The sequence below is a fragment of the Clostridium tagluense genome, assembly GCF_003865095.1.
Taxonomy (GTDB): Bacteria; Bacillota; Clostridia; order Clostridiales; family Clostridiaceae; genus Clostridium_AD; species Clostridium_AD tagluense.
This window is the reverse complement of record NZ_BHYK01000007.1, coordinates 1-115,343: the sequence shown is the minus strand read 5'-3', so window position 1 is coordinate 115,343 and position 115,343 is coordinate 1. Positions and strand designations below refer to the sequence as shown.

At 31.7% G+C, this 115,343-nt stretch carries 96 protein-coding genes, 1 pseudogene and 3 riboswitches (1 of these 100 running past the window's edge); of the genes and pseudogenes, 20 read left to right on the top strand and 77 right to left on the bottom strand.

Going from position 1 to position 115,343, the window contains the following annotated elements:
• Positions 1–592, top strand: partial view of an ABC transporter ATP-binding protein gene (locus Ctaglu_RS08145; RefSeq protein WP_124999879.1) — the 3' portion only. 299 nt of this gene lie to the left of the window's left edge; the window shows 592 of its 891 coding nt (coding positions 300–891); its start codon lies off the left edge, out of view; it ends in the stop codon at positions 590–592.
• The gene (locus Ctaglu_RS08140; RefSeq protein WP_124999877.1) at positions 585–1,622 is read left to right on the top strand and encodes an ABC transporter permease subunit; all 1,038 of its coding nucleotides are present in this window, start codon (positions 585–587) and stop codon (positions 1,620–1,622) included. Before Ctaglu_RS08145 ends, Ctaglu_RS08140 begins: the two co-directional genes overlap by 8 nt.
• A 98-nt stretch (positions 1,623–1,720) precedes the next feature.
• On the opposite strand, the gene Ctaglu_RS08135 is transcribed toward Ctaglu_RS08140, so the two are convergent.
• The 8 genes from Ctaglu_RS08135 to Ctaglu_RS08100 all read right to left on the bottom strand — a co-directional run bounded on the left by Ctaglu_RS08135 (position 1,721) and on the right by Ctaglu_RS08100 (position 10,492).
• Complete coding sequence (locus Ctaglu_RS08135) at positions 1,721–2,713, bottom strand: D-2-hydroxyacid dehydrogenase (protein ID WP_124999876.1); 993 nt, start codon at positions 2,711–2,713, stop codon at positions 1,721–1,723.
• Between the two features lie 174 nt (positions 2,714–2,887).
• Positions 2,888–3,913 (bottom strand): electron transfer flavoprotein subunit alpha/FixB family protein, encoded by a 1,026-nt coding sequence (locus tag Ctaglu_RS08130; RefSeq protein WP_444979566.1) that lies wholly within the window; start codon positions 3,911–3,913, stop codon positions 2,888–2,890.
• A gap of 82 nt (positions 3,914–3,995) precedes the next feature.
• Positions 3,996–4,781 (bottom strand): electron transfer flavoprotein subunit beta, encoded by a 786-nt coding sequence (gene etfB / locus Ctaglu_RS08125; RefSeq protein WP_124999871.1) that lies wholly within the window; start codon positions 4,779–4,781, stop codon positions 3,996–3,998.
• Between the two features lie 38 nt (positions 4,782–4,819).
• Positions 4,820–5,953, bottom strand: coding sequence for a putative isocaproyl-CoA dehydrogenase AcdB (gene acdB, locus Ctaglu_RS08120; protein ID WP_124999869.1), 1,134 nt, complete (start codon positions 5,951–5,953; stop codon positions 4,820–4,822).
• 58 nt (positions 5,954–6,011) lie between these two features.
• On the bottom strand, positions 6,012–7,142 hold the full coding sequence (gene hadC / locus Ctaglu_RS08115) for a (R)-2-hydroxyisocaproyl-CoA dehydratase subunit beta (protein ID WP_124999867.1): 1,131 nt from the start codon (positions 7,140–7,142) through the stop codon (positions 6,012–6,014).
• Positions 7,142–8,362 (bottom strand): (R)-2-hydroxyisocaproyl-CoA dehydratase subunit alpha, encoded by a 1,221-nt coding sequence (gene hadB / locus Ctaglu_RS08110; protein ID WP_124999865.1) that lies wholly within the window; start codon positions 8,360–8,362, stop codon positions 7,142–7,144. Before hadB ends, hadC begins: the two co-directional genes overlap by 1 nt.
• A gap of 23 nt (positions 8,363–8,385) precedes the next feature.
• The gene (locus tag Ctaglu_RS08105) at positions 8,386–9,192 is read right to left on the bottom strand and encodes an acyl-CoA dehydratase activase (RefSeq protein ID WP_124999863.1); all 807 of its coding nucleotides are present in this window, start codon (positions 9,190–9,192) and stop codon (positions 8,386–8,388) included.
• A gap of 88 nt (positions 9,193–9,280) precedes the next feature.
• Positions 9,281–10,492 carry a CaiB/BaiF CoA transferase family protein gene (locus Ctaglu_RS08100; RefSeq protein WP_124999862.1) on the bottom strand — a complete coding sequence of 404 codons (1,212 nt, stop codon included), beginning with the start codon at positions 10,490–10,492 and terminating at the stop codon, positions 9,281–9,283.
• A 326-nt stretch (positions 10,493–10,818) separates the two neighbouring features.
• On the opposite strand from Ctaglu_RS08100, the gene Ctaglu_RS08095 reads away from it, so the two are divergent.
• Positions 10,819–12,459, top strand: a complete 1,641-nt coding sequence (locus tag Ctaglu_RS08095) for a sigma-54 interaction domain-containing protein (RefSeq protein WP_124999860.1) — start codon at positions 10,819–10,821, stop codon at positions 12,457–12,459.
• 448 nt (positions 12,460–12,907) lie between these two features.
• Complete coding sequence (locus Ctaglu_RS08090) at positions 12,908–14,470, top strand: M4 family metallopeptidase (protein ID WP_124999858.1); 1,563 nt, start codon at positions 12,908–12,910, stop codon at positions 14,468–14,470.
• Between the two features lie 87 nt (positions 14,471–14,557).
• Here Ctaglu_RS08090 and Ctaglu_RS25750 read toward each other — a convergent pair whose 3' ends face one another.
• The 13 genes from Ctaglu_RS25750 to Ctaglu_RS08030 all read right to left on the bottom strand — a co-directional run bounded on the left by Ctaglu_RS25750 (position 14,558) and on the right by Ctaglu_RS08030 (position 27,768).
• Positions 14,558–14,698, bottom strand: coding sequence for a hypothetical protein (locus tag Ctaglu_RS25750; protein ID WP_207669454.1), 141 nt, complete (start codon positions 14,696–14,698; stop codon positions 14,558–14,560).
• A 93-nt stretch (positions 14,699–14,791) separates the two neighbouring features.
• The gene (locus Ctaglu_RS08085; protein WP_124999856.1) at positions 14,792–16,084 is read right to left on the bottom strand and encodes a helix-turn-helix transcriptional regulator; all 1,293 of its coding nucleotides are present in this window, start codon (positions 16,082–16,084) and stop codon (positions 14,792–14,794) included.
• A 223-nt stretch (positions 16,085–16,307) separates the two neighbouring features.
• The gene (locus Ctaglu_RS08080) at positions 16,308–17,597 is read right to left on the bottom strand and encodes a homoserine dehydrogenase (protein ID WP_124999854.1); all 1,290 of its coding nucleotides are present in this window, start codon (positions 17,595–17,597) and stop codon (positions 16,308–16,310) included.
• Positions 17,598–17,646: 49 nt separating this feature from the next.
• Complete coding sequence (locus Ctaglu_RS08075) at positions 17,647–18,960, bottom strand: aspartate kinase (RefSeq protein WP_373861666.1); 1,314 nt, start codon at positions 18,958–18,960, stop codon at positions 17,647–17,649.
• Between the two features lie 28 nt (positions 18,961–18,988).
• On the bottom strand, positions 18,989–20,479 hold the full coding sequence (gene thrC / locus Ctaglu_RS08070; RefSeq protein WP_124999850.1) for a threonine synthase: 1,491 nt from the start codon (positions 20,477–20,479) through the stop codon (positions 18,989–18,991).
• A 15-nt stretch (positions 20,480–20,494) separates the two neighbouring features.
• Positions 20,495–21,712 (bottom strand): cofactor-independent phosphoglycerate mutase, encoded by a 1,218-nt coding sequence (locus tag Ctaglu_RS08065; protein WP_124999848.1) that lies wholly within the window; start codon positions 21,710–21,712, stop codon positions 20,495–20,497.
• Between the two features lie 596 nt (positions 21,713–22,308).
• Positions 22,309–23,085 (bottom strand): 4,5-DOPA-extradiol-dioxygenase, encoded by a 777-nt coding sequence (ygiD, locus tag Ctaglu_RS08060; protein ID WP_124999846.1) that lies wholly within the window; start codon positions 23,083–23,085, stop codon positions 22,309–22,311.
• Between the two features lie 326 nt (positions 23,086–23,411).
• Positions 23,412–24,035: a DUF3793 family protein gene (locus tag Ctaglu_RS08055; RefSeq protein ID WP_124999844.1), complete on the bottom strand. Its 624-nt coding sequence runs from the start codon at positions 24,033–24,035 to the stop codon at positions 23,412–23,414.
• 63 nt (positions 24,036–24,098) lie between these two features.
• Complete coding sequence (locus tag Ctaglu_RS08050) at positions 24,099–24,368, bottom strand: FeoC-like transcriptional regulator (protein WP_124999842.1); 270 nt, start codon at positions 24,366–24,368, stop codon at positions 24,099–24,101.
• Positions 24,369–24,483: 115 nt separating this feature from the next.
• Entirely contained in the window at positions 24,484–25,110 is a 627-nt protein-coding gene (locus Ctaglu_RS08045; protein WP_124999840.1) for an HD-GYP domain-containing protein, read from the bottom strand.
• Between the two features lie 95 nt (positions 25,111–25,205).
• A complete protein-coding gene (gene feoB / locus Ctaglu_RS08040) occupies positions 25,206–27,257 on the bottom strand; it encodes a ferrous iron transport protein B (RefSeq protein WP_125000055.1) in 2,052 nt (683 codons plus the stop codon).
• A 32-nt stretch (positions 27,258–27,289) separates the two neighbouring features.
• Positions 27,290–27,514 carry a FeoA family protein gene (locus Ctaglu_RS08035; RefSeq protein WP_125000053.1) on the bottom strand — a complete coding sequence of 75 codons (225 nt, stop codon included), beginning with the start codon at positions 27,512–27,514 and terminating at the stop codon, positions 27,290–27,292.
• 26 nt (positions 27,515–27,540) lie between these two features.
• Positions 27,541–27,768, bottom strand: a complete 228-nt coding sequence (locus Ctaglu_RS08030; RefSeq protein WP_124999838.1) for a FeoA family protein — start codon at positions 27,766–27,768, stop codon at positions 27,541–27,543.
• 118 nt (positions 27,769–27,886) lie between these two features.
• Here Ctaglu_RS08030 and Ctaglu_RS08025 point away from each other — a divergent pair, with 118 nt between their 5' ends.
• From Ctaglu_RS08025 to Ctaglu_RS26465, 4 genes are all read left to right on the top strand, one after another.
• The gene (locus tag Ctaglu_RS08025; RefSeq protein ID WP_124999836.1) at positions 27,887–28,528 is read left to right on the top strand and encodes a helix-turn-helix transcriptional regulator; all 642 of its coding nucleotides are present in this window, start codon (positions 27,887–27,889) and stop codon (positions 28,526–28,528) included.
• A 127-nt stretch (positions 28,529–28,655) separates the two neighbouring features.
• Positions 28,656–28,871 (top strand): FeoA family protein, encoded by a 216-nt coding sequence (locus tag Ctaglu_RS08020; protein ID WP_124999834.1) that lies wholly within the window; start codon positions 28,656–28,658, stop codon positions 28,869–28,871.
• 130 nt (positions 28,872–29,001) lie between these two features.
• Positions 29,002–30,948 (top strand): ferrous iron transport protein B, encoded by a 1,947-nt coding sequence (gene feoB, locus Ctaglu_RS08015; protein ID WP_124999832.1) that lies wholly within the window; start codon positions 29,002–29,004, stop codon positions 30,946–30,948.
• Positions 30,948–31,088, top strand: a complete 141-nt coding sequence (locus Ctaglu_RS26465) for a FeoB-associated Cys-rich membrane protein (RefSeq protein WP_124999830.1) — start codon at positions 30,948–30,950, stop codon at positions 31,086–31,088. The genes feoB (Ctaglu_RS08015) and Ctaglu_RS26465 overlap by 1 nt, the downstream gene beginning before the upstream one ends.
• 62 nt (positions 31,089–31,150) lie before the next feature.
• On the opposite strand, the gene Ctaglu_RS08005 is transcribed toward Ctaglu_RS26465, so the two are convergent.
• The 23 genes from Ctaglu_RS08005 to Ctaglu_RS07895 all read right to left on the bottom strand — a co-directional run bounded on the left by Ctaglu_RS08005 (position 31,151) and on the right by Ctaglu_RS07895 (position 61,567).
• A complete protein-coding gene (locus Ctaglu_RS08005; RefSeq protein WP_124999828.1) occupies positions 31,151–31,903 on the bottom strand; it encodes an NYN domain-containing protein in 753 nt (250 codons plus the stop codon).
• A 306-nt stretch (positions 31,904–32,209) separates the two neighbouring features.
• On the bottom strand, positions 32,210–32,554 hold the full coding sequence (locus tag Ctaglu_RS08000) for a hypothetical protein (RefSeq protein ID WP_233439719.1): 345 nt from the start codon (positions 32,552–32,554) through the stop codon (positions 32,210–32,212).
• Positions 32,555–32,721: 167 nt separating this feature from the next.
• A riboswitch (NiCo riboswitch) is annotated at positions 32,722–32,816 on the bottom strand.
• A 109-nt stretch (positions 32,817–32,925) separates the two neighbouring features.
• On the bottom strand, positions 32,926–34,032 hold the full coding sequence (locus Ctaglu_RS07995; RefSeq protein WP_124999824.1) for an alanine/ornithine racemase family PLP-dependent enzyme: 1,107 nt from the start codon (positions 34,030–34,032) through the stop codon (positions 32,926–32,928).
• A gap of 454 nt (positions 34,033–34,486) precedes the next feature.
• Positions 34,487–37,444: an EAL domain-containing protein gene (locus Ctaglu_RS07990; RefSeq protein WP_124999822.1), complete on the bottom strand. Its 2,958-nt coding sequence runs from the start codon at positions 37,442–37,444 to the stop codon at positions 34,487–34,489.
• A gap of 333 nt (positions 37,445–37,777) precedes the next feature.
• On the bottom strand, positions 37,778–39,193 hold the full coding sequence (gene gnd, locus Ctaglu_RS07985; protein ID WP_124999820.1) for an NADP-dependent phosphogluconate dehydrogenase: 1,416 nt from the start codon (positions 39,191–39,193) through the stop codon (positions 37,778–37,780).
• A 184-nt stretch (positions 39,194–39,377) separates the two neighbouring features.
• On the bottom strand, positions 39,378–40,778 hold the full coding sequence (gene gnd / locus Ctaglu_RS07980; protein ID WP_124999818.1) for an NADP-dependent phosphogluconate dehydrogenase: 1,401 nt from the start codon (positions 40,776–40,778) through the stop codon (positions 39,378–39,380).
• 63 nt (positions 40,779–40,841) lie between these two features.
• The gene (locus Ctaglu_RS07975; RefSeq protein WP_124999816.1) at positions 40,842–42,161 is read right to left on the bottom strand and encodes a gluconate:H+ symporter; all 1,320 of its coding nucleotides are present in this window, start codon (positions 42,159–42,161) and stop codon (positions 40,842–40,844) included.
• Positions 42,162–42,176: 15 nt separating this feature from the next.
• Complete coding sequence (gene gntK / locus Ctaglu_RS07970; protein ID WP_124999814.1) at positions 42,177–43,700, bottom strand: gluconokinase; 1,524 nt, start codon at positions 43,698–43,700, stop codon at positions 42,177–42,179.
• 185 nt (positions 43,701–43,885) lie between these two features.
• A complete protein-coding gene (locus Ctaglu_RS07965) occupies positions 43,886–44,734 on the bottom strand; it encodes a MurR/RpiR family transcriptional regulator (protein ID WP_124999812.1) in 849 nt (282 codons plus the stop codon).
• 256 nt (positions 44,735–44,990) lie between these two features.
• Positions 44,991–46,100, bottom strand: coding sequence for an ABC transporter permease subunit (locus Ctaglu_RS07960; protein ID WP_124999810.1), 1,110 nt, complete (start codon positions 46,098–46,100; stop codon positions 44,991–44,993).
• A gap of 3 nt (positions 46,101–46,103) precedes the next feature.
• Positions 46,104–47,138: an ABC transporter permease subunit gene (locus tag Ctaglu_RS07955; protein WP_124999808.1), complete on the bottom strand. Its 1,035-nt coding sequence runs from the start codon at positions 47,136–47,138 to the stop codon at positions 46,104–46,106.
• Entirely contained in the window at positions 47,126–48,751 is a 1,626-nt protein-coding gene (locus Ctaglu_RS07950; RefSeq protein WP_124999806.1) for a sugar ABC transporter ATP-binding protein, read from the bottom strand. Before Ctaglu_RS07950 ends, Ctaglu_RS07955 begins: the two co-directional genes overlap by 13 nt.
• A 140-nt stretch (positions 48,752–48,891) precedes the next feature.
• Complete coding sequence (locus Ctaglu_RS07945; RefSeq protein WP_124999804.1) at positions 48,892–50,100, bottom strand: DUF3798 domain-containing protein; 1,209 nt, start codon at positions 50,098–50,100, stop codon at positions 48,892–48,894.
• 570 nt (positions 50,101–50,670) lie between these two features.
• Positions 50,671–52,041 (bottom strand): adenosylmethionine--8-amino-7-oxononanoate transaminase, encoded by a 1,371-nt coding sequence (gene bioA, locus Ctaglu_RS07940; RefSeq protein ID WP_124999803.1) that lies wholly within the window; start codon positions 52,039–52,041, stop codon positions 50,671–50,673.
• 21 nt (positions 52,042–52,062) lie between these two features.
• The gene (gene bioD, locus Ctaglu_RS07935; RefSeq protein ID WP_124999801.1) at positions 52,063–52,788 is read right to left on the bottom strand and encodes a dethiobiotin synthase; all 726 of its coding nucleotides are present in this window, start codon (positions 52,786–52,788) and stop codon (positions 52,063–52,065) included.
• The gene (gene bioB / locus Ctaglu_RS07930; RefSeq protein WP_124999799.1) at positions 52,781–53,764 is read right to left on the bottom strand and encodes a biotin synthase BioB; all 984 of its coding nucleotides are present in this window, start codon (positions 53,762–53,764) and stop codon (positions 52,781–52,783) included. The genes bioD and bioB overlap by 8 nt, the downstream gene beginning before the upstream one ends.
• Before the next feature lie 23 nt (positions 53,765–53,787).
• Positions 53,788–54,342 (bottom strand): biotin transporter BioY, encoded by a 555-nt coding sequence (locus tag Ctaglu_RS07925; RefSeq protein ID WP_124999797.1) that lies wholly within the window; start codon positions 54,340–54,342, stop codon positions 53,788–53,790.
• Positions 54,343–54,505: 163 nt separating this feature from the next.
• Positions 54,506–55,306: a metalloprotease family protein gene (locus Ctaglu_RS07920; protein WP_124999795.1), complete on the bottom strand. Its 801-nt coding sequence runs from the start codon at positions 55,304–55,306 to the stop codon at positions 54,506–54,508.
• 151 nt (positions 55,307–55,457) lie between these two features.
• Positions 55,458–56,450: an NADH:flavin oxidoreductase gene (locus tag Ctaglu_RS07915; RefSeq protein ID WP_124999793.1), complete on the bottom strand. Its 993-nt coding sequence runs from the start codon at positions 56,448–56,450 to the stop codon at positions 55,458–55,460.
• A gap of 70 nt (positions 56,451–56,520) precedes the next feature.
• On the bottom strand, positions 56,521–57,141 hold the full coding sequence (locus tag Ctaglu_RS07910) for a nitroreductase family protein (protein WP_124999791.1): 621 nt from the start codon (positions 57,139–57,141) through the stop codon (positions 56,521–56,523).
• Between the two features lie 194 nt (positions 57,142–57,335).
• A complete protein-coding gene (clpB, locus tag Ctaglu_RS07905) occupies positions 57,336–59,936 on the bottom strand; it encodes an ATP-dependent chaperone ClpB (protein WP_124999789.1) in 2,601 nt (866 codons plus the stop codon).
• 588 nt (positions 59,937–60,524) lie between these two features.
• Positions 60,525–60,827 carry a hypothetical protein gene (locus tag Ctaglu_RS07900; protein ID WP_124999787.1) on the bottom strand — a complete coding sequence of 101 codons (303 nt, stop codon included), beginning with the start codon at positions 60,825–60,827 and terminating at the stop codon, positions 60,525–60,527.
• A gap of 263 nt (positions 60,828–61,090) precedes the next feature.
• The gene (locus tag Ctaglu_RS07895) at positions 61,091–61,567 is read right to left on the bottom strand and encodes a YbaK/EbsC family protein (RefSeq protein ID WP_124999785.1); all 477 of its coding nucleotides are present in this window, start codon (positions 61,565–61,567) and stop codon (positions 61,091–61,093) included.
• 253 nt (positions 61,568–61,820) lie between these two features.
• Here Ctaglu_RS07895 and Ctaglu_RS07890 point away from each other — a divergent pair, with 253 nt between their 5' ends.
• Both Ctaglu_RS07890 and Ctaglu_RS07885 read left to right on the top strand, forming a co-directional pair.
• Positions 61,821–62,171, top strand: coding sequence for a helix-turn-helix domain-containing protein (locus Ctaglu_RS07890; protein ID WP_307720473.1), 351 nt, complete (start codon positions 61,821–61,823; stop codon positions 62,169–62,171).
• Positions 62,172–62,204: 33 nt separating this feature from the next.
• Positions 62,205–63,713 (top strand): DUF1538 domain-containing protein, encoded by a 1,509-nt coding sequence (locus tag Ctaglu_RS07885; RefSeq protein ID WP_125000049.1) that lies wholly within the window; start codon positions 62,205–62,207, stop codon positions 63,711–63,713.
• A gap of 78 nt (positions 63,714–63,791) precedes the next feature.
• On the opposite strand, the gene Ctaglu_RS07880 is transcribed toward Ctaglu_RS07885, so the two are convergent.
• The 15 genes and pseudogenes from Ctaglu_RS07880 to Ctaglu_RS07820 all read right to left on the bottom strand — a co-directional run bounded on the left by Ctaglu_RS07880 (position 63,792) and on the right by Ctaglu_RS07820 (position 79,598).
• Positions 63,792–64,814 (bottom strand): aldose 1-epimerase, encoded by a 1,023-nt coding sequence (locus tag Ctaglu_RS07880; RefSeq protein ID WP_124999782.1) that lies wholly within the window; start codon positions 64,812–64,814, stop codon positions 63,792–63,794.
• 27 nt (positions 64,815–64,841) lie between these two features.
• Positions 64,842–66,347, bottom strand: a complete 1,506-nt coding sequence (locus Ctaglu_RS07875; protein ID WP_124999779.1) for a diguanylate cyclase — start codon at positions 66,345–66,347, stop codon at positions 64,842–64,844.
• A gap of 171 nt (positions 66,348–66,518) precedes the next feature.
• Entirely contained in the window at positions 66,519–67,085 is a 567-nt protein-coding gene (locus tag Ctaglu_RS07870) for an HD domain-containing protein (protein ID WP_124999777.1), read from the bottom strand.
• 339 nt (positions 67,086–67,424) lie between these two features.
• Entirely contained in the window at positions 67,425–68,129 is a 705-nt protein-coding gene (locus Ctaglu_RS07865) for an MIP/aquaporin family protein (RefSeq protein WP_124999775.1), read from the bottom strand.
• Positions 68,130–68,174: 45 nt separating this feature from the next.
• Positions 68,175–69,665: a glycerol kinase GlpK gene (glpK, locus tag Ctaglu_RS07860; RefSeq protein ID WP_124999773.1), complete on the bottom strand. Its 1,491-nt coding sequence runs from the start codon at positions 69,663–69,665 to the stop codon at positions 68,175–68,177.
• A 311-nt stretch (positions 69,666–69,976) separates the two neighbouring features.
• Positions 69,977–70,540 carry a rhomboid family intramembrane serine protease gene (locus tag Ctaglu_RS07855; protein WP_124999771.1) on the bottom strand — a complete coding sequence of 188 codons (564 nt, stop codon included), beginning with the start codon at positions 70,538–70,540 and terminating at the stop codon, positions 69,977–69,979.
• A 225-nt stretch (positions 70,541–70,765) separates the two neighbouring features.
• Positions 70,766–70,933, bottom strand: a complete 168-nt coding sequence (locus Ctaglu_RS25065) for a hypothetical protein (protein WP_185732626.1) — start codon at positions 70,931–70,933, stop codon at positions 70,766–70,768.
• A gap of 115 nt (positions 70,934–71,048) precedes the next feature.
• Positions 71,049–71,633 (bottom strand): CDP-alcohol phosphatidyltransferase family protein, encoded by a 585-nt coding sequence (locus Ctaglu_RS07850; protein ID WP_124999769.1) that lies wholly within the window; start codon positions 71,631–71,633, stop codon positions 71,049–71,051.
• Between the two features lie 42 nt (positions 71,634–71,675).
• Positions 71,676–72,812 (bottom strand): (Fe-S)-binding protein, encoded by a 1,137-nt coding sequence (locus Ctaglu_RS07845; RefSeq protein WP_124999767.1) that lies wholly within the window; start codon positions 72,810–72,812, stop codon positions 71,676–71,678.
• Between the two features lie 65 nt (positions 72,813–72,877).
• Positions 72,878–73,156: pseudogene (locus Ctaglu_RS07840) on the bottom strand (TVP38/TMEM64 family protein); the annotation flags it as partial.
• A gap of 136 nt (positions 73,157–73,292) precedes the next feature.
• The gene (gene add / locus Ctaglu_RS07835) at positions 73,293–74,285 is read right to left on the bottom strand and encodes an adenosine deaminase (protein WP_124999763.1); all 993 of its coding nucleotides are present in this window, start codon (positions 74,283–74,285) and stop codon (positions 73,293–73,295) included.
• 77 nt (positions 74,286–74,362) lie between these two features.
• Positions 74,363–74,462: riboswitch (purine riboswitch) on the bottom strand.
• Positions 74,463–74,642: 180 nt separating this feature from the next.
• Positions 74,643–75,668 (bottom strand): CPBP family intramembrane glutamic endopeptidase, encoded by a 1,026-nt coding sequence (locus tag Ctaglu_RS07830; protein WP_124999761.1) that lies wholly within the window; start codon positions 75,666–75,668, stop codon positions 74,643–74,645.
• Positions 75,669–75,699: 31 nt separating this feature from the next.
• Positions 75,700–75,837, bottom strand: coding sequence for a hypothetical protein (locus Ctaglu_RS25060; RefSeq protein ID WP_185732625.1), 138 nt, complete (start codon positions 75,835–75,837; stop codon positions 75,700–75,702).
• Between the two features lie 93 nt (positions 75,838–75,930).
• The gene (locus tag Ctaglu_RS07825; RefSeq protein WP_185732624.1) at positions 75,931–77,607 is read right to left on the bottom strand and encodes a sensor histidine kinase; all 1,677 of its coding nucleotides are present in this window, start codon (positions 77,605–77,607) and stop codon (positions 75,931–75,933) included.
• Between the two features lie 224 nt (positions 77,608–77,831).
• Positions 77,832–79,598, bottom strand: coding sequence for a penicillin-binding transpeptidase domain-containing protein (locus tag Ctaglu_RS07820; RefSeq protein WP_233439715.1), 1,767 nt, complete (start codon positions 79,596–79,598; stop codon positions 77,832–77,834).
• Positions 79,599–79,911: 313 nt separating this feature from the next.
• Between Ctaglu_RS07820 and Ctaglu_RS07815 the strand changes: the two genes are divergently transcribed.
• Positions 79,912–81,627 (top strand): methyl-accepting chemotaxis protein, encoded by a 1,716-nt coding sequence (locus Ctaglu_RS07815; protein WP_124999757.1) that lies wholly within the window; start codon positions 79,912–79,914, stop codon positions 81,625–81,627.
• A 77-nt stretch (positions 81,628–81,704) separates the two neighbouring features.
• Here the strand turns inward: Ctaglu_RS07815 and Ctaglu_RS07810 are convergent, their stop codons facing one another.
• The gene (locus Ctaglu_RS07810) at positions 81,705–82,139 is read right to left on the bottom strand and encodes a bis(5'-nucleosyl)-tetraphosphatase (RefSeq protein WP_185732623.1); all 435 of its coding nucleotides are present in this window, start codon (positions 82,137–82,139) and stop codon (positions 81,705–81,707) included.
• A 410-nt stretch (positions 82,140–82,549) separates the two neighbouring features.
• On the opposite strand from Ctaglu_RS07810, the gene Ctaglu_RS07805 reads away from it, so the two are divergent.
• A complete protein-coding gene (locus tag Ctaglu_RS07805) occupies positions 82,550–83,767 on the top strand; it encodes an alanyl-tRNA editing protein (protein ID WP_124999753.1) in 1,218 nt (405 codons plus the stop codon).
• 81 nt (positions 83,768–83,848) lie between these two features.
• On the opposite strand, the gene Ctaglu_RS07800 is transcribed toward Ctaglu_RS07805, so the two are convergent.
• The 5 genes from Ctaglu_RS07800 to thiD form a co-directional block, all read right to left on the bottom strand.
• Positions 83,849–85,066, bottom strand: a complete 1,218-nt coding sequence (locus Ctaglu_RS07800; protein ID WP_124999751.1) for a 6-phosphofructokinase — start codon at positions 85,064–85,066, stop codon at positions 83,849–83,851.
• A gap of 230 nt (positions 85,067–85,296) precedes the next feature.
• Positions 85,297–85,923 carry a thiamine phosphate synthase gene (gene thiE, locus Ctaglu_RS07795; RefSeq protein WP_124999749.1) on the bottom strand — a complete coding sequence of 209 codons (627 nt, stop codon included), beginning with the start codon at positions 85,921–85,923 and terminating at the stop codon, positions 85,297–85,299.
• Positions 85,913–86,749 carry a hydroxyethylthiazole kinase gene (thiM, locus tag Ctaglu_RS07790; RefSeq protein WP_124999747.1) on the bottom strand — a complete coding sequence of 279 codons (837 nt, stop codon included), beginning with the start codon at positions 86,747–86,749 and terminating at the stop codon, positions 85,913–85,915. The genes thiE and thiM overlap by 11 nt, the downstream gene beginning before the upstream one ends.
• Positions 86,725–87,942, bottom strand: a complete 1,218-nt coding sequence (gene cytX / locus Ctaglu_RS07785) for a putative hydroxymethylpyrimidine transporter CytX (RefSeq protein ID WP_124999745.1) — start codon at positions 87,940–87,942, stop codon at positions 86,725–86,727. The genes thiM and cytX overlap by 25 nt, the downstream gene beginning before the upstream one ends.
• A complete protein-coding gene (thiD, locus tag Ctaglu_RS07780) occupies positions 87,935–88,759 on the bottom strand; it encodes a bifunctional hydroxymethylpyrimidine kinase/phosphomethylpyrimidine kinase (RefSeq protein ID WP_124999743.1) in 825 nt (274 codons plus the stop codon). The genes cytX and thiD overlap by 8 nt, the downstream gene beginning before the upstream one ends.
• A gap of 133 nt (positions 88,760–88,892) precedes the next feature.
• Positions 88,893–89,004, bottom strand: a riboswitch (TPP riboswitch).
• 248 nt (positions 89,005–89,252) lie between these two features.
• On the opposite strand from thiD, the gene Ctaglu_RS07775 reads away from it, so the two are divergent.
• On the top strand, positions 89,253–89,669 hold the full coding sequence (locus tag Ctaglu_RS07775) for a hypothetical protein (RefSeq protein ID WP_185732622.1): 417 nt from the start codon (positions 89,253–89,255) through the stop codon (positions 89,667–89,669).
• A gap of 382 nt (positions 89,670–90,051) precedes the next feature.
• Here Ctaglu_RS07775 and glpK (Ctaglu_RS07765) read toward each other — a convergent pair whose 3' ends face one another.
• On the bottom strand, positions 90,052–91,542 hold the full coding sequence (glpK, locus tag Ctaglu_RS07765; protein ID WP_124999741.1) for a glycerol kinase GlpK: 1,491 nt from the start codon (positions 91,540–91,542) through the stop codon (positions 90,052–90,054).
• A gap of 970 nt (positions 91,543–92,512) precedes the next feature.
• Here glpK (Ctaglu_RS07765) and Ctaglu_RS07760 point away from each other — a divergent pair.
• The gene (locus tag Ctaglu_RS07760) at positions 92,513–92,788 is read left to right on the top strand and encodes a hypothetical protein (protein WP_124999739.1); all 276 of its coding nucleotides are present in this window, start codon (positions 92,513–92,515) and stop codon (positions 92,786–92,788) included.
• An 81-nt stretch (positions 92,789–92,869) separates the two neighbouring features.
• Here Ctaglu_RS07760 and Ctaglu_RS07755 read toward each other — a convergent pair whose 3' ends face one another.
• The 3 genes from Ctaglu_RS07755 to Ctaglu_RS07745 form a co-directional block, all read right to left on the bottom strand.
• A complete protein-coding gene (locus Ctaglu_RS07755; RefSeq protein ID WP_124999737.1) occupies positions 92,870–94,309 on the bottom strand; it encodes an MDR family MFS transporter in 1,440 nt (479 codons plus the stop codon).
• A 168-nt stretch (positions 94,310–94,477) separates the two neighbouring features.
• Complete coding sequence (locus tag Ctaglu_RS07750; RefSeq protein WP_124999735.1) at positions 94,478–96,547, bottom strand: methyl-accepting chemotaxis protein; 2,070 nt, start codon at positions 96,545–96,547, stop codon at positions 94,478–94,480.
• Positions 96,548–96,826: 279 nt separating this feature from the next.
• Positions 96,827–97,432, bottom strand: a complete 606-nt coding sequence (locus tag Ctaglu_RS07745; protein ID WP_124999733.1) for a 50S ribosomal protein L25 — start codon at positions 97,430–97,432, stop codon at positions 96,827–96,829.
• 328 nt (positions 97,433–97,760) lie between these two features.
• Between Ctaglu_RS07745 and Ctaglu_RS07740 the strand changes: the two genes are divergently transcribed.
• A complete protein-coding gene (locus tag Ctaglu_RS07740; protein WP_124999731.1) occupies positions 97,761–98,864 on the top strand; it encodes an AI-2E family transporter in 1,104 nt (367 codons plus the stop codon).
• A 53-nt stretch (positions 98,865–98,917) separates the two neighbouring features.
• Here the strand turns inward: Ctaglu_RS07740 and Ctaglu_RS07735 are convergent, their stop codons facing one another.
• Positions 98,918–99,205: a hypothetical protein gene (locus Ctaglu_RS07735; RefSeq protein ID WP_124999728.1), complete on the bottom strand. Its 288-nt coding sequence runs from the start codon at positions 99,203–99,205 to the stop codon at positions 98,918–98,920.
• 209 nt (positions 99,206–99,414) lie between these two features.
• Positions 99,415–100,806, bottom strand: coding sequence for an amino acid permease (locus Ctaglu_RS07730; protein ID WP_124999726.1), 1,392 nt, complete (start codon positions 100,804–100,806; stop codon positions 99,415–99,417).
• A 602-nt stretch (positions 100,807–101,408) separates the two neighbouring features.
• Here Ctaglu_RS07730 and Ctaglu_RS25055 point away from each other — a divergent pair.
• The gene (locus Ctaglu_RS25055; protein ID WP_164948749.1) at positions 101,409–101,552 is read left to right on the top strand and encodes a hypothetical protein; all 144 of its coding nucleotides are present in this window, start codon (positions 101,409–101,411) and stop codon (positions 101,550–101,552) included.
• 105 nt (positions 101,553–101,657) lie between these two features.
• Here Ctaglu_RS25055 and Ctaglu_RS07725 read toward each other — a convergent pair whose 3' ends face one another.
• From Ctaglu_RS07725 to Ctaglu_RS07715, 3 genes are all read right to left on the bottom strand, one after another.
• Positions 101,658–102,206: a GNAT family N-acetyltransferase gene (locus tag Ctaglu_RS07725; RefSeq protein WP_124999724.1), complete on the bottom strand. Its 549-nt coding sequence runs from the start codon at positions 102,204–102,206 to the stop codon at positions 101,658–101,660.
• 244 nt (positions 102,207–102,450) lie between these two features.
• Positions 102,451–103,374, bottom strand: a complete 924-nt coding sequence (locus Ctaglu_RS07720; protein ID WP_124999722.1) for a DUF2156 domain-containing protein — start codon at positions 103,372–103,374, stop codon at positions 102,451–102,453.
• A 427-nt stretch (positions 103,375–103,801) separates the two neighbouring features.
• The gene (locus Ctaglu_RS07715; RefSeq protein WP_124999720.1) at positions 103,802–107,197 is read right to left on the bottom strand and encodes an ATP-binding protein; all 3,396 of its coding nucleotides are present in this window, start codon (positions 107,195–107,197) and stop codon (positions 103,802–103,804) included.
• A 287-nt stretch (positions 107,198–107,484) separates the two neighbouring features.
• Here Ctaglu_RS07715 and Ctaglu_RS07710 point away from each other — a divergent pair, with 287 nt between their 5' ends.
• The 3 genes from Ctaglu_RS07710 (at position 107,485) to Ctaglu_RS07700 (ending at position 111,231) form a co-directional block, all read left to right on the top strand.
• Positions 107,485–108,870: a sulfurtransferase gene (locus tag Ctaglu_RS07710; RefSeq protein WP_124999718.1), complete on the top strand. Its 1,386-nt coding sequence runs from the start codon at positions 107,485–107,487 to the stop codon at positions 108,868–108,870.
• A 682-nt stretch (positions 108,871–109,552) separates the two neighbouring features.
• Positions 109,553–110,809: a hemolysin family protein gene (locus Ctaglu_RS07705; RefSeq protein WP_124999716.1), complete on the top strand. Its 1,257-nt coding sequence runs from the start codon at positions 109,553–109,555 to the stop codon at positions 110,807–110,809.
• A gap of 230 nt (positions 110,810–111,039) precedes the next feature.
• Positions 111,040–111,231 (top strand): hypothetical protein, encoded by a 192-nt coding sequence (locus tag Ctaglu_RS07700; protein ID WP_124999714.1) that lies wholly within the window; start codon positions 111,040–111,042, stop codon positions 111,229–111,231.
• Positions 111,232–111,340: 109 nt separating this feature from the next.
• Here Ctaglu_RS07700 and Ctaglu_RS07695 read toward each other — a convergent pair whose 3' ends face one another.
• Together Ctaglu_RS07695 and Ctaglu_RS07690 are read right to left on the bottom strand one after the other, a co-directional pair.
• Positions 111,341–112,447: a DEAD/DEAH box helicase gene (locus Ctaglu_RS07695; protein WP_124999712.1), complete on the bottom strand. Its 1,107-nt coding sequence runs from the start codon at positions 112,445–112,447 to the stop codon at positions 111,341–111,343.
• 134 nt (positions 112,448–112,581) lie between these two features.
• A complete protein-coding gene (locus Ctaglu_RS07690) occupies positions 112,582–113,154 on the bottom strand; it encodes a hypothetical protein (protein ID WP_124999710.1) in 573 nt (190 codons plus the stop codon).
• Positions 113,155–113,501: 347 nt separating this feature from the next.
• On the opposite strand from Ctaglu_RS07690, the gene namA reads away from it, so the two are divergent.
• The gene (gene namA / locus Ctaglu_RS07685; RefSeq protein ID WP_124999708.1) at positions 113,502–114,545 is read left to right on the top strand and encodes an NADPH dehydrogenase NamA; all 1,044 of its coding nucleotides are present in this window, start codon (positions 113,502–113,504) and stop codon (positions 114,543–114,545) included.
• 118 nt (positions 114,546–114,663) lie between these two features.
• On the opposite strand, the gene Ctaglu_RS07680 is transcribed toward namA, so the two are convergent.
• Complete coding sequence (locus tag Ctaglu_RS07680; RefSeq protein ID WP_124999706.1) at positions 114,664–115,068, bottom strand: NUDIX hydrolase; 405 nt, start codon at positions 115,066–115,068, stop codon at positions 114,664–114,666.
• Positions 115,069–115,343 lie beyond the last annotated feature (275 nt).

Below are 115,343 nucleotides of genomic sequence, written 5' to 3'. Positions count from 1 at the left end.
CTATAATGATTTTTCCCAGGAAAGATTTGATGAACTTAATAAAAAATTTAAAATTCCTGTAGAACGAAGAATAAGAGAACTTTCCAAAGGTATGAAGATGAGAGTAGCTATTCTTTTAAACCTCAGCATAAAACCAGATATTCTAATACTTGATGAGCCCACATCTGGCCTTGATCCTGTGATCAAAAAAGAAATAATGTCCATTATATTAGATGAAGTGGCTTCGAGGGGTGTAACTGTATTTATTTCCTCACACCACCTGGATCATATAGAGAGAATATGTGATAATGTTGCAATAATTAAAAATGGTGAAATAAAACACATGAGTTCTATTGATGATGCTAAAAACAGCATAAAAAAACTTCAAGTGGTGTTTAAGTCCACTGTGGATGTAAAAGAAGATCTATCTTCTCTTAATGATGTAATTAAGGTTGAAACTATAGGCAGAGTAAATTATATAATCACTAAAAATTACTCAAAAGATTTTGAAAAGAAGCTTTATGACATGGGAGCTGACTTTATAGAAATTATAGATATGAGTCTTGAGGATATGTTTATATATTTCGTAGAAGAGGAGGATAAAAATGAGTAAAATTATAAATAAGGCCCTTTTCTATAAGGAATGGATAAATGTAAAGTGGGTAACCCTTTTAACTATTGTCATACTTTTATTTTATAAGGTTCATGGTGTTATATCAGCATTAAATGAAAATAAATTTACCATGAAACGAAGTGGGTATGAATGTACTAGCTGGTTCAATAATGGGCTTTATATGAGTCGGGATAGTTATTTTTTTATAATGATCTTTGTTGTAATGCTATTAGCTGTAATTTTATTTATAGGTGAAAAAAACAGTGAAACTCAAGGTTTTATAGCTTCTATGCCCTTTACAAGGAAAGAGATAATACTCAATAAATGGATTGTTGGTGTGCTGAGTTTACTTATAAGTTTTGTAGTAACATATATATTTTTAAGTTTGTTTTATGTTGCAAATATTAAAGGTCTTGATACCACCTTAAATCCATATTCTGATATAGTTAAATGGCTTTTCATGGATACGTTTCAGTACATCTGCATTTTCACTTTTATGCTACTTGCACAGTCAGTTATGGGAAATAGTATAGTGGCCGGTATAGTCGGTGCAATAATACCTATATTACCCTACTTTATAATAAGGTTAGTACGGATTTTAATTACAACACACTATGGATTTATTCAATACACAGTTATGGTTTGTAATAAAATCGAAGACTGGTTAAATATTTATAGTTATAATTTAACTTATCAGAATTGGTCTATAACTGAAACTAATACTAGTTGGTTTTCTTATACAAATTATAAATTAAAGTTATTAATACTTTTTATATTAACTTGTTTATTTCTGTACTTATCCTATGTATCCTATAAAAAGAGAAACTTAGAATATAATTTAAGACTAATAGTCTTTAAAAATTTAAACCCTATATTTATCTGTTGTGTTTCTGTATGCTCTGGACTTTTAGCTGGTTATACTTTGGGAAGCGAAATGTTAAGCTCATTTACGATTTGGGCTACTACTTTCACTATTATAGGCTATTTTATATCAAAGGTATTACTTAAGTTTTTCTCATCAACAAAGTAATTTCTAAAAAATTACTAGAATAAAGGTACTATTCAAATGAATAGCACCTTTATTCTAGCAAATATTAATAATCTAAATCCTAATCAAATTTGTCATAGTTAGTTTACAATATAATTACTTGTACCATTTTTAATAATATCGTAAGCTCCATCTAATCCGCCTTCAACTAAGTTTTTAACTGCTGTTTCAGTATAAAATGCTATGTGTGGTGTTAATAATACATCATCACGGTGAGTAAGTTCTTTTAGCATCTCATCCTCAACTACCTTACCTGAAAAATCTTTTGTAAAATAATTAAATTCATTTTCATATGTATCTAAAGCTGCAGCCGCAATTTTACCACTGTTTAAAGCATCTATTAACGCTTTTGTATCAACAATTGTGCCTCTAGCTGTATTAACGAAAAACACACCATCTTTCATCTTATCAAAAATTTCTTTGTTAAATAAGTGGAAATTATCATTTGTAGCTGGTATATGTAATGAAATTAAATCTGCTTGTGCAATAGCCTCTTCAAGCGTATCTACATATTCAATACACTCTTTAGCTTCTTCACAAGGGTATAAATCGTATCCTATAACTTTTGCACCAAACCCCTTAAAAATTTGAGCTGTTATACGTCCAATTTTGCCTGTTCCAATAATTGCAACAGTCATGGATCTTATTTCTTTAGATATAATTTCTTTTCTCCAACGATAATCTTGTTCTTTCATAGCTACTTTAATATGATTCACATGACGAACAATATTAAGTGCAGCAGTTATAGCATATTCAGCAATTGCATTAGGTGAATATACAGGCACGTTTGTAATAAATAACCCATGTTTTGTTGCCTCCACCATATCGAACATATCAACCCCAGCTGTTCGTGATGCAATTTGTTTTATTCCTTCATCTTTTAATCCTTTGTAAATTCCATCTTCCATCTTCTTTGTTTGACAAAGACATACTCCATCAAAGCCTTTTACTAAATGAATATTTTCTAATGATAAAGGTTCTGAAATATTTTGAACTTCCACTTCACGTTTTTTGCCCCAAGTGCTAGCAGCACTGGCTTCATCTTCTCTTGCACTAAACATAATTAATTTCATTTTAATTTTCCTCCTTTTATATTAAAAATAAACACACAGGTATTTTAGGAGATGGTTATGTCTGCTTTTATGTTAACTTCTAATTCGTTTATTATAATGCAACATTTTTTTAGTATTAATAAAATAGCCCCCTACTTTATTTAAACCTAATTCACAATACTTATTACATTTTATTTATGCATTTAACCTTTTTACTAATTCATCAACATTATCTAATTCCTCAGTAAGCATTGGAACTATATCATATACATCTCCAACAATACCATAGTCAGCTACTCCAAAAATTAGAGCTGATGGATTTTTATTGATAGCAATTACTACATCTGCTTCCTGCATACCAACAACATGTTGAATAGCACCAGAAATACCACAAGCAATATAAACAGTAGGTTTCACAGTTGTACCAGTTTGACCTACTTGATGAGAATGATCAATCCATCCTGCATCAACAGCTGCACGAGAAGCACCAACTACTCCACCAAATTTATCTGCAAGCTTTTTAAGCATTTCAAAGCCTTTTTCATCTCTAAGACCAAGGCCTCCAGAAACAATTACATTAGCATCTACTAAAGATACCATATCTTTATTAGTTTTTACAGTTTTAATTACCTTTGTTCTTATATCCTTCTCTGACAATTTAAAGTCTAAATTAATGATTTCCCCAACTTTTGATTCATCCTTTAGAGCTTTATCCATAACACCTGGTCTTACAGTAGACATTTGTGGCCTGTTATTTGGGCAAATAATAGTGGCCATAATGTTTCCTCCGAAAGCAGGACGAGTCTGCATGATTTTTTTATCTTCTGGGTCAATTTCAAGTCTTGTACAATCTGCTGTTAGTCCTGTGTCTAATCTAGATGACATTCTAGGAGCTAAATCTCTACCAATATGAGTTGCTCCAAGTAGCATTATTTCTGGTTTAAATTGATTTACAGCATCGCAAATAACTTTTGTGTAAGCATCTGTTGTATAGTTTTCTAAAAGAGAACTATCTGCTACATATACCTTTTGTGCACCATAAGAAATTAATTCTTTAGCAAGTCCATTTACATCTTTTCCCAGTAACACAGCACATAATTCAACTCCAACTTCATTAGCAAGCTTCTTACCTTCTCCCAAAAGCTCAACTACAACCGGAGAAATTTTACCTTGTCTTTGTTCTGCAAATACCCATATATTTTTATATAAACTTAAATCCATATCCATGTTTACCTCCAACTAATATAATGTATTTTGTTTTTCCATAAATTCAGTATTATGCAACGTATTTATTGCAAATCAATTATATAATGTGTTTTTGTTTTAAAGCCATCACTAATTCTTCAACATTGTTCTTAGATGTTCCCTCAAGCATTATGCCCTTTCCCTTAGGTTGTGGTGTAAATGATTTAAATACTTTAGTAGGTGAAGCTTTTAATCCTACTTGACTTGAATCAATGTCAATATCATTAAAACCTAAAACCAAAATTTCTTTTTTATATGCATCAAATATTTTGTCTACTGACATATATCTAGGTTCGTTTAACTCCTTAACTGCTGTTAGTAATACAGGCATATCTACTCTAATAATCTCATATCCATCTTCTAGTTGCCTTTGTACTTCTAATTCATTACCTTTAATTTCAAGGTTCTGAACATATGTAACTTGTGACATATGCAGTTTTTCAGCAATCTGAGGTCCTACCTGCGCTGTATCTCCATCTATTGCTTGTCTTCCTGCAAAAATTATATCAAATTGTCCTATTTTATTGATACCTGCTACTATTGCATTAGATGTTGACCAGGTGTCAGAACCACCAAATGCTCTATCACTTAAAAGAAACGCATCATCTGCACCCATAGCTAAACATTCTCTTAGCATATAATCTGCTTGAGGTGGTCCCATGGAAACCACAGTTACTGTAACATCTTTATATTTATCTTTTATTTTAAGAGCTTCCTCTAATGCATTAGCATCATCTGGATTTAAAATACTTGGAACACCCTCGCGAATAAGGGTTCCTTTCTCTTTATCAATTTTAACTTCTGTAGTATCTGGCACTTGTTTTACACAAACTAATATTTTCAAAATATATACCTCCAAGTATAAAAATTTTTATCTTATTTCTATCTTAAAACACTGGCTGCGATTACCATTTGCTGCACTTGTGATGTACCTTCATAAATAGATAAAATCCTAGCATCTCTGTACATTCTTTCAATTGGATAATCCTTTATATAACCATATCCACCATGAAGTTGTAGTGCTTTATAAGCGACCTCATTAGCCACCTCTGCTGCATAGTATTTTGCCATAGATCCTTCTTTTTCAATTTTCATATGGGCATCTTTCTTTTCTGCAGTATCATAAACTAATAATCTGGCTGCACATACTTTAGTTTCCATATCAGCTATGGTAAACTGAGTGTTTTGGAATTTAGATAATGTTTTACCAAATTGAATTCTTTGCTTAGTATATTTTATAGCTTCATCTAAAGCACCTTGAGCAACTCCAAGAGCTTGCGCTGCAACACCGATTCTACCAGCTTCAAGAGTATTCATAGCAATTTTAAATCCCATACCCTCTTTGCCTATTAAATTTTCCTTTGGAACCACAACATTTTGGAAAACTAAATCAGAAGTTTCTGTACCTCTAATACCCATCTTGTCCTCATGAGCACCATGAGAGAATCCTTCCCAACTACTTTCCACTATAAATGCTGAAGTACCACGTACACCTTTAGATTTATCAGTCATAGCAATTACTATGGCAAAATCACAAATAGGAGCATTAGTAATAAAGCACTTTCTACCATTTAAAATATAGTTATCTCCATCTAACACAGCCTCTGCTTGCTGTGCACCTGCATCTGAACCCGCACCAGGTTCAGTTAAAGCAAAGGCGCCAATCTGCTCGCCTAGTGCTAAAGGTTTTAAGTATTTTTCTTTTTGAGCATCTGTACCAAAATTCATAATAGGTAATGCAACAAGAGATGATCCAGCAGTAACAAATGTACCTGTAGAGCAACATTTTCTACTGATTTCTTCCATAACTATTGCATATGAAACATAATCTGCACCAGCTCCACCATATTCTTTTGGAACTATTGTGCTTATAAATTTATACCTTGCCAACTTATCCATTAATTCCCTTGGCATCACACCAGTCTTATCCATCTCCGCTGGCAGTGTGTCTAATTCTTTTTTTACAAAATCTCTAACTGCCTTTTGTAAAAGTATATGTTCTTTTTTAAATAACATAATAATATCCTCCATTTCAACTTTTATATAGCATTTTTTTTATATAACCATGTTCAAATTATAAGCTTAGCATTTCAGCAAAAGTTTGAACACGAGTTCTAGCTTGTTCATTATTTTTCATTTGTTGATCTATCTCAAGATATAAAGTAGGAACTCCTGCTGCTTCCACTTCTTTCTTAATTAGTGGATAATCATATTCCTCAGGATCACAGAATTTCATCATACAGAAAATAACACCATCAATATTTTTTTCTTTTATTTGCTGTGTTATAATAGCTCCACGTTTTTTCTCAGGGTCATATGCCAAGGAGCAGCCCTCAAAAATGGACCAAAATCTTGCTAATCTATCTACTGCATCCGATCCTTTTGGAACGTCAAATCTAAATTGTCTTGTTTCCTGTGCTAAATCATCTGCAGCTACTGCAATATTATTTTCAGCGAGAATGCTCAGTAACTCTTCTGAGTCTGCTAATATACCTGATAATAATACTGTTTTTCCTAACCATTTTTCAGCAGGCATTTTCTCTACTTCTGAAATAAGAACTTTCACTAATTTTGTATGCTCTGATTTTTCCATGAAGAAAGCACTCTTAATGACTGTATTTCTAATTATTGGAGTAATAATATTGGGATACTTTGCAGCTACTTCTACAAATTCTCTCATGGTTTTTCTATAGTCGTTATAAATCTCAATACTTTCATTTAATTTTTCTTCTGTAATGATGCAACCACTAATTTCTTCTAATCTTTTTTTGATATTATTGTATTCACTTTTTAAATACACAATGCCAGCTTCAATTTTCCTGTTCTGAGGATGAACAAGTGAAATATATTCAACCTGAGGAACAGCTACCTTCCAATTCTGGCCCATACATATTAACGTGTCACACATACCAGGTATAATAACCGCTGATAAATCATCGTAGACACCCTTTAATCCATATTCAAGGCAAGACTGCATAATTGAACAAGCAAATGCTGGGAGATATTGTTTACTTAATTCAATGTCTGTAGATCCTCCCCAAATACCCATTGGAAACATTCCAGCAGCATGAATGATTTCTTCAGGACAGTAAACAGGGAAACATCCAACTACCTTGATACCTTTTTCTCTATATGATTTCACCACTGCTCCTGGATTATTAATAACATCTTTCATCTGAGATAAAATAGTTTCAAAGCTACTCATTAGTCATTACCTCCAGTTATTTTTCTTTCTTCCATTACTTCAACTAAACCTTGTATCCTTGTTTCAAATTGAGCCTCTGTAAAATTCCTTGGATCTGCTTGATCTCCATCAAAACCTGCATAAGGTAAACCGGTAGCTTCATACACCTTTCTTTGCATTTCATATTGCATCAAACTCATCAGTTTACAGCTTCTGTTCATATGGTAGAAAGCACCATCGCAACCACCTGATTTTAGAGAATCAATTCTGAATTTAGTCATTCTTTCTAAATTCACATTATTAAACATACTACTATAAGCTCTAGCCATACCATCTAGGTCGTTAACTTCGTACTCTAAAGCCCATGCATCAGGGTAAACACTCCCTGTCATATTAACACCATATTTTGATAATGTTTTCATTTTAAACCCAATATATGGCCAGCAAGGTATGCCTTCCATCATGATTCTAAATTTTTCTTCTCCCCTAAAGGTTGTTTCCTTATTTTTAATTCTCTCTTCTAATTCTGCAATTAATAGTTCAAAAGCATCAGTTGTTTCCTGTTTACCTCTTGCACAAACAATAACTGCCATATAGTTGAATAAATCAAACCCATTCATAGGAGATGGTTTTGCTGAAGGTAAACTCATTGAATACTTCCAAAGCTTACCGTTTTTAGTAGAAATCTTCATGACTTCTTCAAATTTCTTAGGGTCAAATTTCTTTCCAGAAATCACTTCTAACTGTTTAATAGCTTCATCAAATTGACCTTTTAAATAATCTATTCTTTCCTGACTAACTTCATATTCATTGTTAAATGTAGTGTCAATCAAAATAAGTGGTATATTTAATTCCTTAGAGATATTTTCATACCATTTAACAACTTGATTACAAATATTGTTACAACATAATAGAAAGTCAGGACGAGGCATATCTAAGCTTTCACAACCGCCATTTTCAAGAAATCCAAAATTAGTTCTTGCGTAAGCACATATGTCATTAGAATATCCTTTGTCCTCTGCAATACCACATAATTTTAAAGATTCTCTTTTTGCAGCTATTCCTGCTGCTTGATTTTCAGGATAGCATACACTAAGCCCAAAACACTCCGCTAGCTCTTGAGGAAATACAGATGTGGACCAACCTACAGGTTCACCCTTTGCTTTAGCCTCAAATGCATTTTCGTACTGCTTTGCTAATAAATTGCTTATTACTTCTTTTGATGATAATTTATCGCTCATTTTTCTCCTCCTCAAACCCTTGATTAGTTTTCAATTTCATTGCTTTCAATTTCATTATTTTTAAGTTCATCGAATGCATACAAAGCTGCCCCTAACGCTCCAGTAAGTTGTGCTAAATCTGGTACAATGATTTCAAGTTCAAGAGCTGCTTCCATAGCTCTAACAACCCCACTATTTCTTGCCACCCCACCTACCATTACCACACTTTCCTGGATACCTACTCTTTTTGCAAGACTAGAAACCCTTTTAGCTACTGAAGCATGAATACCAGCAATAATATCTTCAATTGCTGCTTCATTGGATAAATGAGAGATTACCTCTGATTCTGCAAAAACAGTACATGTACTACTTATAGGAACTTCCTTTGTAGATTTAGCAGACAAGTCACCTAAATCTGAAACATTAACTTCAAGTGCTCTTGCCATAACATCTAAAAATCTTCCTGTGCCAGCAGCGCACTTATCGTTCATAACAAAATTAACCAATTTACCACTTTCATTAAGCTTTAATGCTTTTGCATCTTGTCCACCAATGTCTATAATGGTTTTAGCACTAGGAACTAAGAAGTTAACTCCCTTTGTATGACAACTCAGCTCGCTAATTTGCTTATCAGCATCCGAATATTTCATTCTTCCATATCCAGTTACTACTAGTTTTTCAATATCCCCACGTGAAATATCTAGCTTCCCAAATAATTCTTTCAACGCCCTTGCAGGTCCTGTAGTGCCTGTACCTGAAGATATAGTTGCAGTAGCCACGATTTTTACACCATTTTCAATAATTACACCTTTGGTTGCCGTAGAGCCTATGTCTAGTCCCATTGTATACATACTATCCTGTCCTTTCCTATTTAGGCACATTCAAATTTATTTGCTAGTCTATTTCTCCTAATATACCTTACTAACAATTCCACTAAATCTATCTAACTAGTTTGCCTGATTTCAAAGTCTGAATTTCTTCCATATTATATCCAATTGAACTTAAGATTTCATCTGTATTTTCTTCAAGTCTTGGAGCAGGAGTCATTTCTCTAATACCCATTTCTCCAAATTTAACAGGTGAATTGACTAAAATACCTTCATTACCTGAATCATAGGTTTTCTTTACTAAATAGTCATTTGCCCAAGCCTGTTCATCTACAGCAATATCAGCGCAAGACTGAACTCTTTCAAACGGAATATCACATTCCATAAGAACTTTTTCCCACTGTGCAAGAGTTTTTTTAAGCATTGCCTCTGCAACAATAGTAACCATTGACTCAACATTTTCAACCATTCCATTACGAGTATTATATCTATCATCATTCATTAAATCTTCTCTATTAATAGCATTAAAGAATCTTTCAATCCATTGATCATATTGTATTAATGCTAATTGAATCCATTTTTCATCCTTACATTGGTATGAATTACAAACAGGAGAGTTTGGAGTAAGTCTAGACATTGGCATTTTATTTCCATATTGATCAGACATAATCATAGATCCTAGTCCATAAATACCCATATGATAAAGACTTACTGTTATCTTTTCTCCTGTGCCTGTTTTAGCTTTTTTCACAAGAGCTGCGCATGCACCTGCTGCAAGAGCAATACCTGCATAGTGATCACCAAAGCCTGCAGCAACATTTGTTGGCGTAGTGCCTTTTTCCATAAGTGAAGACATAACACCACCTCTTGCAAAATATGATGTGTAGTCAAATCCAGGTTTATCTTTTAGTGGCCCTTCTTCTCCATAGCCTAAAGCTTGGACGAATATTAAACCAGGATATTTTTCTTTAAGTTGTTCATAAGATAATCCAAGTTTTGCAAGGGCTTGCACGCGAACATTTGTGACAAAAATATCAGCCTTTTCAAGTAATTTATGAAATACTTCCATACCTTCTGTAGATTTTACATTAACGCAAATACTTTTTTTATTGAAGTTTTCATTTTCAAACCAAGGATTTTCATCTTCCTGGCAAGGTGATGAGTATACTGAACCAATACCTCTCATGTTTTCTCCAGAAATAGGCTCTACCTTAATAACATCAGCGCCCCAATCAGCAAGCATTCTAGCAGCACATGGTGCTGCAATGAAGGTTGCAAATTCAACAACTTTAATTCCTTTTAATAACCATTTGTTATCATCCATTTTAATCATCCTTTCAATATTTTTTTGCATTTAAGTATTATATATGTTTATGCATTATAAACTTTTAGGTGTTGTAAACTTTTACACACTATATACATTAGCAATAGTTGTGCCAACTATTACTTGTTTAAAAAACTACACTAAGTCTATTTTTTAACAAGCTTTTAAAAGATAATTTATTCAAACATCTTGCAAAATGCAATAATCCGTTGCATTTTGCAACAATTTCTAGCTTTATTCAGAAATTTATGTTATTATAATGTTATTAAATTAACATTTTTTTATAATTCAAAGGCTTTATTTTATCTTGAAAGGCATGGTGTTATATGAATACTATTTCAGAAGATATGTTAAACAAAATATATAATCCTATCATTGTATGCAATAGTACTGGACAAGTATTATATACTAATAGCATAATGAATAGTTTTTTTGAGTATGCAAAAATCAAAATTCTAAAAAATATACAAGACCTTGATATAGATTTCAATTATGAAGATATTTTAGAAAAGGGAACTAGTCACCGCAGTATCTTAATAAATGGCCTCCTTTGTCCTGTTAGCATACATAGACTAACTGCCCAAAGTAATTCACTTAATATTATGTATATGTTTGATAGTTCTGTTATTAATAATAAAACCGTAGAGAATGTTATAAATGATATTGATGAAGTAATTGTTATTTTCAATGAACTGGGTATAATCGAAAAAATGAATGAACTTTGTGATGTGCTTTTGCCCTTTAATCGCTGCGAAGCGCTTGGTCAAAGCATTTATGAGATATCACAAAGAGGTTTGGTAAAAGATCCTATTATTATTGATATGCTAAAAATTAAAGAGAAAATTTATAGAAATGTTAAATATCCAAGTGGAAAAACCCTTGCCTACACAGCTATACCTTTTTTCCATAATAATGGAGATCTAAAAGGCGGCGTACTTACTGGTCGCGATATTACCCGTTTGATAAAATTGCAAACAAGCATAAATCTGGATATTAAACAGCCTGAAACTATAGAGTATATTAGTCAAAGTAAGGTTATTGATAATATCAAAAAGATGGTCATAAGAGCAGCTGCTTATGACTCATCCATATTTATTACTGGAGAATCTGGTGTTGGTAAAGAAATTATTGCTAGAATGATTTATAACTATAGTTCCCGGCGGGAAAAACCTTTTATTACAATAAACTGTGGTGCAATTCCCTCGGAACTTTTAGAATCTGAATTTTTCGGATATGAAGAGGGTACCTTTACAGGTGCTAAAAGAGGTGGTAGAAAAGGCCTTTTAGAAGAAGCGCATGGAGGTACAATTTTCCTTGATGAAATTGGCGAATTGCCATTGCCAATGCAAACAAAAATCCTCAGGGTATTACAGGAAAATGAATTCACAAGAATAGGTGGAACAACACCTATAAGGTTAAATATCAGATATATTAGTGCTACAAATATATCTGATGCGGAACTTCATAACAGTAAAAGATTCAGACAAGATTTATATTATCGCCTTAATGTTATACCAATTAAAATTCCGCCTATAAAAGATAGAAAAGAAGATATTTTTCCTTTAATTAAGTATTTCCTTGATTTTTATAATAAAAAATATAATAGATGTTTAAGATTTTCACCAATAGCAATAAAAATACTTTATAAATATGATTGGCCAGGAAACATAAGAGAACTTAAAAATATGATAGAAAGGTTAATTGTCCTTGCAGCTAATGATGTTATCAGCGAGGATGACCTTAGCATATTCATGAACCTAAGCGAACCTGAAAATCCTTTAAATGATATGCCTAGTGTTACAATAAATGGTCATAGTAATCTAAACACAGTATATGGTATAGTGGACCAAATAATGATACCAAAAGCCATAGAAAAATATGGCTCCGTCGTAACCGCTTCTAAAGAACTAGGAGTTAATCCTTGCACAATCCACCGAAAAATCAAAAGCGGTTGCATAAAATTGTAAAAACATATTAAGAATTACAAGTGTTCATTACTGCAAATTGCTTTAATGAACACTTTCTTTATATTCTAAAGTTACTTTATTGTTAACCCATTAGGCATGGAAATAAAAAAATTCCACTAACTATAATATTTGCATTTCATCCTTTAGTAAGATGAGATGTTTTTTATTTTACAAAAAATAAGGAGACACCTCTTACATATTTTATATAGATTAAAAAAGCTGTTGAATAATCAACAACTTTTTTTATTTTAAGCTATAAATGTAACTAAACGTCGTATTTTTCTAGTTACATCTTATGATATTTAATTTATAATAAAAAAAATGTCGATTATTTAACAGTTTTTTTTATTTGAAACTACTAATGTAACTAAATGTCGTAATATTTTTGTTACATTTTTGCGATATTTGATTTATAATAAAAATATAAAAATATAAGGGGGTTTTTACTTTGTTATCAAAAAAATTGGTTTCTTTAGTTATTATTTCATCATTATTATTCTCAGGTTTTGCACTTCCTGTACAAGCTAAAGGGAATGTATCGCAGGTCAATCCACCAAGTTTTGAAACAGGAAAATTATCAAAACAATTGTCAAAAGACATGAAAGGTGTACAGCAATTCTTCAAAGAAAATAATTATGGAATTGAAGATCCTGTAAATGAATTGAAAGAACTAAAATCAAGTGATGACAACTTGGGTTTTAAACATATCAAAACTCAACAAATGGTAAAAGGCGTTCCAATTTATGGTAATGAGTATATCGTTCACTTTAATCAAAATGGTGAAGTATACGCTATAAATGGTAAATATGATGTTAATGCAAAAAATGTTAAAATAAATAAAGCACCTTTTATAGGTCAAAAGAAAGCTCTTGAGATTGCAAAAGCACAAGTTAAATTTGATGAACTTGAAACAGATCCAACCATCAAACTTTTCTATTACAATGTAAATGATGAATATGTTCCGGTTTATTTAGTTTCATTAAGTTTCCTATCTCCAACACCAGGATATTGGGACTTCTTTATAAATGCTGAAGATGGAACTATAGTAAAACAAGTCAATAAAATAGAACCTATTGCGGCTACAGGAACAGGCCTAGGCGTACTTGGCGATACCAAAACATTAAACCTTGACAAGGTTACTGTAAGTGGCAAGACTCAATATCAATTAAAAGACACTACCAAAGGTGCTCTTATAACCACTTTTAATGCCTCTAACGGAACTAAAATACCTGGTACTACGATTTTTTCAACTACAAGCACAATTAATGATAAAGCAGCTGTAGATGCACATGCCTATGCAGGAGTTGTATATGATTATTATAAAACTAAATTCAATAGAAATAGTCTTGATGGATTAGGTATGGGTATTAAATCTACAGTTCACTTCTCTAAAGATTATGTAAATGCTTTTTGGAATGGAACTCAAATGGTTTATGGAGATGGAGATGGAGTTGAGGCTATTGCATTATCTGGTGCTTTAGATGTTGTTGGTCATGAAATGACCCATGCCGTAGATGAAAAGGAAGCACATCTTACTTATGAATTTCAATCTGGAGCGTTAAATGAATCTATGTCAGATGCTTTTGGTGCATTCATCGAGTACTATGGCCAACCTAGCAAATTTGATTGGCTAATGGGTGAAGATGTTTGGACACCTAATGTAGCTGGCGATGCATTAAGAGACATTTCCAATCCATCTAAATATGGAGATCCAGATCATATGAGTAAATTTGTAGTTTCTCCTAATACTCGAGAAGGAGATTGGGGTGGAGTTCATACAAATAGTGGAATTCCAAATAAAGCCTGTTACCTTACAGCTTCTAATCCTAATGTAGGTATTAATAAAGCAGAACAAATTTATTACAGAGCTTTAAGTAACTATTTAATTTCTACTTCCAACTTCCACGATGCAAGAGTTGCACTTGTTCAATCTGCAACAGATCTTTACGGTGCAAGTGGGCCAGAAGTTGCTGCTATAAATGCAGCTTGGAATGCTGTAGGCGTAAATTAAAAAAACAAGTAACCCCATATTAATATGGGGTTACTTGTTTTTTTGTTAAAGATCAAAATTTTTAAATTCTACCTTAAATACCTATGTTTATACGTTACGTACTGATGTAATATTAAATCCTTTAGAATCTGGATCATCTGTAGTCATAGTTTTTATCATTCCAAACGCCGAGACTGCCGCAACTAAAATAATACAACAAATCATATTTCTTAAAAATTTTTTATTCATATTACGCCCCCCTTTTTAATATAATGTAAGCATTACATTTAAGTATATTATAACATAAATTGTAATATGAAACCATATCCCTTGTAAAATCAGTTACATATTTATTAATTTATTCAAAGTTTTTAATCTATTCTTACATTTTTCCATGTCATTATTTTCAATATTTACAAGTGCTAGCTTATTTGATATTTTAATATAAATCAATAGTACTGATTGGATATTCTCTCTAGAACTCAATATGTCTAACATTTCTTCGTATAAGTAAATTAACCTCTTGTTATCACATAAATCTATATATATTTTTTCAAGCATATTAAAACTCGATATTGTATACTCTAAATCCTTATACGCAACTGACATATCAAATCCTTTTGTTAAAAGATTTGTAGCTTCATTCACTATTTTATTTTTTATAAACACATTAGACTTATCTATTAAAGTACGATGCAATTTAGATTTATCACTTACTTCTCTTAGTTCTTGTGATTTATCAAAATAAAACAATGAATTTTCACAATCATTTACTTCTAAATATGCTAATGCTAAATTATTATATATATTTCCTAACATTGGATATCTTAATTGATCCTTTTTATTTAACATTTCTTTATAAATTTGTATAGATTTATCGTACTTATTTTTAGAAAAATAACAGTTTGCTTCCAAAACTCTAGCATCGATTATATCGAAAAAATCTATATCATAATCACATATATCTATGTACTTGTTTATATGCTCAAGCGCATCATCTATTTTGTTTAGTTTTTTATATACTAGTGCCATATTATATAGCGAATTCCTTTCAACTAGTCTGTAATTTCCTATAATTGATAAATTGTATGCCTTTGTAAAAAAACTTAAGCTTTCAAAGTACTCCAACATTTGCAATCTACATCTGCCTAATTTATTGTAAAGAAAAGCTTTTTCTTCTATACTATTAATACTATTATAAAAGATTAAAGCATCATAATAATAAGTAAATGCTTCACTACATTTACCACGGCTATATAATATATTTCCTTTCTTTACATACAATGTTGATAAGATATCTAACAAACTATACCGATTGCATACATCAATTAAATTATCAATTTCATCCATGTATAAGGTATCATTTATTTTTTCATTGCAATATTCTATAGCTTCCTCCTGTGGACTTTTTAGTAGATACTTTTCATCTATATCTAAATCTGTCCCAATTTCTTTTGATTTTGATTTAAATATTTCTATAAGCAATTCTGCAGTTTTTAAGCTTAGTTTTCTTTTGTTATTTTCAACCATGCTGATAAAGTTTCTAGATACACCTATTGACGTTAATTCTTCCTGTCTTATTCCAAGAATTTTTCTCAAGTTTTTAATTTTTTCACCACTGGTTATAAATTCCATACTTTCACCTACTTTATATATTAATTTGTCTATTCTTTAATTCTATTTGCGATTCTAAAAATGCTATTCATTCCTTTAACTATCAATATTCAATAAATATTAATTTGATCCTTTTTTAATATAAATAGTATAACATACTAGAGTCGTTTGTCAAAAAATTACTTTTGAAAAATTAGCAAACAAAAGTTGGTAATATAATTACCAACTTTTGTTTTTAATTTCTTTAATTAAATGACTCTATCCTTATTATACTTTCAACTCTGTTTACATTTTCTAGTGATTTTATTTTTTCAAGGGAATTTCTTATATTCTTTTCTGTACTTTTATGAGTAATAAATGCTAGTGGTACATCATCTTCACGGCTTACATCTTGAGTCATGGATATAATGCTAACATTGTTTTCACCAAAAATTTTTGCTGTATCTCCTAAAACTCCTGCTCTATCTTTAACATTAAGTCTAATATAGAATTCCGCTTCATTTTCTTCTGGTTTTTTTATTTCTTTAAAATTAGATTCCTCGCTTACTTCACTTATGTCCGCTGGCTTTACATTGTTTCTTAATATGGATATTATATCACCTACAACTGCACTTCCAGTTGGCAAATCTCCTGCTCCTCTTCCATATAACATTAGTTCTCCCACTGCATTGCCTTTTATCATAATGGCATTAAAGACATCATTTACATTTGCCATAGGATGATTTGAGGGTATTAGAGTTGGATGTACTCTTAGCTCTAATTTACTATTTTCCTCCTTTGCTATTGCCAGTAATTTTATTGTATAGCCAAATTTTTTAGCATATTCTATATCCAGTGAACTAATACTTCTTATTCCTTCTCTATAAATGGCATCATGATTAATTTTAGTTCCAAAGGATAATGATGCCATTATAGCAAGCTTATACACCGCATCATAGCCATCTACATCAGATGTCGGATCTGCTTCAGCATAACCTTTTTCCTGTGCCTCTTTTAATGCTTCCTCAAAGCCGATTCCATCATTAGTCATTTTACTTAATATATAATTAGTTGTTCCATTTATAATTCCAATTATCTGCTGAATTCTATTGGCTGTAAGACTCTCATTAATTTCTCGTATTATTGGAATCCCACCAGCCACACTTGCCTCATAATAAAATAAAACCTTTTCCTCCTCAGCTATTTTAAATAATTCATCGCTCCAGTTTGCAATAACTAGTTTATTAGCAGTTACAATATGCTTTTTAGCTTTCATAGCGCGTATCATATATTGCTTTGCTTCACCGCGTCCTCCAATGAGTTCAACCACGATTTTAATACTTTCATCATTAATAATATCATCAATATTGTCTGTTAATATTTCCTTAGATATAGCAATATCTCTTTTTTTATTTATATCTTTTACTAGTATTTTAGCTACCTCTATTTCGTAATTAGAACGTTTCATTATTTCTTTTTTATTTTCCTTAAGTATTTTCCAAACGCCTGTGCCAACATTGCCAAAACCTAAAATCGCTATCTTTACCTTTTCCATATCGCTTTCCCCCTAGTAGTTGAATTTATTACAGAAAATCAACTGATTATTAATTCTCAAAGGCCTTATACACAGCCCTAATTGCATTTTCAAAATCCTCATTTTCTACACCAACAAAGATGCTGAGCTCACTAGATCCTTGATTTATCATTCTAATATTTATATCATTTTTTGATAAGGCACTAAATAATCTAGAAGATATTCCCTTAGTCTTTATCATGCCTTCTCCAACTACTGCTATTAAGGCCATATTAGGATAGGCTATTAATGAATCTGGTTTACATTGATTTTCAATTTCTTCTAATATTATATCCAGCTTATTGTCCAGCTCCGCATCGTCAATTACCAATGAAACTGAATCTATCCCCGATGGTATATGCTCGAAAGCTACATTATTATTTTCAAGAATTGAGAGAATCCTTCGTAAATATCCTATATGCCTGTTCATAAGAGTTTTTTCAATTGCTATAACTGTAAAATCTTTTTTTCCTGCTATACCTGTAATCTTTCCAACCTTAACCTCTAATTTATCATTTAAAATAGTAGTTCCCTTCTCTAAGGGATTATTAGTATTTCTTATATTTATTGGAATTCCATTATTCTTAACAGGAAAAATTGCTTCTTCATGAAAAACATTTGCACCCATATATGAAAGTTCCCTAAGTTCTTTATAGGTTACCTCTTCAATATGTTTGGGGTTACTCACGATATTAGGATCTGCCATTAAAAAACCTGATACATCTGTCCAGTTTTCATAAACTAGCGCCCATACACCCTTAGCAATTATTGCTCCTGTAATGTCTGAGCCACCTCTTGAGAAGGTCCTTATTTCACCATCTCTAGAAGCACCATAAAATCCTGGTATTACTGCTTTTTTTACCACTGATAATCGCTTATTTACAGCATCATAGGTTGCTTTCTCGTCCAAACGTCCACTTTTCTTAAAAACAATAATCTCAGCAGCATCAATAAATTCATACCCCAAATATTCAGCGAGTATTAAACCATTAAAATACTCCCCCCTACTTGCTACATACTCTTGCGAAGCTCCATTAATTATTTTTTCCTTAAGCTCTCTTAAATACTTTAAAATATCTATGGAAAGATTTAATTCACTACATAAAATAGTATATCTTCCTTCAATTAATTTAAATAATTCATCAAAGGGTAGTGATTTTTCCACATGTTCATGACATAAATATAAAAGATCTGTGATTTTATAATCACCACTGTTTCGCTTACCCGGAGCTGATGGTACAACGTAGGCCCGCCTATTATCGGACAAAACAATATCTTTTACTTTTTTGAATTGCTCACTATCACATAATGAACTTCCACCGAATTTCGCAACTATAACTTCCATAATTTATGCCCCTTACTGTTTTATAATTTTATATGTTAAGTATCTTTTCTATTTGCATTTGCATTTCATTTTTTGCACATTTAGTTTTGTGAAGCACAGGTCTCTTTTCTAAATCCACTATGCCTGCTGGAATATCAATGTTCGTCATTCTACTCAGCTGCTTTATTAATTCAAAGTCATTTAATCCTACATATTTTGCATCTATTGATTTCATAACATCTGGTGTGAATTTATAAGGGCTTGCAGTAGATACAATAACTGTCTTTGTAGTGTCCTTTGTCTCTTTTAAATACTTTTGATAAACCGCATAGGAAACTGCTGTATGTGTATCAATTACATAATTATTAGCTTTATAAACTTCGGTTATTGCATACGCCGTCTCTTCTTCATTTGCGTAACCTCCATAGAAGTCTACTAGCCCTTTTTTCATAATGCTATCAATTTCATATTTACCATCTACTGAAAGGTCTTCCATAAGGTTTTTTATCACTGCTGCATCTTGTCCACTAATAGAATATAACAACCTTTCAAGATTACTTGAAATCAATATATCCATTGAAGGAGACATAGTAATTACAAAATCCCTTACTTTATCATAGATGCCGGTATTTATAAACTCAAATAAAACCTTATTTTCATTTGAAGCACAAATTAATTTTTTAATTGGTAATCCCATTTTCTTTGCGTAATATCCCGCTAATATATTGCCAAAATTACCAGTAGGAACAGAGAAATTTATCTCCTCCCCTATTTCAATGTCCCCTCTATTACAAAGCTGTGTATACGCATAAAAATAATATACAACCTGAGGTATTAGCCTTCCTATATTTATTGAATTAGCTGATGAAAACATACTATTTTTCTCTTCTAATTTTTTTAGAAGATTAGCATCCGTAAGCATCTGTTTAACTCCATTTTGTGCATCATCAAAATTTCCATTAATACCTATAACAAAGGTGTTATCCCCAGTTTGTGTCACCATCTGCCTTTTTTGAATCTCACTTACACCCTGCTCTGGGAAAAATACTATTATCTTTGTGCCCGCAACATTTGCAAATCCTTCCAATGCGGCCTTTCCAGTATCCCCAGAGGTAGCAGTAAGAATAACCATCTCTTTATCATTATTCAGCTTTTTTACTGCGGTTTTTAATAAGTATGGCAGTATTGATAATGCCATATCTTTAAATGCTAATGTAGGTCCATGGTATAGCTCTAAAAAATATGTTCCACCATATTTTACTAGGGGTGCAATAATAGAAGTATCAAATTTTTCATCATAAGCCTTATCTATACACATTTTTAACTCATCTTCCTTATAATCCGTTAAAAATTCTCTCATTATAGTTAATGCTAACTGTTTATAATTCATATGCATAAGATCTTTAAGCTTGGTGTTTAACTTTGGGATTGATGTGGGTACAAAAAGCCCACCATCTTCGCTAAGTCCCCTTGCAATAGCTTCTGCAGAAGTTACGGCCTTTTCATTTCCTCTAGTACTCTTATAATATATTTGTTTCATATTATTAACTTCCTCCTACCTAATACCTTTTAAAAAATAATCCATTAGCTTATATCCTTCTGGAAAATACAGACCTGTATCTTTTGCCACAAATTCATCATAACATCCATTAGGATTGTCCTTCTCGTCATTACTTTGATATATTAAAAATGGAACAGGATCACTTGTATGTGTTCTGAGAGATAGAGGCGTTGGATGATCCGGAAGTATTATCATTTTATAATCTTCACCTAATCTATCCATTTCTTCTTTAATAACCTTTACTATTTTGTTATCTATGTATTCTATTGCTTTGTATTTATTTTCTATTTCATATCTATGACCACATTCATCTGGAGCTTCAACATGAATATAAACAAAATCATTTCCCTTTGCAAGCTCAGCCATTGCCGCTTTTGCTTTGCCTATATAATTAGTATTAATATTCCCAGTGGCTCCCTCAACATCAATAATATCTAAGCCTGCACAAAGTCCTATGCCTTTTATTAAATCAACTGCAGAAATCACTGAACCTTTTAAATTATATTTTTCATTGAAATTAGATAAAAGAGGTCTTTTACCTTCACCCCAAATCCATATGGAGTTAGCTGGATTTAATCCCTTTGCCACTCTTTTTTTATTTATATCATGCTGAGATAGAAATTGACTACTTTTCTTTGTCATTTCTTCAATTACTTCACTATTTAAACCCTTAGGCATATAATCCTTTACTTTCTTACCCAGAATATCATGTGGTGGTGTAAGCTTCCATTCGTATGGCCCATTATCCCATATCATAAGATGTCTATAGCTAATACCTGGATAGAATTTTATTGCCTCAGTGCTTAAATACTCACTTAGTGCCCTTATTAATTCCGCTGATTCCTCAGTTGTTATTTCACCGGCACTATGGTCCAGCATAATCTTTTCCGCGTAAGGCTCTCCTTCAGATAAAGTTACCAAATTACATCTAAAGGTAATGTCTGTATCTAGCATAGGGACTCCCATGCTTGCTGCTTCAAAAGGTGAACGTCCACTATAATATACAAAGGGATCATAGCCAAAGACAGCCATATTAGCTGTATCACTGCCTGGAGGCATACCTTCTGGCACAGTTTTAACCATACCTATAATACCGTGCTTTGCCATATAATCAATAGCAGGAGTACTCGCATATTGAATCGGTGTTTTGTTATTTAATTCTTTCATAGGGTAATCTGCCATTCCGTCTCCTAGTACTACAATATATTTCATATGTTAACCCTCCTTCTTTTGATTTTTTAAGTAGTTTTATCTATTATAGTATAAATTTATCTATAAATCAAAATTTTAAGCTAAAAATGAATAATTTTTTTTTAGAAACCGTCATTTTCATGAAAAATAAGAAAATAAAAAATTTTATAAAGGTTCTTCCATATACAAATTATTAGGTTTAAATAGGATATTCTTATGAATATCATACATTTAACAAATACTACACATATTCTTAATAATGCCGTAACAATTTTATGTTAATATACATTTATAGGTTAGTAAATTAAAGCGAAGTCCCCCTTTACTTTAATAATAAATGCTGTGAAGTAACATTTCACAGCATTTTCTTTTATTTAACTATATTGCCCCTTATACATGATAAATAAATTGCCTCTAGGATATATTATATTTTCTTAATATTTAAAGATACTTTACACATTCTTCATTGTATCGACATAATTCTATGTTATCATTTATTTATAAGTTAATAACTTAATAAGTTGTTAACTTATTAGATTAAAAATTAAAGCAAAGTCCCCCTTTACTTTAATAATAAAGGCTGTAAAGTTATAATAACTTTACAGCCTTTTCTTTTGTTAACCAATTTGTATACTAGTCATAGACATTGAACTATGTTGTATACCTTTATATATAAAATTAACTTCATCTGATTCTTCTTGCAATCCCGCTATATAAAGTAAGGGCAAATAATGTTCTTTAGTAGGTACAGATAATTCAGCACTTTTACCTAATTTTTCATAGTGGATAATATTATCATGCATTCTACTTACAATAGCCTCTGAAATATAATTATCAAATTCAGATGCCCAGTCAAAGGGTTTTGCATCCATTTCATAATTCATAATTCTTAAGTTATGAACTATGTCTCCACTTCCTATTATTAAAATTCCTTTTTCGCGAAGGGAAGATAGTTTTTTTCCAAGGTTATAATGGTAGTTCGCATCACCTAACCTGTTTAAGCTCATTTGAAATACAGGGATATCAGCTTTGGGATACATATGTGTTAATACAGACCAAGCCCCATGGTCCAGCCCCCATTTTTCAGTGAGCATAATATTAGAATCTGCAAGTTCCGTCGCAACCATCTGGGCATATTTTTTAGCACCCGTTGGGTTATATTTAATATTATACAGTTCCTCAGGAAACCCATAAAAGTCATAAATCTGTTTAGGCGAATCACTTGCTGTAATGCACGTACCCTCGGTCTCCCAATGGGCAGAAATAACTAAAATTGCTTCTGGCTTTGGTATATTTTCTATTGATTTACAAATAGCTTCCGTATAGGAATTGTTTAAAATTGCATTCATGGGACTACCATGTCCAATAAATAATACAGGCATTTTTTTATTCATTTATAATTACCCCCTCATAAAATTTCATACACTTAGTGTATCACAAATATATTTTTTTCACATGGATTAACATACATAAAATGTTGATTACCTAATCTCAATAACTTATTTATTTAAATCAAAAAAGCTCTTGATAAATCAAGAGCTTAGATGGTTACTAAATTCAATGTATTTTTCTTTAACGACATTTCAGAAGGAAAGTCTCCCACTTCTATAAGTGGGAGTTAGAAGCTATACCAAATAGAAAACTTCACTGGGGGGATAACAATTGAGAATTGTTATCTACTCCAGAGCCCTACAAGGGGGTAAATTTCCTTCTGAAGTCGTTAATTGCAGCATCGCAGATGATGATTTAATAGTTCTGTGGGTTTCATACCTCTCATCATTAATTGTATAATAGAATGCTTTATTTCATCATACTTACTAAAAATAACTTCTGCACTTTCAATATCATGATATACTTTCCAATAGCCTACCATTTTACATTTAGTATTGGGATAATCAACAAAGGATGTCACATCTTCTATAGGATATCCTAGAAAAACCCCAATTTCATGAGGGCACATATATTGGAATCTTTCCCCTAAAAGCGACAAGCATTGCTTAATATCCATATTTTCCTTGTATCCAAATCTCTTTAAGAATTCCATGTTTTTCTTATCTCTTATACTTAGATTAATCTTTTCTTTATTATAAAATAATACAAAGGTATTTGTTGTATCCTTTTTCAATTCAAAGTAATCAACATCTAGTTTATCTTTCACTTCATTTTTATATTTTTCCCATATATTATTTAAATTTCTATTACTATTACTGAAATTAATTAAAGAGGACGTCTTATGTTTTCTTATAGTTGGTGCCGCATTACGTATTATTACTGAAAATAGGTATTCCAGGTCATCATAATCATCTACAATCTTTAAAAATTTACTTAACTCTTCTATTTTCATAAAACACCCTCCATTAATTTTGCATTCAAAATATTTTTAAGCTTTTAATAACAACCCACACATTTAGTTGCATATTGCTTTCTTACCTTTTTCTGTAACTTTCCATATGTTAATATCTATGCTTTTACTACCTGAGCCACAACTCTTTTTACTAGAACAGCAACCACACCCATCTCCACAACTATTAATTTTTTCTTTTTCAATATATCCCATATGTAAAAGCTTATCTATCATCTGCTCAATTAAACTTTCATCTACTCCTAATTCTATAGCCATTAATTTATTTGAGTATCTGCCACCTTTAGCCAATGACTTTAATATTTTAATCAACATTTTACCACTTCCCTTTCCTAAAAATCATCATCTGCGATGTCGTTAAATCTTGTCTAATAAACAAAATATTTTATTAGCACCCATATCCTATTACCTTTATAAATATAAGCGTATCTTATACTTGAGCGTTTTTAGAATCCAAAAACTTTCTTACAGTATTCATGTTGTCTACTATATATTGGACTACCACAGGATCAAACATTAGTCCTGTATTAATAGTTATTTCATTAATGCATTCTTCAAAACCCATAGCTTTTCTATAAGGCCTTTCAGATGTCATAGCATCAATTGAATCACATACTGCAATTATCCTTGATCCAAGTGGTATAGTAATTCCAGATAGTCCTTCTGGATACCCTTTACCGTCCCATCTTTCATGATGATAAAGAACAATTTTGCTTATATACTTTAATCTTTTTGATTTGCTTAAAATATTAAAACCTATTTTAGGATGCATTTTTATATATTCCCACTCGTGAGGCAATAACTTCCCATTTTTATTTAAGACTTTATCCGGAACTCCTATTTTACCTATATCATGTAGATGCGCTGCTATATGTATGTTTTGAAGTTCACTTCCTTTAATTCCAAAGCCTTTTGAAAGTTCATAACTCATGGATGCAACTCTTTCTGAATGACCACTTGTATAATTATCCTTTGCTTCAAGAGCTGTTACTAAACTTTCAATTATGTCGTGATATATTTCTTTGTCTCTAAATCTAGGTAACAATTTTCTAAACATTTCATATCTCCTTAATTTAATTATGAATATTATTTTCTATGTGTACCCATGAACGCTTAGAAAAAATTATTTTTACACCGTATTTTTTTATAGACTTAGTTAAATCCTAACAATTTCCCTAATTGATATACTAAAACTGCTAATACCCAACCAATTATAGTAGTATAGGCTACAACTATCCATGCCCATTTTTTTGAATTTGTCTCTTTTCTTACTGCAACTATTGTAGCTACACAAGGTACATATAGCAAAGTCATTATCATAAAAGAAAGCGCTGAAAGAGGTGTGAAAGCTTGCTGTATTGCTGCTGTAAGAGATGCACCTTCACCAGTAACTCCATATATTGTACCTAGAGTTCCAACAACTGCTTCTTTTGCAGCAAACCCAGTAATAAGAGCTACTGCTGATTGCCAATTACCAAAACCAGCTAAAGTAAATACTGGTGCTATAAATGAGCCTATTACCCCTAAAATACTATCCACACTTCCAGCTTGAACTCCTAATGGTAAGTTTGAAAGAACCCAAACTACTATAACCACAGTTAATATAACTGTACCCGCTTTTTTTAGGAATGATTCTGATTTTTCCCACATGTGAATTAAAAGTCCTTTAGCTGTTGGTATACGATAAGGAGGTAATTCCATGACAAAGTATGATTCTTCGCCTTTGAATACTTTATCACTTAAAAATTTACCTAATAATATTGCAACTACAATTCCCAATACATATAGTAGAAAAATAATAATACCGCCTAAATTGAAAACTCCTAATTTTTCATCTGCAAAGAATGCACCTACAAATACCCCATATACTGCAAGCCTTGCTGGGCAAGACACAAACGGATTTATAAGAATCGCTATCATTCTATCTTTTTTACTTTCTAATGTTCTTGTAGACATTATTCCAGCTACATTACATCCGCCACCAATTATTAGCGATACTGCAGTCTTTCCATGAAGACCCACAGCATTCATAAGTCTGTCCATTACGTAAGCTGCTCTTGCCATGTATCCACTATCTTCAAGTAAGGCTATAAGAAAATACATGGTTAAAATCATTGGAAAGAAAACAAGTACCGCACCTACTCCACCTATAATTCCATCTGTTAAAAAGGAAGTTAATAATTCTGGTGCCCCTATATTACTTAAGGTAGTTGCAAGCCACGCTCCTACTGCTCCAAAGCCTTGATCTAATATTCCTCCTAAGAATTCATTTCCAAAGGTTATAGAAACTTGATACATAAAAAACATAATAGCTGCAAATATAGGAATTCCAAGCCACTTGTTTGTAATAATTTTATCTATTTTATCAGATGTACTTTCATTTCTAACTTCTTCTCTTTTTACACATTTATTTATAAATCCGCTAATAGCCTCATATCTTTTATCTATTAAAAAAGCGTCTGGTTCATATCCTATAACAGCTGTTAACCTTTCAATACTTTTTTCTAATGAACTACTTATTGTCTTATAATCATCTCTTTGTTGTAAACCCTTATTAACATAGGCATCATTCTCTAAAAGTTTTATAGCTGTCCATTCAGTTGGATATCCAAGGGCCGTGGACGCTTTATAAGTAGCTTCTTTTAAAATGTGAACTTCCTTTTCAATATCCTTACCATATTGAATTTTATAACTACTAGCTTTTCCTGATTCATTAATTTTCAGGGCTTCCTTTATGATATCTTTAACTCCCTCACCCTTTGTGGCAATGGCTTCAATAACAGGTATATCTAATAATTTAGATAAATTCATTGTATCAATACGAATATTTTTGCTATTTGCTTCATCCATCATATTTAAAACTAAAATAACCTTTGCTCCTGTCTCCAGCAGTTGCATTGTGAGATATAAATTTCTTTCAATATTAGTAGCGTCAATAATATTAACTACCACATCTGGCTTATCCTTTAATATATAGTTGCAAGCCACCACTTCATCCTCTGAATAGGCACCCAAACTATAGATTCCTGGTAAATCCACTACCGTTACATTTCTACCTTCAAAGTTAAGTTTACCTACCTTTTTTTCAACAGTAACTCCAGGCCAATTACCCACATGCTGCTTAGAACCAGTTAATTCATTAAATGTACTCGTTTTACCACAGTTAGGATTTCCAACCAAAGCTATTACTAATTCACTATTCATGTTGCTTATCATTCCCTTCAAATCTGTTATTTTTAAACTTCCATAACTAAAACCTTTTGAGCCATTCCTCTTCCTAAAACAAAACGGGTTTGTCCCAGGCCTATTATCAATTGGCCTGCATCATTTTTTAGAACTTGAATTAATGCGCCTTTATTTACTCCCATTTCCATAAGTCTCTTGCACATCATTTCTCCGCCATGAATATTCACAACTTCTGCAATTTTCCCAGTACCTATAGCATTTAAAGGAATACACATGCTATTCACTTCAAAACCCCCTTTTTTTATACTAATTCCACTAAAATATCTTTAGCCTCATTTTTTCTAAGAGTTAATTTATATCCCCTAACTTGTATTTCTATAGGGTCTCCCATAGGTGCTTTGCCTTCCACTATAATTTCTACACCATTTGTTATGCCCATGTCCATTATCCTTCTTCTTACTTTACTACCTGTTACTATTTGCATTACTTTAACCTTTTTTTTAATTTCTATTTCATTTAATCCTTGCATTTTATCTCTCCTCATATCAATTGATATTGATTATTGTTCTTATTTGCATTATAATACTTTTAAGTTATGTTTTTTTTAAAATTATTACTATACTTTTTAAGAATATTAAGGAGATGCTATGAAAAATTTACTAAATCACACTGAACTAGCCTTAAATATTAGAAATGACAACTTAGAAAATGCCAATTCCCTATACATAAAAAAGACAAATGTACTTTTATCTTTTTCCACTAACCCAAATGAATTAAAAAAACTGCTGTATTCAATGAACATCTTTATATACACTTATTTTTGTATCAATAGTTCAATACCCTTAGAGGATTTATGCAGTAAGAACCTAAAATTAATAGACAACTGTCATTCAAAGGATGATTTAATTACTTTAGGAAAGGAAATTATTAAAAGTTACATGGATGTCATCAATAATAAATCAATATCTGAAAATGAAATTGTAAAACACGCGCTTACTTATATACACTCAAATATCGAAAAAAAAATAACCTTAGAAAAAGTTGCTGCTCATATTCATATAAGTAGCAATTATCTATGTTGTCTTTTTAAAGAAAACACCGGTTTTAAATTTTGTGAATATATAAACATATGTAGAATAAATACAGCAAAAGATTTCTTAGACAACTCCTCTAATGCATTAGACATAATTTCTTTTAAATGTGGTTTTAATAGCCAAAGCCATTTTTCTACCACTTTTAAGAAATATGAGGGTGTTTCTCCTAATGAATATAAGAAAAGGACAAGATAGGACTCACTCATTTTTATTTAATTACAATTTTAAATTCCCAATCTATTGACATTTTCATTTGAAAATGATATTCTTTATCAGTAAGTGTTGGATAAGTACTCAGACAACACAGTGAGGTGATTATATTATGGTATTATCAAAAGCAAAGATTGGTCAAACTTTTAATATTAAAGCAGTTGAGGGTAAAGAAAAAATGAAAAAATTTCTTTTTACTTTAGGTTGCTTTGAAGGAGAAGAGATTACTCTTATTTCTAAACTTGCAGGGAATTATGTGGTTAATATTAAAGATAGTAGATACGCACTTGATGAAAACATGGCAAAATCTATTATGTTATGTACATAATACAGTTGTTAATTTTTTTATTTAATATTATGTCATTAATATGCTATAAACTATAGCATATTATTTTTGCCAGGCTATTGATAATGATTATTAATATTAAATGAATTTATATAATAAGGGGGAATTTACAATGAAAATAGCATTAGCGGGTAATCCTAATTCAGGGAAGACTACACTATACAATGGTATTACTGGAAAAACAGAACATGTAGGAAATTGGTCTGGTGTTACTGTAGCAAAGAAAGAAGCAAATCTTAAAAAAAAGTATAATCCTAAAGGTCTTGATGTAAGAATCGTTGACCTTCCAGGTACATACTCCATTTCACCCTTTACTGGTGAAGAAGCAATTACTAGAGATTTCATCTTAGAAGAAGCTCCTGATGTAATCATTAATATTGTTGATGGCGCCAACGTTAGCCGAAGTCTATTTTTTACAACTCAGCTTCTAGAACTGGGAATTCCAGTAGTCATTGCTCTTAATAAAAGTGATATTTTATCCAAAAGAGGCGATACTATAGACCAAAGCATTTTAAGTAAGGCCTTAAATTGTAAGGTTATTGATACCATTGCCACATCAGAAAATGGTTTACTAAACTTAATTAATGAAGCTATTAATCTTGGCCAGGAGAAAAAACCTCAAATTGCAGCAGTTTTTGCAAATAAAGATTCTGATATTGCAAGACAAAAGTTTGTAGATGGACTCGCCCTAAAATGTCAGGTTAAAAAAAGAGACGCCAGTAAGGTCACCTTATCTGATAAAGTAGATAGAATTGTAGCACATAAATGGTTAGGCTTACCTATATTTTTTGTTATCATGTGGGCCGTATTCGCATTTTCTATAGAAGGGCTGGGTGGATACCTATCAGGCTATTTTAATGACGTATTATTTGGAGAAATTGTTCCAAATGCCGCAAATGCTTTTTTAGGTGACCTCGGAGTTAACTCCCTATTGCAAGCCCTTATTGTAGATGGCGCCATTGGTGGAGTTGGAGCTGTTGTAGGATTTTTACCTCTAGTTATGGTATTATTCTTTTGCTTATCACTGCTTGAAGATTGTGGGTATATGGCTAGAGTAGCCGTAGTAATGGATCGTTTTTTCAAAAAAATCGGACTATCCGGCAAATCTATTATACCAATGATTGTAGGTTCTGGTTGTGCAATTCCTGGTGTTATGGCCACAAGAACAATAGAAGATATTAATGAAAGAAGAATGACTACAATTCTTACTCCTTTTATACCTTGTGGTGCTAAGCTGCCAATTATAGCACTGTTTGTAGCCGTATTTTTCCCTAAAAATTCTTGGGTTGGACCCAGTATGTATATTATTGCAATTACGGTGATTGTACTTGGCGGACTTCTACTCAAGAAAATTTTTGTATGGGACAACACATCTCAATTTATTATGGAACTCCCAGATTATAAATTGCCTAGTTTAAAATATGCCTTTAATCAAATGATGGACAAAGCAAAAGCTTTTATTTATAAAGCTGGAACAATTGTACTTGTGTGTAACACCTTGGTATGGTTTGCACAGGCATATAGCTGGAATCTTAGCCCCGCTGAAGATCAAAGTTTAAGTATCCTTGCTTCTATTGGGTCAGTAATTTCTCCAATTTTTATTCCCCTTGGCTTTATTGGATGGCAGCTGGCAGCTGCAGCAATAACTGGTTTTATTGCCAAAGAAAATATTGTTGCTACATTTGCAGTACTACTGGCTGTTACTTCAGAGGAAGCATTACATTTGCCTGGAGGAGTATTGACGCAATTTTTTACACCGGTGACAGCTTTTGCATATCTTATATTTAATCTATTCACTCCACCTTGCTTTGCAGCAATTGGAGCTATGAATTCAGAAATGGGTTCAAAAAAATGGTTATTTAGAGCTCTGGCTTTCCAGTTTGGTGTTGGGTACACTTTAGCCATGCTAGTAAACCAAGTTGGGTCACTTATAGTATATGGCAAACCGGCAGCAGGTTTTATACCAGCTATAGGGATAGCCGCTATTACTGCTATTTTCCTTGTTATAACCATTAGAAAATCGGATTCTAAACGCGCTGAATTAGGAGTTGAAGTATAATGCTTGTGAATATAATCGTTGGTTTGGTTTTTGCGTGTATTATAATACTTGCTTTTAAAAAAGTTTATACTGATACCAAAAATAATAAATGCAGTTGTGGTAGCAGCTGTTCTGATAAAAGTAAGTGCCACAAACGCTAATTACCATAAATATAAAGAGGCGATACGTCAAAATTTCTTTTGATGTATCGCCTCTTTATATTTTATTCCTTATTTCTAATATATTTAAGACTTATACTTGGATTGCTAGTTTTGGTTGATCTAATCTCAAACTGATTTAAAGAAGCTACAAAAGGTGTAAGCTTTGTATAACCATAGTTTCTTGTATCAAAATCTGGATACCTCTTATTAAGAGTGCTACCTAATTCCCCTAAAAATGCCCAACCATCTTCATCTGAAATCTCAGTTATAATAGTTTTAATAGCCTCTATTAATTTTTCTGTACTTGTCATACCAAGTTTTGAATCTTCTTGTATTTGTACCCCTTTAATAGTCGTGGTTTCAGTGTTTTTTGGCGACATTGAAGCTAATACCTCAAGATATTTAAACTTCTCACAAGCCGAGATGAAAGGTGTAGGAGTTTTCTTTTCTCCCATGCCAATAACATACATACCCGCTTCCCGAAGGCGCGCTGCGAGTTTAGTAAAATCACTATCACTAGACACAATACAAAACCCATCAACATTTTTTGAATAAAGTATATCCATGGCATCAATTATAAGGGCTGCATCTGTTGAATTTTTCCCTGTTGTATAACTATATTGTTGTATTGGGCTAATAGAATAATTAAGCAATACATTCTTCCAAGATGCTAGTTGAGGTTTGGTCCAATCCCCATAAATTCTTTTATATGTAGGTGTTCCATGGTTTGAAATTTCGTCAATTATATACTTTATATATTTATCAGATACATTGTCAGCATCAATCAAAACTGCTATCTTTTTATCCTTTTCCATTTTTGTCTCCTTTACACCTTAATGTCTTTAAACTATTTTACAGAAAATTTATTACACCATTACTTTAAAATAACATACTATTCTATACAATTCTACAAAATCGTAAATATTCCTTCTTAATTTCTATAATTATTGTAATCATGTATAATTCCCATCATTATATCATTAATTAAAGCAATTACACACTTCACATAAGGTTATAAAATAATAAAAATGAGAAGATGTCCTAAAATAAAATCAAATATACCCCATAGATTAGAAAAACGAAGAAAATCTATAGGGTACACTTGTTATATTTTTTTATTCTTATACAATATGAATGACAATTGCGATTATCAAAGAAAAGGCTAATGCACGATGTACTTTAAGCCACATTCCTTTGTAATTTTTATTTATATATGTTCCATAAAATCCTAAACAAAATATGGTAGCCATAATTAAGGCTGCAATTATCCCGGTTATACTAATACGATTAGATGAAAAAGCAATGAAAAAATGAGTCAATACAGATACTACAGCTATTGTCCCTACTAATTTATGATTTTTAACAATTATCCTCATTACTTTTCTATACATATCAACTAGTTGCTTTTTTTCCTTTCCTAATTTACTAATATATTTTTTATTAATATATTTGATAAAAAAATTCAAAACTGCTAAACCAAAACTTATAGCTGTTATCCATCCTAAAAACCCTATTAAATCTACAGTGTTTATAATATAAATTCCCCCTTATGATTTTATATTTAAAATAACTCATGGCATTTCAATCTTCAGAGATGTTCTAGAAATGGGTACAAAAAACCCGTAGAACAACAAACTGTCCCACAGGTGTGTAATTTTAATCCTGTTGCCATTTAGGCCCAGCCCCACGAACCTTTTTACGGTTCATCGCCTGCTCAGTTTTTACTATAGAATTAAATGCAATTCAAAGAAATTTAATTAAATGTATCATATGTACTATTATTTGTCAATATTTTTTCATTTATACCTTAATACCTTATTTATTCTATTTACTAGCCTTATATGAAAACCTTTGGTATGTCTGCATATCCACTTAAATACATCATTGGTGGGTAGTACATTATAAAATCCAGTATATCTCCTAATTTAGTTTCAATATCGCAATCTTCAATATCTATAATTAAGTGATCAGAACTACTTCCAATAATTTTAACACCTTGTTTTAGTGGAATTAGCTTATCATGCAAAACAAAATCCTGCTTTCCCACTGCAAGTAACGCTCTTTTTCTTATTCCATTATCCTCATAGGTTGGTTTATTTCCAAAAGCATCAATAAATATTTCTCCAATAGGATGTGTAGGTTTACGTTTTATTTCAACCACCTGAGCTTTAAGTGTAAAAGTATCCTTATGCATATGTTTCATATCATACCCCCAAAACTTCTCTAAATCCTCTGCTAATAGCATTCCTTCACCAATTCTTAAATTATTTATTCTTTTAGGCATTTGCCCATCTAATATTAAAGGTAATGAAGTTGTAGCACCTCCAGAAATCATCTCTAGTCTCCTGTTTATTTTGCTCTCAATTATTTCAGCAACGCTACAAAGCTTCCCTAAATTTTCTTCTGTAGGCCTTATTGACCCATAACACCCTAAATTAGTCCCTACTCCATATAACTCAACATTTTCAAGATGATTTTCCACATATTCTGCTAATTTAATGAATTCTTCCTCATCAAATACACCTTCTCTTAAATCTCCAAGATCAAGCATTAAAATCACCTTATGTTTTTTGTCTTGCACTTCACATTCCTTTTGAATCATATTCAATGTTTCTAGTTCAGAGTTTAGACTTATAGCCACAAACTGAACCAATTCTTTTATTTCACTAAACATTGGAATTCTAATCATCATAAAAGGTTTTTCTATACCACATTGTTTTAGTTTAATTATTTGGTTCATTCTTGAAGTTGCTAAATAAGTACATCCTGCACGTTCAAACTGCTTCACAACCTCTGGTATTGCATTAAACCCCTTAATCACTCCCGCAATGCTTATTCCCTGAGACTTACATAAATCAACCATATATTTTACATTTTCATATACATGCTTCAAGTTTATTTCAAGCATTGGATATTTAAACTCTGAATAAGTTTTTTGATTCATACAAATTCCTCCCAATCTCCTCAGCAAATTTATAGCTTTTAAAATAAAATAATGCAATTAAAATCACTTTATTTTTAAAAAACATCCAAAATTTTACTTGTTTTCTTTCTATAAATGAAACCTATATAAATATATTTACAAAATTCTCACATGAAAACGCTACTTAACTCATTGATAAATCAACACTTTTCAGCATTATCATCTAGAAAAAGCCCCTTAAAAACAATATAATGTAAATGATGACAAATACAAAAAATATCAGATTTAAGGGGATTTAGTCATATAAATAATATATCACAAAAAAATTAAAATGAAAACGTTTTTACAAGGTTAATAGTGAATTTTATTAAGCAATTATTACATTAATTTTTTTTAACCAGTGCTTTTCTAACAAGCAAATAAAAAATCCAGTTGAAGTAAATCTACATCACTTCAACTGAATCTTTTAAATTTTCTATTCTTTTAAGTTTGAAGCTAATAATTTTTCAGCATCTATCACTGACAGTGGCCTGCTAAAGTAATATCCTTGTATATAGTCACATTGTTTTTCTTTAAGTATTGAGAGCTGCTCCTCGGTTTCCACCCCCTCGGCTACAACTTTTAAATCCATGCTATGAGCCAATTGAATTATAATATTAATAATCGATTTATTTTGTTCATTTGAAGTTATATTATCAATAAAGGATTTATCAATTTTTAAAGTAGATATTGGAATCTTCATTAGATAGTTAAGAGAAGAATACCCCGTGCCAAAATCATCTAGTGCAATTCTAATACCCATATTCATCAATTCTTCCAATATCTTTATATTAGAATCAAGGGACTCCATAAGGACAGTTTCTGTGATTTCAAGTTCTAAGATATTGGGATTAATTCCTGTAGTTTGAAGAATACTTTTAACTTCTTCTAAAAAATCAATTTGATGTATATCTACTGAGGAAACATTGACACTTATACTCTTAAACTTATAGCCTGCCTGAAGCCATTTTACGCTTTGTGTACAGGCGCCCTTAAGTATCCATCTGTCTAGCTTACTTATATATCCTGTTTCTTCAGCTATGGGAATAAATTCAGCAGGAGATATAAATCCCAGCTCTGCGCTATTTAGCCTGAGTAGTGCTTCAAAGCCAAACATCTCATTTTTTTGTGCATTATACTGTGGTTGATAGTTTATACTTAACTCATTATTTTCAATGGCGCTCCTTAATATTCTATCAATACAGGTCTTTCTTTCTAATTTCAAGTACATTTCTTCGTCAAATCGAGCAAATCTATTCTTACCCAATTCTTTTGCTTTGTACATGGCTGAATCAGCCTTTTTTAAAATAGTATCCATGTCAGTTCCATCTTTTGGATATATTGCTATTCCTACACTTGCAGTAATATAGATTTGTTTGTTTTCAATTTGAAAAAAATCATTAAATAGGTCTAATAATCTTTTTGCATAAACTTCTACTTCAGCCTCTTCATAATAAGGATGAATTAGTATAAATTCATCTCCACCTAATCTGCATAGTGTATCATTTTCATTTATTATAGAGTTCAATTGTGTTGCTAAGTATGTTAATAATTTATCCCCATAATTATGGCCCATAGTGTCGTTTATATTTTTAAAATCATCTAAATCTATAAAAAACACAGCTCCTTGTGATTTTTTAAGTTTGGCCATTCTTAATTGATCCTTTAGCTTCTTCATGAAAAGCGTTCTATTGGGAAGTTTAGTAAGAGCATCATAATAAGCCATAAATTTTATTTTTTCTTCCGATTTTTTTCTATCTGTAATATCTGTAATAGACCCAGCAATCTTTATGACTTTCCCATCTGAGTCTCTTAGAGCCTTGCCTCTATTATATACCCATATATAAGTACCATCATTAATTTTCATTCTAAATTCAGATTCATAAATTGAAGTTTTATTATTAATATAATTTTCAAAATCCTGCAACGCACTAGGTAGATCTTCAGTATGAACAAGTTTATCAATAAAGGAACTTATATTGAAATTATTAGTTGAACTATACCCTGTACTTTCGAATAATTTTTCAGAAGCAAAAAAATCACCAGATTTTAAATCGAATTCCCAAATTGAATCATTACATCCTTCTATAGCAAGTTGATACCTTTCATCACTAATTCTTAATGACTCTTCCTTGTATTGAAGCACCGAATACTGTTCACGAATTTCTTCTTCTGTTGCTGATAACTCTTCATATACTGATAATAACTCCTCATAACTAGAACTGATTTTTTTAATCATAACATTAAATCCAATTCCCAATTCTCCAAATTCATCTTTAGTTTGCATATTTATAGCTCTAACTGCTAGATTCCCTTTTTCAGCTTCATGCATTAATGAAGTTAACTCTGTAATTGGTTTGGTGATATGATTTGTAAAAATAAAAGTAAAAAATATAGTTAATATGAATACACTTAAGGTTACTAAAAATATGAAATATTCAGTTTTAGTTATCCATGCAGTAAGCTCGCTTTTTGGTATAACTGAGGCCATCTTCCATCCTGTATAGGGCGAAGAATATACATTAACTAATACTGGTTTCCCCTCTATAAGGGTTTCAAAACCAGAGTTATTTTCAATAATTAGCCTATTATAATCTTTAATGGTATATTTTAAATATTCACCAGTTTTAGCATCTTTATAACCCTTTTGATTTAGCAACTGGATATTTTTAAAGTTAAATTTGCTATTAGGATGAGCAAGTATTGTTCCATCTTTTGAAAAAAGAAACGTATATCCTGTGTCACCAACCTTAACACTATCTATTGTCTTAAATAATTTGTCTAAATTTATATCAATACCCATTACTCCTATAATATTTCCATATGTATCCTTAATAGCTGAAGATGCACTTATTACTAATGAATTAGTTCCGTCAGCGGTGGTATATGGATCTGTTATTACTACCTCTCCGGGCTTAGATAAAGCCGACCTATACCAAGGTCTTACCCTAGGGTCATAATTATTAACAGTTGGTCCATCTGGCCATTTAATATAGCCTCCCCATTTAGTCCCCATGTATACATAGGAGACATCTGGATGAGTTGTTCCATAGTTTTCAAAATCATTATAAATAGTACTTTCTATCCCTGGTATTTGTTTGGAATCTTTTTTATATGATTTGTCTTTTGGGCTGTTAGGTAAAGGAAGTATTGAATCATCGACTTTTCTTACATCCACAGATGATGCTAGAAATCTGTTATTGTCTTTTATTTGTTTAAACATACTAGAAAAGGTATTGTCCACTTGTACCATTTGTTTTCTGGAATCTGAGGATAAATCTTCTTTTAGGAAATTGTAAATATAGTTGCGGGTTATTAAAGCTATTGGAATAGATGTAACTAATATAATTGTTACAAAATATAAAAATAATTTGCTTCTAAAAGTAAGCTTCATAACTCCACTCCTTATATATTTAGGTTTAATGTGTCTTAGACTAAAGTGATTAACTTATAAAAATATTTTTCTAGTCCTTATGCCCTATATAGGTACAATTGTAGCATATTGTAATAATGTGTCAATAAAAATATTTTGATAAAAGAATATATTGTTAATACAGTTTGTATTACTGTTTTCTTATCACTAAACTTAGGTTATAAGTCTTTATATAATGATAAAAAGCAATTTCAAACTGAAATAAATGGTTAACTCCAGGGATTGCTCTAAAGTTAAAATAGTATGAAAGCCCTGCAATTTTTCTAAATTGCAGGGCTTTTCAATTTATTCTTTTTATTTATTATCGGTTACCCATTCATGATGGAATATTCCTTCTTTATCAGTTCTTTCAAATGTATGAGCACCAAAATAATCTCTCTGTGCCTGTAGTAAGTTTGCTGGGAGATTTGCACTCCTATAACTATCATAATACATTAACGCACTGGAAATTCCCGGAACTGGTATTCCTAAATTTACAGCTGTGGATACTACATATCGTAAGTCCTTTCCATAACTATTAAGGATATCCACAAAATATGAATCTAACATTAAATTTTTAATATTAGCATCATTTTCATAAGCATCATTTATCTTGTTAAGGAATTGAGCGCGAATAATACACCCACCTCTAAATATTTTAGCAATTTTCCCATATTCAAGTTCCCAATTATACTCTACTGCTGCAGCCTTCATAAGTGCAAATCCCTGGGCATAAGAACATATTTTACTAGCATAAAGGGCCCTTCTTACGGATTCTATAAATTCATTTATATCCCCCTCAAATACTGTATCTGGCCCTTTTAATATGTTACTCGCCAAAGTTCGTTCATCTTTTAATGCAGATATGCAACGCGAAAAAACAGCCTCTGTTATAGTAGGGATTGGTACTGCCAGATCCAAAGCACTTTGACTAGTCCATTTTCCTGTTCCCTTTTGGCCTGCACTGTCTAAAATAATATCAACCATGTACCCTCCAGTCTCATTATCTTTCTGCGCAAATATTTCACTAGTTATTTCCATTAGATAACTATCAAGCTCACCACTGTTCCACTCCATAAAAATATCATGAAGCTGCTCATTCGATAGACCTATAACTCCTTTTAAAAGTGCATAAGCTTCGCAAATAAGCTGCATGTCTGCATATTCAATTCCATTATGTACCATCTTCACATAATGTCCTGCTCCGTTTGCTCCAATATAAGTGCAACAAGGCTGCCCATCTACTTTTGCAGCTATAGCCGTAAAAATTGGTTCTACCATTTTATAAGCATCAATTTGACCTCCCGGCATAATTGATGGTCCTTTTAAAGCTCCCTCTTCTCCTCCTGAAACTCCTGCACCTATGAAATTAAAGCCCAAAGCTTCAAGCTGCTTGTTTCTACGTATTGTATCCATAAAAAAGGAATTTCCGCCATCAATTAATATATCACCCTTGGAAATATAAGGTATTATCTTTTCTATAGCGTCATCAACGGGTTTTCCTGCTTTTATCATAATCAATATTTTTCTTGGCGTCTCTAGAGAATTTACAAACTCTTCTATAGAATATGTTCCCAAAATATTCTTTTGTTTTTCCGCTATCAATAACGCATCTGTCTTAATTCTATTTCTATTATAGACGGAAACAGAAAATCCTCTACTTTCAATATTTAAAGCTAGATTTTTACCCATGACACCTAAGCCTATAACTCCAATTTGCTGTTTATCCATAATTTAAATCCTCCTTACCGTAATACCATTTAATTTTCACATACATAATATTTTTATTTTCTTAATTATACACTTAAAACACTTAAATAAGTGTAAATATTTATTATTTCTTGATAAACATTATAAAACAAACCTGCAGTCTAAAATATAAACTGCAGGTTTTTACATTTAATTTAGTATCACTTTACCATTCATGATGAAATATTCCTTCTTTATCCCTTCTTTCAAAGGTATGAGCTCCAAAATAATCTCTTTGTGCCTGTAGTAAGTTTGCTGGGAGATTTGCACTTCTATAGCTGTCATAATACATTAGTGCACTAGATATTCCGGGAATTGGCACACCTAAATTTACAGCTGTAGATATTACATATCGTAAGTCCTTTTGATAATTATTAAGAATGTCCTTAAAATATGAATCTAGCATTAGATTTTTAATATTAGCATCATTTTCATAAGCAATGCTAATCCTATTAAGGAATTGAGCGCGAATAATACACCCACCTCTGAATATTTTGGCAATTTCTTCATATTTAAGGTCCCAATTATACTCCACTGCTGCAGCTTTCATAAGTGCAAATCCCTGGGCATAGGAACATATTTTACTTGCATAAAGAGCCCTTCTTACAGCTTCTATAAACTCATTTATATTTCCTTCAAATAATGTATCTGGTCCTTTTAATATGCTACTTGCCATCAAGCGTTCATCCTTTAATGCAGATATGCAACGTGCAAAAACAGCCTCTGTTATTGTAGGTATTGGTACACCTAAATCTAGAGCGCTTTGACTCGTCCATTTACCTGTACCCTTTTGGCCTGCGCTATCTAAAATAATATCAACCATATGCTTCCCAGTCTCATCATCCTTTTTCGCAAATATTTCACTAGTTATTTCTATTAGGTAACTATCAAGTTCACCTTTATTCCACTCTTTAAAAACATCATGAAGCTGTTCATTCGAAAGCCCTGCAACCCCTTTTAAAAGTGCATAGGCTTCACAAATAAGTTGCATATCTGCATACTCAATACCATTGTGAACCATTTTCACATAATGTCCTGCTCCATTTTCACCAATATAGCTGCAGCATGACTGCCCATCTACTTTTGCAGCTATAGCTGTAAAAATTGGTTCAACTATTTTACAAGCATCAATTTGACCTCCAGGCATAATTGCTGGTCCTTTTAAAGCTCCCTCTTCTCCCCCAGAAACGCCTGTTCCTATGAATTTAAAACCTAATTCTTCAAGTTTTTTGCTTCTACGTATTGTATCCATAAAAAAGGAATTTCCGCCATCAATTAATATGTCACCCTTAGATATATATGGTATTAGTTCTTCTATAGCATCATCAATAGGTTTGCCGGCTTTTATCATAATCAATATTTTTCTTGGAATTTGGAGAGAATTTACGAATTCTTTTATAGAATATGTTCCCACAATATTTTTTTCTTTAGCCTCTATCAATAATTCATCTGTTGTAGTTGCATCTCGATCATATACTGAAACAGACATTCCTCTGCTTTCAACGTTTAAAGCAAGATTTTTACCCATTACACCAATGCCTATAACTCCAAATTGTTGTTTATCCATAATATAAACTCCCCCTTTTTTTTAATTTAGACAGGACAGGCAAAGCTTCACCTGTGTAAAATTTTAATGTATAATCATATTTAATAATAGAACCATAACTAATCCAACCACAGAAATTATAGTTTCGAGTACCGTCCAGGATTTTAATGTTTCTGGTATTGATAGATTGAAATATTCTTTAAACATCCAAAAACCAGGATCATTAACATGTGAGAATATTAAGCTTCCTGCACCTGTTGCGAGTACCATAAGTTCTGGGCTAGCACCAGTTGCTACAATTAATGGTCCTACAATACCTGCTGCTGTAAGTCCCGCCACTGTTGCAGATCCTAATGCTATTCTGAGTATTGCAGCAATTAGCCATGCAAGTAGTAATGGTGATATGCTTGATCCGCTCATAATTAGTGCAACATAATCTGCAACTCCACTATCTACTAAAACCTGTTTGAAGGCTCCACCTCCACCTATTATTAATAGTATCATAGCTATTGCTGCTATAGATTCAGTTACAGTTTTCATAACTTCAGGCATTTTTTTGCCCTTGTTTAGTCCAAAAGTGAATATAGCTAAAAGTACAGCTAAAAGTAATGCTATTACTGGATCTCCTAAGAAAGTAGTATAATTTAATATGGGAGAAGTTTTTGGCAATACAATAGTCGCAATAGCCCTTACTGCCATAAGTATTACTGGCACTAAAGCCGTAAACACACTTATTCCAAAACCAGGCATTTCTTTATCTGTAAATATCTTAGGATTAAATAAGTCTTTTGGTATATCATGCTCCATATGCTTTAGGAACTTTGTAAGTACAGGACCCGCAAGAATTACTGCAGGTATTGCAACTACAATACCATAAAGTAACGTCCTACCTAAATCTGCTTTATAAATAGCAGCTATAGCTGTAGGACCTGGATGTGGTGGTAAGAATCCATGAGTGGCGGAAAGTGCTGCTGCCATTGGAACCCCTATATATAAAAGCGGAATATCAGCAGCTGCTGCTATTGTAAACACTAGTGGTATTAAAAGTACAAAACCTATTTCATAAAATAGTGCCATACCGACTATAAAACCTGTTATTACCACTGCCAATTGTATTCTCTTTTTTCCAAACTTATCAATTAACGTAAGAGCTATTCTTTGTGCCCCACCACTATCTGCCATGAGCTTACCAAGCATAGCGCCAAATCCAAGTACCAATGCAAGTGTACCTAATGTACCACCAACGCCTTTTGTAATAGAAGTTACAACGGTAGGAAGTGGCATACCTTCCAAAATACCCACTGTTAGTGCCACGAGAATTAATGATAAGAAACCATTTAATTTAAAAGCTATCATAAGAACTAATAATAACACAACTCCTAAAGCAACAATTAATAATGGCATAATATAATCACCCCTTTATTTTTGTAATAAACTAATGCTTACAAACTCATCCTTTAATTTTATGTACAATCTTTCGTAAATTTCGAAAGTTTTCATATAAACTTCATGGTTTTTTATATCTGGCTTAAAGGTTTTAGAAATAGGAACTAATTTTTCTACTTGTTCAATGTTATCTATAAGCCCTATTGCTTTCATACCCAGCACTACCGCTCCTAAACATGAACTTTCGTAGCTTTCTGCTATTACTACCTTTTTATTAAATACATCGGCTAGCATTTGAACCCAAAGCTCAGATCTAACAAAACCTCCAGTAGCATAGATTGTATCAATATTACCAGTTGTCTCCTCTAAAGCTTTTCCCACACTATAAACACCAAATATCACTCCCTCTAACAGCGCTCTTAGAAAATGTTCCCTCTTATGAGTAATATTTATTCCAAAGAAAACGCCTTTGGAATTTGCATCCCAATGTGGAGCTCGCTCCCCCAGTAGATATGGCAAGAATATCAAACCATTTGATCTTGCGGGTACCTTTGAGGCTTCTTTTGTCAATAATTCATAAGTATCAATACCTAAAGTCTCAGCTCGCGTAACTTCTAACTGCGAAAAATTATCCCTGAACCATCTAAAAATTATTCCTCCATTATTAACAGGTCCTCCAAGAACAAAACGATTTTCTGTAAGAATATAACTAAAAATTCTTTCACTCTCATCATTTTTGGGTTTATCTGCTATTATTCTTATAGCTCCACTAGTTCCAATTGTAACTGCAGCATCTCCAGGTTTTATAGCATTTGCCCCAAGGTTTGCAAGGCAACCATCACTTCCCCCAATTATAAAGGGAGTTTCTATGTCAATTCCCATTAAATCTGCATATTTTTTATCCAAGCCTTTAAAAACCTGGGTTGGGGATACTGGTGTAGATAGTTTGTCCTCACTTATTCCTGCAACTTGTAATGAATTTTTATTCCATTGAAAATCATAAATATCAAACAGGCCTGTAGCAGATGCAATTGAATAATCCACAACATACTTACGGAACAGTTTAAAGAAAACATATTCTTTAATTGAAATAAATTTATATGTTTTTTTAAATATTAACTCCATATTATCCTTCATCCATGCAAGCTTGCATAGTGGGGACATTGGATGTATCGGTGTGCCTGTTCTCATATAAATTTCATGACCTATTTTGCTATTTTTTATTCTTTCTGAATATTCCACACTTCTAGTATCTGCCCAAATAATACAATCAGTTAATTTATCTCCATTTTCATTTACAGCCATTATACCGTGCATAGCAGAACTGAAACTCACACCAAGAAGCTTATTTCCTTTTTTAGTATTTTCACTTGCTACACTTTTTATAGAATTAATAACTGCCTCAAACATCTCGCCTGGATCTTGCTCACTCCAAGAAGATTTAGGATTTAATATAGGATATCCTATATTACACTTTGAAATTACATTTCCCAATAAATCAAAGGCAATTGCTTTAGTACTACTTGTTCCAATATCTAGTCCAATTAAATATTCCATGATATCCTCCTATTTGAAATAAATTTTCTTTTTATTCTTTAATATTAGTATAATTGCTATTTTATGAAAATTATTATCTTTTTTATTATTATATTATAGTGTAAAGGTTTAATCAAGGTTTTTTTGAAAATAGTTTTCATTTTTGCGTAAAAAAATACACTCTTATTGAGTGTATGAAAATTATTTTAATATCTCTTATTTGCTATAGCTTCCCTTATTTGCCCTAAAGCCTTATAATAATTCTCTTTATCCTTTAAACAAGTACCTACAAACAAACAGTCTATAAGTGATAATGCACTGATTCTTGCATCCATTGCCTCACTTTTTGATAGATTTTCTTTACCATAAGATAGTAGAACCACATCTGATACCTTTGATATAGGAGACTTAAAATTTGAAGTTACTGATATTATTTTCACTCCTTTTTCCTTGGCAATTCGCAGGCTCTCTACTAATTCCTTATTACTTCCAGTATTTGAAATAGCTAGAATGCAATCATTTTCGTCATACATTGAACTTATCATAGCTTGAAAATGAGAGTCTTCATGAAATATGCAGTACTTTCCTGTTCTCATAAACTTGTGATATGCATCAAGGGCTATTGCGGCCGATCCACCCATACCGAAAAAAGCTGTTCTTTTCGCACTATGAATATAGCCTATAGCCTTATCTAACTCCCCACTGTCGTTTATTCTTAAAGTCTCATTAAGAGAACTTATTGTAGAATTAAATATCTTTTGCATTATAACCAAGGTATCATCATTCTCTTTTATTTCTTCATGAATATTTACAAGAGGCTTTACAATTTCACTAGCTATGCTTATCTTTAAATCTTGATATCCTTTAAACCCTAGTTTTTTACTAAGTCTAAACACCGTGGCTTCACCACATTTACAGTTATCAGCAAGTTCTGTAATAGATGAGTGGATAATATCCTTTGGATTTTTAAGTATGTATTCCCCAACTCTTTTTTCCGCACCTTTAAGTTCTGAATATATATTTCTTAATCTTTCTATACCGCCTATGTCATTCATTATATTACCACCTAACAGTATTTTTGGCTTTACTTACGATTTCATCATACAAGCTCTTCCATAGTTTCTATTATACTATATATTATTAAATTGCATAAGCAAAAACGCATTGTGCCTTTTAAATCACCCTGCGTTTACAACTAACTATTCATTTTAGTATAATTTTTTTTAGAACATGCCTTATGCTTCCAAAGGTTGAGATAAATTATCCCTAAATCTTTATATTTGCATTACTAATATATTTCTAACACATTTATCATTTACTAGCCTGTTTTTCCATATCTAACTGAAAACTGTGCCGCTCCATATCTTTATCCTTTTGTCGTTTCCAAGCATGTAGAACTAGCGCTATGGTAATAACCCCGTAGGATATAAACATACGCAAGTATTCACCAATCATAGCCGACCCAGTAATATTTTTGCCTGCCATAGGCATAACTATAAACATCAAATGAAACAGTGCAGTACCAATAATGGCATTTGGGATAGAAGCTCTAGTAACCGTTGCACCACCAACTAAAAGTGATGCAGCTGCAAAAAGGCCTGCTTGATCTGCTCCATTATAGGTATTCATAGTTCCTATATTCTGCAGATAAATTATTTGTCCAAAGCAAGCAAGGACTGTTGAAATTATGATGGACTGAATACGTGTCTTATCAACAGCAATTCCTGCAGTATCAGATACACTCATGTCAAGTCCTACAGCTCTCATATCCTGACCCAGTTTTGTTTTTCTAAACCAAACAGTGAAGACACAAATCAAACCTATAATCAAAAAGGTTCCAACCGGAATATTTATACCATTTATATTTATTAAAATTAGTTTATCAAATCCTTTAGCTACACCCAAGTTCAAGGCATTACGTACACCATACCCTTTAGAAAGCAGCAGTGAACTAGTCTTAAACGGAATTACATTTCCGCACATGTATAAAAGAAAGAATTGATAAACACCAAGAATAAAAAAACCTAGAATCATGCCAGTAACCATTTCACGGCCTTTAGCCCTATTTAGTACCACACCACAAAAATATCCAAGGCCTATTGCTATAGGCGCTGCAACAAGTGCCGCAAGGAGTAGCCCTGGAGCTCCTGTAATACCCCAGTCAGTAATAAATATCAATCCAATTTGACCTGCCATAGCACCTAAAACCATCCCAAAGTTGATACCCATTCCCGCCATAATGGGAAGCAGCAGTGCTAATACTAGGAAAGAGTTTCTTGCCAGCCTGGTTATAATCTGATCCACCAAAAAACCTCCAGAATACCCCGAAAGCGGTATTGCTATTATGCTGATGATTAAAAACATTAATGGCACAACACTACCCGTAAGTAATGGACCTATTTTTTTCTTATCAAATTTCATGACCTACCTCCCTTTCCGAGTCAGTGCATATACAATCAATCCGTTAGAAACTATTATTCGGATGATTTCAGATACGTCAATATTGATCGCACTGTTTATGACTGACGGCGTCATTGTCAAAATACCTTGAAACAAAAATGTTCCAATAACTACATTGGTGATGGTTGCTTTGTTAACGCAGGCACCTCCAAGGAGAACAGCTGCCACCGATGGAAAGACAAACGCTGTGGGTCCATTGTACATTTGAATAAAACCAAAGCCTTGCTCAAAAGCAATCATACCAACTGCTGCTATCATTGTTGACAGCATTACTGATACTAGTCTCATTTTATTAATATTAATTCCTGAAGCCCTTGCATAATCTGGATTAGAGCCCACTGCTGTTATAGCAGTTCCAAGCTTTGTTTTAAAAAAGCCCCAAACTATCAAACACATAAGACTAAAAAATAAAAGCATTCCTATAGGTATAATTAGATATTTTGAAACAGGGATTTTGAAGAAATCACTAAGTACATGTATCCAGTAGTCTTCAACACTAATTGTGGTTCTGAGCCCCTCTCCTTTAAAACCCATAACACTTGCTGGATTTTTAAAGGGAAGTTTGAGCCACAATATGTTCATTAAAAAAACGAATGAGAAACCCACATATGTGGCTATAATCATTTCATCTCCTTTAACACGGTTAAGTAGTAGTCCATAAAGAAAACCCAAAACTGCGGCCATAGCAAGGCCAACTAAAAAGGCTACTCCAATCCCTGCCATACCTGTAAGATTAAACTCTAGGCTCACCACAGCTCCCATCATTCCTGATATAAGGCCTACTGGAACACCAAAGTTCAGCCCGCATCCTGATTGAATCATAGGCACCATAGAAAGTACCATAATACCACTCATACCAAACCGTACAATAACATCATTTAAAGATGTATCAATCCTTACCCCGAAAATAGGAGCCACAATAATTAATATTAGCAGGAAAATGGCAATGATGATGCGAGCCCATCCAAAATTTTTGACGAATTTTTTTATCTGAGCCATATTTTTTCACCCTCTTCGTTTATCTTAAATTCTCCGGCCATTAATAACCCAAAATCAACTACTTCTGCATCTGGTGGCAGAATACCAAATATTTTCCCTTCACAAACAATAGCTATCCTATCACTAATAGATCTAAGTTCTTCCAGTTCTGATGATATTATAACTATAGTTGTATTGTTTTCTTCATTATATTTTCTTAATGCATGTAAAACCAATTTTTTTGCTCCAACATCAATACCACGGGTAGGTTCAGAGACAAACAATAGCTTCGGATTCATAGCAAATGCCTTTGCAAGGCAAACCTTTTGTTGATTTCCCCCTGATAAATTTCTTGCCTTTTGACGCTGACTAGTGCACCTTATCTCTAGTGACTTTATATATTCCAGGGCACATGCTTTCATAGCTTTCTCGTCACGCCACTTAATCACCCCCCCTAAATAACTTTTAAGAAATTTATTTTGAACTTGCATGGCATTAAAAGCAATATTCCAGTCAATAGGTTCATCTAAAAGTAGTCCAACACCTCTACGATCCTCAGATACAAACACTATGCCACTTTGTAGTGCATTTAGTGTATTGTTTAACTTGAGTGGTTTACCCTCAAAGAAAATCTCCCCACCGCTGGCAAAAAGCCCCATAATTCCATTAGGAATTCCAAGCTTACCTTGCCCAGCAAGACCACCAATACCTAAGATTTCACCCGTGCGTACCTTTAATGACACATTTTTAATTGTTTCACCAGGCATATCCACCCAGAGATTTCGAGCTTCAAAAATAATATCCTTTTCATCAATTTTTACTAGGGGCCTTATATATTTGGCTTCTTCATCAACATCCCTACCCACCATCCATTCAGCAATCTGTCTTACATCCACACTCTCTGATGGTGTTTCCACCACAACTAACCCATCACGAAGTACAACAATAGTATCGCAAATAGATGTTATTTCATGAAGTCTGTGGGATATAAATACAATAGAAATACCTATATCAGCCAGCAGTCTCATTGATCTAAGTAAAATCTCAGCCTCAGATTCTGTAAGTACTGCAGTTGGCTCATCTAAAACAATAAGCTTAACCTGACTTCTGTTAATTTCACGTGCTATTTCTATAAATTGCTTATGTCCAACTGGCATCTCTGATACCAAAGTTTCTGTATCTAACTGAATTCCTAATGTATCTATTGCTTTTTGAGCACTCTTTCGAATTTCTGGTAAATCTATAGTTTCTACCCGTTTACCTAGGACCTTTGAAAGCAAACTTTTCTTGGTCTTTTCCATGTTAAGAAGTACATTTTCTCCTACCGTAAACCCAGGAATTAATGAAAATTCTTGGTGTACCATTCCTATTCCTGCTTTTAATGCATCCACAGGACTTTTAAATTTAATTTTTTCTCCATTTAAATAAACAGACCCTTCGTAACCACCGGTTTCAGAAATCACCTTCATACCAAATAAGATATTCATCAGTGTAGATTTGCCTGCTCCATTCTCTCCAACAAGTCCCAATATCTTTCCTTTTTCAAGTGTGAAACTTATATCTTTAAGCACCCTGTTTCCGTCATATTCTTTGCCAACACCTTCTACTTTAAGTAGTACATTATCTGTAGACAATAAATTCACCTCTTATCATTCAATATAAGGAAAATTACTTTGCACACATATGCATGCAAAGCAATTCACACTTATTTGGTTATAATAATACATTGAGAATAGTCTCTAAAGACTGCTTACTAATGTTCAATGTTTTTTGTTTACTTTATGGTCTTATATACTGGAGGAACCACTTCTTTACTGTTACCTAGGTATCCTTTTCCAAATACATAAGTGTCTTGATAAACCATTACGTGATTTGAAATTTCTTTTCCACTAACTCTATCTGTATACAAGGAACCATTCCACTCAGCTCCTGGTGTATATTGACCAAATGCCTTTATTAGATCAGCAAGATTGCCCTTTTTCATTGTGCCTTCTGCTACGCCCTTACCATATTCTACCAAACCTTCGCTAGCTGTGTATCCATAAGAATATGCCCATGTACCCATTCTTCCTGAACCACCTTTAGCTACTACAGTTGCTTCAACTTTTTTCAATATCTCAGGCCAGTTTCCAGCTTCTGCTTTTAAATCAATACCAAATGCTCCTGGATATCCCATTACTGGTGAAGGAAGATCTGGTTCAACAAATATCGCTCCCAGTTCTGCAACACGTTTTAATAATGGCTCTGTCTGAGCATCATTTGTGCAGAAAAATGCTGTATCTTTTCCATATTTTGCAACCCATGCTGGCATTTTTTCAAGAATAAACTGTTGTGCTCCTGGAATTCCAACGTCGCTTGTTGGGTCTGGAGCTGTTTCAAATACAAATTTAATTCCTAAGTCTTTACAAGCTTGTTGCATAATGTTTTTTCTGAGTGAAAGAAGTTCTATACTCATATGTCTAGGGAAAGAAATGTGCACGAAAGTTTTTGCGCCCATCTTTTTCGCAGCCAGTATCATAAGATAGCCACGGTTTACGTTATCAGGGTCTACAACCAAATCTGAAGTTGCTTCGATCATAGCAGTATCCTCTTGAGAAGAGTTAGCTAACAGTAATATATCAGGCCTTTTTTCACGAATCTGTTTAAATGCTGCAACAGTACCTGGAACTGCTTGATTTACCACAATTACTTTCATGTCTGCATCATCTGCCAGGCCAGTAATTGTACTAATAGTAGTTTCTAGTTCTTGCGTAAAATTATCTGGATAAGTAACATGCTTTATCATCCCGCCGGAAGCTGCATCGCCATACTTTTTAATCATTGCTTCAGCACCACGCAGATCATCCTCACCCTGCGATACAGTACCAGTAACAATTCCAATGTGCATCTTTTTAGTCTCAGTTACAGCCGGTTTTTTTGCACAGCCTACCATACCAAATGTTAGCATTAAACTTAAACCAATTGCTAATGACCTTTTTAACATCTAGAATCCCCCTTTTTATTTTTCAGAGCAAAGCTCATATATAATACAAAAATTCTAAGTGTAATAGTTCCCTCTACAGAAGGAATTAATTTTACAAAGAATTTGGCATTCAAGTTATAGAATGTAAGCAATTTGAATAATTTCAGAGAAATCCTGCACTTTTATAGTGAATATTTGTTCATTCATTATAAAAACGTTTTTTTGATAAAGGATATGTTCGTGTTCTTCAATCAATTAGAATATTGCCATGTTTTCATTGCAATTATTGTAATTTATTAAATATTCTGTATTAACAGTATTGTTACAATATTTTATATTCTTTGTCAAGATATAAATAACTTATAAGCTCGTAGATTTACACTCCCACAGGAGTTTTTTTGTTCTTCTTTATAAAGTATATGCAAAATGTTTGTTATATTATGCGACTTATTCCTTTTTATACAAATTAAAACTCTCACAAATTAATTCAAGAATGACTCTGAAATTAATTATTTATGCATTTTGATCTTCTCTATATAAAGAAAAAGCATTCAATCATAAAAGATTGAATGCTTTTTGGTGCCTCAATTGCTACATATCAGTATAGTCCCCACCTGCGTTTTGCTGGAAATATTCTTCTATACTTTGAAAGCAAGTATTCACCATGAACTCTATCTCCTCTTGCTGTATAATGTATGGCGGAATAAAATAAAGTACATTTCCTATAGGTCTGAGCAATAAACCTTTTTTAAGCGCAATTTTGTAAATCTCGTATCCTACTCTCATGTCAAAGGGATAACTTTCCTTTGTCTTTTTATCTTTTACTATTTCTATAGCTGTTATCATACCTATACTTCTTACTTCACCTACATGATTCAAACCTTCTGCCTTTTTTAGTGTAAGTTCTCTTATAAGTTTGCCTTTTTCTATATTGTTTTCTATAATATTATCTTGTTCAAATATCTTTAGGTTTTCGAGTGCAATGGCACATCCCATAGCATTACCTGCATAAGTATGACTATGTATAAATGATTTTCGCTCTTTATAATCTCCATAGAAGCAATCATACACTTCATCTGTAGTCATAACTACGGACATAGGCATATATCCAGCAGAAATTCCTTTTGATAGGCACATAAAGTCTGGACTTATTCCAGCATGATTACAAGCAAACATTTTTCCAGTTCTACCAAAACCCATGGCAATCTCATCTGCAATAAGGTGTACATAATATTTATCACAACAATCTCGAAGCTTTTTTAGATAAATAGGTGAATAAATCTTCATACCTGCCGCTCCTTGAACCATAGGTTCAACTATTACCGCACTTATCTCCTCGTGATTTTCCATTAAACATTTTTTCATATTTCCAAAACACTCTGCATTACAATTTTCTCTACTATAACCATATTTACACCTATAGCAATCTGGTCCTTCTACTCTTAAGGTATCTAAAAGGAGGGGCTTGTATACCATATTAAACTCATCTACATCACAAACAGACAATGCGCCCAAAGTTTCTCCATGGTATGCATCGCTTAGGGCTACAAACCTTTTCTTTTTAGTATTTCCCTTTTGCATATTGTAATGAAAGCTCATCTTTAAGGCTATTTCTACTGCTGAGGATCCATTATCAGAGAAAAATACTTTTTTAAGCTTATATGGTGTTATATTTACCAGCTTTTCCGCCAGCTCTATAGCCGGTTTATTTGAGAAATTTGCAAATATAACATGTTCAATGCTGTCTATTTGTTTTTTTATGGCCTCATTGATTCTCTTATTACTATGTCCTAGAGTATTCGTCCACCAAGATGATATACAATCTAAATATGCATTTCCATGTATATCATAAAGCCAAACCCCTTCACCTTTTTCAATAACTATTGGATTAAGCTCCTCATAGTCCTTCATTTGTGAACAAGGATGCCATATATATTTTAAATCCTTTTCTACATAATTCATATAAATACCTCAACTTTCATTTTATAATTTATCCATGCATTCCTCTATATTCTTAGCACTAAAAGCAATCTCTGCATTTCTCCTTATAGCTTGTACCATATTTCCTTTTAGGTCTTCAATCTTTTTAAACTTGCCTATAATGGTTACTTTAGTAAGTTTTTCTATCATCTTAATATTATCATTGCAAATCATATTTTCTATATAATTGTTTATTATAATTCCTTTTATCTTAATCCCTAGAGATTCTATATATTTAACAGTTAGTACTGTATGATTAATTGTCCCTACCCCAGCTCTTGCCACAATAATAACGCTCATATTTAAATCCACAATAAGATTTTCAAGAGTATATAATCCTCTTTCATCATCTATCAATGGACATACTATTCCACCGCTACCCTCCGCAATTATATAATCATATTTTTTCTTTAAATAATCGTATTTTTCTCTTATTACATCTATTTCAATAGGCTTGTTCTCAAGTTTTGCGGCAAGATGAGGAGATACAGCGTTCTTATAAACATAAGGTGTTATATTAAAGTAATCTTCTTCTAAATTACTCACATCACAAGCAAGCAAAGCATCACCTGGAACAAGCTCATTGCCTACTTCAAATGCCCCACTAAGTGCTGCCTTAAAATATGTAGCATTATATCCATTACTCCTAAGCACATGAATAATCCCTGCAGTTACAACAGTTTTACCCACATCCGTATCTGTTCCAACTATAAATATCCCCTTAGCCATTTTTTCTAACCTCCAGATTTAACTCACTTACCATTTTCTTATCATCACATATTTTATTACCTGATGTTGTTAGGTAGTTTCCAGTGATTGTAGCATTGGCTCCTACATTAAAACAATTTTTGCCAAACTCATCTATGCGATTTCTTCCCCCAGCAAGTCTTATAAGCGCTTTTGGATTCACCAATCTGAAGATAGCAATAGTTTTTAGTATTTCCTCCTGGTTTAATCTTTCTGCATTTTCTAGAGGTGTTCCCTCAATTGGATTCAATACATTTATAGGAATAGATTTAACACCTAAATCCCTTAACAAAAAAGCTAGCTTAATTCTATCTTCAAAGCTTTCTCCAAGGCCAATAATTCCCCCAGAGCAAACAAGCATTCCAGCCCTTGATGCTGCATTTATAGTATCTAGTCTTTCATCATAGCTGTGAGTTGTACATATGTTTTCATAGTACTCTCTGCTAGTTTCTAGGTTATGATGATACATTGTTATCCCACTCTCTTTTAACTTAAGCAATTGCTCATATCCAAGTATACCCAGCGAAGCACATAAATCCATTTTTATTTCCTTATTTAGCTCTTCATATATATGTAAAATCTTTTCAAAATCACTTTCAGTAGGTCCTCTACCACTTGTCACTAATGAAAATCTATTTACTCCCTCATTTTGATTTTCCTTTGCTAGTTTTAAAGCATCTTCTTTTGAGACTAATCCATACTCTTCTACATTCGTATTATAATAAGCAGATTGCGCGCAGAATTTGCAGTCCTCAGTGCAACATCCTGATTTTGCATTCATTATGCTACAAAAATCCACTTCCCTGCCACAAAAATATTCTCGCACTTTATTCGCAGTATTGAATAGTAGTACTATATCTTCTTTTTCAGCAATGCTAGTTAATTCCATTGTCTCTTCAAAACTTATAGCTTGACCTGATAAAACATTTTTCTCTATGCTCTTAATAAATTCTTTCATCTTGTCCTCCTCTTTTATTGTTTTTATTCTATATATCCACTTTTTTTTAATACAGGTATTAATTTCATTGAAATATATGCTGCAAATATTGTTAGTATCAAATCCCCAGCTATACAAACCACAAAACCATAAAAAAACGCAAAATAAAAAGAAATATTTTTTCCTAGGTATAAATTATAACTAATGTATAAATATACAACTCCAAATAAATATATAAAAAACAGACCCAAAAGCAGTGTAAATATAGTCTTTAAAAAAGTTAATTCCACAACATTCTCTCTTATTTTACCTATAACATAGGCCGCTACTATAAAGCCAATAAGATATCCAAAAGTAGGTTTAAATATGTAGCTAATACCTCCCCCTTCTGTAAATACAGGCACCCCGCAAAGTCCAATGGCCACATAAACTATTTGCGATAATGCACCTAATCTCGAACCTAAAATTATGCCAGCTAACGCACAAAATAAATATTGCAGGGTAAAAGGTACATATGGTATTGGCACCTTAATAAAAGCTCCTATTGCTGTTAGAGCTGCAAACATAGCTACTAAAATTAAATTTCTTGTATTTTTCATAAATATTCCTCCTTTACACCATGGTACATACTAATAATAATGGAATAGCCCCCAATTGTAAACCATAATTATTTTTTGGTTTACAATCGAGGGCTATTCACTATTTTTTTTGCTTATTTATTAGACTTTGGTAAGAATAACAATTATTTCAGCAAATATTAAATTAATTCTTTATTATTGATAGAAGTAAACTTACAATGTACGTTATACTAGAAAAAATCAAGGATACTATGAGAAATCCTATTAGTACAATATTATACTTCAATATACTTTCAGCCACAAAAAATCTTGAAAAGCCAAAAACATTGACAACTAATATTAAAAGAAATATTATAATTAATCCTTTAGAGGCACCTTTAATATCCGCAGAACTTAAGGATATATGGGATGAGATACATATAGCCAAAAATAAGAATAGTATAAAGTAGGGATTTGCTAAATTATTCATTGAAAAAATTGTTTTTATTAAATCAATATAAGAATTAAGTATGACCTTTATTGTTTCCGGGCTTATACTAGTTATGTTTATATTATTTAAAGATATATTTATAAATTCATTGTATGTCTTCGGAATGATTATGTGCATTAATGCAATTATAACGGAAATTCCTCCGAATATAGGAGCAATTCCTATAAAAAAATTACCTGCTTGTTGATATACACTATTAGGATTATACGCATGACTTACATACCCAAGTACCCCATTTTCATCTCTCCTCTGCAAAAGCACCACTTTTTTAATTTTGTGTCCAAAGAGAACACAAAAGATAGCATGGGACATTTCGTGTATAGGAACCCCTATAACACCTGTAATAGCAACTGCCTTAAAGCCAAAACTCCTTTGAAAATTTCCCATTGAATGGCCCCTCAAAAATCCAAGAATAAATCCTACTAGAATTATCATTCCTGTCAAATATAAGGTATCAATTATTGTCTTTATTATTGTGTTTACTAAGAAGTCCATCTAATCATCCTTTCAAATTTTGCTGCGTATTTATTTCTAATTCTAATAACTTACATGAAGTTATAAACTCATTTTAGATTCATAATAAGAACGCCACCGACTCTTATAAATCGGTGGCTTACCACTTTAAGTAATTCTATCTTTTTGATACTTATTTAAGCGTTTCAATAGCATTTTGAGCCCACTTAGAGTCTTTATATATAGCTCTAGCTACACCAATAAGATCAGCTTTTCCTTCTGAAAGAAGTTTTTCAGCTGCATGAGCCTGCGTAATCCCACCAGTGAGTATTACTGGAATTGACACAACTTCCTTAATAGCTTCAGTTAGGGATGAAAAATATCCTTGACTAGTATTACCGGTCACAGTATATCCACAAAATCCTCCAGAAATATCAAGAACATCTACTCCTGCCCTTTCAAATTCTAGGGCTGCAGCTTTACTATCTTCAATTGTACTTCCACCTTCCATATAATCAGAAGCTCCTAATCTAAGAAGAATTGGAAATTCATTACCAACAGCATCTTTTACTGCTTTAATAATATCTAAATGAATTTTAATTCTTCCGAGTAACTCTCCACCATATTCGTCATTTCGTTTATTAGAAAGCGGAGAAAAAAATTGATTTAGAAGATATCCATGAGCAGAATGAATCTCTACCCCATCAAACCCAGCTGCTTTTGTACGTAGTGCCGCCTTCGCAAATTCTTCGATTATAATTTTAATTTCACTTTTAGTAAGTTCCTTTGGAACAGTACCTGTTCGAGGGTTTGCTATAGCTGAAGGTCCCACAGGCTCATATCCTGTGATATCTATTTTTGTGGCACTTCCAGCATGATTAATTTGCATTACTGTTTTAGAGCCATTTTTATGAATAATATTTGCCAGTTCTTTTAGATCCTCCACAACATTATCCTCTGCTATAGAAAGCATTCTTTCACTAGCCTTTCCCTTTTGCGCTATAAAGCTATGTTCTATAATAATTAATGAAATATACCCACCCTGGGATTTTTCATCATAATAATCTAATATCTCTTTACTTACCCTTCCATCCTGTTCAGATTTAGATGTAGCCATGGGTGGCATAACCAATCTATTGTTAAAAGTTAACTTACATTGTTTTAGCGGTTTAAGTAAATATGACATTTTTAGGCCTCCTTGTAAATATTGATTTATTCTTAATTTTCATTAGTTCAATAAATCCTTATATAATTAATTAATAAAATTTTACAAATTCAGCAGTAGGCTTTCTATAACCTCTTATTTTACTACTACTTTTGTCCATTTTACCCATGGTAATCATAATAACTGGCACTTCATTTTCTGGAATATTTAATAACTTACTGATTTTATCTTTATCAAAATATATCATTGGACATGTATCCCAGTCTTTATTCTTAGCTAAAAGCATAAATAACATTGCTGATATAGATGCATTCCTAATAGCTTCATCATGCTGAAAACTTTTTCCCCCATCTTCATATACATGATTAATACTATCAATTAGAATTTGATATTCAGTTTTATCTATCATTCCCAGCATCATTGACCCTTCATATATGGTTTCCGCTGATAAATAAGCATTTTTATCTCCAGTAACTATTATTGTTGCTGAAGCAGTTTTTATTTTATACTGTTTAAAAGCCGCATCATAAATTTTATCCGTTAATGATTTATCTTCTACAACATAATAATTAGCATGTTGTAAATTAAATGCAGAAGGCGCCAATGAGAGTTCTGTAAATATTTCATTAAAATCTTCTTTTGGTATTACAACATTTTCAATAAATTTGTTAGCTGATCTTCTTTCTCTTACAATTTTTAAAAACTCATTCATTATATAATCTCCTCTTTCAAAATAATTTTTGTTTTATCTAGACGCATGTCCAACCCTATTATGTTAAATAACTGTTTCGTTGTCAATTATTAATGATATCTGCAAAGAGATAAAACAAAACATAATACAAAAAATCGAGGACTAAATCGCATCTCTGCGACCTAGTTCTCAATTTTTGCTGAAACTAAACACAATTATTGAATCTTTTCTATTATAATTTGCTGATCTTTAGCATCTACCCCAATGATAGAGCCCTCACTAATATCTCCCCTGATAATTTTCTTAGCGATAGATGTTTCTAAGACATTTTCAATATATCTCTTTAGTGGACGTGCACCATAAATTGGATCATAGCCTTCCTCTGCCATAAGCTCTTTAGCACCATCAGTCACTTTCATTGATATATTTTTGTCTTTAAGCCTGTTTTTGATTTCTTCAAGGAATATATCTACTATACCTTTTATTTCTTTTGTATCTAGTGGTTTAAATAGTATAATATCATCCAATCTATTCAAAAATTCCGGTTTAAATTTTGACTTCAGCTCGCTCATAACTCTATCACGAATATATTGCTCTATACCTCCATTTTCTTTGTTTTCCAAAAGATAACTACTTCCAATGTTTGAAGTCATAATTATTATGCAGTTTTTAAAATTAACAATTTTACCTTGATTATCTGTAAGCCTTCCATCATCTAGTATCTGAAGAAATATATTAAACACATCTTCATGAGCCTTTTCTATTTCATCAAATAATATAACACTGTAAGGTTTCCTCCTAACAGCTTCCGTAAGTTGACCACCCTCTTCATAGCCTACATAACCTGGTGGAGCTCCTATAAGCCTTGACACAGAATATTTTTCCATATACTCTGACATGTCTATTCTTATTATACTTTCTTTACTATCAAATAGAGTTTTAGCTAGTGTTTTTGCAAGTTCAGTTTTTCCAACACCGGTTGGTCCAAGGAATATGAATGAACCAATAGGTCTTCTTGGGTCCTTCATGCCTGCTCTTGCACGAATAACCGCATTTGAAACCGCATTTACCGCTTCTTTTTGCCCAATTACTCTTTCTGATAACACTTCTTCAAGCCTTAGGAGTTTTTTTCTTTCTCCTTCTACCAAATTTGCTACAGGTATTCCAGTCCATTTTGATACTATCTGTGAAATTTCACTTTCTGTTACCTCTTCTTTAAGCATAGCTGTTTCATTATTTTCATGTATAACTGCTTCTTTTTCTTTTATCTGAGCTTCTAGTTTTGGAATTACTCCATATTTAAGTTCTGCCACTCTGCTTAAATCATATTCTCTTTCTGATTTTTCTATATCCCCTCTGTAGGCATCTAACTCTGCTTTTAAATTTCTAATTTCAACTATCTTAGATTTTTCTTTTTCATATTTTGCTGTCATTTCATTATCTTTATCTTTTAAATTACTTAATTCTTTCTCCAAAACCTCCAGCCTTTTCTTTGAAGCCTCATCTTTTTCTTTTGATAGTGCATTCTTTTCAATTTCTAGTTGAAATATTTTACGTTTAGTCATATCCATCTCGGTAGGCATACTATCTATTTCAGTCCTGATCATAGCGCAAGCCTCATCTATAAGATCTATTGCCTTATCTGGTAGAAATCTTGCGGTTATATATCTATCCGAAAGTTTTGCTGCGGCTACTATGGCTGAATCATGAATTCGTATCCCATGATATATTTCAAACTTTTCTTTGAGACCTCTAAGTATTGACACCGCATCTTCAACAGTTGGCTCCTCAACAATTACTGGTTGAAACCTTCGCTCTAATGCCTTATCTTTTTCTAAGTATTTTCTATATTCATCAAAAGTAGTTGCACCAATACAATGAAGACTTCCTCTGGCAAGCAGTGGTTTTATCATGTTTCCTGCATCCATGGAACCCTCTGATTTTCCTGCTCCCACTATATTATGAATTTCATCTATAAATAAAATTATTTTACCTTCACTATTTTCTACCTCTTTAAGCACTGCTTTAAGTCTTTCTTCAAACTCACCTTTAAATTTTGCCCCTGCAATAAGAGCTCCCATGTCTAAAGAAAATACTATTTTGTTTTTAAGTCCTTCTGGTACATCTCCCTTTACAATCCTTTGAGCAAGTCCCTCCACTATAGCAGTTTTGCCTACTCCAGGCTCTCCTATAAGTACAGGATTATTTTTAGTCCTTCTAGAAAGTATCCTTATAACCCGCCTAATTTCTTCATCACGTCCTATGACAGGATCTAATCTATGCTTTTTAGCTTGCTCCACAAGGTTTGAACCATATTTTACTAGAGCCTCATAAGTACCTTCTGGATCAGGATTCTCCACTCTTTGATTTCCGCGAACGGTTGAAAGTGCACTCAAAAATTCTTCTTTAGTTATATTAAATTTCTTTAAAATATCTCCGATTTCTTTAGTTTTTACATCCATAAGCCCAAGCATTACATGTTCCACACTTATAAACGAATCTTTGAATTTTTTAGCTTCATCTTCTGCACGAACAAAAACTTCCTCAAACCTTCTAGTGGCATAAACAGATGCAGTATCTGCACCACTTCCTGTAACTCTAGGCATTCGGTTTACTTCTTTGTTAATATCCTCATTGAGTTGCTTTATATTCACTCCCATTTTACTGAATATGTTAGGAATAAGCCCATCCTCTTGAGCAATAAGTGCTGCAAATAAATGTATTGTATCTATTTGCTGATGATTATTTTTTACTGCTATTAATTGAGCCTCATTTAATGATTGTTGAACCTTTACCGTTAGCTTTTCTACATCCATAAAATAACCCTCCCTTTAGTTAGAATATTTATACTATTATTATATCACTAACTAATCTATTAATGCTAGATGCTATCACCGCTACTCCTTAACCTGGACACCCAATATTTAGTAGTTTCATGTAAAAACAACAATAAAAAGCACTTACCTAAGTAAATGCTTTTTATTGTTATTTTTTAGGTTTTCTTGCTTTTACCGTCACTGTGGAAAGCTCTACAGTACTTTTTTCAACTACCTTCTTCTTTTTTTTCAACTTGTTCGGATTTTTATCTCCCATTTAGTTTCACCCCTTATCTCTTATCCATTTTTAGGTATATATATAATTTATGGATATATTTGTGTTAATAGCCTATCAAAAAAGCCACTTCCATAAAAAAGCGACTTTTAATAGTTATATTAACTTATTTTTTAACGCTCTTTGGTAATGAGTGCCAATTATTCCACTATATCACACAATTACTACTATGTCTAGCTTAACTGCCAATTGCTATTAACTTTAGTTTTACTAATTGGAATACTCAGAATAATCCCATTTACGATAATAATAACCCAATTTTATTTATGTATATTTATAATTGTTTTTGTATATTATTTAAGCATTGCCTGTGCTATTTGTATAAGTTGCTCTTTACTTAATGCTTCGAGATACCTTTGGCGTTCCGTAAATGTGCACTCTTCTAAAAGTCTTTTTTCTTTACTAGTCTTTATATAAATACCAGAAAGCGTTGAATCTTGACTACTACAATCCATGTAATGTCTTTTCCAAATGTTATAATATTTTGTTGCGATAATCTCACTATAACCTTTCTCCATTAGTTTCATAATTCCTGTTTTTCTATCTTGTTTTTCACAGCATTCACAAAGCTTATATATTTCTTCCAGCTTAATCATTTTTCTTTCCCTTCTTCCTTACACGCAAGGAACCATAAAAATAAGGTTTCCTGTTTATTTTATCCATCTATACAAAATTTCTAAGTTTATTAATAATTCCCTCCAAAAGTAAAAAGGCCCAGAACATAAATCTGAAACCTTATTTTTCCAATTAAGAATCCAAAAGAGTTTTATCTCTTATTGCTGTTATTGTTTATTTACACATGTCTACAGCTTACATTATAGCATATATTTCACTTAAATATAAGAGGACTGAACTTATGTTATTTATCTTCCCAACCTTTACCAACATCTATCCACTTCTTGTTTTGTGAATATTTATGCAGTTCCTCGCAGGTAAGCTTAATGGCTGAATTGCTACTTCCACAAGCTGGATAAACAGAAACAAATCGCTTAAGAGATTTGTCTAAAAATACAGGTATATCATTTTCTAAACCAAAGGGGCAAACTCCACCTACTGCATGTCCTGTATATTGGAGGGTTTCATCTGGGGTTAACATCTTTGCCTTAAAACCAAATTCATCCTTAAATTTTCTATTATCTGTTTTTGTATCACCTGCTGTAACTATTAGCATAGCTCCTTCTCCATTTTTAAAACAAATAGTCTTAGCAATTCTTGCAGGTTCTACACCTATTGATTGGGCTGCAAGTTCAACCGTAGCACTTGATGTTACAAATTCTAAAATATCTTTATCTTTGCCCCATTTTTTAAAATACTCTTGAACACTACCTATAGCCATAATTCATCATCCTTTCACTTTATTGTATGGTTTTAAATTTAACCTATGTTATTCTTTAATCCTATTATAGTCTATATTCATTAATATTATTGAACAATTCACTATAACCCTTCTTTGCACTTTTTTATTAAATATATGCTTTATTAATTTTTCCGAATAACTTGTAACCTATTGGCACCAAATTCTAATAGTATTGTTGCCTTAAGGTTACAAGAATGTTATACTATATATATATTATATAAACGGAGGTATTATGTTGAGCGATATTGGGAAATTTATTCTTGAGCATAGAACTGCAAGAAACTTATCTAGTCGTAAGCTAGCTTTAATGGCAAACATAAGTCATACTGAGATACATAGACTTGAAAATGGAGAAAGAAAGAATCCCTCACCACTGGTATTAAAATACATAGCTAATGCTCTAGATTTACCCTATGAAGATATTATGAGAGCTGCAGGTTATATGGATATTGCCTCTCCTTCTTCCGCTACTTCTACACGTCTTTCTGGCATTGATGATTTAACAGACCAAGAGATAGCAGAAGTAAATAATTTTATTGAATTTTTACGTAATAAACGAAATAAGCAACAATCTAAATTCTAGTTTTTAAACTTTATGAATGGACGTGATGTATATTTGAATATCCTTATTAAAAAATTTAAAGAAGTTTTATTTTCTGTACTCCCTATTACTTTAATAGTATTATTATTGAATTTTACAATCATTCCTCTTGAAACACATCTAATACTTAGATTTCTATTAGGTACCATTTTTATAGTATTTGGATTATCTGTATTTTTATTTGGTGTTGATATTGGAGTTACTCCTATTGGTACATTAATGGGCAATTCTCTTGCTAAAACCAATAAAATAATTGTCTTGTGTATTTCTGGATTAATACTAGGTTTTTTTATTACAATTGCTGAACCTGATTTACATATTCTTGCTGGTCAAGTTAGTGCTGTTACATCAGGAGTAATAACTAAACTTTCAATTTTAGTTATTGTATCCATAGGAATTGCGATTATGTTATCTGTAGGTTTATTACGAATAGTTTATAATAAATCATTACATAAAATGTTAACTATAATATATTTGGTTATTTTTGCACTATCTTTATTCACCTCTTCCGAGTTTTTAGCAATATCATTCGATGCCTCAGGTGCTACTACCGGCGCAATGACCGTTCCATTTATATTAGCTCTTGCCTTAGGCGTATCTTCATTAAAAAAAGATGGAATAGCCTCTGAAGAAGATAGTTTTGGACTGGTAGCCATTGCCTCTACAGGTGCTATTTTATCCGTTATTATTATGAGCATTATATCAACATCTGATAAAGTTACTGGTTCCCTAACAAATAGTGCTTTAGGCTCAACCTCTATTATAAATCCATTTATTGAAATATTACCAGCCAAGATAGTTGAAGTTTTTTTCACTTTACTTCCATTATTATTATTGTTTTTTATATTCAATAAAATATCATTTAAGCTTTCAAAAAAATCATTTTCAAATATATTAAAAGGTCTTTTATATTCTTATATTGGATTGGTCTTATTTTTAACAGGAGTAAATGCTGGTTTTATAGAGATTGGAAGGGTAGTAGGATACAGTGTTGCTTCCTTAAATAGTAATTGGATTCTTATCCTTGTGGGGTTTATACTTGGATTAGTAGTAATATTAGCCGAGCCAGCTGTTCATGTACTCACGGATCAGATAGAAGCTGTAACCCATGGACATATAAAAAAGAATGTAGTAATTTTAACTCTTTCTATAGGCGTTGCCTTTGCAGTAGCATTATCAATGTTAAGAATAATTATACCTGAAATTCAGTTGTGGCATTTCCTTTTACCAGGATACACAATTTCAGTTATTATGTCATACTTTGTACCGAAGCTATTCGTAGGAATAGCATTTGACTCTGGAGGTGTTGCTTCTGGACCAATGACAGCCACTTTCATTTTAGCTTTTGCACAAGGCGCTGCTGACTCCATTGAAGGAGCCAACGTATTAATTGATGGATTTGGTATAATTGCCATGGTGGCTTTAACTCCATTAATCGCTTTGCAAGTTTTAGGTTTAATCTCTAAAAACAAAGGCAAAAAAGCAAGTACAAATGCAAAACAATCAAAAATCGAGACAAATTAGCATATAAAGTAGCTTTTGCTATGATTTTGCTTAAATTTAAAAATGCACAGTTATTATCTGTGCATTTTTAAATTTAACTTATAAGTCTTCTATATATATCCTGCATTCCTCTCTCCAGGTCTCATTAGGGCGTAAGGTTTTAAATCCAGTTACGCTATCTTCTAAATTAATGTTTGGAGCATTTATTGCACAAGTTTGAGGCTCTACACAAACATAATTACTGCCCCCCAAATCATTCCAGATAACCATATGCTTGTAATCATTACCCATTTCATAAATTAGTCTTATTCCTTTAGAAGTATCCTCAATTATAGCTCCATGAAATTCTTTCCCATTTATATTTATATTTTTCATTATATAATGAGATTCTAGTTCCTTATCTAGTGGGTTTATACCCTTATTTACATATTGCTTCTCATCTTCAGTTAGCTCTAAAATTTTTCCTGTAGGTAAGTTTCGCGCATCTTGTTCCCACCTCTTATCTATTGATGCTATTAGTCTATAATCTTTCTCCACACTTTTTGGGTGAAAAGGTATGTTAAAAGCTGTGTGAAATCCTATTCCCATTGGCATTTTCTCATTGCTTAAATTAATAATACTTATTGTTTGCCTTAACCCACTACTTGAAAGATTATAAACTAATTTAAACTGAAATTCTTGAGGGAAGTACTTATAAAATTCATGTTCTTTGTTAAAATCAAAAACAGCCTCTATTTCAACTTTTTCTCCCTGAATAATTTCACTTCTAGATATTTTCCATTTTTCATTTTTAATAAAACCATGAATATAATTATTAAGTTTAGTCTCATTTATTGGAAATTTATATGTTTTATCTTCCACTTTAAAGGTTCCATCTTCTATTCTATTTGGTGGAAATAATACTGGCAACCCATAAACTTGAGGCGCTGCCTTAAAGACTTCAAAATCCAAATTGTTCACAGGAGTTCTAAGCAAGCTTAAGCCTCTTATAGAGTCCTTTAATTCTATGATATTAGCTCCAACATCGATTATCATTAATGCTTCATAGCCCCCTGCCGAAAAGCGTATAGATTTATAACCTTTCCATATTTCTTCTTTTATTCTTGCAAGTTCATTTGCCATATTTACCATCTCCAATTTTATTTAAGACTATGTTTGTGTCTTTTTTCTTTTCTTCTCTTCATACATGATATTGTCCGCTTTTGCAATCAAGTCATCCGATGTTGTATTTTCCTTTGAGAAAAAATTTACCGTACCAATGCTTACACCCATATTATAGGGTTTCTCAAATTCATTTTGCTTTCGTTCTATGGAATTATTAATTCTTTCAATAATCATTGTGGACTTGTCCTCATCACAATTATTGAAAATGATGACTATTTCATCTCCACCATATCTAAATGCAAAATCATCTTGTCTCAGGTTTGCCTTAATGGCTTCCCCAACGGCAATAATGTACCAGTCACCTTCTTCATGCCCATAAGTATCATTAACATACTTAAGTGAATCAATATCACAAAAGGAAACAGCAATACTCCGCATTTCCATCTTAGATCTTTCAACTGCATTATCCATGATGATTCTACCAGAACGTCGATTTAAAAGTCCTGTTAATTCGTCCATAGTGGCATATTTTTTAAGGATTGCTTCTGAGTGTTTTTGCTTTGAAATATCCATCATACTGAGGATCATAGCTTGCGTGTTATGATAATAAATGTTGTTGGCAGAAACCAGCACTGCTTTTACGGAGTCCCCAGAAGTAATCATAGCTTCCTCATGAGCAAAGGCTTCACCCTCTACTATTTTCCTTACCAGGTCGCCATGATTTTCTAGATTGTTTTCAAAATATTTCAAGAGATAATCAGAGTCGTCGTACACACTAGAATTATTAGTAAACCGCTTGGCCAGAGAATTCATTTGCAATACTTTAAGGTCAGGCAACCTCATTAAAAACAATGCTGTAGGTGCAATCTCAAAAATCCTTTGAATATTGTCTTGTTTTTCACTTATTTCCTTAAAGGTATTGTCAATGCTTCGTTCTGCTGGCAAGAAAATAAATTTGACTTCTAGTACCAGCACCATAAAAGTAAAGATCATAAGAAAGATTTCAGTAGTTCGAATAACTGATATTTTGTTTTTAGCTTCATCATTATACTGAAAAACGATGGAGTCCATGAGATGCAAAAAAGATTGCTCATTGTCTTTTATTACCCCCAAATTATAAGTAATATCTAGTTCGTTTTTATCACCTTGGACCATTATGTCTTTTGCAGCTTTTAAAATTTTCTGATAAAAGAAATCTACCTTATAGAAACGTGACACAATGTCAGTACTGTTGCGACCTGGAAGACCTAATTCCTTATCTCCATATAAGAGACCATTTTGAGAACGTTCCCATAAAGCCACGGAATTCTTGAGTTCGTCTAGGTAATGAGTTCTTTCGGCTTCATCTTTAGCCTGGTTAAATGCGAATGCACACTTACTAATACGTTGGCTAATCATCCGTTGCCTTCCAGCTATATTAATCACCGTAGAATCTCCTGATTTCAACTGTATGCTAAACTGTATGACAAACTGGCTAAGCAAAACCAAAAATGCAATGATAGAAAGAGCCACGATGTATCTTTTCCGAAGAATATTTCCAATTTTAGGCATAGAAATCTCTCCTTGTTCTTATTTTTAATATTTACCACCATTATATATTACAAAATATGCTTTTCTAATATATATAATTTTGAATTATTTTTAATACAAATGAAAAAAACCAGTTGTGGTACTTTTCACACCCTAACCGGATTTTTTATCCTATTCAATTACCTTATGACCTTACAAACCAAGCTTATCAGAAATTTTCAACATGGCATTTAAAGAAAGTTCTGCAAATTCTTCGAAGGGAATTCCTAAATTCACAATGGAATACATGGCTTCTCTATTGGCACCAGCAGCAAATCTTGTGTTCTTCATTCTTTTTACTATAGATTTTACTTTTACATTTGAGAGTTTTTTATCTGGATAGGCAAGCGCAATAGCTGTAATAAATCCAGTTATAGGGTCGCCAGCATAAGCTGCTGCATCCATTTTACTTACTATCTTTGTTCCATTTAACTGGTTATGTGCACATATTGCATGGTATATGCGTTCATTACCAAAACCTTCTGCTTTTAATATCTCTACTGCAGTGGGGCCATGTAGTTCTGGATTTTTAAGCCAATCTATGGTTGTTTCATCTAAGTCATGCAATAGACCTGTTATTTCCCACTCGCTTTTGTTTTCAGGTTCTAATTTTTCAGCTAAAGCACCCATTACAGCTTCAACAGCATAACAATGAATGATTAATTTATCATTCTTCAAATGTTTAAGTAAAAGTTCTTCTGCCTTATCTCTGTCGCTCATGTTTATCATCCTTTCTTCTATGATTTTTTAATACATTATATCACTAAATTTGCCTTTTTTCATTGTTTATTCTATGTTCTACTTATTTTTTCCTAGAAGAAATTTTGAATTCCCTCCAAACTTAGTGATCTAAGGTTTTTCTAAATTTAATTGTCTTGCTATGGAACATCTTATACGCACACTCCAATAATTATTACATCAAACATTAATAAGGCTCTTTTTTTAAAAAAAGAGCCTTAATTCAAGGTCATTTACACCTTAAATTAAGACTTTCCTAACTCTACCTCTTATTCTCTATCTAATTCTCCATTGCCTATTTTATTCTTACAATTGTATTATTTAAAATACAGCTACAAATGTCAATGCCGCTACTATTCCTCCACAAATTGGAGCTATTACTGGTATCCAAGCATATTTCCAATCTGAATCTCCCTTACCTGCTATAGGTAAAATAGCATGAGCTATACGTGGTCCTAAATCTCTTGCAGGATTAATTGCATAACCAGTGGTTCCACCTAGTGAAAGGCCTATAACTAAAATAATAAGAGCTACTACAAATGGTCCAAAACCATCTGCCATTTTCGTATTACCTACTCCTAAAATACCAAATACTAATACAAATGTCCCAATAAATTCTGATATAAAATTTGCTGGTGTGTTACGAATTGCTGGTGCTGTACAAAATACTCCAAGTTTTAGACCCTTGTCTTTCGTTTCTGCCCAGTGTGGTAAATAATGCAACCAAACTAGCGTTGCTCCGAGTATCGCTCCAATCATCTGTGCAATTATATACATTGGAACATCTGCCCATGCAAATTTTCCAATTGCAGCAAATCCTAAAGTAACAGCCGGATTGAAATGTCCTCCACTTATTGGTCCAAAAATATAAGCAGATATACCAACAGCTAAAGCCCATCCCCATGTAATAACGATGTGCCCTGAATTTTGAGCTTTACTTTTGCTTAATAAAACACCTGCTACGACTCCATCTCCTAAAAGAATCAAAAGTGCAGTACCTAAAAGTTCCGCCATAAAATGTGACATTATATATACCCCCTATTCATATTTTTTATTATTTACTAGCTCTTACTATTCGAAATTCCCAGCTGATCTCTTAACAGCTGTATGCCAGCCCTTTAATAAATCCTCCCTCTTTTCTACTGTCATATTTGCTGTAAATGTTCTTGATATAGCCCAGTTTTCTGCTACTTCACCTTTGCTTTTCCAATATCCTACTGCAAGTCCTGCAAGATAAGCTGCACCTAGCGCAGTAGTTTCAATAACTTCTGGTCTATCTACTTGAACTCCTAAAATATCAGATTGGAACTGCATTAAGAAATTATTTGCACAAGCTCCTCCGTCTACTTTTAGGGCTTTAAGTGTAATTCCAGAATCTTCTTGCATTGCTTTTAAAACATCATTTGTTTGGTATGCAAGGGCTTCGAGAGTCGCTCTTATTAAATGTTCCTTCTTTGCTCCCCTTGTAAGACCTACTATTGTTCCTCTTGCGTAAGGATCCCAATAGGGTGCTCCAAGTCCAACAAAAGCAGGAACTACATATACTCCATTTGTATCTTCTACTGCTTTAGCATATTCTTCAGAATCAGCAGCATTATTAATCATTCTAAGCTCATCTCTTAACCATTGTATTGCAGCTCCTGCTATAAATACGCTGCCTTCAAGCGCATACTCTACTTTGTCGTCTATTCCCCAAGCAATAGTAGTAAGTAATCCCTTTGTGGATTCAATTGCTTTTTCTCCTGTATTCATAAGCATAAAGCATCCTGTACCATAAGTGTTTTTAGCTGTTCCTGGTTCATAACAAGTTTGTCCAAACAATGCTGCTTGTTGATCTCCTGCAGCGCCTGCAATAGGTATTTCTCCTCCAAACAAGGTCACATCTGTATGTCCATAAACACAACTTGAAGGTTTAACTTCTGGAAGCATTGATTTTGGTATGTTTAATGTTTCTAAAATTTCTTCATCCCATTTTAATTCATGAATGTTAAAAAGTAATGTTCTTGAAGCATTAGAATAGTCTGTTACATAGGTTTTTCCTTTTGTTAAATTCCAGATTAACCATGTATCTATGTTACCAAATAATAAATTACCGGCCTGCGCCTCTGCTCTAGCTCCCTCTACATTGTCTAATATCCATTTTATTTTTGTCCCAGAAAAGTAAGCATCTAAAATTAATCCTGTTTTAGCTCTAACAACTTTATCAAAGCCTTTTTCTCTTAATTCATCACAAGTACCAGAGGTTCTTCTGCATTGCCATACAATTGCGTTATATACTGGAACCCCCGTTCGCCTGTCCCAAACCACAGTTGTTTCTCTTTGATTTGTAATACCTATTGCTGCTATGTCAGACGCCGTAGCGTTGATTTTGGCCATGGCTTCTGTTGCAACGCTAATTTGACTTGACCAAATTTCCATTGGATCGTGTTCTACCCAGCCTGCTTTTGGGTAAATCTGAGTAAATTCCTTTTGAGCAGATGTTACGATAAGTCCTTTTTTATCAAATAATATACATCTTGAACTGGTTGTCCCCTGATCTAGAGCCATTACATACTTAGCCATTAACAACACCCCTTTTTTTAATTAATCTCATTGAAACGTTTACATTGTATAAAAAAACCGCATCTAATAAAGCATAACACTTTATAATAATGCGGCTCATTTTCTCTGCCATTTATTATATATCACTATATTTAGTTGTATTATTATTGGAATCTTTTTTCACCTGTTCTTACATTTCACTTTACAATATTTATATGTATGAAGTAATCCCATTATTCTTATTTACTAAAATTTATTTTAGGTATAATTGCCCTAAAAAAAATAGCAAAACCTTATTACAAGTTTTTGCTATCATCTTTCTATATATCTTCTTAATGTTTAATCTTAAAGGCAAATAGTGCCCCAAAGCTTCCACCAATAATATGTGCAAGTTGAGAGATATTATCTTGGCTAAAAGCACCTCCAAAAATTTCCCTACCAACGAATACAAAAAACACAATTATTAAAGTCAGTGGAATTTTTCCTTTTTCAGCATTTGTAAAGGAGCTTAGAATAATAAACATATAAACAATACCGCTGGCACCCAAAAGAGCATTACCAGAAAAAATTATGTGTATTATGCCAGTAGCAAAAGCTGTTACTAATATTAATCTCACTAAAACTTTTGAACCATATTTTTCTTCTAACATAGGTCCTGTTATTAAAATTATTATGAAATTTCCTGAAAAATGAGCCCAATTAGCATGACCTAATACATAAGAAAAAAGTCTTACATATTGAAGTGGATCCAAAAAAGAGGTTCTATAATTTGAAAAAAGAAAGGAAGTCAAAGTACCATTTGTTAAATAACCTAGTAAATAGCTGGCAAGGGCTAAAAAAGTAAAAGTTAATATCACTGGTGAATTGTATTGTATTTTCTTTAATTTTGTAATCATTATATTTCCCCCATTTGAATTCATAATAAAAGAGTAATTTAAATTACTCTTTTATTATGAATATACTATTTAAATAAGTCAATAAGCAAGCTAAGTCATTCGGCCTTAATATTTCCAATTTTGCATGTATTCTTAAGACAATTAATACCCTAGAAGCTTAAAATCTCCTAGGGTATTTTATAAAGCAAATTTATTTTGTTATATCTATAAAATATAAATTAATCACTAATCATTTATATAATCTGAAATATTTAAATTATATTCCTTTGCCAATTTAAGAAGGTCCGTCTCACTTGTACTTTCTACAGTCACAACTGGTGACTTAATTCCTAATGTACCTACTTTATCCAATAAATCTTTTTTTAATTTTTTATAATCTATTTTATTCACCATCCTTCCAATTTACTCTTTTTACAATTTTATTTCTTTTATTATTAATAATATTCAATTACCTTAAATAATATATTCTATAATAAATGCTCAATCCCTTTATTTTTCGACAAATATTTTATTTTAAAATTCTTCTAGCCTCTATCAACCTCTGAAGTGCAGTTATTACAATTACTATTGAGAATATACCCGTTACTAATTGAAGATGCGCAGGTATCAAAATCATTAGGGTAAAAAATATGAACCCTTCTGTACGCTCTGCAACTCCCGCTTGGTAATAGAAAGATTTACTTCCCTTATTTTGAGAAAGTGCACCTACTGTTAAAAAAACAGTCATAGATAATACTATTGCAGCTGTTAAAAACAATAACTGCATCCTAGACTGCGGCTCTTTCAAGGCCATTGCTAAAATAATCCCCAGTTCAACTAACCGATCAAAAGTTATATCCATAAGTGTTCCCCAAGGAGTTGAAGTGTTACTAACTCTTGCCATTTCACCATCTACAGCATCAAGAAAACCTGATACCCATAAAAGTGTAACTGCAATTAAAGGCTTATCTGCATAAATAAATGCAAAGGGTAATAAGCCAATTATAAAGGCTATAATGGTTATGCTATTCGCTGTCATATTTAAGCTTAAAAAAATATTAGCTGCACCCTTAAAAAGTGGACTTATATATTTCCTACCGTGAGTGTCTAACATTTTTATCAACCCTTTCTACTTTATAAATACTATTAGAGGTCGTTAAAGTTTTTGAATTCTTCTTTTACCTTTATACCTATTCATCCACTTTTCAGCAGTATTACTTTTTTTCTGCTGAAAAATAAGATTTGAAAACATCTCTTCATTAAACATCAAATCCAATAAATGCACAGCATTTTTTTCTCCTGTTGACAAAGATTCCGCGCAAGTTTGGCAGTAAGTTAATATATGGTCTGAGGGAGCATCTGCTGCTCTTTTACTCATATGCTCTGTTGCAAGCTTGTTATTAGTTACTCCTACCATAGCACCTGCTCCACAACATACTGTTTGCCCTTTGGAAAATTTAAATTCTTCCATTTTAATCCCCATTTTTTTTATAATTTCTCGAACTGCGCCCTGCGTATTGCCTTCATATCTTGTTGGGCACGGATCATGAAGACTAAATTTAATATCTACATTGTCATATTTATTTAGCAAACCGTCAGGGATAATACTTTCATTGATTTTCTCCCAAACCGTAGTAATTTTCAAATTAGGGCTATTCTTTTTTATACTTATAAAACAATTGGGACAAGTTGTAATTATTTCAGCTACCTTTAACTTTTGAATCTCATGGTCAAGTTGAGAATAATATTGTTTAAACCCCTTCTCATCTCCCATAGTATGAGTTGGATTCCCACAACATTTCAAAATAATTTTTATTCCTGGCATAATATTTTGAAGATACTTATAAGTTTTCATAACCATTTCAGGACTATAAGACATAAGACTACATCCTGGAATAAATGCAGTTGAACTAACATCTTCTACTCCTTTTGAACTGGCTGAAAAAAATCTTGAAAAACTATTTTTCTGATGAAATTTTACTACCTTATACCCTAATGGCATTATAACTTTTTTATGATTTTTAAAAGCATATCTTCGTAATTCTAAATAAAGCTCCTTTTGATTAATATCCCTGGGACATACCTCACTGCATAAATTGCATAGGTTGCAAGAATAGGGTATTTTTATATCTATTTCACGGTCTCTTATTATTTTACTGAAAAGTTCTTTAGGAGAGGAGCAATATTCATCTAACATTATACAATTTTCCATACACTTCTTGCAAGCAATACATTCCTTTGACATGGTATCTACTCGCTTTAAGATATCCTCACTTAAACTAATTTTCCTCATAGATAATCATCCTTTGCCTTGTTTTTTTAGATATAGTTCATATACGCCTTTTAAAATTTAACTTATTATTTATTTTTTTCCTTATACATCTTTTTAATTAGCAACATTAATATGCTTACAGCAAATAAAGTTAAAAGTCCAAAAACCATCATTTTTGTTCCGGAAGCTAACATTCCACCAACATAAGAGTAAATAATTGTTGCAGGAAGTTGTCCAATACCAGTAGCTATAAAGAAAGACCAAAAACTCATGGATGTAAGTCCTGCTGCATAACTTACAATATCAAAGGATATGAAAGGAAGTAATCTAGCAATTAATATTGCATATTTACCATGTCTTTCAAATGATAATTTATAAAATACTATGGAATTCCCACGATAATTATATAACAAATGTATATTTTTTAAAAATAGATGCTATCTATAGATATGTAATTATCTATAGATAGCATCTATTCTTATTTTCTATGAAGTCTATCCCTTAAATATATTTTCTTAACCATCCCTTTGTTTCTAAATCGGTAAAGGCTGCATCAACACTATTAAGATAAATTTGTTTATACTCCTCAAAAGTAATGTTAAATTCCCTTAACAATACATTACATTCCACAGTCATATTTGTGTCTGATACAGTTCTATTATCAGTATTAACTGTCACTTTTACCCCATCATTATAAAAATCATAAAAGGGATGATTTTTAAATGAATCAACTGCTTTAGTTTGAATATTACTTGTTGGACACATTTCAAGAGTAATTCCTTTATCTTTTACGATGTTATAGGCTTCAATGCAGTCTTTAATAAATACCCCATGCCCAATTCTTTCTGCCCCTAAAAGTTCCACTGCTTCCATGACATTTTTACCTATTCCTGTTTCTCCTGCATGAATAGTTACTCTATATCCATATTCTCTAGCCAGTTTTATAGGTTCTATGAATTTTTCACAAAAGCCTTCGCCTTCAGACCCACATAAGTCTATTGCAACTACACCTTTTGAAATATACTTTCTGCCAGCTTCTACAACCTCAAAAGCTCTATCAATAGACATAAATCTCATACATGAAAGTATTACATTTCCTTTTATATCATATTCATCTTCTGCATCTTTAATCCCAGATATTACACTCTCTATTACTTCGCATAGGGTTAATCCCTTTGTTATATGAAGTAGCGGTGCAAATCTAACTTCAATATACTTTACATTTTCTTTTGCAGAATCTTCGAGAAGTTCAAATGTAATTCTTCTTAAACTCTCCTTTGATTGCATTACTAAATTGGGAATTTCAAACCTTTTTAAATACTCGTCAAGAGACTTACATTCTGATGGTGCGGTAACTTCTTTTTTAATATTTTCAATATCATAGTAGGGAATACTTATACCCTCCTTCTTTGCTATATCAATTATTGTTTCAGGTCTTACACTACCATCTAAATGGCAATGCAATTCAATTTTTGGTAAATTTTCAAATTTCATATTGTCCTCCTTTTAAACTCTTTTAGCTTTTACTCTATTTTTCAAAAAACAAAAAATCCTGACTACAAAGAAAATACATATACTTGTATCTTCTTCGTAATCAGGAATTATAGGCTCCTGGTAGAAACCCCCAAACCATATTATTGGGGTTATACGAATCTAAATTAACTTTTTATTATTATATTTAATTACATGATTTGTTAATATATTCCTCATGAAATTAAAACCCGTGTTTTTTATATTCTATCATAAATAAAAAAATAGTCAAGCTATGAATTTGTACTATAACCCTGTTCTATTTATTGAGTATGGCACAAAATAGACTAACTCCTGATTAATTAATTGTTTCAATCTATCTTAATACTTTCGAACAAGCAATATAATCATACAAACAAAATATATAGCTAAGGGAATATAATGTTTTTTATCTGTAGTAATAGTTTTTTCTTCTCTTAGCATATATTTTTCGCCTTCATTGTATTCTAGGTTTTGAGAATACTCCTCTTCTTGACTATATTCTAATCCTTCTTTTTCTTCTTTGTATTCTTTCAGTTTTCTTAGGTTTATAAATAGTATCGCACCACCAATTAAAAGACATGCTGAAGCTCCAAATAAAGTTGCACTCAAGCTAACAGTATTTGAATTAGCTGCAGTGGTTACCTTTACTGGATCAATGACGCCATTTTTCATTCCAGTGTTCACAAGCTTCATATAACTCATTGCCACTTTACTTATAATAAAGGATATTGCATTATTGGCCGCATGAAGTGTCATACTTCCTAATAATGATCCTGTGTACTCCCTAACCTTTAATAATATAAATCCCAAAAATAAAACATATATAATTTGCATTACATTTCCATGAAAAGTAGCAAAAATTGCAGTTATTATAAAATACTTCATTTTTTTGTTTATTCCTTCATAAGCGTCTAAAAAAATTCCTCTAAAGAATACTTCCTCAAAAAATGCCGGAACCAAAACTACCACAAATAAACCTACTAATAGTGAACTACTATTTAGTAAACTAGATATTGCCATACCATCTTTTATTACAACGGGAAATAATTTTATGCTTAAAGAATTAATCCCTCCTGCAAAAATGTAGGTACCAATAGAAACAACCATTGTTAACATAACTTGTTTTATAGAGATTTTCTTTATTACCATTACTTTTGTAAATTTTCTTTTAGTAATTCTGCAATATAATAGTGCAATGCCTCCAAGTGTTATAACACTAATGGCTCCAGAAAGCAAAAGTGAAATGTCCCCGCTTATAGGCTCATGTAATTTAAATAACTCAATCGCTTTAATAGGTATCTCGATAAATAACAATAATGCTAGTAGTAATAAACTATTAGCTAATAGTATTTTTTTATTTTTCATGAATTTTCTCCTTTAAATATAAAATTAACCATCACAAAAACAATAATGAATCAAAAATATCTCCTCTTCTAAGTAACACACTCTCTACAAATACAACTTTAACTGCAATAAATGCAAGTGCTACAATATATATAATAAGCCAAGCACCTACAATAATCAAATGCTTCATGTTTAATATTCCTAAAAGGCTTGTGCCGCTTTGAAATTCTTAGCATCAATGCTTCTAATGTATCTCGATCCTTCTCTGTTACACAAATGTATTCTAAAAATATATATCAGAGAACTCAATGTGAATCTTTTGAATATTATTATCAGCATTCAAACTATTATTAACGTACACTGCTTCACTATCTAATAACTGTTTTATAGGAAGTTCAAAGCTAAATTCACTTCCTACATTAACCTCGCTTTCTAAAAATACTTTACCACCGTGCATCTCTACTAAAGCCTTAACTAAGGATAATCCTATACCGCTACCCTCTCTACTTCTGGTCAAGGACTTGTCAACTTGAATAAATCTATCAAAAACGCATTCTTGCTTTTCTTTTGGTATTCCAATTCCTGTATCTTTAACAGAGATAACAACATTATCTTTTCTTTCAAATATATTTACTGAAATATTACCTCCTGCATTTGTAAATTTTATAGCATTTGAGATAAGATTTAATATTATTCTTTCTATTTTTTCTTTGTCACAAGCTATTATTCTTTCTTCCATCTCTGTATCGAATAAAAGTGATATCCCATTATTCTCAACATACTCAGCTACAGACAACGTTATTTCCTCTATAACACTAACAATATTACAATTACTTAAATGAATTTCAAAATATCCTGCATCTATTTTTGTTACATCTATTAAGTTATCAATCAATCTTACTAATCTATAACAATTCTGTTTCATAGTTTTTAAATATCCCTTATTTTTTGGGTCATTTTCATTAAATATTTCCTTGAATTTTAGCTCCATAAGCTGCAACGTTCCTAAAATAACATTGATTGGTGTTCTTAGTTCATGAGATATATTAGCAAAAAAATCCGTCCTAAATTTATCATATTCTATTGCCTGGTTTAGAAGTCTCGTTTTTTCCTTGTTTTCTTTTATTAATTCTTCAGCTTCAATTTGCTTAGTAATATCTCTTGCTGATAAAATCAATCCTATAACTTTGTTATTTTCATCTAACAGTGTGTTAAACCAACCATCTACCCAAATAATATGTTTATCTATGTGTATGCATCTAAATTCAAGTTTTTGATTTATAGTCGTATTAATTGATTTTCTAATTTTGCTTAATACATTTTTTTTATCATCTAGGTAAATAAAATCAAAAAGGTTTTTTCCAATTACATTACCTAATCCATACCCAAGTATATCATTTTTAGTAGGTGTAACATATTTAATTGTTCCCTCCACATCTGTCTTTGCAATAATATCCGAGATATTTTCAGTTATCTCTCTTAATAGTTTTTCACTTTCTCTTATTTTTTTCTCCATTTTTTTCCTTTGGCTAATATTACGAGCTACTACTAAAACTGCCGGCTTATGATTATACCTAAAAGCAGATGTACCTATTTCAACATCAATAATAGACCCATCATTGGCAATGAATTTTTCTTCGATAAATGGTGTAATCATTCCACCTTCATATATTATTTTTATTCTATCTTGAGCAATATCAATATAATCAGGATGAACAAAATCCAGAATACTTCTTCCAATTATGTCCTTAGATTTTTTTTTGTCAAATAATTTTTCAGCTGCAAGATTAACTAAGACTATTTTTCCATTACTATGCACACATATAGCATCAGGAGATAATTCAAATAATCTTTTATATCCCTCTTCACTTTCCCTGGATTCACTTTTAACTTCCTGGGCCTCAATAATTTCATCAATATCTATTTGTTGTAATGCATTAACATTAATATATTCACTCATCTTAATCCCCCCTCTAAAAATCCATTGAAACCTGCTTGATTTTATAACTAAACTAGATTTCCTTAAAAATATTTCCAAAATATTATATTCTAGAATATATGTCATATTCCTCTTTTTTTGTATATTTTTATATATTTTTAAGTGTTTGTGTTTACTGAAGCAATTAGAATAACTAAGTAACTTATGAATGATATAATGTTTATGTTTTAATAGTAAATTTTTTATTATTTATTATCTGGAGATATATTAAGTATTGTAAATAGACCTGAAAATAGCTTGCGTGCTGCAGGTACTGCTGTCTGAGCGGCATAATATTTACTGGAGTTTGGTTCTTCTATAGTAACTATCAATGTTACCTTTGGATTATCAGCAGGAGCCATACCTGCAAAGGATGCTATATACTTACCAGACTCGTAGCCTCCCGTGGTACTGTTTACCACATTTGCAGTTCCTGTCTTTCCAGCTATGTGGTAACCTTTCATATAGGTATCCGTTGCGGTTCCTCCCTTTACAACATTTTCCAAATACGTTCTTAGTTGTGCTGCTTTTTCGCTACTTGTTATAGTCTTTTCACCAAGATTATCATACTTTTTATCCAGAACTTTTTTACCATTTTCCATGTGGGATATTTCCTTCATAATATGTGGTCTTATCCAAGTACCCCCATTTGCGACTGCATTGAAGGCGGCAATATACTGCACTTGGCTAACTGCAACACCTTGCCCATAGGACATGGTTGCAAGATCAATAGGTTCAATACTTTTAAAATCCTTTATTAGTCCGGTACTTTCACCTGGCAAATCTATACCAGTTTTCTCTCCAAAGCCAGCCGCCTTTACAAATTTATAAAAATTCTCCTTTCCAATTTTTTCTCCTAGCTTAATAAATCCAACATTATCAGAATTTTTAATTATATCTGAAAACGTCTCAACTCCATAAGCCTCTTTATTATCATTATACAATGTTGTATTACCAACCTTAATGCTCCCATTACTTACAAAACGGTCATCGCCTTTAACCGAATTGTTTTCAAGTGCGGCCGCAGATGTTATAACTTTGAAAATTGATCCTGGCTCAAACACATTACTGATAGCTCTATTCTTCCAGGTTTCCTGTATTTCGCTATCTGTTTTACCCTCTGTATAAGGCTTATTTAGATTATAATTCGGTGCACTCGCCATAGCCAAAACTTCCCCATTTTGTGGATTCATAATTGTTATGCTAACAAACTTAGCACTATTTATAGTCAATGTTTCATTAGCCACTTTTTGCGCTAACTCTTGAATTCGTTCATCTATAGTCAACGTTAAATCCTTTCCGTCTATAGGCTTAACCAAGGTTGCTTCTCTGTAGGGCAATTCATTATTATCCCTATCCACTTCAGTCACTTTTACCCCGGGCACACCTGCAAGTTCCTTGTTATAACTCTGTTCTACTCCACCTACCCCATCTCCATCCGAATTGGTATGTCCAATAACATGGGATAAAAAGCTACCATTTGGATACACTCTCTCTACATCTCTTGAAATTATTATCCCCTTATATTTCAATGCTTTAATGGTATCTACCATTTCCTCTTCAACTTTTCTTTTCAACAATACAAATTGAAGTAGCTTTCCCTTACTATCTTTGCTGTTTAATATTTTTTCAACATCGCTACTTTTAATATTCAGTTTCTGTGACAGTTGGTACGCGGCTTGCTTTTCAGGAATTTTTTTACCCCCTAAATACTTTTTAAGTACATTTAAATCAACATCAATCCTATAAATATCGGCACTTGATGCCAATTTCGAACCGTTTTTACTCAGAATAACTCCTCTTTTGGGGGCTGTTTTTATAGTTTTTGTCCACTGTTTTAATGCCAGCTGTTTATAACTTGTCCCATTAATAATCATTAAATAAACCAATCTACTCACAAGAGCCATAAATACTATAGAAAATATTGTACCTACAACCAAAATTCTTTTTCTTCTCACCTTTTTTCTTTTCAATCCCGTCACCAACCTTTTTTATTTAACTTCCTCTATTTTTCCCTGTATCCTCTCTTATCTATAAGTTACCTATATGTCAGAGTTTATTATAGCATTTATTTGTGAAAATTTTATGTATAAATGTTGCCACTCATGTCTTTAAAATACCTATGTTATAAATTGATTTTTATGGGATAATTTTAAGTATACACTATAACTATTTTAAATTTTAGTGTAAATTACAATTATTACGAAGCAAATAATAAAATTATTGACGAAATTTTAGTTATATTGTATGATTATGTATAAAATATAATAGGGGGCAACAATAAATATGAATAACTTAAAGGTTAAATCAAAACTTATAATTTTTTCAATGGTATCGTTATTACTTATAATCATGATGAGTGGTGTAGGATATTATTATCTTTCAAGGGCAAATAAAGATATGACAACAATGTATACAGACAAATTATTAAGCATTGAATGGTTAAATGAGAACAGAAACCAAGCTAGGGCTATAGAAGCAAATTCATACTACGTACTAATTCATACAGAAGATAAAGATAAACAAAATGAAAAATTAAAAGATATTCAAAGTAGGCAAAACATATTTTCAGAAAACTGGAAAAATTTCAAACAAGCTAATACTGATAAATATGAAAAAGATAGAATTGATATTATTGATGTCAATAATGATAAATTTATAGAAGGAACATATGAAGCTATCAAACTATCCATGGAAGGGAAACAGAAGGAAGCCATTAATCAATTAAACTCTATTGAAAAAAATAAAGAACAATTTCAAAATAGCTTAAAAGAAATCGCAATGTATAATACTAAATTAGCAGAAGATTTAAAAATTCAAAATGATAAAGATTTCAAAGTTTCGCAAAAAGTGTTTTTTGTAATATTTTTAATTGCCTTAGCTGTTGGCTTTGCTTTAACCTTTATTATTTCGAGATCCATTTCAAATCCATTAGTTTTAGCTGTAAATCATTTAAAACTTATAGCTAATGGCGATTTTACAATGAACTCCACTGAAAAATTCAAAAATAGAAAAGATGAAATAGGAGATATTTCAAATGCAATGGGTGTAATGCAAAATTCATTAAAACTTTTAATTGGCAATGTGCTAGAAGAATCTAATGTTATTAAAACAGTGGTAACCACTATTTCAGAAAATATGAATAATTTAAACATAAATATAGAAGAAGTATCCGCAACTACAGAAGAGTTATCTGCTGGAATGGAGGAAACTGCAGCATCAGCACAGGAAATGAATTCAACAGCAGATGAGATAGAAAGAGCAGTTCAGTCTATAGCAACAAAAGCTCAAGAAGGCGCTACCGAAGCTCAAGAAATAAACAAAAGAGCACTAAATACTAAAGATAATGTGACAAAATCACAAGAGAAGGCATCAGAAATATTCTCTAAGACCAAAGATAAATTGCAAATTGCAATGGAAAATTCAAAAGTAGTAGGACAAATTAATGTATTATCTAATGCAATTATGCAGATATCATCACAAACCAATCTCTTGGCATTAAATGCTGCCATTGAAGCTGCAAGAGCTGGCGAGGCAGGAAAAGGATTTGCTGTGGTTGCAGATGAAATAAGGAAACTTGCAGAACAATCTCAGAATACTGTGATTGAAATACAAAGTATAACTGAAAAAGTTACCGATTCAGTAAATGACCTATCATCTAGCTCCAATGAATTGTTAAATTTTGTATCGAAAGATGTACGTAATGATTATAATACAATGCTAAATGTGGCAGGTGAATATAGTCAGGATGCAGATTTTGTAAATAATCTTGTGCTAGAATTCAGCTCCACTTCTGAGGAACTTTTAGCTTCACTTCAAGAGGTAATAAAGACAATAGAGCAGGTATCCATGGCCTCTAACGAAGGAGCAGAAGGAACCACAAATATCGCCCAAAAAGTAGGAGATATAACTGATAAATCAAATAAAATCATTAGAGAAGTAACAAAATCCAAGGAAAGTGTAGAACAATTAACTGAGGAAGTCTCTAAGTTTAAAATTTAATGGAAAATCACCTCAACAGTAGGTTGATCTCTAAAATCTAATTAATTACAAAATCAATAAAAAAATCCAATGAAATATTATTTTTTTTCATTGGATTTTTTAACTGTTTCAACAATAAATTGGCAGGCCTTTTCCAAAACTTCCTTACTACTTTTATAAGATAATAGTTGTTTTGTTTGCTGAAAGCTTGACCACTTATAATCTGCTACTTCTTCTACTTGGATATGAACAATCTGACTTTGCACCTGAGCTAAAAAATATACAACTTCTTTCCTGGTCTCTTGTTTTATTAAATAGTCTACAGATTCTCTAAATCCATTAATTATAGTAACCAAAAGTCCAGTCTCTTCAGAAACCTCTCTTACTGCCGTTTCTTCTTCACATTCATTTTCTTCCATATGTCCCTTGGGAAAACCCCAGTGTCCATCATTTCTATGACTAATGGTTAAAAACTCTAAATTTCCATCTATCATTCTATAAATTACAGCGCCACAAGACTTCTCAAAATCCATAATAACCCCTCCACACATTTTTTCTTAATTTTTATCTCTTTATTAATAGTCAGCTTACATTAATGATAATCTTCACCAACATATTAATATATATATACATATATTAATACTTTTATAATCATTTGTATACTTTATATGCAATCCACATCTATATCTTTTAAAATCTTAGTATCTTCTCATTAATATTTTTATGGTACAATATAGAATATACTAACACACTCACATTTTAAAAGTGAGAGCTTCTTCTGCAGTCCCCACTAAGGGGATTAAATCATCATCTGCGATGCTGCAATATTACAGACTTGATTTTTTATAAAGTCTTAAAATTTCCCATAGATTAAAAACATATAATGTATTTTATGCCAGCATAGTTACTATGCAACATAGATATTAAAAGGAGATGCTTAACTTTGGAAAAGTTATATTATGAAAATCCATATCAAACAGAATTTACAGCTGAAGTAATAAATGTAATAGAAAAAGAAAAAGAGTATCATATTGAACTAGACAAAACCTGTTTTTACCCTGAAAGCGGTGGACAGCCCTGTGATACTGGAAATATAAATGGTACTGCAGTAACCTATGTTTATGAAGAAGATGAAAAAATATATCATGTAGTTTCAATTAAACCACTTAAAATTCACAAGGTTAAATGTAGTATAGACTTCCATAGAAGATACGACTATATGCAACAACACCTAGGTCAGCATATCCTTTCTGCTTGTCTTGCTGATTTATTTAATGCATCTACCATTGGTTTTCACCTTGGAAGGGATTCTACAACAATCGATATTGATAAAATTATTATAGGTGATGAAATTAAAGCCTCCGAAACAAAGGCTAATAAAATAGTTTTAGACAATATTTCCATAGAAGTACTGTATCCAAGCAATTCTGAATTAAAAAAATTAACAATAAAAAAGATCCCAGTAAAAGCTGGCGAAAAAATTAGAATAGTTAAGATAGGCGATATTGATGTAAATCCTTGCTGTGGAATACATCCTAGTTCAACTATTGAGGTACAATTAATTAAGGTTATAAAATTTGAAAAATACAAGAATGGTATGAGAATTGAATTTTTATGTGGTTCGAGAGCAGTTTCTGATTATATTTCAAAACATGAGGCCATAGATAAAATGTCTAAACTTTTATCCTGCAATAGTTCTACTCTCTTATCCGAAGTAGATAGGCTCTCCTCTGAACTTAATAAGGCCCTTAGTGAAAAAAGTACATTAAAAGCAATAGTTGCACAGTATGAAGTTCAAAATATGTTAGAATCCGCTACAAAAATAGAAGATATTAAGGTGCTTAAATGCATTTTTGATAATGGTGATTTAAAATACACTAATACCTTAGCAACAAAATTAGTATCCTCACCAAAGGTTGTAGTTTTATTTGGAGTAAAATCTGTTGATAAAGCAAATCTTTTATTTATGTGTTCAAAGGATTTAAATATGATTAGCATGAACGCCCTTCTTAAGGATGCCATAACACTTATAGATGGTAAAGGCGGTGGAAGTGACCTTTCTGCGCAAGGTGGAGGAAAAAATAATAATAATTTAGATTCTGCGCTAGATTATGCCTTAAGTAAGGTTAAAGATCATATAACCTTGAGTTCTAAAGTTTAAAACATTTACTCCGTGGATTTCAGTAATAAGTCAAAATGCTAATGTATTTTGACTTATTATTAACCCATATAATTTCCAGCCCTATTTATATAAAATTTTCGGTATTTTAGGTGCTCTAAGTCTGTGTGCATAATGCATGTCTGAACCTAATAATGGCCTTGCATAATTTAAAAATGCCTCAGTTACATTATTGCATGCACTATTAATAAAAGCATCAGGCATTACCTTTGTTTTTCCTGCTACTGCATCTAATTGCGTAAGTCTATAATCCACAGAATAATGGCCCGTCCTATGTATAGTAATAGATCCATCCACATTATCCCACAATGCAAACTGTGCAGCTTTTTCTCCTACTTCACGAGCTTCATTTCTATCTACATCTGACACGCATCCCATAAAGCATCTTTGTGGATATCCCAAGGTATCGGATCTAACTCTTTTAATATTTAAATTATCTCTGATATATTTACATAAAAGATCCCCTAAGGCTCCTGTTCCTGATAGTTGTATATTTCCATGAGCATCTTTTTCTACTTTCTCCATAAGGCTTGTAATGATTGGCACTCCCTTTTCATCTTGAATACCTTCTGATACAGCTATTACACATCTTCCATGTTTATCATAAACATTTTTTACATCAACCAAAAATTGCTCAATGCTAAAGACCCTTTCTGGCAAATATACTAAATGTGGACCATCATCTTCATACTTTTTAGCTAGGGCTGATGCAGCTGCTAAAAATCCTGCATGACGCCCCATTACTACTCCTATATAGATGCCTGGTAATGCTCTATTATCAAGGTTGGATCCAATAAAAGCATTGGTTATATATTTAGCGGCCGATCCGTATCCAGGAGTATGATCGTTAATCATAAGGTCATTGTCTATAGTTTTTGGAATATGAATTGCTCTTAGTTCATAATTTGAAATTTTAGCCTGTTGATTTACTATTCTAACGGTGTCTGCTGAATCATTTCCCCCAATATAAAAGAAATATCTTATATCATGGGCTTTAAGCACAGTGAATATCTCCTTACAATATTTTTCATCTGGCTTGTCTCTTGTAGATAAAAGTGCGGAGGAGGGAGTCATCGCAACCTGCTCTAGATTATGAGTTGTTTCACGAGTTAAATCGTAAAAATTTTCATTAACTATTCCATTTACTCCACTTATAGCACCATAGACTTTTGTTACCTGCGCAAATTTTCTTGCTTCTAGCACTGCGCCAACTAGGGATTGATTAATAACAGCGGTTGGACCTCCACCCTGTGCGATTAAAACCTTACCTGGAAATATCATATTGAACACTCCTTATAATTTTGTCATTTTTCTACACTATATGTATTTCTAAATCATAAAAACATTATAAAAAGCCCAATGTGATTATTCATCATACTGGGCTAACTTACTTTAGTGTTTTTAGACTTCTTATAAATAAAGCAGTAATAATCAAATTAATTTCTAAATAGATTATAATTTGTTTTTACCTATATTACAACAACTATTTTGAATTTTCAAAATTTTCGCTTTTATACTCTAAATAAATCCCCTAATTTTTCCGCTGCTATCTTTACAGATTTTTTGGAAAGTATAGCCGAAACTACTGCTATACCATCAATATTTGCTGGCTTTAATAATGATATATTTTTTTCACTAATTCCACCTATAGCAACTACAGGAATAGAAATACCTTCCTTTATTTCTTTTAAGCAGTCTACAGAAACTGCACTTGCATCATCTTTAGTAGTTGTAGGGAACATAGCTCCAACCCCTACATAATCTGCACCTTCTCTTTCAGCCTTTTTAGCTTGCTTAAGAGTTGAGGTGGAAACACCTATTATTTTATTATTGCCTAATATACGCCTTGCAATATCTGCTGGCATATCACTTTGGCCCAAGTGAACTCCTGCAGCATCTACAGCTTGTGCAATATCAATTCTATCATTAATTATTAGTGGAACTTTGTATTTATCTGTAATAGACTTTATTTTTACTGCAATGTTGTAAAATTCTAAAGTACCCACCTTCTTTTCTCTAATCTGGACTAATGTGACTCCGCCTTTTATGGCCTCCTCAACATCAGTATATATATCTGTATTTACGAGCACATCCCTATCTGTAACAAGATAAAGGCTATAATCCATATTATTCTTCATTTATTTTGCTCCTTTCTATTATTTCAATTTGAGATAAGTTATAAATAGCATCTAGTATTTTTACTTTTAAAGTTCCTGTGCCACCATTGTTTTTATCTAAACCTTCATAAGCTATTTCTCCTGCAATACCCATAGAAACGATTCCTGATAAAGCTGCTAGAAGATTGTTATCTCCGGATCCTAAATAACAACCAATAAGTGAAGTACACATACATCCCGTGCCCGTAACCTTAGCCATTATTTTATGCCCATTTGATGCGGTGTAAAGAGTTTTTCCATCTGTTATTATGTCTACCACTCCAGTTATAGCCACCACTGTATTTAATTTACTCGCAAGTGCTCTTGCCATTTCTTTTTCTTCTATAAGCTCATTGCCATTTTCAGAAACACTTTCCGAAGAGTCTACACCTTTTGTTTTAGAATTAACACCATAGATTGTTTTTATTTCCGATAAATTTCCTCTGATAACCGCTAATTTTACTCCGTCTATAATCCTTTTAGCAGTATCTGTTCTATAGGATGTTGCCCCTGCTCCAACAGGATCTAAAATAACAGGTATATTTAACTCATTTGCTCTTTTTCCTGCCTGAATCATAGATTGTACACTTGAAGAGTTCAAGGTTCCTATATTTATTACAAGTGAAGATGAAAGAGATACCATATCAGAAACCTCATTAATATCCTCCGCCATAACTGGCGACCCACCAATAGCAAGGGTAATATTAGCACAATCATTAACCGTAACATAATTTGTTATATGATGTACCAAAGGATTTTTTTCTTTTATACTATTTAATAATTCTATGATTTTTTTATTAATTTCCATTTATACGTCCACCTCCAAGTTATTGCATATATAAATCCTGTAATAATCATAACTGGTACTGTAGCTCCCAGTATCAAATCAAGTTTTATAAATCTATAATAAAGTACTATTCCTATAATCCATACAATGATAGCTCCCCAATTGATAAGGACACTATCTTGTAGCTTTGTATTTTTCTTTATTATAAAATAGTCAGTAATTAAAATTGCAAATAAGGGTGCGAATACTGACCCTATAGCATATAAAAAGCTTTGATAATTTTCTATAGGAAGTATTATAGCCATCAGTGTTCCAATAATAGCCATAACAATACCAACTTTTTTTTCACTGAGCTTTGGCATAATATTTAAAAAAGAAACTCCTGCTGAATACACATCTAAAAATGTAGTGGTTACTGTGGAAAGTACCACTATGCCTAAAGCAGTAATTCCTAAATTTGCAGCAAGCATAATAGCTGAAGGGTCTGAATTTTTTGACACTATGGCAGCGCCTAGGCCTATAATAAACATCCATGAACTTCCTAAAAAATAACCTATAAAACTTCCATAGGCCCCTCCCTTTTCACTTTTTGCAAATCTAGTGTAGTCTGCAATTAAAGGTAACCAAGAAAGTGGCATAATTATACTGAGTTCTAATGCTCCACCAAAGGATATCCCTGAACTACTCGCCTTTGCAAGTAATGTTCTATCCCTTAAAATAATTGATCCTAGAACCAAGGTAAGTATAAAAAGCAAAAATACGGCTGTAATATTTAATTTTTTCATACCTGCATTACCAAAACTAAGCCACAATATTGTAAGTATTCCAATAATCACTATGCATACTAAGACATTATTGAAGCTCCATAAACTTTGTGTTATTAAGTTTACAGAACTGGCTGCTACCTTTATCATAACTGCCGTCCAACCAATTAACTGAAGTATATTTAAAATAGAAAATAAATATGTGCCATATACTCCAAAAGAAATACCCGTAGAAGTTATGGCTGGCACTTTTTCTCTAGTACCGATTATACCACCTAGCATCAATATTCCTGTGCCAATCAAATGTCCTAGTAAGATTACTACCACTCCTATTTTAAATCCTAAGGGTGCAATAAATCCTCCCGTAAGAATTTCAGCAACAGAAACTGCAGCTCCAAACCATAAAAATAAAAAGGTCCAAAATCCTAGTTTTTCACTATCCTTAATCATTTGCTATACCTGCTTTCTTATATAATTCATAAAAGTGATTAGTAGGTCCAACTCCATGTCCAATATCTAAGGAATGCTTTATAGCAGTAGTTATGTATTCTTTTGAGTTTTTTATTGCGTCTTTCATACTAAAACCCAATGCTAAATTTGCAGCTATAGCAGAAGACAACGTACATCCCGTTCCATGAGTGTTTTTTGTAGGGATTCTTTCGGATTTAAAATGTGTAATTTCCTTCCCATCATAAAATACATCTATGGCATCTCCCTCCATATGGCCTCCCTTTAAAAGCACACTTTTACAGCCTAACTTGTATATTTCTTTTGCTGCCCTTTCCATATCTTCCACTGTTTCAATACTTGTAATCTCTGAATGTACTTCGCCAAGAATTTCCACGACCTCTGGAATATTAGGGGTTATAAGTGATGCTAATGGAATTAATTTCTTAATAAGTGCGGTTTTTGACTCTGGCTTTAATAGTGAATAACCACTTTTTGAAATCATTACAGGATCCAGTACTATGTTTTTAGGTTTGTACTGTTGTAATTTTTCACTTATGGCATCAATAGTTGAAATCACAGACACCATACCAATTTTAACTGCATCTACAGTTATATCCGTAAAAATCGCATCAATTTGTGCCACAATAATTTCTTTTTCTAAATCTTGCACTGCAAAAACTCCCATGGTATTCTGCGCCGTTATTGCTGTAATAACGGTCATTCCATAAACCCCATTGGCACTAAAACTCTTTAAATCTGCTTGCACTCCTGCTCCTCCGCAGCTGTCAGAACCCGCTATAGTCAAAACTTTTTTCATTTCAATTTCCTCCTATTTGTTATACATTTTAAACATTTTTATTTAAATTAGTTATTTTTATTCACAACAAAAAACACAAACCCATAGGATTTGTGTTTAAATTACCATGCTATATAAAAATATATACATATATAATACACCATTAAACAACTTCCTACGCTGGCATTATCCAGTTCAGGTTATTAGGGTCAAAGAATTACAGTTCTTGCTCTCAGTTGGCTTATCCAACTCCCCTGTGCTTGGTTATTCACTTTTATAAACTGTTACATATGAAATAAAATAACTAATCATAGGTCTAGTGATTTTCTTTCATCGCCTAATAATAACATAACAAATTATTATAGACAAATTATTATTTTTCATAATTTCATATTAAAATTAAAAAATTACATAAACATAGTAATTTTTCCATCTATATTCTATAAGAAAATGGTTAAACTATATAAGCACTGAATATGTACAGTGTAATTTTTATATTGGAAGGAGAATGTTTATGAATAATAATTTAGAAGAAACAAAAAAATTAAATAGCCAATCAGTAGCAAATAAAGGTAATAGCGGTGCTTCATCCTCTGCTATGAATAGTATGAATATGAGCTCTGATCCTGCTAGTTTAGAGGAAACAAAACAATTAAATAATCAATCAGCTTCTAGTTCAGGTACTACAGGTGCTTCAAATGCTATGAGTAGTATGTCTAACATGGATAATATGAGTAGTAGCACTAATGCTACTACTTTAGAAGAAACAAAACAATTAAATAACCAATCAGCTTCTAATTCAGGTAATAGCGCTAGTATGAATAGTATGGCTAACATGGATAATATGAGTAGTAGCACTAATAGTACTACATTAGAAGAGACAAAAAAATTAAATAATCAATCAGAAGCAAATAAAGGTACTAGTAAATAAAAAAAAGTTAAGGCGGGATTATCCTGCCTTAATTCTTTTTTTTGTAATCTTAAACCATATTGAATGGTATGCCTAGTAGCTTATTACTACAAAAAAATCCAGCTGAATTTCAAAAATCTATTGCATTTCATATAAAATTATCATACTATATAATAAATAAAAGATGAAAGGATGATTTAAATAAAAAAATCTAAAAAGCAATTGATTCAAGGTATGTCCTTCACAATTGACATGAACAAACTGAATTTAAATAGAAGAAAATTTAATTCCAGTGAAATTGGAAGAGGCACGGGAATTCAAAAGATCAAAAAAGGAAAAGGTTCTTACACCCGCAAGAATGTCAAAGTTGATGACAGTTCTTGTGGGTATTTTTTATTCTACCCTATTCAAGTTTTATACCTGATCTCTTAACAGCTATATGCCATCCATGAAGTAATTCTTTTCTTTTTTCCTCTGTCATAGATGGTTTAAAACTTCTTGATATTGCCCAATGCTTTGCCACTTCTTCTTTACTCTTCCAATACCCTACTGCAAGTCCTGCAAGATAAGCCGCACCTAGCGCAGTAGTTTCAGTAACTACTGGTCTGTCTACTTGAACGTTTAAAATATCAGATTGAAACTGCATTAAGAAATTATTTGAGCAAGCTCCTCCATCTACTTTAAGTTCTGTAAGTGTAATTCCAGAATCTTCTTGCATTGCTTTTAAAACATCATGTGTTTGGTAAGCAAGTGCTTCCAGAGTCGCTCTTATCAAATGTTCTTTCTTCGCTCCTCTTGTAAGACCTACTATTGTCCCCCTTGCATACGGATCCCAATAAGGTGCTCCCAGCCCCACAAAAGCAGGAACCACATATACTCCATTTGTGTCTTCTACTGCATTTGCATATTCCTCACAATCAGCAGCATTGTCAATCATACGAAGCTCGTCTCTTAACCATTGTATAGCAGCTCCAGCTATAAATACACTACCCTCAAGCGCATACTCAACTTTGCCATCTATTCCCCAAGCAATGGTAGTAAGTAATCCTTGTGTGGATTCAATTGCCTTTTCTCCTGTATTCATAAGCATGAAACATCCTGTACCATATGTGTTCTTAGCTGTTCCTGGTGCGTAACAAGTTTGACCAAACAAGGCTGCTTGTTGATCTCCCGCAGCGCCTGCAATAGGAATTTCTCCTCCAAACAAGGAATCATCAGTATATCCATAAACACAACTTGAAGGTTTAACCTCTGGTAGCATTGATCTTGGTATATTCAATGTTTCCAAAATTTCTTCATCCCATGTAAGTTTATGAATATTGAATAGTAATGTTCTTGAAGCATTTGAATAGTCTGTTACATAGGTTTTTCCTTTTGTTAAATTCCAAATTAACCATGTATCTATGTTACCAAATAATAAATTGCCTTGTTCTGCTTTTTCTCTAGCGCCTTCTACATTGTCTAATATCCATTTTATTTTTGTTCCAGAAAAATAAGCATCCAAAATCAATCCAGTTTTAGCTCTAATTACTTTATCAAAGCCTTTTTCTGTTAGTTCATCACAAGTTTCAGCCGTCCTTCTACATTGCCATACAATTGCATTATATACTGGAACTCCAGTTCGTCTGTCCCAAACCACAGTGGTTTCTCTTTGGTTTGTAATACCTATTGCTGCTATATCAGACGCCATAGCATTAACCTTAGCCATTGCTTCTGTTGCAACACTAATTTGACTCCCCCAAATTTCCATTGGATCATGTTCTACCCAGGCTTCTTTTGGAAAAATCTGAGTAAACTCTTTTTGTGCGGAAGTTACAATAAGTCCCTTCTTATCGAATAGAATACACCTTGAACTTGTTGTCCCTTGATCTAACGCCATTATATATTTAGCCATTGTGAAAAACTCCTTTTTTTTAAATAGTCATATTAACCGTTTACAATTTAATACATAAAAAAACCACATCAAAATAAAGCATAACACTTTATAATAACGCGGCTCATATTCTTTGCCATTTATTATTTATTAATATAATAAGTATAACTCATTATTAGATTTTTTGCAATGTAAATGGTTTCCTTTGCTATTGTTGTTACAGTACTATAGTCTTTATTTTAATTTCATTATAAATCGACAAAAAAATAGAAGCTAATTTCCCATATATTAATCCCGATGGGCTTAGCTTCTATTTCCTAATAAATTGTTCTTTCAATAATTCTCTCCTAACTAATTTCCCGCTCATAAATAATAATGATTCTAATATTGTTGCTATTAAACTCTTAAGGTTTAATGTGTTACGGGTAACTTTAAATTATTTTTTATTGATATTTAGCAATGGATTAATGTATCTTTTATAGGCCTAATCGATATTTTTTCCACTACCTATGAATTAAGTTGCTTGTCCATGCTGATTCAACAGTTTTGAAATACTTTTCTAAATATGCAAACCAGTTTAAATTGTTTTTTTTGGTGTAACCACCCCACTTTCAATTATAATAAATAGTTTTTTAATATTATTAATTTTTGGGCCACACCCTTTCTTTTTTAAGATTTTTTTATTGTTTTTTAATATTTTGCCTTACACTCTGAATTGAAAGCTTTCTTCTTTGTGTAACTTTAGTATACTTCCCTTGCCGAACTTTGTCAATAGTTATTACTAAATAACATTATGAATAATTGGTGAATTATTCTGACAATTATTAGGTTTTATTTTTCATTAATAATGTTAACCATAGGCTGTAACATTATTATATAATAAGTTAGCCCAAAATAAATTTCCACCTATATTCTATAACAGAATGGATAAACTATAAAATATATTGAATATAAATTCAGTATAATTAATATATTCGAAGGGAGAATACTTATGAACAAGAAGGATAATTTAGAACAAATAAAAAAAGCAAACAAACAATTGAGTGACAATAAAGATTCAAAATCCTACTCAAATGCAGGTTTAAATAGCAGCACTAGTGATGCTATTCCAAAAGATACAAGTAGATTAAACATTCAATCAACTGGTAATGATTTCTATACCGGTATTTCAAATGATGATATGTCAAGCATGTCTAATATCAATAACACTAATGGTGATGCTATGCCACAAGTTTCAGCAGTAAATAAAGATACTACTAAAAAATAATTTTAAGGCAGGATTATCCTGCCTTATTTTTTAAAGTAATATAAAAAAAGGAATTCCCCCTTATATTCAGGAGTAAATTTTTTATTCTAGAATACTTTTTTTTGAATTTGCGTCAAATTTAAAAGAAAGCATCAATGAAACTACCGCAATTATGATAAATGCTATAAATACTACATGAAGCCCTGAATTTAAAGATAATTTTATTTGCTTCAAACTTACTCCACTATTCAAAGTTGCCTGAGAATATAAATTATTTGGTTCTATGCCCACTATTCCTAAATTATTAAAGTATCTAACTATGTTAGTATTTAATATGATTCCAAAAATACTTACGCTTATAGTTTGACCTAATGTACGTACTAGTGCATTTACTGCTGTTGCAGCTCCTCTTTTGCTATATCCTACAGACTCTTGCACCATTATTGTTAATGTTGTAAAAGCTCCTCCAAAACCAAAGCCCATGATAAACCCATAAACTATAACTGATATTAATGGAGATTTCACAGTTAAAGTAGTTAAAAATCCACAACTAATAATCAAAATTAAAGTGGATATACCAATGACTATCCTTTCACCATATTTAGGAATAGCCTTAGATAAAATAAATGAAGATAATAGCCATGAAATAGACATAGGTGCCATAGAAACTCCAGAAGCTGTAGCCCCAAAGCCCAAAACATTCTGCATATATATAGGTAAGTAAACCTCTACTCCTATTAAAATTCCTGCTGCTAAAAAGCTCATAGTATTCACAATATTACTAGTTTTTGTGAAAATTTCAAAAGGTATAATCGGCTCCTCCGCCCTTTTTTCCACATAATAAAATATAATGAGTAATGCAATTGTAACTATTAAAGATATTATAATATTATTTTTTCTACCGGATAAGCTTCCCAATAAAAAGGTTAGAATTGCAAGGGAGAATAATAAAGTACCTATATAATCTATTTTATGTTTCTTCCTCTCAAAAGTTTCAATTAGATTTTTTTGTAAAAGTACTATTGATATTATCCCAAAAGGTAGGTTTATAAAGAAAATCCAATTCCATGAAAGATTTTCTATTAAAAAGCCACCTAAAAAGGGGCCAGTTAAACTAGCTATTCCCCATACCGTACTTAACCAACCTTGAACCTTTGGTTTTTCTTCAGCAGTAAAAACATCACCCACTATGGTATAAGTAACAGTAAATATTGCTCCCGCGCCCAATCCTTGAACTGCACGAAATGCTATAAGCTGATACATGCTTTGTGATATTCCACAAAGACAACTCCCTATTAAAAAAATTATTATTCCAATTGAAAGAATGTTTTTCCTCCCATATAAATCAGATAATTTTCCATATATAGGTGTTGAAATAGCTGATGTCAATAGATAAGCAGCAAAAACCCAACTTATAAGCTCAAACCCATTTAATTCTTTAACTATAGTTGGTATGGCAGTAGTTATTACTGTTCCCTCTACAGCGGCAAGAAACATTGACACCATTAATGCAATGACTATACTCGTTTTTTTCGATTCCATCCTTTATGTCACTTCCCTTATTATGATTAATGCCTATATTCAATGTAAACAAAAAATAAACGACAAATACTATTGTATCATTAATCCATAAAATTTGCACAGTAAATTATAAACGCACTTAAATAAATTTAAGTGCGTTTATCTACTGAAATTAATAATTGTTTTATTTCATATTGTAAATTTACCAACTATTTTGTCTAATACAACTGCTAATTCTTTTAATTCTTCTACAGTTTCCGATACATTTTTAATTGCAGCTTCTTGCTCTTCCATGGTTGCTGCCACTTCCTCCGTAGATGCTGCAGCCTCCTGTGTTATTGCAGATATCCCTTGAATAGCGTCGACTATATCATCTTTTCCACTATCTACTGCATTCATACTAGACGCAATGCACTGTATTTTTGATTTAATATTATATATTCCTTCTCCGATAACATCAAAAGCTTCTATGGATGTTATCATTACACTACTTGCTTGTTTAACAGTATTTTTAGCTTCATCCATATTGTTTTTTCCTAAGCTTATTTCACCTTGAATTTGTTTTACTATTTCATCTATTTCTTGTGTAGATGTAGCTGTTTTTTCTGCAAGCTTTCTAATTTCCTCTGCTACCACTGCAAACCCTTTCCCACTCTCACCTGCTCTTGCTGCTTCAATTGCAGCATTTAAAGCTAATAGATTTGTCTGACTTGCAATAGATTGAATGGTATTTATAATTTCCCCTATTAAGCTTGATTTTTTTGATAATTCATCTATATTATCAGCAACTTTTTCAGTAGCATGTACATTTAGTTCGAGTTTTACATTAAGTTCCTTAATCGCTTTGCTTCCTTTATCTTGCATTTTTTCTATTTCTATTGAATATTCTTTAAGACTATTACTGCTTACCACAACTTCTTCTATCTCACCTGCAAGTATGCTCAGTTTATATGAACCATCTTGTGCCTCTTTTGCTTGTTCAACTGATCCTTTAGCTAATTCTTCAACAGTTTGCGCCACAACGGTAATAGAAACTGATGTTTCCTCCGCATTAGCTGAAATAGCATTTGAATATTGTAATAAACCATCAGAATCCTTCTTTAATTCGTAAACAACCTTTATTAATTCTTTCTTTAGTTCTATTAAACCCTTTCCCATAACACCTATTTCATCTTTGCTTAAGAGCATTTGGTTAATGCTCTTATCATTATAAGTTAAGTCTAGCTTAGCTAATTTACCTATAAACCCTGTTGCAACTTCTATAGGTCTTGATATTCTTCTGCCAATAAATAATGCAATAATTATTGAACCAATAATTCCTAGCGCTATAATTAAAACAATGATATATCTTAAATTATTTAAATTTTTCAAGACTTCTGAGCTAGGAACTTTTACCCCCATAATTTGACCATTATTCAAAGTGTAATAACCCATCATCTGGGTGCGTCCTTCGAACTTTGTCTCTAGAACCATTGCTTTTTTATTTTTTAATTCATCAGTTATAAATTTATATTTCCCATTTTCTAATGTATCTAATTTATCAGTATTTTTTTTGCTACTACCAACTATAAAGCTATAATCCTTATCTAGCAAAAATGCAGAACCAGTATCATATATCTTTGTGCTTAAAATCATCTTTTTTAGACTTTCAAAAGAAATATCCATACCTGCAACTCCAACTAATTCATTATTAGCATAAACTGGCATAGTATAGGATACCATATTTATTTTACTATCTTTGTCTATGTAAGGATTTAACCACATACCTATCTTAGTACTAATTATAGCTGCATTACCTTCTTCAAATCGGCCTACTTTTAACATGTCATTAGTTACTGCGCTTTGTTTTTTTCCTTCGTCATATGAGTAATTCACACAGTAAGATTTTCTACTACCAGTAAATTTAGGATTAAAAATCATATATAACCCTATAAGACCATTATTACTATCACCTAAACTCTTCATTAGTGACCCCAGTTGTTTTTCGTATGCGCTTATATATTTGGGGTCTTTAACCTTAGAGACTTCTATTGTCCCCAAAACTAGCCCAGATAACTCCTTTACTGTATTTTCAACCTTCGTAGTCTGTATTGTATATTCATTTCCTCTGCTAGAAGCTATATTTGATAATTTATCTGTGGCTTCCTGCTTAATTATACTTGTGGATTTTAAAATACTCGTAATTCCCACCATTGCTGATACTAAAATTGAACAACTTACTATAGCAATAATTATTTTAGTGCTAATCTTATTTTTCAAAATAATCCCCCCTTGTATATTTGTAAATTATTATAAATTGTTTCATTATTGTTACAAAACATTTTAATAAAATACAATCCCAAATTATATTATCGACTGCTTTTGTGAATTGTTTATAGGTAAAATGGATTTTCACTGTATATTTGAATAATATTGTATATAAAACAATCTTTTCCCTGATTAATTTACAATAAATCAACAAAAAAAATAAAAATGTTGATGAAAACTCAGTTCTCATCAACATTCTTATATGCCCTATACTATATAATTCTTATTTTCTTAAGCTTCAACTACAGGTTCAGCAGCAACTACTGGTTCATCAGTAGTTTCTTCTTCAACTTGTTCTTTTCTTGCTACTATAGCTGCGTAAATTTGATCTTCTTCATCAGTAACTTTTATTTTCGCATCTAAATCAAAGTCTTTTATTGTAATTGTATCTCCAAGTTTTTTACCTGATACATCAACGCTTACTCCATCTGGCATTAAAGCCATGTTTCCAAAAACATCTATTTCAGATTTATGAATGTTTAACTCAAGTAAATTGTCTATAAGATTAGCTTCTCCCTTGAAAGATAAAGGTAATTGTAATTTTATTTCATGATCTAGAGAAACAACTTGAATATCTACATGGTTAATTATTGCTGTTACAGGATGTCTTTGGATTTCTTTTATAAATCCAAATTTCTTATCCTCTCCGTATTTAACCCATACTTTCGCATTAGAACCATGTTTTCCAAGAATCTTTTTTAATGGCATTAATTCAATTTTTACAGATATTGCTTCTTCGATGTTATCACCATAAATTACACCTGCAATAAAACCGTCTTCTTTAAATTTCTTATTTCCTGGAATTCTTTCAAATGCATCTAAAATAACTTTTTCCATAATAATAATACACTCCTCTTGGCTTATAAAGCCATTCTTTGGCTTATATAGCCTTTTGCTTATTCTTTTGCATACATATGTTACCGATAATAATTTTTATATTATATTATTTTATTTTTATAATCAAATAAAAAAAACCAGCGTCATTACTCAAAAGGTAACATTAGTAATTAAAACATATTTACATTATAGCACATAATAGCAAAGAGAAGTTATTCATTATTTTATCATCTTGGTAAAAACTTTTGATTTTTGCTAATAAAACTCTTCAATTATTTTTTACAAACTGCTATACTTATATTTATAGATATTGATTGGAGGAATTATATTGATTCGGTATAAAAAAATACCCTACATACAGCTTATCCCTATTATTATAATCACTTTTCTTCTTTTTAGAATAATAAATAACATTGAAAATATAGGTTCAATGTTTCAAAAAATAAATTCACTACTTAGTTATTTTATTTGGGGTTTTGTTATAGCTTATTTACTTAATCCACTTATGGTATATATTGAAAAAGAAACTAAAATAAAAAGATTTTATAGCATAAGTATAATTTATACAATATTTATAGGTATAATGTTATTAACAATATTATTGCTTGCTCCTAATGTTATTAAAAGTGTTGTTGATCTATTTAATAATATTCCTCAATTAGCAGATAAGTCAATTAAAGGGTCTACTGATTTTATAGTTGAAAATAAACTATTAAACAAGCTTAATCTTACATCTTACTTGAAAAATTACCTTACTACTTTTAATAAAGATATATCAGCATATTTCACCCCAGGTTTACAGCTTCTAATTGATAACTTAAAAGGTTTAAGTTCTTTCTTTATGAAGTTAATGTCTGGCATAGTAATTTCAGTTTATTATTTAATTGATAAAGAATCCATTATTTTTAATATTAAAAAATTCATTTATTCTTTTTTAAATGAATCCCATGCTCTTAAAGTAGTTCATTTCGGGAAAATAGCTAATACTATTTTCAAAAAATACTTTGTTGGAAAAATAATTGACTCTATTATTTTTGGTGCTATTACTTTTGTAGGATTTATGATATTAAAAATACCTTATGCGTTGCCTTTTAGTTTAGTAATAGCAGTAACAAATATGATTCCTTATTTTGGAAATATCATAGGAATGATACCTGCTGTTACAATAACACTATTCTTTAGTCCAATAAAATCTTTAGAGCTAGTATTATTTGTTGTAACTTTAAGTAATATCGATGGATGGTTTATATCTCCAAAAATTATTGGAGATAAGGTAGGTCTTAGTCCACTACTTATAATACTAGGGATTGTTCTCGGAGGAGGGCTTTTCGGAATTACAGGAATGCTACTTGGCGTCCCCACTATAGCTTTAATAAATATCTTATTGGGAGATTTTATGAATAAAAGAACTGAGAACAAGCAAATTTTATAACTATGTATTCCATAAAAAAAAGTACGAATAAAAATATTTCGTACTTTTTTTGCTTACTCTTCTATATAAGTAATATTACCATCAAAAATATATGTCAAAGAAGTTTTTGTACCTTCTAGTACATACATCATTTTTTCAATAACAACTTGCTCTTCTTTATTGGTGGTTATTGAAAGTTTATCCTCTTCATTAACCTCAGACTTTAAACCAAATTCATATATAAAATCATTTATGAGTCTTATCCACTCCGCTGTGTCATTAGACCCTAATTTTTGATTTTTTGCGAAATTTTTTAGTGTTTTGTCTAATTGTTTTTTTGAATACATCAATATATTTCCCATTGTTTTGCCTCCTAATTCTAGCCTTATTAAAGTATACCACAAAATTTGAACTCATATCAAAGTTTATAGTTACTAGTAAAGAGGGATTATAATGTATTCACCATAAAATACTAATAATTATATATATTATAAAACAACCTTGCAACTTCATCAATTACAATTGGCGGTCCCATTTAACCACTATTTATAACTGAGCACTTGTCGATCAGCTAGCCTAGCATTTTCTTTCTTAGTTCATCAACATTTTTGTCTTTTTTATTATTTTGGAGCATCATATATAAATAGACTGGAATACCTACTAACATAAGTATAAACCCATACATTACAACCTGTGCACCTGTTCCGTAAATTGCATATATAGAATATGCAAAAGCCAGCAATGCTACAAATGAATTCTTTAAGAAATTAAAAACATTAAAATCTGGTGAATGTTTCTTTAAAAGCACTATATCTGCTGCTGCACAAAAAGAATAAGCAGGCAAGAATGCCAAGGTAGCAAGTAATATCATAAAATTAAATGCTGCATTTAATGAACCCACATAATTTAATATAAGAAGTATATTAGCTGCAACACCACTTATTACGAGTGAAGCAACAGGAGTCTTATATTTGGGATGTATTTCTCCAAATACTTTCGGAAATAATTTATCCTGAGAAGCACCATATGCACTTCTAGCAGTGGTTAATATCCATCCTGAAGTAGCTCCGAGTGTTGATATTATAGCACCTATTGCTATAAAGTTTCCACCCCAAGTTCCCCCAGTTGCTGCGTTAATTATATCCGCAAGTGGCGCTTTTGATTTAGCTAATGTAGCCTGATCTAGAACACCCATAGCAACTATTGAAACAATTATATATACCGCTGCTGCAATTAAAGTACCATATATTGTACTTTTTCTAATATTTTTTTCTGGATCTTTAATCTCACCTGCAGGAACCGTTGCACTTTCAATTCCTACGAAAGCCCACAGCGCAATTGCAATTGCCGCTGGTAAGGTACCCATTCCTGAAACCTCAGCGCTTGATACTGTACTAAGCATTGCAGGGTTAAAATTCATACCTGCAATGACTACGAATACTACTAAAGCACTCAGTTTTAGTACCGTTGTTATAATACTAACCCTACCTGCTCCTTTTACACCAAGAATATTTACAATGGTGAAAAACCACAACACAGCTGAAGTAATTAGAAATGCCATTATTGGAGTGGTTGCACCAGGAACAAAGTATGTAAAATAAAGCATAAATGCAGTTATAATTGCAGCATTTCCAACCCAAGCACCTATCCAATAGGTCCATGCAATTAAGAACCCCGCAAAATCACCAAATGCAGCTCTAGTATATACAATGGGCCCCCCCGTTCTTGGCATAGCTGTTCCTAAACTTGCAAAACTTAACGCAATTAGAAGTGATCCAATAGCTGTAATTATCCATGCAATCATAGCGGTTTTAGGATTTGTTGCAACGGCCAAAGATGCAGCAGAGGTAAAAATTCCTGAACCTATACAGTTACCTACAACAATAGCAGTTGCGGCGGCAAGACCAAGTTCCCTTTTTAACGTCACGTTTCCTGAATCGTTAATGTCATCGACTTTACTCATAATATGCCCTCCTTATTATTGTGCATAAAACATTTTAATATAACACTGCAAATAAATTATTATCCATAAAACTTGCAAACCATAAACATTGATACCATTATAAATTAAGCAATTATAAATATGTATATACATTTATATATATTTATATATTAATATAGCATATTTTTATAATAAAAACGAGTTAATTATTTCAATTTTCTAAATATTTTATAAATATTCTATTATCATTTTTATTATGCATTTGTGTAAAAATTCAAATAATTTGCATTGCTGCACCATTAACGACTTCAGGCGGAGATTTAGACTCCCACTGAAATCTTCTATTTGTTATAGCATGTAACTCCCGCTTATAGAAGTGGGAGACTTTCCTTCTGAAGTGTCGTTAAATAAACTCATGATAGAAATAGGAATACCTGATCTAATCTCGATTTTAGAAGAGTACCTAATCAAGATGTATTTTTTAGTAGATACTCCCTAAGTTTAAAAATAGGTTTTATTAAAAATAAAAAAGGAATTAATACAAGTATAGTTTAATTTTAAGCATAAATAATTTGTTTTATGGTCACCATACTAAAGAATATTTATTAAAGGAGATGTGTTTTATGAGCCAAAACAAAAATATTAAAGAGAAAAACCAAAACACTATTGCTAACAGCGAAGATAGTAAAAATGCCAAAAACGGATATATGAGTAACGGAAATGCTAGCAAAACAGCTGCACAGCAAGGAACTAAAAACAAATACTAGGGAATATTAAATTATTAAAAGTCAATAAACAAAAAAACACAGTAGATTTTATACTTGCTCTACTGTGTTTTTTGTTTATAAAAATCCACCTGACTTAATATTTTTTTAGATTATTAAAGCTTCCCACTCCGACCTCAATATTCCATATAAATACATATCATGCCTTCTGCCATCTCTATGAATAAATTCCCTATAGACCCCTTCTCTTTTAAATCCTAATTTTTCATATAGCTTTATAGCAGGTTCATTGTACTCAAGCACAGTAAGCTGTATTTTATGAAAATTTAGTTCCTCAAATCCAAACTCCATAGTTAATTTAAGGGCTTCCATTCCATAACCTTTACCCCTATGTTTTTCTCCGCCTATTCCTATATATATTAAAGCGGTTCCATTATTCCAAGATATATCTTCAAATCCTGTAACTCCAATAAATTCTTCTTGATGAAGATTTTTAATAGCAAAAATATAAGCTGTATTGGATTTTTGTGCTTCACTAACTAATTCTTTTACTTCTTCTATGGTTTTAGGAATTGCACTTACTATATCATAATGACGCATAAAGGACGCATCATTATACCACTTTTGAAACTTTAAAACATCTTCCTCATCTATAGACGTAAGTTTTACTTTTTCACCTATCAAAAGATTTTTCATTTTATTATTACCCTCCCTCTAGCTTTAATTCCATATCTTGTAACCTTGAGTGCTGAAATATGGTTAAATCATCATCTGCGATGCTGCAATATTAACGACTTCAGAAGGAGATTTAGACTTCGACTGAAGTTTTCTATTTGTTATAGCTTGTAACTCCCACTTATAGAAATGGGAGACTTTCCTTCTGAAATGTCATTAACTTTATCCTCAAAAAAATAGACTAGCTATATGCTAGTCTATTTTTTTAAACATCACTTACTAAACATTTAGAAAAACTAAAAATATATTTTTTCTCTAGTTTGAAGGGGTGATAAGATAGTTTGGATTTTCGTAGACCTGCAATTCCTAAGTCTTGTTCCCTATTAATTATCTTAACATCACTAAAACATCTATCAACAAAAGTTTTGTTAATAAAGCTGTAGACGCCACTATAATCCATATCTGCCTTTTCTATATGAATTACTGCCAAATTATCATTTAGTTTTTCTCCTAAACTAAAAGCAACTATTTTTTCATCTACGTAAACTGCAATTCCTTTAATGTTTACAATTTCAATATTTTTAAGAAGATCTTTTATTCCCTGTAATTCGTAATAAAGCATATCATCATCTTCTTCATTAATAGCATACCATTTTTCTGCAGCCACTATTACATCACTTATAACTTGTTCCCCTTTAATGTCTTTAACTTCATATTTATAACTCTTTATAAAAGAATTGTAGTGATTCTTTTTACCATGGAGCTTCTTGCCTGAAAGCTTTATAAGTTTTTCAGCTTCATATAAATAGTCAAAGTTATCTCTATCTTCTTTTATGCAAATATCCCTAACATCATCATATATGTTACTTATCTCTTCCATAAATCCTTCATCAAGATCTTTAAATAAGTAGTGCATATTATTTTCTGTCTTATAATCCATTAGTGCATCTATTATCTCTTTAAGATTTTCGTTGCTATAGCCCAAAGGCTGCATAAAATAGTATCTTCCTTCAAAATCCTTTTTCTTTATTATTAGAGCCCCTTTATGAATAGTAAAACAAATATCACAAGCCTCTCTCCATATATATAAAGTTGTAAAAGAATATTCACAACTTAGAAATTTATATGGATATATAAATTTCTCTAAAGTACCTTTATCTTCTATTGTAAGTCTTTTAAAAATCATCATATCAACCTTTCCCCTTAGGATATACCATAAATATCATTATATTTTAATCTTATTTATAATTTTATACTGTTTGTTCATTTTTTGCAAGTAGATACTTATATGAACCATAGTTACTAAATGTATACTTACAATGATATCATAGTAGAATTCTTTTCTATAGTTATATTAACCACATTTTTAAATAAAAATGCTACATAATAATATAATATGATATAGTATAACAATATGATATCATACTGTTATATGAAAAACATGTGGTTTTTTACTTGAATTGTTTTAACTTGTTAAGATCTGGTGGCCTGGCCCTAGAAAAAACGAAAAATAATATTAGTAACTTATCCTTACAATAATAATTAACCCCGTTGAAAATTTCAAATAATTTTCAGCGGGGTTATAAACTTATATTATGATTTTATATATAATAAATTTATTTATAAATATCAGAGAACTCTATGTTTAAATTTTCTTTATGGTTTGTTTCAAATACCTTTTTATTTTTAAGATTATCTTCTTCTTGATTCATATCAATTGTTCTAACTGGTAGCATTATTATAAATTCGCTTCCTAATCCCTCAATACTCTTTGCATGGATTTCCCCATGGTGCATTTCCACAAGAGACTTTACTAAGGCTAGTCCTATTCCGCTACCTTCATTCTGTCTTGATGTAGACTTATCAATTTGAGCAAAACGTTCAAAAATAAATTCTAACTTATCTTTTGGGATTCCAATTCCTGTATCCTTTATAGATATTTCAATAAAATCACCTTTATCATATATATTAACTAGAATACTTCCATTTTCCTCTGTAAATTTAACTGCATTAGATAGTAAATTCAACATAATTCTTTCTATTTTTTCTTCATCAAATGCAATGGTCTTTTCTTCTACATCAGTATCAAATATAAGGGTTATTCCATTGTTTTTTATATACTCAGCTACAGACTGTGATATTTCCTCTACAACATAGACTATGTCTCCATTTTTTAATTGAAGGCTTATGTAATCTGCCTCTATTTTAGTTGTATCTATTATATTATTTATAAGTCTAAGTAACCTTAGGGAGTTTTGATTCATGATATTGATATAATACTTTATCTTTTCATCCCCTAGTTTTTTTGATCCATCAAGTGATCTTATTAATTGTATTGTGCTACAAATTACATTTAGAGGCGTTCTAAGTTCATGTGACAAATTAGCAAAAAATTCCGTTTTGACCTTATCATATGCCATAAGTTCTTCAACCCGTTTACTAGTTTTTGCACTTTGAATACTAAGCTGCTTAACTTGTTTATTAGCTATTCCAAGCTCATGTACTAAGGCTAATTCTTGCCTTACAGAATGCTTTAAAGTTATCAAAGTGTTTATTCTACACATTAGCTCATTCATATTAAAGGGTTTCCTTAAATAATCATTTGCACCACATTCAAAAGATATAACTAAATGCTCTAAGCTACTATCTGCAGTCATAATTAGCACTGGCAATTCAAAAATGGAATGTTTTTCCCTAATAATCTGACATACTTTATAACCTAAAATATCTGGCATCATCATATCAAGAATTACCAAATCCAAATCTGCATCTTCTCCTACTATCCTCAATGCTTCTATGCCGGAAGAAGCTTCTAAAACTTCAAATGTGTCCTTTGATAAATAATTTTTTAACACCTTTCGATTGACATACTCATCATCGACTACTAAAATTCTATATTTATCACTGCTTGTTAATTTTATATTTTCATTAATAATTTTTCTCTCATGCTCCAAGGATATACTTACTAAATTGGGTTTTAACTCTAAGTGCTTTGAATATTCAGCTACTATTTCTAAATTATTTTTATTTTGGTGACTTTCCTTTGTATTAGCCCTTAGGTCTTCTTCCGTACATAATGGAATAGTAAATATAAATTTACTTCCTTTTCCTATAGTTGAGGAAACTGATATAGTACCACCTTGTATTTGAATAAGTTGCTTAGTTACATAAAGTCCTACTCCAGTACCACCATATTTTTCTGAAATTCCATCCACCTGCTCATACCTATTAAAAATCTTATGAAGCTTCTGCTCTGGAATTCCTATTCCTGTGTCTGTTATACAAATCTCAATAAAAGAATTCACTTTAGCATAAGACAATGTTATCTTTCCTGCATGTGTAAATTTTATAGCATTGCCCAGTAAATTATATAGAATTTGCTGTATTCTATCTTCATCCCCAAATACATAAGGTGCATCTTTGTCAATCATATTGGAAAAAATAACATTTTTATTATTTAGAGCCATTCGACTAAATTTTATTACCATCTCCACCACATTACTTATGTTAACTGGTTTCCTATGTAATACAATTTCATTATTTTTAAGGTTAGAAAATGTCATCATATCATTGACCAAGTTAGATAATCTTTTAGCACTAGAGTTTACCAAAAATAAATCCTCTCTAAGCTCACCATCTAAATTGCCTCCTTTATTAGTAACTATTCCTTCTGTTAACCCAATAATTCCATTCAATGGAGTTTTTAGTTCATGAGAAGTTACTGCAAGAAAATCATCTTTTAGATCGTTTAAAGATTTAAGTTTAGCACTAATATTCTCAACACTTGAAAGCTCATTAGCTTGGCGCTTTGCTAAAACATAGTAATTTACTATAATGAATATTAATATGCCAAGGGACGCAAATGAATCAGTAAATATAATACTGTATTCATACAATATATCATTAATCCTTGTAATAAAAAGTGCAAATAAGCCTACCACAACTATATAGTCAGTTTGTCCCCGCTCTATGTATATTTTAGAGATTTTGCACATCATATAAAATATAGACAGCAGTGCAAATGTTTCAAAAGGCGCTATATAGTATAAGTAATATTTAACGGGAAGTAAGATTACAATTAATGTATAAATCAAAGCTATATAATTAGATGTTTTAACTAATTTAGGTGACATTATTTTTTCGTATGATTTATCTATACACAAAATAATAAAAGGAATATATGAGTAAAAGGTCCATATCTTTATCTTTGTAGAAAAGATATAATTAAAATTGGGTAATAGTGAAATTAAGAATCCTTCCCCAATAAATAACGTTCTAATGGCAATTATTACGCAAATCATTGCAAAATATAATTGAGCCTTGTCTTTTCTTCTATTAATAAAAACTCCAAAACTATATATAGCAGCCATTATGCAACAGCCAAAAAGAAATAGACTTAAGGCTATCTTTTTCTCTCTCATAGCTGTAATTTCTTCTGATTTGCCCAATACTAATGTATCTATATATCCATATACATTATAAAAATTACTAACCCTAAGGACTAAATATGTTTCTCCTTTTTCTACATAAAAGGAGCCTATAGCTGGAGCTAATTGTGGAACCATTTCATTTTTAGCTTTCCCCACCTGTCCAACAGAGGTTATTAATTTATTGCCCGCCCAAAGTTCATATGCATTTTGTATAAAATCTATCTTTATTGAATAAAGCTCATCTTTATTATTCATAAGTAGCTTTAACCTATACGTACAATATCCCTGATTACCGAAAATGCCTGGTAAATGTTCGTAACTAGGATTTTTTTTAGCATCTCTTTGAAAATCCTTAGGCAAAAGTAATTGATTATCATAAAACTCCCATCCTCCATTAAGTTTTATCATACCATCCTCTTTAAAATCCCAATTTCTCAGGTCTAGTACCCCATTCACTGCCAAGGGAACATTCTTTTCTGTATGACTAATTTCACTACTTCCTTTAATCATTGTAATAATAATAATTAAAGTTATTGCTAGTAAAATAAATAACTTAATTTTATGCGACTTAGTTTTCGGCATGAATTAGCTCCTTTTTAATTGTACTTTATAGTAAGGTTTACAACTATATATTCACATATATAATAACATATAAAGTTACATTTCATATACTGTATATACTATAAATTCCCTTCATTTGATAAATATCAACAAAAAAAACATGCTTAATTGCATTAATTTTGGTTTTTTAGAGAATAACATATCACAACTATAGAAAATCCAAATAGTTAACATGTTACTTATTAGAAAAACGAATTAGTATATTTTGTCGTAATATGGTAGAATTTTTCTGCTTAGGAGGGATTATTATGAAAAAATTTACAAAACTTACGTTAGCTACTCTTATTACTGTAACTACTGCAATGTCTTTTATTGGGTGTTCAAATAATAAAGAGGTAAAAAAAGACACGACAACTAATAGTGCATCAGGGATTAAATCTATAAGCACTAAAGATTTAAAAGACAAACTAGGAAACAAGGACTGGGTAATAGTAGATACAAGATCAAATGACGCCTTTAATGGTTGGAAACTAGATGCTGTGGTACGTGGTGGACACATAAAAGGTGCTACGGATTTTTCTGCTAATTGGTTAAAGGTAGAAGATAAGGAAAAGGATAAAATTTTAGAAAAAGCTTTAAAAACAAAGAATATTTTAGGAGATAAGAATGTTGTACTTTGCGATGCAAACGGAAAAGATACACAGGCCGTTGCAGCATACTTAAAACAAAAAGGAATAATAAATATTTATACATATGATGTTAAACAATGGGCTGCTGATAATAGTCTTCCAATGGAAAGCTATGCAAACTATCAAATGTTAGTTCCACCTTCATTTGTAAATGACTTAGTTAATGGTAAAAAACCAGAAACTTATACTAATGATAAATATAAAATTTTCGAAGTTGCTTGGGGCGAAGCATCTAAAGATAAGGATTACGTAAAAGGACATATAAAAGGTGCCGTGCACATAAATACAGACGAAATAGAATCAGCTCCACTTTGGAGTATTAACTCTGATGCTGCTCTTCAAACATTTGCAGAAAAAAATGGATTAACTCCAGACACAACAATTGTTCTATACGGACCTGACCCAATGGCATCTTTTAGAATTGCTGCAATAGCAAAGTATATCGGTGTTAAAGATGTTCGAGTTTTAAATGGTGGAACCGCTGCCTTTAGAAATGCTGGTTATGAAACAGAAACAATTTCGAATGCAAAAAAACCGGTAAGTTCTTTTGGCGCTAGTGTACCAGTAAATAAGGGATATATAATAGATATAAACAGTGCAAAAGAAATATTAGCGGATAAAGCTAGTAGTAAGCTTGTAGATATAAGAAGCTGGGATGAATATACTGGCAAGATATCTGGTTATAGTGATTTGAAATTCATGGGAAGACCAGCTGGATCTACTTGGGGTCATGCTGGTAGCGATGCAAATCATCTGCAAGATTATAGAAACATAGATAACACTATGCGTAATAAAGACGAAATACTAGCTATGTGGAAAGAGCAAGGAATTACTCCAGACCAAAGACTCTCCTTCTTCTGTGGTTCTGGTTGGAGAGCTGCTGAAGTTCTAACCTATGCTGATGTAATGGGACTAAAAAACATTTCATTATACAGTAATGGATGGTATGAATGGAGCTCGAGCCCTAAAAACCCTATAGAAAAAGGTGAGCCAAAAACTAAATAATAAATATAACACAAAAGGGCATATTTAAAATATTGCCCTTTTGTGTTATGATTTAATAGCAAACATAATGTAATGAGAAAGGTGCAATATATGAAATTTTCTACAAACACAATACTTAATCGAATAATTACTCTATTACAATTACTTATATTAGTTCCACCTTTGATGCTACAATACTTGTCGGATAGAAAAATGGGAGTCATGAGATATTTAGTTTTTAAAAAAGATGTGTTCTCAAAAGAAATTTTCACTTCTAGTTTCACATTTGTTTATCGAAGTTTATTACTTTCAGGAATAATTTTTTGTATTATTTTTTTAATATATTGTTATACTAAAAAAACAAAAAATTCACTTATAAGACCTATAAGTACTCTTCTTCTATGGAATTTACTCTGTCTATTTTATGTATTTTTTTATAAATCTCAGCTACTTCTAACTTATCACTTTTTTTTAATAGCTTTCTTTATAATTATAACTTTGCAGTGTGTAAAATTAATTTTCATGTCACCATATAATAAATCGGCAAAAAAAACACTTTTCTAATTTGTACTGGGCTTTAAATAAATGTACATGAATACAATATAATACAATATTTAAAAATATTAATGATAAATTTATTTGAATATCCATCATTTTATGATATAATTTTTTTAGGTTATATCTTAAGGAGTGTGAACATATTATGGACCCCGATGGTACGTGGCAAATTTTATCTTTAGTGATTTTATTAGGATTTTCAGCCTTTTTCTCTTCCTCTGAAACTGCACTTATGACTTTAAGCAAAATCAGATTAAGGCACATGGTAGAATCAGAAATTAAAGGTGCTGCACTAATAAATAAACTACTTAAAAATCCAAGTAAACTCTTAGGCGGTATTTTGGTAGGAAATACAGTGGCCAATATCGGTGCTTCTGCACTAGCAACTTCCTTGGCCATTAAATATTTAGGACCCTCTTTAGGAGATTCTGCAGTAGGTATTGCAACCGCTATAATGACAATTTTTGTATTGATTTTTGGTGAAATAACACCGAAGTCATTAGCTGCACAAAATTCCGAAAAAGTTGCTTTAAAAGTTGCTCGTCCAATAAGTCTAATTACCTTCATTTTAAATCCACTTATTACAGTATTAATTTATATTACAAATGCAATTATAAAAATACTAGGTGGAGAAATTGGTAAGCAGAGACCCTTTATTACTGAAGAAGAATTAAAAACTATGGTCAGTGTAAGCCATGAAGAAGGGGTTTTAGAAGGCGAAGAGAAGCAAATGATTTATAATGTATTTGAATTTGGAGATTCACAAGCAAAAGATGTTATGACTCCAAGAACTGATATGATTGTAGCAAATGTAACCTCCACTTATGAAGAACTCATAAGAATCTTTAAACAAGAACAATTTTCTAGGGTTCCTATATACCAAGAAACTATTGATAATATTATTGGAGTTCTATATCTTAAAGATTTAATTTTCTTCGAAAATGAAATAGAAGAATTTACTATAGAGAAACATATGCGTGTACCTTATTTTACATACGAGTTTAAAAGCACTGTGGATTTATTTGCTGATATGCGTTTAAAAAGAGTGCCTATAGCTATTTTATTAGATGAATATGGTGGCACTGCCGGTCTTGTAACAATTGAAGATTTAGTAGAAGAAATTGTTGGAGATATCGACGATGAATATGACGATGATACTGATCAAATTGAAGTTGTCAAAGAAGATGAATTTATCGTTGCTGGTAATACTAGGATAAACATGGTTAATGAAATGATAGGCCTAAATATAGAGTCTGAAGATTTTGATACCATAGGTGGCTTTGTTACTGGAATACACGGACGTCTTCCAAATACAGGTGAGACAATACTTTATAATGATACAAAATTTATTATACAAAACACCAGTAAAAATCGTATAGTAAAACTAAAAATTATAACTTAATATATTCAAAAAGTATGTAGCACATAATATTATTATGTGCTACATACTTTTTGATTAGAAAATATAAAATATTTTCAAAAACAACTAGTCGGTATGCCAGTCTATTTTTTCAGAGGATTAATAAGTATATTAGCATTTTAATTAGTTAAAACTATATGTACCATGAAGCAATTAAAGTTTACTTAGTTACTATCTATTTATAAAAAATAATAATTGAAGGAGGGTTTATAATGAATAAGTTCCAAGGAATGGTGGAAGACGCAATGCGATCAATAGAGGAGTCAAATTCTTTTAAATGTGAAACACGAAGTGATTTAAAAAAAGTAGCAAAAGCACTAGTTGAAACCAAGGGAGATATACCAGATTTTAAAAAATATGATTTAGCTTCTAAACATTGGAAGAGTGCTAAAAAATTTATTTAACCACATTTTTATTGATGAAAGCATAGAAAAATCACTAACTTTTTAAAAGCACTTAAAGTTGGCTATTAAACCAATTTTAAGTGCTTTATCATTTCAATTTAAAAAACTACTATAATATCTTTCTAGGAATTTCACCTTTTATTTTCTTTTCTATAGAATCTAAAATAAATTTATCCTTTGGAGCTGCAAATAAATATGTATATCCTTCTTCTCCAGCTCTTCCAGTTCTTCCTATACGATGTATATAGCCTTCGGCAGTTTCAGGTATATCGTAGTTATAAACATGACTAACTCCATTTATATCAAGACCTCTAGCTGCAACATCCGTAGCAATTAAATATTGTATATCACAATTTTTAAATTCTTTCATTATTTTTTCTCTTTTTGATTGAGTTATATCTGAATGTAGTTTTTTACAATTATAACCTTTTTTATAAAGAGCCATTTCAAGATCATCCACTCTTCTTTTAGTTCTACAAAAAATAATAGCCATAAATGGATTATCTTCATCTAAAACCTTACATAAATCTTCTTGCTTTCTTCTATCTGTGGTTTCTATTAAAAATTGTTTTATATTTTTAAGAGTTGTTTGTTCCTTTTTAATAATTACTTCTTTAGGGTCGTTCATATACTTATATGCCATCTTTTTCACATCTGAACCCATAGTTGCCGAAAAGCATAATGTCTGTCTGTTTTTAGGTGTTTTTTCTATGATATCTTCAATATCATTTTTAAATCCCATAAGGAGCATTTGGTCTGCCTCGTCTAATACTAAGGTCCTCAGCTTATCAAGTTGCACTGTACCTCGCCTTAGATGGTCTATTAATCTTCCTGGTGTTGCAATGACTAAATGAATATTTCCCTTTAGTTTTTTTAATTGCACTCCTATATCCTTACCACCATAAGCAGCCAAGATATTTAAATTTTTACCTTCTGCAAGTTTCTTAGCTTCGCTAGTTATCTGTATTGCAAGTTCTCTTGTAGGTGTAACTATTAATCCTTGAATTGTATTTATATCAGCGGACATATTGTCAAACATCGGAAGTAGAAACGCAAGCGTCTTACCCGTACCCGTTTGAGCCTCCGCTATAACATCACTACCATCCTTTATTAATTGGATACTTTGCTCTTGAACTGGAGTTGGCTCAGTTATTCCTTGAATTTTGAGCATGCTTAGAATATCTTCATTAAGCCCTAATTTTTTAAATTTTATCATTCTTATTTACCTTTCTATTTTAAACATATTTTTGTTATTTTATTATACCATTGGTGCCACCCACGTGGCAAGTGGCACAAAAAAACAGCCAATCCATTTAGATTGACTGTTTTTTTAAAAGTAAGCTGTATAATTTATTTTTTTAATTCTTGAACTCCAGTGACTTTACTTTTATCATCCATTTTAAATGTAGATTTAGCTTCAGCTGTAGTAAAATATACATTTCCTTCTACCGTAGCATCTTTTAACTGAAAGTTGCTTGCTGAAACATAAAGGTCACCCTTAAAAGTTCCATGCTCTATGCTGCCCATAGGACTTTTAAAAGTTAATTTTGGCGCAGTCAAAGTAAATCTAGCAGTTATGACATGCTTTTCATCTTGTGTATATAGAGCTATCTTACGTTGTATAAGTTCTTTACCACTGGCATCTTTTTTGCCGTTTTTAAACTCCCCCTCAACTACAAGCTCCTTATTAATAGCTAAATCCTTTAAAGTTGCAATAATCCATGTACCCTTACTGCTTATTCCATTTTCAAAAGCTGCTTCAGTATTTACTAATGATGCTGTTGTTACTACATCAGTTTTGGTTGTTGCGGGTGCTACTGTTTCTGTTTTTGCTGGTGCTGGTGTTGCTTCTTTTTTAGCACCACATCCTACTAGTAAAGTAGCACCTACAGCTAATGATAATATTATTGCTTTAATTTTCATGTGAATACCTCCATTAATATTATTTTTTTAATATGTCATATTATTCAACGAATTCAGTATATCATATGTGATAAAAATATAACAAGATAAAATATGAATATTATGTAATTATATGTAAGTACAAAATGAACAAAAATATTAAATTCTATTTTAATACTAACTATTTTATTATAAATACATTTTTATGCAATATCATTTATGATACCTTGCATTTATAAATTGCATACTTTACTATCTTTTCAACAATGATATACTTATATGTAATAAGTCAATAGTTAGATGAGACTATAATTTCATATTTTTCAAATAATTTATTATCAGACTATATAAGAAAGAGGCGATTAGCAATGTCAAAATTATTTAGCAATTTTAAAATAAAAGATATGGATTTAAAAAATAGAATAGTCATGGCACCAATGTGCATGGATTCTTGTAATGATGAGGATGGGCTCGCAAACAACTGGCATTTTGTACATTATTCAACTAGGGCTATTGGTGGTGTGGGGCTTATCATTGTGGAATCCACAGGAATTGAGCCTGGTGGACGTATAACTGATAAGGATTTAGGTATATGGTCTGAGGAACATGTTAAAAAATTATCAAATATAGTAAATGAGTGTCATAAATATGGTGCAAAAATAGGTATTCAAATTAATCATGCTGGAAGAAAATCTGAAACTCTTTCCTATCCAATTATAGCTCCAAGCCCTATAGCCTTTAATGAACATTATAGGCTACCTAATGAAATGACAAAAGACGATATTAAAAACACTATAATTTTATTTAAATCTGCTGCTAAAAGATCATTAGCTGCTGGTTTTGATTTATTGGAATTACACGGTGCCCACGGGTACTTGATAGGACAATTTTTATCCCCATTAACCAATAAAAGAAAAGATGAATATGGAGGTTCAAATGAGAATAGGGTACGATTCTTAAGAGAAATTATAGATGCTGTAAAAACTGTTTGGCCTCAAACTAAACCATTACAATTAAGAGTATCTGCAGAAGACTACGCTGAGGGTGGAAACACTGCAAAGGATACAGCAACACTTATAAATCTAATAAAAGATATGGGCATAGATATAGTGAATGTTAGTTCTGGTGGAACAGTACCTGCAAGCATATCTACATATCCAGGATATCAAATTTGTTATTCCGAAATAATTAAAAACCAGTGTAATATTGCAACTATAGCTGGTGGCCTTATAACCTCCCCCTTAATGGCAGAAGAAATCTTAAACAATAAAAGATCTGATCTGGTATATTTAGGTAGAGAACTTTTGAGAAATCCTTATTGGACATTTACTGCCGCTAGTCAATTAGGAGAAAGTATAAAATGGCCTATTCAGTATGAGAGAAGTAATATAGTACGTAAAAATGGATTTTAGACTAAGCTATATTTTAAAAACTACCAAAGTGTGATTATACACTTTGGTAGTTTTCTATGTTAACCTAAAGACTATTGTTTTTATGATTCCATAATTCAAAAAATATTAAATACTATTACTAAAAAGTATTTCCTTCAGAAATGTCGTTAAATAAATCTATTAGTATTTCTTTCTCACCACTAGCAAAATCATACATATCCAATTCTCTTTCAGTAATCCACTTAATTTGATTTATGTCCTTGTGCTTATTTATATAGTGTTTAACCTTGCCAGTATAAACCAATAAAGTATCTCCACTGTCTTTATCTAAAACATATTCTTTAAATGGCGCAAGATCAAATATAGTACAATTTAAATCTTTATCTATTGTTTTAGTAACACATTGTTCCGAAGTTTCCTTGCCTTTTATATCTTTACCAAAAATACTCCATATCTTTTGTAACTTCTTTTTACCCCTAGCTGCAATGAGCACACCATTAAAATCATCACAAATTATTATTGAACATTTAACAATTTTCCCCATGTTAATTCCCCCTTAATATAAACGAGCGTTCACGGAAACTCCTTAGTTCCTGTGATTACTCATTTTTAGTATCATTAATTTTTGTTGATTCCCCCACTTTTTTCGCATAAAACACTTGACAAGTTTGTAGAATTTTGCGGTCCTCCTATTAAAGACATGTTTTAATAGGAGGATTATTTTATGCTTAAAAATTGGAGCTCTCATGCTGATTATCAGCAATTTATTATTTCAAATCTCTCATGTTTCTACAAAGTTTTTCCTAAAAAAATTATACA

What these genes read in the sequence shown, in the direction of transcription:
- Ctaglu_RS07870 (WP_124999777.1), bottom strand. Translation starts at nt 67,085, where the DNA reads ATGAGCGACAGAGATAAGGCAGAAGAACTTTTACTTAAACATTTGAAG.
- namA (WP_124999708.1), top strand. Translation starts at nt 113,502, where the DNA reads ATGTCAAAATTATTTAGCAATTTTAAAATAAAAGATATGGATTTAAAA.
- feoB (WP_124999832.1), top strand. Translation starts at nt 29,002, where the DNA reads ATGAAAATAGCATTAGCGGGTAATCCTAATTCAGGGAAGACTACACTA.
- Ctaglu_RS07865 (WP_124999775.1), bottom strand. Translation starts at nt 68,129, where the DNA reads ATGTCACATTTTATGGCGGAACTTTTAGGTACTGCACTTTTGATTCTT.
- thiD (WP_124999743.1), bottom strand. Translation starts at nt 88,759, where the DNA reads ATGAAAAAAGTTTTGACTATAGCGGGTTCTGACAGCTGCGGAGGAGCA.
- Ctaglu_RS07825 (WP_185732624.1), bottom strand. Translation starts at nt 77,607, where the DNA reads ATGAGTGAATATATTAATGTTAATGCATTACAACAAATAGATATTGAT.
- Ctaglu_RS08045 (WP_124999840.1), bottom strand. Translation starts at nt 25,110, where the DNA reads ATGTTTAGAAAATTGTTACCTAGATTTAGAGACAAAGAAATATATCAC.
- Ctaglu_RS07925 (WP_124999797.1), bottom strand. Translation starts at nt 54,342, where the DNA reads ATGAAAAATACAAGAAATTTAATTTTAGTAGCTATGTTTGCAGCTCTA.
- Ctaglu_RS07700 (WP_124999714.1), top strand. Translation starts at nt 111,040, where the DNA reads ATGAATAAGTTCCAAGGAATGGTGGAAGACGCAATGCGATCAATAGAG.
- Ctaglu_RS07965 (WP_124999812.1), bottom strand. Translation starts at nt 44,734, where the DNA reads ATGAATGACATAGGCGGTATAGAAAGATTAAGAAATATATATTCAGAA.
- glpK (WP_124999773.1), bottom strand. Translation starts at nt 69,665, where the DNA reads ATGGCTAAGTATGTAATGGCTCTAGATCAGGGGACAACCAGTTCAAGA.
- Ctaglu_RS08080 (WP_124999854.1), bottom strand. Translation starts at nt 17,597, where the DNA reads ATGGAAAAGGTAAAGATAGCGATTTTAGGTTTTGGCAATGTTGGCACA.
- Ctaglu_RS07735 (WP_124999728.1), bottom strand. Translation starts at nt 99,205, where the DNA reads ATGGGAAATATATTGATGTATTCAAAAAAACAATTAGACAAAACACTA.
- bioA (WP_124999803.1), bottom strand. Translation starts at nt 52,041, where the DNA reads ATGAATTATGTAGAAAAGGATTTAAAATATATATGGCATCCTTGTTCA.
- feoB (WP_125000055.1), bottom strand. Translation starts at nt 27,257, where the DNA reads ATGAATAGTGAATTAGTAATAGCTTTGGTTGGAAATCCTAACTGTGGT.
- Ctaglu_RS08085 (WP_124999856.1), bottom strand. Translation starts at nt 16,084, where the DNA reads ATGGAATTTATAACCAGTGGTGAAAAAATTAAAAACTTGAGAAAAATT.
- Ctaglu_RS08065 (WP_124999848.1), bottom strand. Translation starts at nt 21,712, where the DNA reads ATGAAATATATTGTAGTACTAGGAGACGGAATGGCAGATTACCCTATG.
- gnd (WP_124999818.1), bottom strand. Translation starts at nt 40,778, where the DNA reads ATGGATAAACAACAATTTGGAGTTATAGGCATTGGTGTAATGGGTAAA.
- Ctaglu_RS07755 (WP_124999737.1), bottom strand. Translation starts at nt 94,309, where the DNA reads ATGGAATCGAAAAAAACGAGTATAGTCATTGCATTAATGGTGTCAATG.
- Ctaglu_RS25060 (WP_185732625.1), bottom strand. Translation starts at nt 75,837, where the DNA reads ATGAAGCATTTGATTATTGTAGGTGCTTGGCTTATTATATATATTGTA.
- Ctaglu_RS07690 (WP_124999710.1), bottom strand. Translation starts at nt 113,154, where the DNA reads ATGAAAATTAAAGCAATAATATTATCATTAGCTGTAGGTGCTACTTTA.
- thiE (WP_124999749.1), bottom strand. Translation starts at nt 85,923, where the DNA reads ATGAAGAATAATATGGATTATAGCCTTTATCTTGTTACAGATAGGGAT.
- bioB (WP_124999799.1), bottom strand. Translation starts at nt 53,764, where the DNA reads ATGAAAGAATTTATTAAGAGCATAGAGAAAAATGTTTTATCAGGTCAA.
- Ctaglu_RS08095 (WP_124999860.1), top strand. Translation starts at nt 10,819, where the DNA reads ATGAATACTATTTCAGAAGATATGTTAAACAAAATATATAATCCTATC.
- Ctaglu_RS07945 (WP_124999804.1), bottom strand. Translation starts at nt 50,100, where the DNA reads ATGTTAAAAAGGTCATTAGCAATTGGTTTAAGTTTAATGCTAACATTT.
- Ctaglu_RS07815 (WP_124999757.1), top strand. Translation starts at nt 79,912, where the DNA reads ATGAATAACTTAAAGGTTAAATCAAAACTTATAATTTTTTCAATGGTA.
- Ctaglu_RS07800 (WP_124999751.1), bottom strand. Translation starts at nt 85,066, where the DNA reads ATGATATTTCCAGGTAAGGTTTTAATCGCACAGGGTGGAGGTCCAACC.
- Ctaglu_RS08140 (WP_124999877.1), top strand. Translation starts at nt 585, where the DNA reads ATGAGTAAAATTATAAATAAGGCCCTTTTCTATAAGGAATGGATAAAT.
- add (WP_124999763.1), bottom strand. Translation starts at nt 74,285, where the DNA reads ATGAAATTTGAAAATTTACCAAAAATTGAATTGCATTGCCATTTAGAT.
- Ctaglu_RS07715 (WP_124999720.1), bottom strand. Translation starts at nt 107,197, where the DNA reads ATGCCGAAAACTAAGTCGCATAAAATTAAGTTATTTATTTTACTAGCA.
- bioD (WP_124999801.1), bottom strand. Translation starts at nt 52,788, where the DNA reads ATGGCTAAGGGGATATTTATAGTTGGAACAGATACGGATGTGGGTAAA.
- Ctaglu_RS07845 (WP_124999767.1), bottom strand. Translation starts at nt 72,812, where the DNA reads ATGAGGAAAATTAGTTTAAGTGAGGATATCTTAAAGCGAGTAGATACC.
- Ctaglu_RS07855 (WP_124999771.1), bottom strand. Translation starts at nt 70,540, where the DNA reads ATGATTACAAAATTAAAGAAAATACAATACAATTCACCAGTGATATTA.
- hadC (WP_124999867.1), bottom strand. Translation starts at nt 7,142, where the DNA reads ATGAGTAGCTTTGAAACTATTTTATCTCAGATGAAAGATGTTATTAAT.
- Ctaglu_RS07810 (WP_185732623.1), bottom strand. Translation starts at nt 82,139, where the DNA reads ATGGATTTTGAGAAGTCTTGTGGCGCTGTAATTTATAGAATGATAGAT.
- Ctaglu_RS07695 (WP_124999712.1), bottom strand. Translation starts at nt 112,447, where the DNA reads ATGATAAAATTTAAAAAATTAGGGCTTAATGAAGATATTCTAAGCATG.
- Ctaglu_RS07760 (WP_124999739.1), top strand. Translation starts at nt 92,513, where the DNA reads ATGAACAAGAAGGATAATTTAGAACAAATAAAAAAAGCAAACAAACAA.
- Ctaglu_RS07710 (WP_124999718.1), top strand. Translation starts at nt 107,485, where the DNA reads ATGAAAAAATTTACAAAACTTACGTTAGCTACTCTTATTACTGTAACT.
- Ctaglu_RS25065 (WP_185732626.1), bottom strand. Translation starts at nt 70,933, where the DNA reads ATGGTGAATAAAATAGATTATAAAAAATTAAAAAAAGATTTATTGGAT.
- Ctaglu_RS07890 (WP_307720473.1), top strand. Translation starts at nt 61,821, where the DNA reads ATGTTGAGCGATATTGGGAAATTTATTCTTGAGCATAGAACTGCAAGA.
- glpK (WP_124999741.1), bottom strand. Translation starts at nt 91,542, where the DNA reads ATGGCTAAATATATAATGGCGTTAGATCAAGGGACAACAAGTTCAAGG.
- Ctaglu_RS08075 (WP_373861666.1), bottom strand. Translation starts at nt 18,960, where the DNA reads ATGGAAGTTATAGTTGCGAAATTCGGTGGAAGTTCATTATGTGATAGT.
- Ctaglu_RS08055 (WP_124999844.1), bottom strand. Translation starts at nt 24,035, where the DNA reads ATGAAAATAGAAGAGTTAAGTAAATTTTTAAAGATTGTAGATGATTAT.
- Ctaglu_RS08030 (WP_124999838.1), bottom strand. Translation starts at nt 27,768, where the DNA reads ATGCAAGGATTAAATGAAATAGAAATTAAAAAAAAGGTTAAAGTAATG.
- Ctaglu_RS07900 (WP_124999787.1), bottom strand. Translation starts at nt 60,827, where the DNA reads ATGATTAAGCTGGAAGAAATATATAAGCTTTGTGAATGCTGTGAAAAA.
- Ctaglu_RS07850 (WP_124999769.1), bottom strand. Translation starts at nt 71,633, where the DNA reads ATGTTAGACACTCACGGTAGGAAATATATAAGTCCACTTTTTAAGGGT.
- Ctaglu_RS07880 (WP_124999782.1), bottom strand. Translation starts at nt 64,814, where the DNA reads ATGGCAAATGAACTTGCAAGAATAAAAGAAGAAATATGGAAAGGTTAT.
- Ctaglu_RS07995 (WP_124999824.1), bottom strand. Translation starts at nt 34,032, where the DNA reads ATGAATCAAAAAACTTATTCAGAGTTTAAATATCCAATGCTTGAAATA.
- Ctaglu_RS07955 (WP_124999808.1), bottom strand. Translation starts at nt 47,138, where the DNA reads ATGGCTCAGATAAAAAAATTCGTCAAAAATTTTGGATGGGCTCGCATC.
- Ctaglu_RS07975 (WP_124999816.1), bottom strand. Translation starts at nt 42,161, where the DNA reads ATGCCATTATTAATTGTTGCTTTAGGAGTTGTGTTATTATTAGTTCTT.
- Ctaglu_RS07705 (WP_124999716.1), top strand. Translation starts at nt 109,553, where the DNA reads ATGGACCCCGATGGTACGTGGCAAATTTTATCTTTAGTGATTTTATTA.
- Ctaglu_RS26465 (WP_124999830.1), top strand. Translation starts at nt 30,948, where the DNA reads ATGCTTGTGAATATAATCGTTGGTTTGGTTTTTGCGTGTATTATAATA.
- gnd (WP_124999820.1), bottom strand. Translation starts at nt 39,193, where the DNA reads ATGGATAAACAGCAAATTGGAGTTATAGGCTTAGGTGTCATGGGTAAA.
- Ctaglu_RS07895 (WP_124999785.1), bottom strand. Translation starts at nt 61,567, where the DNA reads ATGGCTATAGGTAGTGTTCAAGAGTATTTTAAAAAATGGGGCAAAGAT.
- thiM (WP_124999747.1), bottom strand. Translation starts at nt 86,749, where the DNA reads ATGGAAATTAATAAAAAAATCATAGAATTATTAAATAGTATAAAAGAA.
- Ctaglu_RS07730 (WP_124999726.1), bottom strand. Translation starts at nt 100,806, where the DNA reads ATGAGTAAAGTCGATGACATTAACGATTCAGGAAACGTGACGTTAAAA.
- Ctaglu_RS07725 (WP_124999724.1), bottom strand. Translation starts at nt 102,206, where the DNA reads ATGAAAAATCTTTTGATAGGTGAAAAAGTAAAACTTACGTCTATAGAT.
- Ctaglu_RS07775 (WP_185732622.1), top strand. Translation starts at nt 89,253, where the DNA reads ATGAATAATAATTTAGAAGAAACAAAAAAATTAAATAGCCAATCAGTA.
- Ctaglu_RS08025 (WP_124999836.1), top strand. Translation starts at nt 27,887, where the DNA reads ATGAAAAATTTACTAAATCACACTGAACTAGCCTTAAATATTAGAAAT.
- Ctaglu_RS07720 (WP_124999722.1), bottom strand. Translation starts at nt 103,374, where the DNA reads ATGATGATTTTTAAAAGACTTACAATAGAAGATAAAGGTACTTTAGAG.
- cytX (WP_124999745.1), bottom strand. Translation starts at nt 87,942, where the DNA reads ATGATTAAGGATAGTGAAAAACTAGGATTTTGGACCTTTTTATTTTTA.
- Ctaglu_RS08100 (WP_124999862.1), bottom strand. Translation starts at nt 10,492, where the DNA reads ATGGATGATAACAAATGGTTATTAAAAGGAATTAAAGTTGTTGAATTT.
- Ctaglu_RS08005 (WP_124999828.1), bottom strand. Translation starts at nt 31,903, where the DNA reads ATGGAAAAGGATAAAAAGATAGCAGTTTTGATTGATGCTGACAATGTA.
- Ctaglu_RS07745 (WP_124999733.1), bottom strand. Translation starts at nt 97,432, where the DNA reads ATGGAAAAAGTTATTTTAGATGCATTTGAAAGAATTCCAGGAAATAAG.
- clpB (WP_124999789.1), bottom strand. Translation starts at nt 59,936, where the DNA reads ATGGATGTAGAAAAGCTAACGGTAAAGGTTCAACAATCATTAAATGAG.
- Ctaglu_RS08105 (WP_124999863.1), bottom strand. Translation starts at nt 9,192, where the DNA reads ATGTATACAATGGGACTAGACATAGGCTCTACGGCAACCAAAGGTGTA.
- Ctaglu_RS07960 (WP_124999810.1), bottom strand. Translation starts at nt 46,100, where the DNA reads ATGAAATTTGATAAGAAAAAAATAGGTCCATTACTTACGGGTAGTGTT.
- thrC (WP_124999850.1), bottom strand. Translation starts at nt 20,479, where the DNA reads ATGAAACAAATATATTATAAGAGTACTAGAGGAAATGAAAAGGCCGTA.
- Ctaglu_RS07680 (WP_124999706.1), bottom strand. Translation starts at nt 115,068, where the DNA reads ATGGGGAAAATTGTTAAATGTTCAATAATAATTTGTGATGATTTTAAT.
- Ctaglu_RS07990 (WP_124999822.1), bottom strand. Translation starts at nt 37,444, where the DNA reads ATGAAGCTTACTTTTAGAAGCAAATTATTTTTATATTTTGTAACAATT.
- Ctaglu_RS08020 (WP_124999834.1), top strand. Translation starts at nt 28,656, where the DNA reads ATGGTATTATCAAAAGCAAAGATTGGTCAAACTTTTAATATTAAAGCA.
- Ctaglu_RS25055 (WP_164948749.1), top strand. Translation starts at nt 101,409, where the DNA reads ATGAGCCAAAACAAAAATATTAAAGAGAAAAACCAAAACACTATTGCT.
- Ctaglu_RS08130 (WP_444979566.1), bottom strand. Translation starts at nt 3,913, where the DNA reads ATGGATTTAAGTTTATATAAAAATATATGGGTATTTGCAGAACAAAGA.
- Ctaglu_RS07915 (WP_124999793.1), bottom strand. Translation starts at nt 56,450, where the DNA reads ATGTCATATTTACTTAAACCGCTAAAACAATGTAAGTTAACTTTTAAC.
- ygiD (WP_124999846.1), bottom strand. Translation starts at nt 23,085, where the DNA reads ATGAATAAAAAAATGCCTGTATTATTTATTGGACATGGTAGTCCCATG.
- acdB (WP_124999869.1), bottom strand. Translation starts at nt 5,953, where the DNA reads ATGTTATTTAAAAAAGAACATATACTTTTACAAAAGGCAGTTAGAGAT.
- Ctaglu_RS08035 (WP_125000053.1), bottom strand. Translation starts at nt 27,514, where the DNA reads ATGTGTATTCCTTTAAATGCTATAGGTACTGGGAAAATTGCAGAAGTT.
- Ctaglu_RS08135 (WP_124999876.1), bottom strand. Translation starts at nt 2,713, where the DNA reads ATGAAATTAATTATGTTTAGTGCAAGAGAAGATGAAGCCAGTGCTGCT.
- Ctaglu_RS07920 (WP_124999795.1), bottom strand. Translation starts at nt 55,306, where the DNA reads ATGGACTTCTTAGTAAACACAATAATAAAGACAATAATTGATACCTTA.
- Ctaglu_RS08050 (WP_124999842.1), bottom strand. Translation starts at nt 24,368, where the DNA reads ATGTTGATTAAAATATTAAAGTCATTGGCTAAAGGTGGCAGATACTCA.
- hadB (WP_124999865.1), bottom strand. Translation starts at nt 8,362, where the DNA reads ATGAGCGATAAATTATCATCAAAAGAAGTAATAAGCAATTTATTAGCA.
- Ctaglu_RS07910 (WP_124999791.1), bottom strand. Translation starts at nt 57,141, where the DNA reads ATGAATGAGTTTTTAAAAATTGTAAGAGAAAGAAGATCAGCTAACAAA.
- gntK (WP_124999814.1), bottom strand. Translation starts at nt 43,700, where the DNA reads ATGGAATATTTAATTGGACTAGATATTGGAACAAGTAGTACTAAAGCA.
- Ctaglu_RS07830 (WP_124999761.1), bottom strand. Translation starts at nt 75,668, where the DNA reads ATGAAAAATAAAAAAATACTATTAGCTAATAGTTTATTACTACTAGCA.
- Ctaglu_RS07875 (WP_124999779.1), bottom strand. Translation starts at nt 66,347, where the DNA reads ATGCCTAAAATTGGAAATATTCTTCGGAAAAGATACATCGTGGCTCTT.
- Ctaglu_RS25750 (WP_207669454.1), bottom strand. Translation starts at nt 14,698, where the DNA reads ATGAATAAAAAATTTTTAAGAAATATGATTTGTTGTATTATTTTAGTT.